At 59.4% G+C, this 113,563-nt stretch carries 113 protein-coding genes (2 of these 113 only partly in view); 88 read left to right on the top strand and 25 right to left on the bottom strand.

Annotation, left to right across the window (positions count from 1 at the left end):
- Positions 1–11, bottom strand: the start of a protein-coding gene (locus tag AC07UI_RS20840; RefSeq protein WP_494994276.1) for an Mpo1-like protein. 301 nt of this gene lie to the left of the window's left edge; 11 of the gene's 312 nt are visible here — the first part of the coding sequence; it begins with the start codon at positions 9–11; its stop codon lies off the left edge, out of view.
- Positions 12–171: 160 nt separating this feature from the next.
- On the opposite strand from AC07UI_RS20840, the gene AC07UI_RS20835 reads away from it, so the two are divergent.
- Complete coding sequence (locus AC07UI_RS20835; RefSeq protein ID WP_494994275.1) at positions 172–1,233, top strand: AraC family transcriptional regulator; 1,062 nt, start codon at positions 172–174, stop codon at positions 1,231–1,233.
- Here AC07UI_RS20835 and AC07UI_RS20830 read toward each other — a convergent pair.
- Positions 1,190–2,644, bottom strand: a complete 1,455-nt coding sequence (locus AC07UI_RS20830; RefSeq protein WP_494994274.1) for a TrkH family potassium uptake protein — start codon at positions 2,642–2,644, stop codon at positions 1,190–1,192. The genes AC07UI_RS20835 and AC07UI_RS20830 overlap by 44 nt on opposite strands.
- A gap of 161 nt (positions 2,645–2,805) precedes the next feature.
- On the opposite strand from AC07UI_RS20830, the gene AC07UI_RS20825 reads away from it, so the two are divergent.
- Positions 2,806–3,372: a nitroreductase family protein gene (locus AC07UI_RS20825; RefSeq protein WP_494994273.1), complete on the top strand. Its 567-nt coding sequence runs from the start codon at positions 2,806–2,808 to the stop codon at positions 3,370–3,372.
- Between the two features lie 117 nt (positions 3,373–3,489).
- On the opposite strand, the gene AC07UI_RS20820 is transcribed toward AC07UI_RS20825, so the two are convergent.
- The 6 genes from AC07UI_RS20820 to AC07UI_RS20795 all read right to left on the bottom strand — a co-directional run bounded on the left by AC07UI_RS20820 (position 3,490) and on the right by AC07UI_RS20795 (position 7,748).
- Positions 3,490–4,824 (bottom strand): sensor histidine kinase, encoded by a 1,335-nt coding sequence (locus AC07UI_RS20820; protein WP_494994272.1) that lies wholly within the window; start codon positions 4,822–4,824, stop codon positions 3,490–3,492.
- A gap of 65 nt (positions 4,825–4,889) precedes the next feature.
- Positions 4,890–5,327 carry an LTXXQ domain protein gene (locus AC07UI_RS20815; RefSeq protein WP_494994271.1) on the bottom strand — a complete coding sequence of 146 codons (438 nt, stop codon included), beginning with the start codon at positions 5,325–5,327 and terminating at the stop codon, positions 4,890–4,892.
- A 317-nt stretch (positions 5,328–5,644) separates the two neighbouring features.
- Entirely contained in the window at positions 5,645–6,322 is a 678-nt protein-coding gene (locus AC07UI_RS20810) for a response regulator transcription factor (RefSeq protein ID WP_494994270.1), read from the bottom strand.
- 7 nt (positions 6,323–6,329) lie between these two features.
- The gene (locus AC07UI_RS20805; RefSeq protein ID WP_494994269.1) at positions 6,330–6,740 is read right to left on the bottom strand and encodes an SH3 domain-containing protein; all 411 of its coding nucleotides are present in this window, start codon (positions 6,738–6,740) and stop codon (positions 6,330–6,332) included.
- A gap of 110 nt (positions 6,741–6,850) precedes the next feature.
- Positions 6,851–7,150: a YciI family protein gene (locus AC07UI_RS20800; protein WP_494994268.1), complete on the bottom strand. Its 300-nt coding sequence runs from the start codon at positions 7,148–7,150 to the stop codon at positions 6,851–6,853.
- A gap of 1 nt (position 7,151) precedes the next feature.
- On the bottom strand, positions 7,152–7,748 hold the full coding sequence (locus tag AC07UI_RS20795; RefSeq protein ID WP_494994267.1) for a septation protein A: 597 nt from the start codon (positions 7,746–7,748) through the stop codon (positions 7,152–7,154).
- Positions 7,749–7,835: 87 nt separating this feature from the next.
- Here AC07UI_RS20795 and AC07UI_RS20790 point away from each other — a divergent pair, with 87 nt between their 5' ends.
- The 7 genes from AC07UI_RS20790 (at position 7,836) to arfB (ending at position 15,652) form a co-directional block, all read left to right on the top strand.
- The gene (locus AC07UI_RS20790) at positions 7,836–8,699 is read left to right on the top strand and encodes a PHP domain-containing protein (protein ID WP_494994266.1); all 864 of its coding nucleotides are present in this window, start codon (positions 7,836–7,838) and stop codon (positions 8,697–8,699) included.
- Between the two features lie 13 nt (positions 8,700–8,712).
- Complete coding sequence (locus tag AC07UI_RS20785) at positions 8,713–9,342, top strand: L-threonylcarbamoyladenylate synthase (protein WP_494994265.1); 630 nt, start codon at positions 8,713–8,715, stop codon at positions 9,340–9,342.
- A complete protein-coding gene (locus AC07UI_RS20780) occupies positions 9,343–10,161 on the top strand; it encodes a segregation and condensation protein A (RefSeq protein WP_494994264.1) in 819 nt (272 codons plus the stop codon). It abuts the gene before it with no gap.
- 13 nt (positions 10,162–10,174) lie between these two features.
- Complete coding sequence (scpB, locus tag AC07UI_RS20775; RefSeq protein WP_494994263.1) at positions 10,175–11,161, top strand: SMC-Scp complex subunit ScpB; 987 nt, start codon at positions 10,175–10,177, stop codon at positions 11,159–11,161.
- Between the two features lie 296 nt (positions 11,162–11,457).
- Entirely contained in the window at positions 11,458–12,687 is a 1,230-nt protein-coding gene (gene rluB, locus AC07UI_RS20770) for a 23S rRNA pseudouridine(2605) synthase RluB (protein ID WP_494994262.1), read from the top strand.
- 1,013 nt (positions 12,688–13,700) lie between these two features.
- Entirely contained in the window at positions 13,701–15,122 is a 1,422-nt protein-coding gene (locus AC07UI_RS20765; protein WP_494994261.1) for an amino acid permease, read from the top strand.
- A gap of 116 nt (positions 15,123–15,238) precedes the next feature.
- Positions 15,239–15,652, top strand: coding sequence for an alternative ribosome rescue aminoacyl-tRNA hydrolase ArfB (gene arfB, locus AC07UI_RS20760; RefSeq protein ID WP_494994260.1), 414 nt, complete (start codon positions 15,239–15,241; stop codon positions 15,650–15,652).
- Between the two features lies 1 nt (position 15,653).
- Here arfB and AC07UI_RS20755 read toward each other — a convergent pair whose 3' ends face one another.
- The 6 genes from AC07UI_RS20755 to phhA all read right to left on the bottom strand — a co-directional run bounded on the left by AC07UI_RS20755 (position 15,654) and on the right by phhA (position 20,137).
- Positions 15,654–16,859 (bottom strand): MFS transporter, encoded by a 1,206-nt coding sequence (locus AC07UI_RS20755; RefSeq protein WP_494994259.1) that lies wholly within the window; start codon positions 16,857–16,859, stop codon positions 15,654–15,656.
- 138 nt (positions 16,860–16,997) lie between these two features.
- Positions 16,998–17,180, bottom strand: coding sequence for a hypothetical protein (locus tag AC07UI_RS20750; protein ID WP_494994258.1), 183 nt, complete (start codon positions 17,178–17,180; stop codon positions 16,998–17,000).
- A 75-nt stretch (positions 17,181–17,255) separates the two neighbouring features.
- Complete coding sequence (locus AC07UI_RS20745) at positions 17,256–17,387, bottom strand: hypothetical protein (RefSeq protein WP_494994257.1); 132 nt, start codon at positions 17,385–17,387, stop codon at positions 17,256–17,258.
- Between the two features lie 338 nt (positions 17,388–17,725).
- Positions 17,726–18,919: an amino acid aminotransferase gene (locus AC07UI_RS20740; RefSeq protein ID WP_494994256.1), complete on the bottom strand. Its 1,194-nt coding sequence runs from the start codon at positions 18,917–18,919 to the stop codon at positions 17,726–17,728.
- Positions 18,919–19,275 (bottom strand): 4a-hydroxytetrahydrobiopterin dehydratase, encoded by a 357-nt coding sequence (locus AC07UI_RS20735; protein ID WP_419119313.1) that lies wholly within the window; start codon positions 19,273–19,275, stop codon positions 18,919–18,921. Before AC07UI_RS20735 ends, AC07UI_RS20740 begins: the two co-directional genes overlap by 1 nt.
- Before the next feature lie 70 nt (positions 19,276–19,345).
- Positions 19,346–20,137: a phenylalanine 4-monooxygenase gene (gene phhA / locus AC07UI_RS20730; RefSeq protein ID WP_494994255.1), complete on the bottom strand. Its 792-nt coding sequence runs from the start codon at positions 20,135–20,137 to the stop codon at positions 19,346–19,348.
- 404 nt (positions 20,138–20,541) lie between these two features.
- Between phhA and AC07UI_RS20725 the strand changes: the two genes are divergently transcribed.
- The 66 genes from AC07UI_RS20725 to AC07UI_RS20400 all read left to right on the top strand — a co-directional run bounded on the left by AC07UI_RS20725 (position 20,542) and on the right by AC07UI_RS20400 (position 91,272).
- Positions 20,542–22,113, top strand: coding sequence for a sigma-54-dependent transcriptional regulator (locus AC07UI_RS20725; RefSeq protein ID WP_494994254.1), 1,572 nt, complete (start codon positions 20,542–20,544; stop codon positions 22,111–22,113).
- A 336-nt stretch (positions 22,114–22,449) separates the two neighbouring features.
- A complete protein-coding gene (locus AC07UI_RS20720; protein WP_494994253.1) occupies positions 22,450–23,190 on the top strand; it encodes a flagellar basal body rod protein FlgF in 741 nt (246 codons plus the stop codon).
- A 45-nt stretch (positions 23,191–23,235) separates the two neighbouring features.
- Complete coding sequence (flgG, locus tag AC07UI_RS20715) at positions 23,236–24,021, top strand: flagellar basal-body rod protein FlgG (RefSeq protein WP_494994252.1); 786 nt, start codon at positions 23,236–23,238, stop codon at positions 24,019–24,021.
- A gap of 51 nt (positions 24,022–24,072) precedes the next feature.
- Positions 24,073–24,768, top strand: a complete 696-nt coding sequence (gene flgH / locus AC07UI_RS20710; RefSeq protein WP_494994251.1) for a flagellar basal body L-ring protein FlgH — start codon at positions 24,073–24,075, stop codon at positions 24,766–24,768.
- Between the two features lie 15 nt (positions 24,769–24,783).
- The gene (locus AC07UI_RS20705) at positions 24,784–25,893 is read left to right on the top strand and encodes a flagellar basal body P-ring protein FlgI (RefSeq protein WP_494994250.1); all 1,110 of its coding nucleotides are present in this window, start codon (positions 24,784–24,786) and stop codon (positions 25,891–25,893) included.
- Positions 25,894–25,903: 10 nt separating this feature from the next.
- Positions 25,904–27,181: a flagellar assembly peptidoglycan hydrolase FlgJ gene (gene flgJ / locus AC07UI_RS20700; protein WP_494994249.1), complete on the top strand. Its 1,278-nt coding sequence runs from the start codon at positions 25,904–25,906 to the stop codon at positions 27,179–27,181.
- Between the two features lie 10 nt (positions 27,182–27,191).
- Positions 27,192–29,237 carry a flagellar hook-associated protein FlgK gene (gene flgK, locus AC07UI_RS20695; protein ID WP_494994248.1) on the top strand — a complete coding sequence of 682 codons (2,046 nt, stop codon included), beginning with the start codon at positions 27,192–27,194 and terminating at the stop codon, positions 29,235–29,237.
- 13 nt (positions 29,238–29,250) lie between these two features.
- Entirely contained in the window at positions 29,251–30,816 is a 1,566-nt protein-coding gene (locus AC07UI_RS20690) for a flagellar hook-associated protein 3 (RefSeq protein ID WP_494994247.1), read from the top strand.
- A gap of 116 nt (positions 30,817–30,932) precedes the next feature.
- Positions 30,933–34,529, top strand: a complete 3,597-nt coding sequence (locus AC07UI_RS20685) for a glycosyltransferase (RefSeq protein ID WP_494994246.1) — start codon at positions 30,933–30,935, stop codon at positions 34,527–34,529.
- 290 nt (positions 34,530–34,819) lie between these two features.
- Positions 34,820–35,593: a glucose-1-phosphate cytidylyltransferase gene (gene rfbF / locus AC07UI_RS20680; protein WP_494994245.1), complete on the top strand. Its 774-nt coding sequence runs from the start codon at positions 34,820–34,822 to the stop codon at positions 35,591–35,593.
- Positions 35,575–36,657, top strand: coding sequence for a CDP-glucose 4,6-dehydratase (gene rfbG / locus AC07UI_RS20675; RefSeq protein WP_494994244.1), 1,083 nt, complete (start codon positions 35,575–35,577; stop codon positions 36,655–36,657). Before rfbF ends, rfbG begins: the two co-directional genes overlap by 19 nt.
- Entirely contained in the window at positions 36,654–37,214 is a 561-nt protein-coding gene (locus AC07UI_RS20670) for a dTDP-4-dehydrorhamnose 3,5-epimerase family protein (protein WP_494994243.1), read from the top strand. Before rfbG ends, AC07UI_RS20670 begins: the two co-directional genes overlap by 4 nt.
- Entirely contained in the window at positions 37,211–38,437 is a 1,227-nt protein-coding gene (locus AC07UI_RS20665) for a methyltransferase domain-containing protein (RefSeq protein WP_494994242.1), read from the top strand. The genes AC07UI_RS20670 and AC07UI_RS20665 overlap by 4 nt, the downstream gene beginning before the upstream one ends.
- Positions 38,434–39,555 carry a DegT/DnrJ/EryC1/StrS family aminotransferase gene (locus AC07UI_RS20660; RefSeq protein WP_494994241.1) on the top strand — a complete coding sequence of 374 codons (1,122 nt, stop codon included), beginning with the start codon at positions 38,434–38,436 and terminating at the stop codon, positions 39,553–39,555. The genes AC07UI_RS20665 and AC07UI_RS20660 overlap by 4 nt, the downstream gene beginning before the upstream one ends.
- A complete protein-coding gene (locus AC07UI_RS20655) occupies positions 39,552–40,217 on the top strand; it encodes an acetyltransferase (protein WP_494994240.1) in 666 nt (221 codons plus the stop codon). The genes AC07UI_RS20660 and AC07UI_RS20655 overlap by 4 nt, the downstream gene beginning before the upstream one ends.
- Before the next feature lie 27 nt (positions 40,218–40,244).
- The gene (locus AC07UI_RS20650) at positions 40,245–40,973 is read left to right on the top strand and encodes a cephalosporin hydroxylase family protein (RefSeq protein WP_494994239.1); all 729 of its coding nucleotides are present in this window, start codon (positions 40,245–40,247) and stop codon (positions 40,971–40,973) included.
- Positions 40,974–41,028: 55 nt separating this feature from the next.
- On the top strand, positions 41,029–43,959 hold the full coding sequence (locus AC07UI_RS20645) for a TIGR00180 family glycosyltransferase (protein WP_494994238.1): 2,931 nt from the start codon (positions 41,029–41,031) through the stop codon (positions 43,957–43,959).
- Between the two features lie 30 nt (positions 43,960–43,989).
- Positions 43,990–44,991: a UDP-N-acetylglucosamine 4,6-dehydratase (inverting) gene (pseB, locus tag AC07UI_RS20640; RefSeq protein WP_494994237.1), complete on the top strand. Its 1,002-nt coding sequence runs from the start codon at positions 43,990–43,992 to the stop codon at positions 44,989–44,991.
- Positions 44,988–46,145, top strand: a complete 1,158-nt coding sequence (gene pseC / locus AC07UI_RS20635; RefSeq protein WP_494994236.1) for a UDP-4-amino-4,6-dideoxy-N-acetyl-beta-L-altrosamine transaminase — start codon at positions 44,988–44,990, stop codon at positions 46,143–46,145. The genes pseB and pseC overlap by 4 nt, the downstream gene beginning before the upstream one ends.
- 34 nt (positions 46,146–46,179) lie before the next feature.
- Entirely contained in the window at positions 46,180–46,800 is a 621-nt protein-coding gene (locus tag AC07UI_RS20630; protein WP_494994235.1) for a pseudaminic acid biosynthesis-associated methylase, read from the top strand.
- Entirely contained in the window at positions 46,797–47,504 is a 708-nt protein-coding gene (pseF, locus tag AC07UI_RS20625; RefSeq protein WP_494994234.1) for a pseudaminic acid cytidylyltransferase, read from the top strand. Before AC07UI_RS20630 ends, pseF begins: the two co-directional genes overlap by 4 nt.
- Positions 47,501–49,006, top strand: a complete 1,506-nt coding sequence (gene pseG / locus AC07UI_RS20620) for a UDP-2,4-diacetamido-2,4,6-trideoxy-beta-L-altropyranose hydrolase (RefSeq protein ID WP_494994233.1) — start codon at positions 47,501–47,503, stop codon at positions 49,004–49,006. The genes pseF and pseG overlap by 4 nt, the downstream gene beginning before the upstream one ends.
- On the top strand, positions 48,999–50,051 hold the full coding sequence (gene pseI, locus AC07UI_RS20615; protein ID WP_494994232.1) for a pseudaminic acid synthase: 1,053 nt from the start codon (positions 48,999–49,001) through the stop codon (positions 50,049–50,051). Before pseG ends, pseI begins: the two co-directional genes overlap by 8 nt.
- Positions 50,052–50,284: 233 nt before the next feature.
- The gene (locus AC07UI_RS20610) at positions 50,285–51,211 is read left to right on the top strand and encodes a ketoacyl-ACP synthase III (RefSeq protein ID WP_494994231.1); all 927 of its coding nucleotides are present in this window, start codon (positions 50,285–50,287) and stop codon (positions 51,209–51,211) included.
- An 83-nt stretch (positions 51,212–51,294) separates the two neighbouring features.
- Entirely contained in the window at positions 51,295–52,587 is a 1,293-nt protein-coding gene (locus tag AC07UI_RS20605; RefSeq protein ID WP_494994230.1) for a motility associated factor glycosyltransferase family protein, read from the top strand.
- Positions 52,584–52,856, top strand: a complete 273-nt coding sequence (locus AC07UI_RS20600) for a hypothetical protein (protein ID WP_494994229.1) — start codon at positions 52,584–52,586, stop codon at positions 52,854–52,856. Before AC07UI_RS20605 ends, AC07UI_RS20600 begins: the two co-directional genes overlap by 4 nt.
- 247 nt (positions 52,857–53,103) lie before the next feature.
- Positions 53,104–53,955, top strand: coding sequence for a flagellin domain-containing protein (locus AC07UI_RS20595; RefSeq protein ID WP_419119285.1), 852 nt, complete (start codon positions 53,104–53,106; stop codon positions 53,953–53,955).
- A gap of 73 nt (positions 53,956–54,028) precedes the next feature.
- A complete protein-coding gene (locus AC07UI_RS20590; RefSeq protein ID WP_494994228.1) occupies positions 54,029–54,379 on the top strand; it encodes a flagellar protein FlaG in 351 nt (116 codons plus the stop codon).
- Positions 54,380–54,462: 83 nt separating this feature from the next.
- Positions 54,463–55,875, top strand: coding sequence for a flagellar filament capping protein FliD (gene fliD / locus AC07UI_RS20585; protein WP_494994227.1), 1,413 nt, complete (start codon positions 54,463–54,465; stop codon positions 55,873–55,875).
- A gap of 129 nt (positions 55,876–56,004) precedes the next feature.
- The gene (gene fliS / locus AC07UI_RS20580; RefSeq protein WP_494994226.1) at positions 56,005–56,400 is read left to right on the top strand and encodes a flagellar export chaperone FliS; all 396 of its coding nucleotides are present in this window, start codon (positions 56,005–56,007) and stop codon (positions 56,398–56,400) included.
- 10 nt (positions 56,401–56,410) lie between these two features.
- Positions 56,411–56,707 (top strand): flagellar protein FliT, encoded by a 297-nt coding sequence (gene fliT, locus AC07UI_RS20575; protein WP_494994225.1) that lies wholly within the window; start codon positions 56,411–56,413, stop codon positions 56,705–56,707.
- Between the two features lie 169 nt (positions 56,708–56,876).
- Positions 56,877–58,352: a sigma-54 dependent transcriptional regulator gene (locus tag AC07UI_RS20570; RefSeq protein WP_494994224.1), complete on the top strand. Its 1,476-nt coding sequence runs from the start codon at positions 56,877–56,879 to the stop codon at positions 58,350–58,352.
- Between the two features lie 286 nt (positions 58,353–58,638).
- A complete protein-coding gene (locus AC07UI_RS20565) occupies positions 58,639–59,844 on the top strand; it encodes a sensor histidine kinase (protein WP_494994294.1) in 1,206 nt (401 codons plus the stop codon).
- Positions 59,845–59,849: 5 nt separating this feature from the next.
- Positions 59,850–61,253 (top strand): sigma-54-dependent transcriptional regulator, encoded by a 1,404-nt coding sequence (locus AC07UI_RS20560; protein ID WP_494994223.1) that lies wholly within the window; start codon positions 59,850–59,852, stop codon positions 61,251–61,253.
- 126 nt (positions 61,254–61,379) lie between these two features.
- The gene (gene fliE / locus AC07UI_RS20555; protein ID WP_419119279.1) at positions 61,380–61,709 is read left to right on the top strand and encodes a flagellar hook-basal body complex protein FliE; all 330 of its coding nucleotides are present in this window, start codon (positions 61,380–61,382) and stop codon (positions 61,707–61,709) included.
- A gap of 15 nt (positions 61,710–61,724) precedes the next feature.
- Positions 61,725–63,506, top strand: a complete 1,782-nt coding sequence (fliF, locus tag AC07UI_RS20550) for a flagellar basal-body MS-ring/collar protein FliF (protein WP_494994222.1) — start codon at positions 61,725–61,727, stop codon at positions 63,504–63,506.
- Positions 63,499–64,518 carry a flagellar motor switch protein FliG gene (gene fliG, locus AC07UI_RS20545; RefSeq protein WP_494994221.1) on the top strand — a complete coding sequence of 340 codons (1,020 nt, stop codon included), beginning with the start codon at positions 63,499–63,501 and terminating at the stop codon, positions 64,516–64,518. The genes fliF and fliG overlap by 8 nt, the downstream gene beginning before the upstream one ends.
- Before the next feature lie 9 nt (positions 64,519–64,527).
- Entirely contained in the window at positions 64,528–65,331 is an 804-nt protein-coding gene (fliH, locus tag AC07UI_RS20540; protein ID WP_494994220.1) for a flagellar assembly protein FliH, read from the top strand.
- The gene (gene fliI, locus AC07UI_RS20535; RefSeq protein ID WP_494994219.1) at positions 65,321–66,679 is read left to right on the top strand and encodes a flagellar protein export ATPase FliI; all 1,359 of its coding nucleotides are present in this window, start codon (positions 65,321–65,323) and stop codon (positions 66,677–66,679) included. The genes fliH and fliI overlap by 11 nt, the downstream gene beginning before the upstream one ends.
- Positions 66,680–66,685: 6 nt before the next feature.
- On the top strand, positions 66,686–67,135 hold the full coding sequence (gene fliJ / locus AC07UI_RS20530; protein WP_494994218.1) for a flagellar export protein FliJ: 450 nt from the start codon (positions 66,686–66,688) through the stop codon (positions 67,133–67,135).
- An 86-nt stretch (positions 67,136–67,221) separates the two neighbouring features.
- Positions 67,222–67,527, top strand: a complete 306-nt coding sequence (locus AC07UI_RS20525) for an STAS domain-containing protein (RefSeq protein ID WP_494994217.1) — start codon at positions 67,222–67,224, stop codon at positions 67,525–67,527.
- A gap of 5 nt (positions 67,528–67,532) precedes the next feature.
- A complete protein-coding gene (locus AC07UI_RS20520; RefSeq protein ID WP_494994216.1) occupies positions 67,533–69,239 on the top strand; it encodes an ATP-binding SpoIIE family protein phosphatase in 1,707 nt (568 codons plus the stop codon).
- A 30-nt stretch (positions 69,240–69,269) separates the two neighbouring features.
- Entirely contained in the window at positions 69,270–69,614 is a 345-nt protein-coding gene (locus AC07UI_RS20515; RefSeq protein WP_494994215.1) for an Hpt domain-containing protein, read from the top strand.
- Between the two features lie 109 nt (positions 69,615–69,723).
- Positions 69,724–71,064 (top strand): flagellar hook-length control protein FliK, encoded by a 1,341-nt coding sequence (locus tag AC07UI_RS20510; protein WP_494994214.1) that lies wholly within the window; start codon positions 69,724–69,726, stop codon positions 71,062–71,064.
- Between the two features lie 230 nt (positions 71,065–71,294).
- Positions 71,295–71,795: a flagellar basal body-associated protein FliL gene (fliL, locus tag AC07UI_RS20505; RefSeq protein WP_494994213.1), complete on the top strand. Its 501-nt coding sequence runs from the start codon at positions 71,295–71,297 to the stop codon at positions 71,793–71,795.
- Between the two features lie 9 nt (positions 71,796–71,804).
- Positions 71,805–72,773 (top strand): flagellar motor switch protein FliM, encoded by a 969-nt coding sequence (gene fliM, locus AC07UI_RS20500; RefSeq protein WP_494994212.1) that lies wholly within the window; start codon positions 71,805–71,807, stop codon positions 72,771–72,773.
- Between the two features lie 57 nt (positions 72,774–72,830).
- On the top strand, positions 72,831–73,289 hold the full coding sequence (fliN, locus tag AC07UI_RS20495; RefSeq protein ID WP_494994211.1) for a flagellar motor switch protein FliN: 459 nt from the start codon (positions 72,831–72,833) through the stop codon (positions 73,287–73,289).
- Positions 73,290–73,724 carry a flagellar biosynthetic protein FliO gene (gene fliO, locus AC07UI_RS20490; RefSeq protein WP_494994210.1) on the top strand — a complete coding sequence of 145 codons (435 nt, stop codon included), beginning with the start codon at positions 73,290–73,292 and terminating at the stop codon, positions 73,722–73,724. It begins immediately after the preceding gene.
- On the top strand, positions 73,724–74,476 hold the full coding sequence (gene fliP / locus AC07UI_RS20485) for a flagellar type III secretion system pore protein FliP (protein WP_494994209.1): 753 nt from the start codon (positions 73,724–73,726) through the stop codon (positions 74,474–74,476). Before fliO ends, fliP begins: the two co-directional genes overlap by 1 nt.
- 24 nt (positions 74,477–74,500) lie before the next feature.
- Positions 74,501–74,770 (top strand): flagellar biosynthesis protein FliQ, encoded by a 270-nt coding sequence (gene fliQ, locus AC07UI_RS20480; RefSeq protein WP_494994208.1) that lies wholly within the window; start codon positions 74,501–74,503, stop codon positions 74,768–74,770.
- 3 nt (positions 74,771–74,773) lie between these two features.
- Entirely contained in the window at positions 74,774–75,556 is a 783-nt protein-coding gene (gene fliR / locus AC07UI_RS20475; RefSeq protein ID WP_494994207.1) for a flagellar biosynthetic protein FliR, read from the top strand.
- 3 nt (positions 75,557–75,559) lie between these two features.
- Positions 75,560–76,696, top strand: coding sequence for a flagellar biosynthesis protein FlhB (gene flhB / locus AC07UI_RS20470; protein WP_494994206.1), 1,137 nt, complete (start codon positions 75,560–75,562; stop codon positions 76,694–76,696).
- Positions 76,697–76,989: 293 nt separating this feature from the next.
- Entirely contained in the window at positions 76,990–79,119 is a 2,130-nt protein-coding gene (gene flhA / locus AC07UI_RS20465) for a flagellar biosynthesis protein FlhA (RefSeq protein ID WP_494994205.1), read from the top strand.
- 11 nt (positions 79,120–79,130) lie between these two features.
- Positions 79,131–80,450, top strand: a complete 1,320-nt coding sequence (gene flhF / locus AC07UI_RS20460; RefSeq protein WP_494994204.1) for a flagellar biosynthesis GTPase FlhF — start codon at positions 79,131–79,133, stop codon at positions 80,448–80,450.
- A 119-nt stretch (positions 80,451–80,569) separates the two neighbouring features.
- Entirely contained in the window at positions 80,570–81,400 is an 831-nt protein-coding gene (gene fleN, locus AC07UI_RS20455; protein WP_494994203.1) for a flagellar synthesis regulator FleN, read from the top strand.
- The gene (fliA, locus tag AC07UI_RS20450) at positions 81,397–82,137 is read left to right on the top strand and encodes an RNA polymerase sigma factor FliA (RefSeq protein ID WP_494994202.1); all 741 of its coding nucleotides are present in this window, start codon (positions 81,397–81,399) and stop codon (positions 82,135–82,137) included. The genes fleN and fliA overlap by 4 nt, the downstream gene beginning before the upstream one ends.
- Positions 82,138–82,303: 166 nt before the next feature.
- Entirely contained in the window at positions 82,304–82,675 is a 372-nt protein-coding gene (locus AC07UI_RS20445) for a chemotaxis response regulator CheY (RefSeq protein ID WP_003183998.1), read from the top strand.
- Between the two features lie 30 nt (positions 82,676–82,705).
- Complete coding sequence (locus AC07UI_RS20440) at positions 82,706–83,494, top strand: protein phosphatase CheZ (RefSeq protein WP_494994201.1); 789 nt, start codon at positions 82,706–82,708, stop codon at positions 83,492–83,494.
- 27 nt (positions 83,495–83,521) lie between these two features.
- A complete protein-coding gene (locus tag AC07UI_RS20435) occupies positions 83,522–85,750 on the top strand; it encodes a chemotaxis protein CheA (RefSeq protein WP_494994200.1) in 2,229 nt (742 codons plus the stop codon).
- A gap of 49 nt (positions 85,751–85,799) precedes the next feature.
- Positions 85,800–86,933 (top strand): protein-glutamate methylesterase/protein-glutamine glutaminase, encoded by a 1,134-nt coding sequence (locus tag AC07UI_RS20430; RefSeq protein WP_494994199.1) that lies wholly within the window; start codon positions 85,800–85,802, stop codon positions 86,931–86,933.
- Positions 86,933–87,673: a flagellar motor protein gene (locus AC07UI_RS20425; RefSeq protein WP_494994198.1), complete on the top strand. Its 741-nt coding sequence runs from the start codon at positions 86,933–86,935 to the stop codon at positions 87,671–87,673. Before AC07UI_RS20430 ends, AC07UI_RS20425 begins: the two co-directional genes overlap by 1 nt.
- A gap of 11 nt (positions 87,674–87,684) precedes the next feature.
- On the top strand, positions 87,685–88,572 hold the full coding sequence (motD, locus tag AC07UI_RS20420) for a flagellar motor protein MotD (RefSeq protein ID WP_494994197.1): 888 nt from the start codon (positions 87,685–87,687) through the stop codon (positions 88,570–88,572).
- A 50-nt stretch (positions 88,573–88,622) separates the two neighbouring features.
- Positions 88,623–89,411, top strand: coding sequence for a ParA family protein (locus AC07UI_RS20415; RefSeq protein WP_494994196.1), 789 nt, complete (start codon positions 88,623–88,625; stop codon positions 89,409–89,411).
- Between the two features lie 31 nt (positions 89,412–89,442).
- Positions 89,443–90,318, top strand: coding sequence for a CheW domain-containing protein (locus AC07UI_RS20410; protein WP_494994195.1), 876 nt, complete (start codon positions 89,443–89,445; stop codon positions 90,316–90,318).
- Positions 90,319–90,393: 75 nt separating this feature from the next.
- A complete protein-coding gene (locus AC07UI_RS20405; protein ID WP_008024622.1) occupies positions 90,394–90,879 on the top strand; it encodes a chemotaxis protein CheW in 486 nt (161 codons plus the stop codon).
- A complete protein-coding gene (locus AC07UI_RS20400; protein ID WP_494994194.1) occupies positions 90,880–91,272 on the top strand; it encodes a DUF2802 domain-containing protein in 393 nt (130 codons plus the stop codon).
- A gap of 171 nt (positions 91,273–91,443) precedes the next feature.
- On the opposite strand, the gene AC07UI_RS20395 is transcribed toward AC07UI_RS20400, so the two are convergent.
- Positions 91,444–91,773 (bottom strand): EscU/YscU/HrcU family type III secretion system export apparatus switch protein, encoded by a 330-nt coding sequence (locus AC07UI_RS20395; protein ID WP_494994193.1) that lies wholly within the window; start codon positions 91,771–91,773, stop codon positions 91,444–91,446.
- Positions 91,770–93,341: a flagellar hook-length control protein FliK gene (gene fliK / locus AC07UI_RS20390; protein WP_494994192.1), complete on the bottom strand. Its 1,572-nt coding sequence runs from the start codon at positions 93,339–93,341 to the stop codon at positions 91,770–91,772. Before fliK ends, AC07UI_RS20395 begins: the two co-directional genes overlap by 4 nt.
- 249 nt (positions 93,342–93,590) lie before the next feature.
- On the opposite strand from fliK, the gene ccmA reads away from it, so the two are divergent.
- The 11 genes from ccmA (at position 93,591) to AC07UI_RS20335 (ending at position 101,969) form a co-directional block, all read left to right on the top strand.
- Complete coding sequence (ccmA, locus tag AC07UI_RS20385; RefSeq protein WP_494994191.1) at positions 93,591–94,172, top strand: cytochrome c biogenesis heme-transporting ATPase CcmA; 582 nt, start codon at positions 93,591–93,593, stop codon at positions 94,170–94,172.
- Positions 94,169–94,837 carry a heme exporter protein CcmB gene (gene ccmB / locus AC07UI_RS20380; protein ID WP_494994190.1) on the top strand — a complete coding sequence of 223 codons (669 nt, stop codon included), beginning with the start codon at positions 94,169–94,171 and terminating at the stop codon, positions 94,835–94,837. The genes ccmA and ccmB overlap by 4 nt, the downstream gene beginning before the upstream one ends.
- A gap of 76 nt (positions 94,838–94,913) precedes the next feature.
- Positions 94,914–95,669, top strand: coding sequence for a heme ABC transporter permease (locus AC07UI_RS20375; protein ID WP_494994189.1), 756 nt, complete (start codon positions 94,914–94,916; stop codon positions 95,667–95,669).
- Entirely contained in the window at positions 95,666–95,842 is a 177-nt protein-coding gene (gene ccmD, locus AC07UI_RS20370) for a heme exporter protein CcmD (protein WP_494994188.1), read from the top strand. The genes AC07UI_RS20375 and ccmD overlap by 4 nt, the downstream gene beginning before the upstream one ends.
- Positions 95,839–96,294: a cytochrome c maturation protein CcmE gene (gene ccmE, locus AC07UI_RS20365; protein WP_494994187.1), complete on the top strand. Its 456-nt coding sequence runs from the start codon at positions 95,839–95,841 to the stop codon at positions 96,292–96,294. Before ccmD ends, ccmE begins: the two co-directional genes overlap by 4 nt.
- A 3-nt stretch (positions 96,295–96,297) precedes the next feature.
- On the top strand, positions 96,298–98,286 hold the full coding sequence (locus tag AC07UI_RS20360; RefSeq protein WP_494994186.1) for a heme lyase CcmF/NrfE family subunit: 1,989 nt from the start codon (positions 96,298–96,300) through the stop codon (positions 98,284–98,286).
- Positions 98,283–98,819: a DsbE family thiol:disulfide interchange protein gene (locus tag AC07UI_RS20355; protein ID WP_494994185.1), complete on the top strand. Its 537-nt coding sequence runs from the start codon at positions 98,283–98,285 to the stop codon at positions 98,817–98,819. Before AC07UI_RS20360 ends, AC07UI_RS20355 begins: the two co-directional genes overlap by 4 nt.
- On the top strand, positions 98,816–99,289 hold the full coding sequence (locus tag AC07UI_RS20350) for a cytochrome c-type biogenesis protein (protein ID WP_494994184.1): 474 nt from the start codon (positions 98,816–98,818) through the stop codon (positions 99,287–99,289). The genes AC07UI_RS20355 and AC07UI_RS20350 overlap by 4 nt, the downstream gene beginning before the upstream one ends.
- A complete protein-coding gene (gene ccmI / locus AC07UI_RS20345; protein WP_494994183.1) occupies positions 99,282–100,490 on the top strand; it encodes a c-type cytochrome biogenesis protein CcmI in 1,209 nt (402 codons plus the stop codon). Before AC07UI_RS20350 ends, ccmI begins: the two co-directional genes overlap by 8 nt.
- Before the next feature lie 14 nt (positions 100,491–100,504).
- Positions 100,505–100,903, top strand: coding sequence for a hypothetical protein (locus AC07UI_RS20340; protein ID WP_494994182.1), 399 nt, complete (start codon positions 100,505–100,507; stop codon positions 100,901–100,903).
- 496 nt (positions 100,904–101,399) lie between these two features.
- On the top strand, positions 101,400–101,969 hold the full coding sequence (locus tag AC07UI_RS20335) for a hypothetical protein (RefSeq protein WP_494994293.1): 570 nt from the start codon (positions 101,400–101,402) through the stop codon (positions 101,967–101,969).
- Between the two features lie 60 nt (positions 101,970–102,029).
- Here AC07UI_RS20335 and AC07UI_RS20330 read toward each other — a convergent pair whose 3' ends face one another.
- From AC07UI_RS20330 to gcl, 8 genes are all read right to left on the bottom strand, one after another.
- The gene (locus AC07UI_RS20330) at positions 102,030–103,028 is read right to left on the bottom strand and encodes a sulfate ABC transporter substrate-binding protein (protein ID WP_494994181.1); all 999 of its coding nucleotides are present in this window, start codon (positions 103,026–103,028) and stop codon (positions 102,030–102,032) included.
- A 91-nt stretch (positions 103,029–103,119) separates the two neighbouring features.
- Positions 103,120–103,947 (bottom strand): ion transporter, encoded by an 828-nt coding sequence (locus AC07UI_RS20325; RefSeq protein ID WP_494994180.1) that lies wholly within the window; start codon positions 103,945–103,947, stop codon positions 103,120–103,122.
- A gap of 21 nt (positions 103,948–103,968) precedes the next feature.
- Positions 103,969–104,883 carry an urea transporter gene (locus AC07UI_RS20320; protein ID WP_494994179.1) on the bottom strand — a complete coding sequence of 305 codons (915 nt, stop codon included), beginning with the start codon at positions 104,881–104,883 and terminating at the stop codon, positions 103,969–103,971.
- Positions 104,884–105,027: 144 nt separating this feature from the next.
- Positions 105,028–106,443 (bottom strand): pyruvate kinase, encoded by a 1,416-nt coding sequence (gene pyk / locus AC07UI_RS20315; protein WP_494994178.1) that lies wholly within the window; start codon positions 106,441–106,443, stop codon positions 105,028–105,030.
- Positions 106,433–107,713, bottom strand: coding sequence for a glycerate kinase type-2 family protein (locus AC07UI_RS20310; protein WP_494994177.1), 1,281 nt, complete (start codon positions 107,711–107,713; stop codon positions 106,433–106,435). Before AC07UI_RS20310 ends, pyk begins: the two co-directional genes overlap by 11 nt.
- A gap of 147 nt (positions 107,714–107,860) precedes the next feature.
- The gene (locus tag AC07UI_RS20305) at positions 107,861–108,751 is read right to left on the bottom strand and encodes a 2-hydroxy-3-oxopropionate reductase (protein WP_494994176.1); all 891 of its coding nucleotides are present in this window, start codon (positions 108,749–108,751) and stop codon (positions 107,861–107,863) included.
- Between the two features lie 146 nt (positions 108,752–108,897).
- Entirely contained in the window at positions 108,898–109,680 is a 783-nt protein-coding gene (gene hyi / locus AC07UI_RS20300; protein WP_494994175.1) for a hydroxypyruvate isomerase, read from the bottom strand.
- A 142-nt stretch (positions 109,681–109,822) separates the two neighbouring features.
- Entirely contained in the window at positions 109,823–111,598 is a 1,776-nt protein-coding gene (gene gcl, locus AC07UI_RS20295; RefSeq protein ID WP_494994174.1) for a glyoxylate carboligase, read from the bottom strand.
- 266 nt (positions 111,599–111,864) lie between these two features.
- Here gcl and AC07UI_RS20290 point away from each other — a divergent pair, with 266 nt between their 5' ends.
- A complete protein-coding gene (locus AC07UI_RS20290) occupies positions 111,865–112,305 on the top strand; it encodes a GlcG/HbpS family heme-binding protein (RefSeq protein ID WP_494994173.1) in 441 nt (146 codons plus the stop codon).
- Positions 112,306–112,516: 211 nt separating this feature from the next.
- On the top strand, positions 112,517–112,975 hold the full coding sequence (locus AC07UI_RS20285) for an REP-associated tyrosine transposase (protein ID WP_494994172.1): 459 nt from the start codon (positions 112,517–112,519) through the stop codon (positions 112,973–112,975).
- A gap of 130 nt (positions 112,976–113,105) precedes the next feature.
- Here AC07UI_RS20285 and AC07UI_RS20280 read toward each other — a convergent pair whose 3' ends face one another.
- Positions 113,106–113,563, bottom strand: the 3' portion of a protein-coding gene (locus tag AC07UI_RS20280) for a TetR/AcrR family transcriptional regulator (protein ID WP_494994171.1). Its footprint extends 148 nt past the window's final position; only the last 458 of its 606 coding nucleotides appear in the window; the start codon falls outside the window, past its right edge; the stop codon is at positions 113,106–113,108.

Genomic DNA, 113,563 nt, shown 5'->3' with positions numbered 1-113,563 from the left:
ATGTTTCCCACGACTGCGATCTCTGTGGTTATTGTGCTGATGGCCAGATGTCCTACGGGGAGTTTATTTGAGTCTAGAGTGATCAGTGGTAACAGCCAGTGACAATAGGCGCCACTTTAGTATCCTTCTGAAATCAGCCGTGGGATGCGGCTCATCATGCAAGTAAACGCCATGAGCGAAAGAACGACTTCTGCAAGCTGGGCGATGGGGATTGTCGAAGCGCTGGAGATGGACGGTCTGGATTGCCGTGTATTGTTCAAGCAACTGGGGCTCGACTACGCGGCTCTGGACGACCCGGATGCGCGATTCCCTCAGGACTCCATGACGCGGCTTTGGCAGCGAGCCGTGGAGCTGTCCGGCAATCCGGCGATCGGCTTGAACATGGGCAAGGTGGTACGCCCGGCATCCTTTCACGTGGCTGGTTATGCCTTGATGTCCAGTCGGACCCTGGCCGAAGGCTTTCAGCGGTTGGTGCGTTATCAACGGATAATCGCCGAAAGCGCTGACTTGAGCTTTCGTCTTCTGCCCGAAGGCTATGCGCTGATTCTGACCGTGCATGGCGATCATCTGCCGCCGACCCGGCAAAGTGCCGAGGCCTCGCTGGCCTGTGCGCTGGCATTATGTGGCTGGCTGACCGGGCGCACCTTGCAGCCGCGCCAGGTGTTGGTCGAAGGCGATCAGCCAGCCAATATCGAACCCTACAAACAAGCCTTCCACGCGCCGTTGGTGTTTAACGCGCCGTACGATGCGCTGATTTTCGAGCGGGCGGACATGGAAGCACCGCTACCGACGGCCAATGAGGCGATGGCGCTGCTGCATGACCGGTTTGCCGGTGAGTATCTGGCGCGGTTCTCTGAAAGTCGGGTCACGCACAAGGCGCGGCAGGTGTTGTGCCGCCTGTTGCCCCAGGGCGAGCCCAAGCGTGAAGCGGTCGCGCAGACCCTGCACTTGTCTCAGCGCACTCTGCAACGGCGTTTACAAGAAGAGGGCACCAGTTTCCAGACACTGCTTGACGACACCCGTCGCGAGCTGGCTGAGCAGTATCTCGCGCAGCCAGCCATGACCCTGCTGGAAATCGCCTATCTGTTGGGTTTCGCCGACCCGAGTAACTTCTTCCGGGCCTTTCGTCGCTGGTTCGATGTCACGCCCGGTGAATACCGGGTGCGGCTGCTGGAGGCACCGGCGTTGCTCAATGACGCCAAAACGCCGGAATACACAGCACGAACACGGTGATGATTTCCAGTCGACCAAGCAGCATGCCGAGCGAAAGAATCCATTTGGCGGCATCCGGCAGCGTGGCGAAATTGCCGGCCGGGCCGATGGTCTCACCCAGCCCCGGGCCAACGCCGGAGACGGTGCTGGCTGCGCCGGTCAGGGCGGTCATCCAGTCCACGCCCAGCAGCGACAGGGCCAGGGCGATCACGCAGATGGTGATGGCGAAGAAGAACGAGAACATCAGAATCGAGCGGACGATTTCTTCGTCGAGACGATGACCGTTGTACTTCTGTTTGATCACTGCCCGCGGGTGAATCAACTGATTAAGGTTGGCCTTGAGCAGGATGTAGGCGACCTGAAAACGGAAGATCTTGATCCCGCCGGCGGTCGAGCCGGAGCAACCGCCGACAAACCCCAGATAGAAAAACAGCATCAGTGAGAAATTGCCCCACAGGCTGTAGTCGCCCAGGGCAAACCCGGTGGTGGTGACCACCGAGGTGACGTTCAGCGCCACATGCCGCAAGGCGTCCAGCCAGTGCAGGTTGGTGGTCCACCAGTACCAGGTGCCCAGCACCAGCCAGGTCACGAGTAACATCCCGAGCAAGCCTTGAACCTGCTGGTCCTTGATCAACGCCCGGCGATTGCCGCGCAAGGTCGCAACGTAGAGGGTAAAAGGCAGGCTGCCGAGGATCATGATCACCACCGCGACCCAATGCACCGCCGGTTGGGTCCACTTGGCCAGGGATTGGTCGGAGGTCGAAAAACCGCCGGTGGAAATCGCTGACATGGCATGGTTGATGGCGTCGAACGGGCTCATCCCGGCCAACCAGAACGCCAGGCTGCCAAGGATGGTGATGCCGACGTAGGCGCCGACGATCAGTCGGGCCACCATGTGCGAGCGCGGCATGACCTTTTGCGAGCGGTCCGAGGACTCGGTCTGGAACAACCGCATGCCACCGATGCGCAGCAACGGCAGAATCGCCACCGCCATACCGATAAAGCCGATCCCGCCGAGCCAGTGAAGCAGCGAGCGCCAGATCAGAATGCCGGGAGACATGGTGTCCAGGCCGCTGAGCACGGTGGAACCGGTGGCAGTGATGCCGGACATACTCTCGAAAAACGAGTCGGTGTAACTGATGTGTTGGGTCAGCAGGAACGGTAGCGCGGCGAAGACGCAGACCACCACCCAGCTGGTTACGGTGAGCAGGTACATGTCCCGCGGGCGCAGGTGAATGTGCTCTGGACGCCCGGGAATCACCAGCGCAAGGCCTGCGATAAAGGTGATCATGCTGGCCCAGAGGAACGATGGAAGATCGCTGGTGCGTTCGAAAATCAGCAGGGTCGCCATCGGTACGACCATGCTGATGGCCAGGGTAATCAGGAAGATGCCGATAATGAAACCGATAATCCGTAAGGTCGGCAACGCCATGAGGTCCGCTCGGGCTGATAAGGGAAGGGCGCCATTCTACCTGCGGGGCAGGGCATGTAAACGGGCATCCCCGGGACCGCCGTTGCGACCGTCACCAAACGTCTGCAGACCTTGGGCAGTTACCGCTAGAATGGCCGGACATTTTTCTCAGGAGGTAGCCGATGCAGGCTCTCGACGTTTTGCTCAACCGTGTTTCCGTGCCGCGTTTGCTCGACCCGGCGCCCACTGCGGCGCAACGCGAAGTTCTGTTTGGCGCTGCGTCGCGCGCCCCGGATCACGGCCAACTACGGCCATGGCGCTTTCTGACGGTCGAAGGCGCGGCACGCGAGCAATTGGGCGAGTTGCTGGTCGAAGCGGCGCAGTTGCAAGGTGGTGACGTGACCCAGGCTGCGTTGGACAAGGCCCGCGCCATGCCGATGCGCGCGCCGTTGGTGGTGGTGGTCATTGCGCGATTGCAGGATCACTTCAAGGTACCGAAGTCCGAGCAATTGCTGGCCGCCGGCTGTGCCGCCCACGGTATTTTGCTGGCCGCCTATGCCCAAGGTATCGGCGCGGTGTGGCGTACCGGTGAATTGTCCTATTCGCCCCATGTTGCCAAAGGCCTGGGGTTGGCCGAGGGCGAAGAGGTGATTGCCTTCCTGTACCTCGGTACACCGCAGAATGAGCCGCGTACGGCACCGAAGGTAGACATCACCGAGTTTGTCAGCGCCTGGTCGACCAGGACCTGATGATCGTTCCCACGCTCCCGCGTGGGAATGCCTCATTGGACGCTCTGCGTCCATTCTGTGACGCAGAGCGTCACGGGCTGCATTCCCAGGCGGAGCGTGGGAACGATCATCTATCATCTACGCGACCGTCCCGGGCACCAACGGCAAATCCAGGCTGGCAATGAATCCGCCTTCCGGGTGATTGGCCAGGATCAAATTACCGCCATGTCGTTCCGCCGCCCGGCGGGCGATCGCCAGCCCGAGGCCATGCCCCGGAGCAGTCTGGCCGGGCGCTCGGTAGAACGGTTCACCCAATTGGCTCAGATGTTCAGCGTCAACGCCCGGCCCATGGTCGCGCACGCTGATGACAATCCTTTCCCCCCGCCGTAACGCCAGCATTTCAATCGGCTGCCCTGCCGGATTGAAGCGCTGGGCGTTACGCAGCAGGTTATCCACGGCGCGTTCGATCATCGTTGGCCAACCCTTGAGACTCAGCTGTGATTCCATCTCAATCCTCACGTTTTGCTCGGCTGAGTTGAGCAAGGCGTCTTTTTGCAGGTTGTTCAGCAGCCCATTGAGATCAATCTCTTCAGCACTGGCGTTGTCGGCATCCACCCGTGCCAGCACCAGAATTTCACTGATCAAGGCTTCCAGGCGATCACACTCGCGGGTCAGCCGTGGCCAGAGTTTTTCTCGTTCTTCAGGGGTGGCGCGCTCTGCCAATGCCAGGGCGATACGCAGTCGGGCCAGTGGAGAACGGAGTTCGTGGGAGACATCGCGAAGCAATTGCCGCTGGCTGCCGATCAGGCTTTGCAGGCGTGCGCCCATGCGGTTGAAGTCGTTGGCCAGCACGCCGAACTCATCGCGACGATTGGCCAGTTTCGCCAGGCTGTTTTGTTGATAGGTGGTCTGGCCAAGGTCGTGCACCGCGCCGCGCAAACGGCTAAGGGGGCGGGTGATGGAGAGAGTGACCAGCAGACTGAATAAGGTCAGCACCACCAATGCGATACCCAAGGCGCTGAGTGGCCAAAGCAGGCTCTCACGGTGCCAGGCATTCAGTTCGGGGTGCGGAATACGGTAGATCAGCAGGTAGGTATCACCGGTTTTCGGGCTGGTGTATTCGACGGTCAGTCGGCGCCACGGCAGGCGTCGGTCATCATTGTTTTGCCGTGCTTCGAAGGCGGCCGCGCGACGTGGAAAGGTGCCATGCACCACCGGGTCGCCACTTTCATTGAGCACCTGGACATCGATGTGATACTGGCGCTTGCGTTGCTCAAGAATATCTTGCGCAGCCTCTTCGCCTTGGGTCTCAAAGGTTTGTGTCCAGTCTTCGGCCAGGGTATTGAGGCCGGGGTGGCGGCTGAGGATCCAGGCGTCCTGATTCAACATGTGCCCGAGCAGGATCGAAAGCCCTGCAACCAGGGCGATGGCCAGCCAAAAGCTGGCTAGGATGCGCCAGAACAATGAACGCACGGGAAGTCCTCAACAAAGAAAGCCCAACGGCGTGAACCGTTGGGCTGGAAATGAGCGCTAACGCATTATTGCGCTTTTTTCGCTTGTTGCGCTTTCCAGGCCTGGAATTCGGCCCATTCAGCGCGACGCTCGGCCTGCTTTTTCTGAATCTCGTCGAATTGCTTCTGCTGATCAGGTTTCAGCAGGCCGCGAATCTCGGCTTCGGCTTTCTTGTGTCTGGCAGCCATTTCGTCTTTCAAGGCTTTCTGATCGGCTGGCGAGAGTTTTTCCAGGTAGGTTTCGATCAGGTGCTGACGCTCACGCATCTGTTCGCCCATGATTTTGCCAATCTGATGACGCTGTTCGCGACTCAGGTCCAGTTGACTGTACGGACCTTTGCCGTGCATGTGCTCGCTGTAGCGCGGGCCGTCCATTGGACCCATCGGGCCCGAGCCTTCTGGCATCGCCATGGCAACAGTCGGCAGGGCAGCCGCGAACATCAGAGCGATAAGGGTCTTGCGCATCGTGTATCTCCTGTTTCGATTCCGGTGAGTCCGGATGTGTGCAGATTACGGAGATCAAGGTCAGCGGCGGTCAGCGGAGCGTAAAGCTTGGGTAAAGATGTTTTTGGACGGACCTGACAAATCCAGTACTTTGCCGATTTCTTCCTGACGAAGCATGACCTGTGTAGCAGCTGCCGAAGGCTGCGTTCGGCTGCGAAGCAGTCGTGATCCGGACAACTCGGGCAACCTGAAAGATCGAGCTGTTTGCTTTTACGACTGCTGCGCAGCCGAACGCAGCCTCGCGGGCTCGGCAGCTGCTACAGGAAATGGTGTCGGGCTTACAGGCTGTAGTAGTAGCCGCGGCTGCGCAGGGCAACGATGCGTGGACGACCATCAGGGTGTGGTCCGATCTTTTTGCGCAGGTTGCTGACGTGCATGTCCAGGCTGCGGTCATACAGCGTCAGTTTGCGTCCCAGAGCGATCTGCGCCAGTTCCTGTTTGTCCAGCGGCTCGCCCGGTTGCTTGAGCAGCGCTTCAAGCAAGCGACTCTCGGAGATGGTCAGGGTGAATTCCTGCTCATCGATACTGACTACGCCACGGACCGGGCTGAAACACAGGTCACCCAGCTCGAGCTGGCTGGACACCGCCGTCGGATGGCTGCGACGCAGCACGGCGCGCAAACGGGCGGTCAACTCCCGTGGATCGCAGGGTTTGGCCAGGTAATCGTCAGCGCCCAATTCCAGACCGAGAATGCGGTCCAGCGGCTCGCCGCGGGCCGAGAGCATCAGCACCGGCAAATCCGGATGATCGTTGCGCAGTTGCTTGAGCAGCTCCAGACCGCTGCCGTCAGGCAGCATCACGTCCAGCACCACGGCGGCTGGCGCGGCTTGGGCCAAGGCGCGGCGAGCGCTCAGGCCATCGTGGCAGGCATGCACCTGAAAGCCTTCCTGGCTCAGCCAACTGGTCAGGAGCTCACACAGCTCCTGGTCATCATCTATCAGTAACAGGTCGCTCATGACTCACTCAATTTAGCCATTGCCGACGTTGTCTACGTCCGCCACTGGCGAAGATACCGCAGAGCAGGGCCAATAGCGCTACTCCGGCACCGGTGACGAACCACCGCTGCTGATCGGTCAGCAGGTGCGGTACCGAGCTGGCCTGGGTTTCCTTGAGTTGCAGCTTGAGGCGCTGGTTCTCTTGGTGCAGACGGGTCAGCTGGGCGCTCTCGCGTTCGGCATCGGCACTTTGCAATTGTTTGTTCAGCTCATCGCGCTGGCGTTCGCTTTCTTTCAAACGCTGCTGCAACTCGGTGATCTGACTGCCGGCGCTCAGGGACAGAGGCGTTGAATTGCCCGAATCAGAGCGTTCTTCGGCATGGGCAGGGACCCCGATCGATAACATGACCAACAGCAGACACAACGGACCTTGGCGCATCGGAACTCCTGATTCCAATCGAGTGTTAGGCAAGTTGTCGGCCGTTAAACGAGAATAATGAGCGATTGAGCGCGCGATGAACCGACAGGATTCACCGCGCAAGGGACACTTTACGGCAGGACTTGCTTGAATGGCTTGACCAGAACACTGGCGTAGACACCTGCCGCGATGTACGGATCGGCATCGGCCCAGGCTTGGGCGGCCGTCAGCGAGTCGAACTGGGCGACGATCAGGCTGCCGGTAAAACCTGCAGAGCCCGGATCATTACTGTCGACGGCCGGGTGCGGACCTGCCAGCACCACGCGACCTTCGGCCTGCAGCTGTTGCAGCCGCTCCAGATGCGCGGGGCGTGCAGCCAGGCGATTTTCCAGGGAATTGGCGACGTCTGTAGCAATAATTGCGTAAAGCATGTCAGTCCTCGGTTTTCGGAGTGGTGGTGTCGGCGTCATGCAGGTGGCGGGACAGGTAGATACCCTGGCCGACCAGGAACAGCAGAGTCATGCCCAGGCTGCCGAAGACTTTGAAGTCGACCCAGTAGCTCTGGAAGGTAAAGGCCACGAACAGGTTGGCACCGCCACAGAACAGGAAAAACGCGATCCAGGCAATGTTCAGGCGGGTCCAGACCGGGTCCGGCAAGGACAGCGCGTGGCCCATGATGCGTTTGATCAGCAGTCGGTCACCAATGAAATGGCTACCGGCAAAAGCCACGGCGAATAGCCAGTTGACCACCGGGGCTTTCCACTTGAGGAAGGTTTCGCTGTGGAAGGCGAGGGTCAGGCTGCCGAAGACCAGGCAGGCGATCAACGTCAGCCATTGGCTTTTTTCCAGCTTGCGCTGGGAAACGAACAACGTGCCGTAAACCACCAGTGAACTGATGATCAGCATCGCGGTGGCGCTGTAAATACCGCCTACAGTCAGCTCATGGCCGGCGATGTCGACGACCCGAGGATCGATTTTGTAGACGATGAAAAACAGGAACAGCGGGATGAAGTCGATGAATTGTTTCACAGTGGCAGCCAGAAGCAGGATGTGGCGGCATAATAACAAACATCTTAGGCCGCGAAAGCGCCAGCTGATTTGAGGTTACAGAGTCCTGTGAATGTTGATTTGCACTGCCATAGCACGGCCTCCGATGGCGCCCTGGCGCCTGCGGCACTGGTTGCGCGTGCCTTCGAGAGAGGCGTGCGAGTCCTGGCCTTGACCGACCATGACACCCTCGAAGGCCTGGAAGAGGCCCGCAGTGCAGCGGTTGCGCTGGGTATGCAACTGATCAACGGTGTCGAACTGTCCTGTACCTGGGGCGGTGCGACCATTCATGTATTGGGCTATGGTTTCGACATTAATGCCCCGGCTTTGGTCGAGGCCATCGGCAAGTTGCACCACGGTCGCTGGCTAAGGTCCGAAGAAATCAGCCGCAAACTTGCGCTCAAAGGCATGCCGGGAGCGCTGGAAGGTGCCCGGGCGGTTCAGCAGGAGTTGGGGGACAGCGGCAATGCACCCGCTCGACCGCACTTCGCTGATTACCTGGTACGTGCCGGTTTCGTGAAGGACCGCGCCGAGGCATTTCGCAAATGGTTGGGCGCCGGCAAGCTGGGGGACGTCAAGCAGCATTGGCCGACCCTGGAGGAAACCGTCGAGACGCTGCGTGCGGCGGGCGCCTGGGTCAGCCTGGCACATCCTTGGCACTACGATTTCACTCGCAGCAAACGTCGTCGCCTGATTGCCGACTATATTCAAGCGGGTGGCCACGCGATTGAGGTAGTCAATGGCCATCAGCCCGCCGAGCAGGTGGGCAGCCTGGCTATTCTGGCTCGTGAATTTGGGCTGCTGGTCAGCGCCGGCAGTGATTTCCATGGACCTGGAGGCTGGTCCGAGATTGGCGAATACCGTCCGCTCCCGGAGGATCTGCCGCCGCTTTGGTGTCGGTTCAAACATGACCCAATTATTGCCGCCGTCTGAACAGGTAGAGAATGTGAGTCAATTTTTCCAGATTCATCCGGAAAACCCGCAAGCGCGCCTGATCAAACAGGCTGTTGAGATCATCAGGTCCGGTGGGGTGGTGATCTATCCAACTGACTCCTCCTACGCCATTGGTTGCCAGATCGGCGACAAGAACGCCATCGAACGTGTCCGTCGTTTGCGGCAACTGGACGACAAGCACAACTTCGCGCTGATCTGCAGCGACCTGTCGCAACTGGGGCTGTTCGCCAAAATCGATACCGGTACCTTTCGCTTGCTCAAGGCCCATACGCCGGGCCCGTACACGTTCATTCTCAACGCTACCCGCGAAGTCCCGCGCCTGTTGCTGCACCCCAAGAAGCGGACCATCGGTCTGCGGGTGCCGAGCCATCCGATTGCCCTGGCGTTGCTTGAAGAGTTGGGGGAGCCGCTGATGAGCGTGACGCTGATCATGCCCGGTGAGACTGAGCCAATGAGCGATCCTTACGAGATGCGCCAAATGCTTGAGCATCAAGTCGATCTGATCATCGATGGCGGTTTCGGCGGCATCAAGGCGTCCACGGTGATCAATCTGGCTGATGGCGAGCCTGAAGTGATCCGTGTCGGTTGCGGCGACCCGGCGCCGTTCACGGTCGAAGCCTAGATGTCTGCAGTCGAATCAGTGGACAGCCAGGTGGGAGCGCAGCAAGAACTGCCGTTCGCCATGGTCTATGGCCAGGCGGTCATGGAAATGCCGCTGGACCTGTACATCCCGCCGGATGCGCTCGAGGTTTTCCTCGAAGCCTTCGAAGGCCCGCTGGACCTGCTGCTGTACCTGATCCGCAAACAGAACATCAACATTCTTGACATCCCGGTGGCGGAAATCACCCGCCAGTACATGGGCTATGTCGAGTTGATGCAGTCGGTGCGCCTGGAGCTCGCCGCCGAGTACCTGGTCATGGCGGCAATGCTCGCCGAGATCAAATCGCGGATGCTGCTGCCTCGGTCTAGCGAGATCGAGGTGGAAGAAGACGATCCGCGCGCCGAGCTGATCCGCCGCTTGCAGGAATACGAACGCTTCAAAGCCGCGGCAGAAGGCATCGACGGGTTGAGCCGGGTAGGGCGCGATGTGGTGGTGCCCAGGCTCGATGCCCCGGAAGCCCGGGCGCGCAAATTGTTGCCGGACGTGAGCCTGGAAGAGTTGCTGATGTCCATGGCCGAAGTCCTGCGCCGTGGCGATATGTTCGAAAGCCATCAGGTCAGCCGCGAGGCGTTGTCTACCCGTGAGCGCATGAGTGATGTACTCGAACGCCTCAAGGGCGGCGGCTTCGTGCCCTTTGTCGAGCTGTTCACCGCTGAAGAAGGCCGCCTGGGTGTGGTGGTGACCTTTATGGCAATCCTCGAGCTGGTCAAGGAATCTTTGGTCGAGCTGGTGCAGAATGAGCCTTTTACGGCTATCCATGTGCGGGCGCGAGCCGAATAACGAGCCGAAATCAATGAATCTGAGTGAACCCCGCGAGCTGGCGCCATTGCTTGAAGCCTTTCTGTTGGCCTCGGGAAAGCCGCAAACCATGGAACGTCTGTTTGAGCTCTTCGAAGAGGGTGAGCGGCCGGAACCGCCGGTTTTCAAGAAAGCCCTGGAGATCTTGCGCAAATCCTGTGACGGCCGGGCCTTTGAGCTCAAGGAAGTCGCATCCGGTTATCGCCTGCAGATTCGCGAGAAGTTCTCGCCTTGGGTTGGGCGACTGTGGGAAGAGCGGCCGCAGCGTTATTCCCGGGCCATGCTGGAAACCATGGCCTTGATCGCCTATCGCCAGCCGATAACTCGGGGCGAGATTGAGGATGTGCGCGGTGTGGCAGTCAACAGTCATATCGTCAAAACCCTGCTCGAACGTGAGTGGATCCGCATCGTTGGTTACCGCGAAGTGCCAGGTAAACCGGCGATGTTCGCCACCACCAAAGCCTTTCTCGACCACTTCAACCTGAAAAATCTCGACGACCTGCCGCCGCTGGCCGAACTGCGTGAGCTGGAGCCCGATCCGATTCTCGATTTCGACGACGCACCAGTGCCGCAGAGCCTGCAAGAGCTGGCCGATGCCAGCGCCGAGCCGGAAGAACCGAAAGACGAAACCAGCTTCCATACCCTGTTGCTGGAACTGGACTCGATGGAGGAAGGGATCAAGACCGACTTCGACGATTTGCTTCGGGATGGGGCAGTGAACGAGACCAGCGTCGAGAGCGAGACCGAAGTCCAAGCCGAAGCACAACCCGAAATTGAGGTTGAGCTTCACGTTGAGGCTGAAGCCGAAACTGAGGAAGAGCAGGAAGACGACCTTATCGGCGTCGCAGAGGCCCGCGCCAAACTGCTGGCCGCTGTCGCCGCGCTGGAACAAACTGCACCAGTCCTGAGCGACGAAGAAGCCGAGGCCCAGGCGCTCGCCGAAGCGATCGAGAACGAAAGACGCTTGCTGGAGGATGAGTGATTGATCGTTCCCACGCTCTGCGTGGTAACGCATCCCGTGACGCTCTGCGTCGCAGCCGAAGGCGGACGCAGAGCGTCCATGGCGGCATTCCCACGCAGAGCGTGGGAACGATCTGATCACCTTTCCCCTCACCGGTCGGCGGAAAAACAACTAACCGACCGTTTATCCGCTAGTCTCTGATGCGCGAACAGCGCCATGCGCGTATGATTCGCGACCCTTTGGCGATCCTTGCGCCCAAAGACCAGCTTTCAACGCTTCAGGCCAGGCCTGAACAGACCACACCGGGAGGTGCCCAGATGAGTGACAACGACCAGAAAGACAGCCAGGAAATCGGCCCAGCAGGCGAAAAACTGCAGAAAGTCCTCGCCCGTATCGGCGTTGGCTCGCGCCGTGACGTAGAGGCCTGGATCAGCCATGGCCGGATCAAGGTCAATGGCAAAGATGCCACCCTTGGCCTGCGCGTCGACCTGCATGACGCCATCACTATCGATGGCAAGGTGATCAAGCGTGAAGAGGCCGCCGAGTCGGTGCGCCGCGTGATCATGTACAACAAGCCCGACGGCGAAATCTGCACCCGTGACGACCCTGAAGGCCGTCCGACCGTGTTCGATAAAATGCCGCGTCCGAAAGAAGGTCGCTGGATCAACATTGGCCGTCTGGACATCAACACCACCGGTCTGCTGATGTTCACCACCGACGGTGAGCTGGCCAACCGTCTGATGCATCCTTCCTACGAAATGGACCGCGAGTACGCGGTGCGTGTGCGTGGCGAAGTCGATGACGAGATGATCGAGCGGCTCAAGGCCGGCGTGGTCCTCGAAGACGGCCCGGCGAAGTTCACCGATATCAAGCAAGCACCGGGCGGCGAAGGCTTCAACCATTGGTACCACTGCGTAGTGATGGAAGGCCGTAACCGTGAAGTGCGTCGTTTGTGGGAATCCCAGGGGCTGGTGGTCAGCCGTCTGAAGCGTGTACGTTTTGGTCCGGTGTTCCTCAACTCCGACCTGCCGATGGGCCGCTGGCGCGAAATGAGCCAGTACGAAGTCGATATTCTCAGCGCTGAAGTCGGCTTGACGCCGGTCGCCATGCCGCAGATGAACGCCAAGAGCAAAGACAAGCTTGAGCGTATGCAACGCAAATCGTCCCGCCCGGTTGGCAAGGCCGAGCGCGTGCGGACCCTGCGTCCAGCCGCTGGTGCACCTGCCGCTGGCCCGCGTCCAGTCCGTGAGCCGCAGATCGAAGGCGAGCGCCCGGCGCGCAAACCTGCTCCACGTCAGGATGGCGAGCGCGGCCCACGCACTCCGCGTCCGGCTACCGGTCGCGGTGCTCCAGCAGGCGGTCGCAGCGATCGTGGTACGCCAGTGGCAGACCGTCCGGCCGACACCAAGCGTCCAGCCAAGCCTGGGCCAAAGTCCAAACGTCCGGGTATCGGCCTGGTCGACAGGGATGCGCCATCCGGCAAGCGCCGTGGCGCACCGGCCGGCTCCGGTCAGCGTCCAGGCTTTGGCCGTCGCAAGCCTGAGTAAGCGGTAAGCTGCAAACAAGAACGCCAACCCCAGGGTTGGCGTTTTTTTTTGCGCTTCGTATTGATCGTTCCCACGCTCTGCGTCACTAGTGTTGATCGTTCCCACGCTCTGCGTGGGAATGCCGCCTTGGACGCTCCGCGTCCGCTTCGGCAGTGACGCGGAGTGTCACGGGATGCATTCCCACGCGGGAGCGTGGGAATGATCATGTGTTGCACTTAAAACACAAACCACCCATCAAACACCATCTTATGGGCGTTGTGATTCAGCAAATGACCAATCCCTGGCGGATCTGTATTGGAAATTTTGCGTGCCGCCTCGTAAACAAATATTTACGAAATTCCAGCTTTCCACCCATGGAATCGACGATTCATCCCAACCGTAAGGAAAACCTGCCGGAAAAGTGTTGAAGCGAGCTATTCCAAGGCTCTGCCCCGGTTGTTTCGCAAGGCTGGTGAGGGTGTTATGCGCCCCATGCCTGTCGTGCAGGCCATAACAACAAGGAGGCGCAATGAACGCTGTGACTCATTTTCTGCGAGGCGAAATCGACTTCGCCCTTAGCGACCACCCATGTGGGTATGTCCATTCCTTTGCTGCTATTGAAGACCATCGAGCAAGCCCCAGCCTGACGCTGCGTGATCCGCGCTGACCAAGCGGTGTCTGGCAGCAGGAGGTTACGGGTGTACAATGCGCGGCGTTTTAACTGTGACTCAACTGCGTATCCGCGCATTTTGCGCCTGTCGGCTGTCATGACTCGCTGCGAGCTTTTGCTCCCGGCAACCCGCTCGATTGCCCAAGGCCAATAAACTCAAGGCTATCCGCCTTGTTCACTCCGCCGCGTCACAAGCGTGGTGGGTTCGATCTCGTCACAGATAAAAACAAACAGGTGACGCATGACCCGTGAAAAAACGCTGAACTCCTGGTGCCTGCGCTGGGGTTTGATCTGTGCTGCTTAAACCCGTATTCAAGCAGCAACGTAAAACGAACATCATCAAACCTTGCGTGAGACCCTTTTAATGAGTGGACAAAACTCGCATTCAGGTACGCTTCAGCGCGGCCTGAAAAATCGCCATATTCAACTTATCGCCCTCGGTGGCGCGATCGGTACCGGGTTGTTCCTGGGCTCCGCCGGCGTTCTGAAATCGGCCGGTCCGTCGATGATCCTCGGCTACGCGATCTGCGGCTTCATTGCCTTCATGATCATGCGCCAACTGGGCGAAATGATCGTAGAAGAGCCGGTGGCCGGTTCGTTCAGCCACTTCGCCCACAAATACTGGGGCGGATTTGCCGGCTTCCTGTCGGGCTGGAACTGCTGGATCCTCTACATCCTGGTGGGTATGTCGGAGCTGACCGCGGTCGGCAAATACGTGCACTACTGGTGGCCGGATGTCCCGACCTGGGCTTCGGCAGCCCTGTTTTTCGTGATGATCAACGCGATCAACCTGGCCAACGTCAAAGTCTTTGGCGAGGCCGAGTTCTGGTTCGCGATCATCAAGGTCGTGGCCATCGTCGGCATGATCGCCCTGGGTAGCTACCTGCTGGTCAGCGGCAATGGCGGCCCACAGGCTTCAGTCAGCAACCTGTGGGAACACGGCGGTTTCTTCCCCAATGGCGTCAGTGGTTTGGTGATGGCCATGGCGATCATCATGTTCTCCTTCGGGGGCCTGGAAATGCTCGGTTTCACTGCCGCCGAGGCTGACCAGCCGAAGACCGTGATCCCGAAAGCCATCAACCAGGTGATCTACCGGATCCTGATTTTCTACATTGGCGCACTGGTGGTGCTGTTGTCGCTGACCCCATGGGACAGCCTGCTGGTGAGTTTGAACGCGTCCGGCGATGCCTACAGCGGCAGCCCGTTCGTTCAGGTGTTCTCGATGCTCGGCAGCAACACCGCGGCGCACATCCTGAACTTCGTTGTCTTGACCGCCGCGTTGTCGGTGTACAACAGCGGTACTTACTGCAACAGCCGTATGCTGCTGGGTATGGCCGAGCAGGGTGATGCACCGAAGGCGCTGGCGAAGATCGACAAGCGCGGCGTACCGGTGCGTTCGATTCTGGCGTCGGCGGCGGTGACCTTCGTCGCTGTGGTGCTGAACTACCTGATCCCGCAACATGCACTGGAATTGCTGATGTCGCTGGTGGTTGCGACGCTGGTAATCAACTGGGCGATGATCAGCTTCTCGCACTTCAAGTTCCGTCAGCATATGAACCGTACCAGGCAGACCCCGCTGTTCAAGGCGCTCTGGTACCCGTACGGCAACTATATTTGCCTGGCGTTCGTGGTGTTTATTCTCTGCGTCATGCTGATGATTCCGGGCATCCAGATATCGGTCTATGCGATTCCGGTGTGGGTGGCATTCATGTGGATTTGCTACGGCATCAAGAACAAGCGCAGTGCTCAACATGCGTTGAGAGTGGCCGGTTCTGCGGTGAAGTAAGCGCAACCTGCTGACAACAAACCCGGCCTGTGCCGGGTTTGTTGTTTCTGGGCTTTTTGTTTATTGAAACGGGTAGACCCGCGTATCCTGAAGGCCCTGAAACCGGATCGTTTTCCATGCTGGTGATTTCCAACAATGTGCATCTGCCAGATGCCGAGATCGATTTGACCGCAATTCGCGCCCAGGGCGCGGGTGGGCAGAACGTCAACAAAGTCTCCAGCGCGGTGCATTTGCGCTTTGATATACCGGCTTCGTCCTTGCCACCGTTCTACAAGGAGCGGCTGTTGGCGCTGCGCGACAGCCGGATCACCAGCGAAGGGGTGATCATCATCAAGGCGCAGCAGTATCGGACCCAGGAACAGAATCGCGCTGATGCGCTGGAGCGCCTGACCGAGCTGATCCTCAGCGCCACCAAGGTCGAAAAGAAGAGGCGTGCAACCAAGCCGACCCTGGGTTCGAAGAAGCGTCGGCTGGAATCCAAGACCAAGCGTGGCTCGATCAAGGCCGGGCGCGGCAAGGTCGATTTCTAGTTCAGGCAGTAGTGGCCGCGCGCTCTTCACGGTATTTCGGCGCTCGCCGGTACAAGTAGATGCTCAGCATCAAACCGGCCATGGCGGCCAATGCGGCGAACAGGAAGATCGAGGCAAAACCAAAGCCTGCCGCAATCGCCCCGGCCAAGGGGCCAGTGATGCCCAGCGACAGGTCGATGAACAGCGAATAGGCCCCGACCGCCGCACCACGGCTGGAGGCCGGTACCAGATTCACCGCTTCCACACCCAGGGCCGGGAATACCAGCGAAAATCCGAAGCCGCTCAGCGCTGCGCCAGCCAGCGCCCAGTGAGCGTCCGGGGCCAGCCACAGGAGCAAGAGCCCGAGGATTTCTACCGACAGGCAGGCAATTGCCACACGAAAGCCGCCGAGGCGGTTGATCAGGTTGCCGAACAGCAGTCGCGCACCGATGAAGCAGGTACCGAACAGGCTCAGGCAGAGTACGGCGTTGGACCAGTGCTGAGTGGCGTAGTACAGCGTAATGAACGTGGCGATGGTGCCGAAACCGATTGAGCCAAGGGCCAGGCCGCAACCGTGGGGCAGCACTCGCCCCAATACATGCAGGAACGGCAAGCGCTCGCCGGCCACGATCGGCGCGGCGATTTTTGGCCAGGCCAACAGCAGGCCCAGTGCAGCCAGCAACAAAATGCTGACGCCCATGCTCCATAGTCCCAGTTGATTGACCAGCAATACCCCCAGCGGAGCACCAATGGCCAGCGCGCCGTAACTGGCGATGCCGTTCCAGGAAATAACCTTGGCGGTGTTCTGCGCGCCGACCCGGCCAATACCCCAGCCAATCGAGCCGGAACCCACCAGGCTTTCGGCGCTGCCCAGCACCAGTCGGCCGATCAACAGGCTGATCAGGCTCAGGGCCGGCATGCTCTGCAGCCAGGCCGAGAGCAGCATGAACACACCACTCAAACCGCAACCGGCCAGGCCGTACATCACTGCACGTTTGCTACCGAGGTTGTCGATGATCCGGCCGGCATAAGGACGGCTGAGCAGGGTGGCGAGGTATTGCACGCTGATCACCAGGCCCGCGATCACCGCGCCGAAGCCCAGATCGCTGTGCACGTAACCTGGCAGCACGGCCAGGGGAATACCGATATTCAGATAGCCAATGAAGGTGAAAAGTACGATGGAAACGACTTGCAGCGTGACCGCCATGGGGCGTTGGGTATCTGGCATCGGTAAAGGTCCACTGGCGCAGCAGGATAGATAGGCTGCTTATGATACCGATGGTTGCGCCGATGCAGGGGGGCTAAAACGAAAAACTATCTCGCCGACGATGAGGTTCCGGCAGCGGTTTGATCGGGATGAGAAAAATCAGGATTTGGCGGGTGCCAGCATCTGAGTGGCGACCAGAGCGGCGAGCGCATTTTCCTGGGTGCCGAAGCGTTGCAGCAGGGTGGTTTGTTTTTCTGGAGTGAGGCGATTCCAGACCTCGATCATTTTTTCAGCGGTGTCGATCAGGATGCCGGCTTGGGTTTCGCTGAAATTGTCGGTCATGGTTCGGGTCTCTGGCGTTCAGGCTGTGTGGAAAGCGCATGAATCAGCGCTTTCCACACGGTCTGGGTATCGCGTTCAGTCTTTGCTGTCGGCCTTGCGGCGTTCAGCTGCTTCTTTTGGCTCGGGCTGATGGGCGCCGGCTTGCCGCGGGGTTGTCTGCTCAGTTTCGTGCAGGCTTGGGAAGGGGAGATTAGGGATCTCGTGCATCGTAGTCGCTCCTCGCAAGGTCTGTTTTTAAATCGCTGGTAGATCCACGCTTTTAAAAAGCCTGCGCAGCATACAGCACTGGAAAAGACAAAAAGGCTTTTATATCCAGTTGTTACGACGGATGGGGTTGTCTAGACAGGTGAAGGGGGGAGCCAGCAGGGAAGGAGATGCAATCTGCAAAACACCACAGCTCTAGTGTGGGAGCGGGCTTGCTCGCGATGAACGATGACACGGTTTTCTGATAAACCGCGCCGCCTGCATCGCGAGCAAGCGAAGCGTCGCCCGGCCCTTCCCACATTAGATTTTCGTAGCCGCGAGCCCGTGCTTTGCCAAAATTATTACGCGCAAACCTCAGCAATCGCTTCAGCCAGCAAATCCAGGCGCGTCGCATCGATACCGGCGACGTTGGCGCGCCCGGAACTGACCATGTACACGCTGTGGTTTTCTCGCAGGCGCTGCACCTGTGTCGGAGTCAGGCCGGTGTAGGAAAACATTCCGCGCTGTACGCCAATGTGCGCGAAGCGCTCGCCAAGACCATGAGGGCCAAGGGCTTCCACCAGGCCTGAACGCAGTTGTGCAATACGCAGGCGCATGGCCTCGACCTCATCGGCCCAGAGGCTTTTCAGCTCTGGATCGCCAAGGATGGTCGCGACAACCGCTGCGCCATGATCCGGCGGTGTCGACCACAGGTTGCGGGCGATAAAGGCCAGTTGGCTACGGATATCCAGCAACTTGTCGGCATTGGCCGCGCAGACGATCAGTGCGCCGGTGCGTTCACGGTACAGACCGAAGTTTTTCGAACAGGAGCTGGTGATCAGTAACTCAGGCAGTGCTTCTGCGAACAGGCGTACCGCCCAGGCGTCCTGCTCCAGACCGTCGCCGAAGCCCTGGTAGGCGAAGTCGATCAGTGGTAACAGTTCGCGACTGCGCACGACCTCCAGCACCCGACGCCAGTCATCGCGGGACAGATCGAAACCGGTGGGGTTATGGCAGCAGGCATGCAGCAGCACAACGTCGCCCTTGGGCGCCAGTTTCAGAGTCGCCAACATGGCTTCGACGTCGAGGCGGTTGTCGCTGCCGACATACGGATAGTGACTGACCTTGAGGCCAGCCGCCGCGTAGATGGTTTCGTGGATCGGCCAGGTCGGGTTGCTCAGCCAGATGCCACGGCCCGGCAGGCAGCGGGCTATGAAATCGGCGCTCAGACGCAATGCGCCGGTGCCGCCAGGTGTCTGGGTCGCGCCAGCACGCTGGTGGGCGAGCAAGGCCGAGTCCGCGCCCAGCACCAACTCATTGATGACCTTGCCGAACGCCGCGTCGCCGTGACCACCGATGTAGGTCTTGGTGGTTTGCCGGTCGACCAACCGTTGCTCGGCCAGCTTCACTGACTGAAGAATCGGCGTCAGGCCCTGGGCGTCTTTGTAGACGCCAACGCCCAGGTCGAATTTGTGCGGGTTGGTATCCGAAGCGTAGGCCTCCATCAGGCCGAGAATCGGGTCGCCGGGCACTCGACCGATGGCATCGAAATGCATTATTTGCGGCCCTCGGCGTCTTTGGCCACTTCGTCAGTGCGCGCGGCCATGATGAAGTCGTTGCGGTGCAGGCCCTTGATCGAGTGGCTCCACCAGGTCACGGTGACTTTGCCCCACTCGGTGAGCAGGCCTGGGTGGTGACCTTCGGCCTCGGAGATTTCGCCGACAGCGTTGGTGAAGGCCAGGGCAAATTTGAAATTTTTGAACAGGAAGACTTTTTCCAGCTGCATGACGCTATCGCGTACTTCAATGTTCCAGTCAGGAATCTGCTTGATCAATACCGGCAGTTCTTCGTCGCTGACTTGAGGAGCGTCGGCACGGCAGGCTTCGCAATGGGCTTGGTTCAGAGTGGACATGGTGTTTTCCTGAATTCGGTTCTTATTGAAAACTACTATTTTTTTGAGAGCGTCGCGAGTGCTGCCGTTCTCAAGCCGCCTTGGGCCTAGGCGGAAATTTTGGTGCGTGCAAGCCCAGCTGCATGCCGCGCTGGACCATTCCCATGATGTCTTCATGAGCCAGGTCGAACAGGCGCTTCAAGTCAGGCAAGACAAAGTACAGCGGTTGCAGGATGTCGATGCGATATGGCGTGCGCATCGCTTCCAGTGGGTCAAAGGCCTGATGTTCAGGCTCTGCGGACAAGCTGTAAACCGTTTCTTTGGGTGAGGAAAGAATGCCGCCGCCGTAGATGCGCTTACCTTGCGGTGTGTCGACCAGGCCGAACTCGATGGTCATCCAGTATAGCCGCGCCAGGTAAACCCGCTCCTCCTTGGAGGCCTGCAGGCCAAGCTTGCCGTAGGTGTGGGTAAATTCAGCGAACCAGGGGTTGGTCAGCAACGGACAGTGGCCAAAGATCTCGTGGAAAATGTCCGGCTCTTGCAGGTAATCCAGCTCTTCGCGGGTGCGAATAAAGGTCGCCACCGGAAACTGTTTGTTGGCCAGCAACTCGAAAAAAGTCTGGAAGGGAATCAGCGCCGGAACCCGGGCGACTTGCCAGCCGGTGGTGGCGCCCAGCACCTGATTGATTTCGCCGAGCTGCGGAATGCGATCGTGAGGCAAGCCGAGTTTTTCAATGCCGTCCAGGTATTCCTGGCACGCACGACCCTGGACCACTTTCAGTTGGCGAGTGATCAGCGTATTCCACACCGCATGTTCTTCGGCGGTGTAGTCGATAAAACCTTGCGCATCGGGCTCGCGGGCCACGTATTGCGTCTGCTTCATGCTGCTCTCCTGCGAGGGGATTCGTTCTTGTTATGTCCAGCTATGTCCATAGAGATAGCTCAGAGAAGAACAAGTTGCAGCACCTTGGTCGCAGCGTAAGCGGGAATTTCCCCTGCTATTTGTAAAGTTTTCGTTACGTAACGACCTCGATCCCACACTCATTGAGATTTGTCGGTTTGAAAAGGCCTGTAACTGTCACATAATCTTGACGACTAACTGAGCCTGGCTGCAAAAAAAGTGGCAGGCCTTGTCTTAATACCTTGTAGGAGCCGAGCTTGCTCGCGATGGACTCAAGGGCGGCGCGTTCATTCAGAAAACACGCGTTATCGTTAACGTCCATCGCGAGCAAGCTCGGCTCCTACAAGGTGCAGCGTCGATCTCCCAATAAAATTGCGGACCTTTATATGCGTATCAAAGTCCACTGTCAGAATCGCATTGGCATCCTGCGCGACATCCTCAATCTGCTGGTGGAGTACGGGATCAACGTCGCCCGCGGGGAAGTCGGCGGTGAGCACGGCAATGCGATCTACCTGCATTGTCCGAATCTGATCAACATCCAGTTCCAGGCGTTGCGTCCGAAGTTCGAGGCGATTGCCGGGGTGTTCGGCGTCAAGCGGGTAGGGCTGATGCCCAGCGAGCGTCGGCATATGGAACTCAATGCGTTGTTGGGGGCGCTGGAGTTTCCGGTGCTGTCTATCGATATGGGCGGTTCCATCGTTGCGGCAAACCGCGCGGCTGCGCAGTTGCTTGGTGTGCGGGTGGATGAAGTGCCGGGGATTCCGCTGTCGCGCTATGCCGAAGATTTCGATTTGCCTGAACTGGTTCGTGCCAACAAGTCGCGGATCAATGGCCTGAGGGTCAAGGTCAAGGGCGATGTGTTTTTGGCCGATATCGCGCCGCTGCAATCCGAGCACGATGACAGTGAGGCCATGGCCGGCGCCGTGCTCACGCTGCACCGGGCCGATCGGGTCGGTGAGCGTATCTACAATGTGCGCAAACAGGAGCTGCGTGGCTTCGACAGCATTTTTCAGAGTTCTAAAATCATGGCGGCGGTGGTCCGCGAAGCGCGCCGCATGGCGCCGCTGGACGCGCCCTTGCTGATTGAAGGCGAGACTGGCACCGGCAAGGAATTGTTGGCTCGGGCTTGCCATCTGGCCAGCCCGCGTGGGCAGTCACCGCTGATGGCACTCAATTGCGCCGGGTTGCCGGAGTCGATGGCCGAGACCGAGCTGTTCGGTTATGGCCCGGGTGCTTTCGAAGGTGCACGGGCCGAAGGCAAGCTCGGTCTGCTGGAGCTGACGGCCGGCGGCACGCTGTTTCTTGATGGGGTGGGGGAGATGAGCCCGCGCCTGCAGGTCAAGCTGCTGCGTTTTCTGCAGGACGGCTGTTTCCGTCGGGTCGGCAGTGATGAAGAGGTCTATCTGGATGTACGGGTGATTTGCGCGACTCAGGTCGATCTGTCCGAGTTGTGTGCCCGTGGTGAGTTCCGCCAGGATCTTTACCATCGGCTCAATGTGCTGTCCCTGCATATTCCGCCGCTGCGCGAATGTCTCGACGGTCTGACACCGCTGGTGGAGCACTTCCTCGATCAGGCCAGCCGGCAGATCGGTTGCTCGTTGCCGAAACTGGCACCGGCGGCGATGGATCGGCTCAGTCATTACCATTGGCCGGGCAACGTTCGGCAATTGGAGAACGTGTTGTTTCAGGCGGTTTCACTGTGTGATGGCGGGACGGTCAAAGCTGAGCATATCCGCTTGCCGGACTACGGCGTGCGCCAGCCACTCGGCGATTTTTCGCTGGAAGGAGGGCTGGATGCGATTGTCGGGCGCTTCGAAAAAGCAGTGCTGGAGCGGCTGTATTCGGAGCATCCAAGCAGTCGGCAACTGGGCAAGCGACTTGGGGTTTCCCACACCACCATCGCCAACAAATTGCGCGAGTACGGGGTGGGAAAGAACGATCAAGAGTCGAGTGCATAACCTTTAAAAGATCGTTCCCACGCTCCTGCGTGGGAATGCCTCATTGGACGCTCTGCGTCCGCTTTAGCTGTGACGCGGAGCGTCGCGGGCTGCATTCCCACGCAGAGCGTGGGAACGATCAGATCAAAAGATCGCCGCCTGCGGCAGCTGATACGCCGCAAGCGGCATAACGGCGCCGGTTTTTCGTCTTTGACACAATTCATAAATCCCCTCTGATTCCATCAAGTCCTTTGTTTGCCTGCCCTCAAGCCACCAAAAGAAAGTTGGTGCACTTATTGCTTATGGCTCAGCAGTACAGCGGTGGGCGGCAAACGTCCGGCAGACAGAGGAAAGACTGTGGACAAGTACCTTTACGTGGCAATGACCGGCGCCAGCCAGAATGCACTGGCGCAAAAGGCGCATGCCAACAATCTGGCGAACATCTCCACCAACGGTTTTCAGCGTGACCTGGAGCAGGCGCGCTCGATGCCGGTGTTTGGCGACAGCTTTCCGGCGCGGGCGTTTGCTTTGTCTGAACGTCCGGCAACCGATTTTACTGCCGGGTCCATGGTGGAAACCGGCCGCGACCTCGATGTGGCGGTGAGCGGCGACGGCTGGATCGCCGTGCAGACGCCTGATGGCAGCGAAGGTTACGTGCGCACCGCAAGCATGAATGTGGACGCCCTTGGCGTACTGCGGGCCGGCAACGGTATGCCAGTGTTGGGCAACGGTGGGCCGATTGCCGTGCCGCCAGAGCAGAAAATCGAAGTCGGTCAGGACGGCACCATCAGTATCCGTGCGATGGGCGAAGGTCCGCGGGTAATGGCTGAAGTCGACCGCATCAAGCTGGTCAAGCCGGACCTCAAAAACATGACCAAGGGCCTGGATGGTTCGATCCATACCATGGACGGCAAGCCAGTGGTGGCTGATGCCAGCGTGCAGGTGGTGTCCGGTTTCCTTGAGTCGAGCAACGTCAATGCCGTCGAAGAGATGACCTCGGTGCTGGCTCTGTCCAAGCAGTTTGAGCTGCACATCAAGATGATGAACACCGCCAAAGACGACGACCAGGCCATGGCTCGGGTCTTGCAGATCAGCTAATTATCAGAACGTAGCGCCGTAAAACAGGCGCGCGAGGAGAATCGAATGCTTCCGGCTCTATGGGTTGCCAAAACAGGTCTGTCCGCCCAGGACACCAACCTCACGACTATTTCCAACAACCTGGCGAACGTCTCGACCACGGGCTTCAAGCGTGACCGTGCCGAGTTCCAGGACTTGCTGTACCAGATCAAGCGTCAGCCAGGTGCCCAGTCGACCCAGGACAGTTCGTTGCCATCGGGCCTGCAAGTGGGTACCGGTGTGCGCATTGTCGGTACCCAGAAGAACTTCACTGCCGGTAGCCTGCAAACCACCGAGCAGCCTCTGGATCTGGCCGTCAATGGCCGCGGCTTCTTCCAGATACTGCAACCGGATGGCACGACCGCCTATACCCGTGACGGTACCTTCCACCTGGACTCCAACGGCCAGATCGTGACGGCCAACGGCTTCGCTCTGGAGCCGGCGATCGTCGTTCCAAACAATGCGCAAACCTTCACCGTAGGCCAGGACGGTACCGTTTCGATCACGACCGCCGGTAGCGCTGCGTCGCAAGTGATCGGCAACCTGCAAACCGCCGATTTCATCAACCCGGCCGGTCTGCAAGCGGCTGGTAGCAACCTGTTCCACGAAACCGCCGCCAGCGGCGCGCCGCAAATCGGCACGCCAGGCCTGAACGGTTTCGGGACCACGCTGCAGAACACCCTGGAAACCTCCAACGTCAGCACCGTTGAGGAGATGGTCAACATGATCACCACTCAGCGTGCTTACGAGATGAACTCCAAGGTGATCTCCACCGCCGACCAGATGCTCTCGTACGTAACGCAGAATCTGTAATCAAGTCTATGGGGCGGCCTGAGGTCGCCTGCAATACCGTGAGGTAAGGTCATGAATCGGTTTGTTTCTGTTCTGGCACTGAGTGGGATCGCTGTGCTCGCGGGCTGTGTCGGCCCGACGCCGAAGCCCAATGACCCTTACTACGCGCCGGTGTTGCCGCGTACGCCGTTGCCTGCTGCGGCGAACAACGGTTCAATCTACCAGGCCGGTTTCGAACAGAACCTGTACGGTGACCGCAAGGCGTTCCGGGTCGGTGACATCATCACCATCACCCTGAACGAGAAAACCCAGGCCAGTAAAAATGCCAACTCGCAACTGGCCAAGACCAGTAAGACCAGCATCGGCCTGACCTCGCTGTTCGGTAGTACGCCCAACACCAATAACCCGTTTGGCAGTGGTGATTTGAGTCTGGACGCCAGCTACAACGGTGACCGCGCGACCAAGGGTGACAGCAAGGCCGGGCAGGGCAACAGCCTGACCGGTTCGATCACCGTGACCGTCGCTGAAGTCTTGCCTAACGGCATCATCGCCGTGCGCGGCGAGAAGTGGATGACCCTCAATACCGGCGATGAGCTGGTGCGGATTGCCGGTCTGGTACGAGCTGACGATATCGCCACCGACAACACCGTGTCTTCGACCCGTATCGCCGATGCGCGTATCACGTATTCGGGTACCGGTTCGTTTGCCGATACGAGTCAGCCAGGCTGGTTCGACCGTTTCTTCCTCAGCCCGCTGTTCCCTTTCTAGGTGATGACCCGCCCCATGTTGAATTTCAAGCACCTGATGGCGGCCATGGTTTTGCTGTCGATCTCCCTGGATGCTCATGCCGAGCGGCTGAAGGACATCGCGAGTATTTCGGGCGTACGTTCCAACCAGTTGATCGGCTATGGCCTGGTTGTCGGGCTTAACGGCACGGGTGACCAGACCACGCAAACCCCGTTCACCCTGCAGACCTTCAACAACATGCTGTCGCAGTTCGGTATCAAGGTGCCGGCAGGCTCGGGCAACGTGCAGTTGAAGAACGTCGCAGCGGTATCGATCAGTGCAGATTTGCCGGCGTTCGCCAAGCCGGGGCAGCAGGTGGATATCACCGTGTCCTCCATCGGTAACTCCAAGAGCCTGCGTGGCGGTACCTTGCTGCTGACACCGCTCAAGGGTATCGACGGCAACGTCTACGCCATCGCTCAAGGTAATCTGGTGGTCGGTGGTTTTGATGCTGAAGGTCGCGATGGTTCGAAGATCACCGTCAACGTTCCGTCGGCCGGCCGGATTCCCGGTGGTGCCTCCGTCGAGCGTGCGGTGCCGAGCGGTTTCAATCAGGGCAACAGCCTGACTCTTAACCTCAACCGTTCAGACTTCACCACCGCCAAGCGCGTTGTCGACAAGATCAACGACATGCTGGGCCCTGGGGTCGCTCAAGCCATCGATGGCGGTTCGATTCGGGTGACGGCGCCACTGGATCCGAGTCAGCGCGTTGACTACCTGTCGATCCTGGAAAACCTCGAAGTCGATCCGGGGCAGGCGGTGGCCAAGGTCATCATCAATTCGCGCACCGGCACCATTGTGATCGGCCAGAACGTCAAGGTGTCACCGGCCGCCGTGACCCATGGCAGCCTGACCGTGACCATTACCGAAGACCCGATCGTCAGCCAGCCGGGCCCTCTGTCCAACGGCCAGACGGCGGTCGTGCCGCGCTCGCGGGTCAGTGCCCAGCAAGAAGCCAAGCCGATGTTCAAGTTCGGTCCGGGTACCACGCTCGACGAAATCGTCCGGGCGGTGAATCAGGTTGGCGCTGCGCCGGGTGACTTGATGGCAATCCTGGAAGCCTTGAAACAGGCCGGCGCCTTGCAAGCCGACCTGATCGTGATCTGATATGGCGGCCATGGATATTCGCAAGAGCGGTCTGGTCACCACTGGCGACTCGGGGGCTTACTCCGACCTCAACCGGCTTAACCAGCTCAAGGTCGGCGACAAGAACAGTGACGGCAACATGCGCAAAGTCGCGCAGGAGTTCGAATCGCTGTTCCTCGGCGAAATGCTTAAATCCATGCGCTCGGCCACCGAGGCGCTGGGCAAGGACAATCCGCTCAACACGCCAGCGGCCAAGCAATACCAGGAAATGTACGACCAGCAGCTGGCGGTTTCCTTGTCTCGTCAGGGTGGTGGTATCGGTCTGGCTGACGTGCTGATGCGGCAAATGTCGAAAGCCCACCCGGCCACTGCTGTCACAGAGTCAGCGTTGCCGGGCGCCGCGCCAGAGACCAGGGTATCGACGCCTACTGCCATTGCCGCGGGCACCAGCGCGGTGGATGGCCCATTGACTCGTCTCAATGGTCAGCGTCCGCTGTGGGCATCGCGCGCCGTGGACCCGCACAAGTCCGCCAATGGCGCGGTGCATAACGACATGGCATTGCTCAATCAGCGACGTTTGTCGTTGCCGAGCAAAATGACCGATCGCTTGCTGGCGGGGATTGTTCCTTCGGCTGCGAATGCCACGGATACCATTGGTAGAACCGCTGTGCCGAGCCGCACCACCGCCGCTACGGATGCGGTGATCAAGGGTGACCGGCTGACCGCGCGAAGTGCCGTTGCGCCCCGTGGACAGATGCAGATTTACGGTCGTGCAGTGGCTCAGCCGCCCTTGGCGCCAGCCAGGCAGTCGTTCAATTCCCCTGACGAATTCGTCGCGACCATGATGCCGTTGGCGCAGCAGGCGGCTGACCGGATCGGCGTCGATCCGCGCTATCTGGTCGCCCAGGCTGCGCTGGAAACCGGCTGGGGTAAATCGGTGATGCGTCAGCAGGACGGCACCAGCAGCCACAACCTGTTCGGGATCAAGGCCAGCAGCAGTTGGCAGGGCGCTCAGGCCCGTGCGATCACCAGCGAATTCAGAAATGGCGAGATGGTCAAGGAGACGGCTGAGTTCCGCTCCTATGACTCTTATCAGGACAGCTTCCATGACTTGGTGACCATGTTGCAAAGCAACAATCGCTATCAAGATGTGCTGAAGTCGGCCGATAACCCAGAACAGTTTGTACGCGAATTGCAAAAAGCCGGGTATGCAACAGATCCGGATTACGCAAGCAAGATTTCGCAGATAGCGAAACAGATGAAGAGCTACCAGAACTACGCTGCGGCGGGCGCTTCCACGAATTTATAAGGTTTGAATCATGAGTTTGCTCAATATCGGCTTGTCGGGTCTGGCTTCGAGCCAATCGTCTCTGGCGACGACCGGCAACAACATTGCCAACGTTGATACCGCCGGTTATTCGCGCCAGCAAACCGTGCAGAGCAGCAAGGCCTCGAATCAGTACGGCAGCGTTTTCATCGGCACGGGCACGACCCTGGCGGATGTGCGCCGGGTCTATAGCGCCTACCTGGATGCCCAGTTACGCACTTCGACCTCGCTCAGCAGCGATTCGTCGTCCTACCTGGCGCAGGTCACGCCGACCGACACGCTGCTGTCCGACAGCAACACCGGCGTCACCGGTGCGCTGCAGAAGTTTTTCACTTCCCTGCAAAGTGTGTCGAGCACGCCGACCGATGATGCGTCCCGTCAGTCGGTGCTGACCAATGCCCAGGCCTTGAGTGATCGCTTCAACTCGATTTCCAAACAGTTGACCGACCAGAACACCGGCATCAACACCAACCTGTCGGACCTGTCGTCCCAGGTGAACAAACTGGCAACCACGATCGCTCAGTACAACCAGCAGATCTCTCAAGTGTCGGGCGGCGCCAGTGCGCCGAACGACCTGCTCGACAAGCGTAACGAGTCGGTCCGTCAGTTGTCCGCGCTGGTCGGTACCCAGGTGGTGGAGCGCGGCACGAATTACGACGTCTACATCGGCAGTGGCCAGCCGCTGGTGATGGGCAATACCACCAACACCCTGGAAACCGTGCCGGGCAAGACCGATCCGAGCCGTTCGACGCTCCAGTTGAATCGCGGTTCGAGCACCATCGATATCACGTCGGTGGTGACCGGCGGCCAGATCGGTGGCTTGCTGCGTTATCGCAACGAAGTGCTCGACCCGGCGATGAACGAGTTGGGGCGGGTCGCGTTGGTTGTCGCCGATCAGATGAACAGTCAGCAGGCCCAGGGCATCGACAAGAATGGCGACTTTGGTTCGGCGATCTTCGGCGATATCAACAGCGCGGCGCTGATCAGTCAGCGCAGCATTGCCCAGACGGGCAACAGCGCAGGTTCCGGAAACCTGAATGTCACCATCAAAGACACCAGCAAACTGACCGCCAACGATTATCAGGTGACCTTCAGCACTGCCACGGACTACAGCGTCAAACGCTCCGATGGCACCAACATGGGTACCTTCAGCACCACCACTACACCGCCTCCGGTCATCGACGGCTTCAACATGACACTCAGTGGCGGCGCCATGAGCGCTGGCGATACCTTCAAGGTAACGCCGACCCGCAGTGGCGCCACTGATATCCAGACCGTGCTCACCGATCCGAAGAAAATCGCTGCAGCGGCACCTCTGACCGGAGTCACCAGCGCCAACAACAAGGGTGCCTACAGCCAGCCAACACTGACCAGCACCCTGGATATTTACGATCCCGCGGCCAGTACCGATCTGCAAACCGGGCTCACGTATTCGACGCCGGTCAAACTGGCGTTCAATGCCGCGAGCGCCGGTAGCCAGGGCTATACGCTCTACGATGCCAAGGGCGCCAGCATGGGCACGGGCACTATCGTTCCCGGTCAAAGCAATACCCTGAACCTGCAAGTGAACATGATCGATGGTAGCGGCAATCCGATCATGGACAACACGGTCGTGCCGGCAGTGCAGAAGACCTTCACGGTTCAAACGACGGTCGCAGGCTCACCCGCCACCGGTGAAAGCTTCAGTATTTCGTTGACTGGCGCAAGCTCCTCGGACAACCGCAACAGTACGGCGCTCGTTGGCTTGCAGAGCAAACAGACGGTCGACACCGGTTCGGCGAGTAAAGGCATCAGCCTCTCGGATGCCTACGGCAGACTGGTTTCCAACGTCGGCGCCCAAGCCGCCCAGGGCAAGTCTGACAATGACGCCACCACGGCGATTCTGACCCAGGCCAAGAGTGCCCGCGACTCCCTGTCCGGCGTCGATCTGGACGAAGAAACCGGCAATCTGGTCAAGTACCAGCAGTACTACACGGCCTCTTCGCAGATCATCAAGGCTGCGCAGGAAACCTTCAGCACGCTGATCAACAGTCTTTAAGGAGTCGTAATTCATGCGCATTTCTACCGCCCAGTATTACGAAACGACCGCCGCTAACTACCAGCGCACCTACACGAACATGATCAAGAGCAGTGCCGAAGCCAGCAGCATGACCAAGCTCAACACGGCCGCCGATGATCCGATAGGTGCCGCTCGATTGCTGCAGCTCGGGCAGCAGAGTTCGATGCTGGATCAGTACGCCGGCAACATCAGTAGCCTGAAGGGTGCGTACAGCCAGTCGGAAACAGCCCTGAGTTCCATTGGCAATGCCTTGCAGCGGGCCAAGGAGTTGGCGCTCGGCGCCAATAACGGTACCCAGACCGATGCGGACCGCCAGGCCGCTGCCCAGGAGTTGGGGCAAATCCAGAGTCAGGTGTTGGGCCTGATGAACAGTCAGGATGCCAACGGCAACTATCTGTTCGGCGGTTCGAAAACCAGTACGCCGCCGTACACGGCAAACTCCGACGGCACCTACAGTTACAATGGCGACCAGTCCAAGTTGAACCTGGCCATCGGCGATTCCATGTCGGTCGCCAGCAACACCACGGGTTGGGATGCTTTCCAGCAGGCGATCAACACCAGTCGCACCCAGAGCAGCATGACGGCACCGGCGGTGGATGACGGTCGGGTGACGCTGTCCAACGGTCAGGTCAGCAACACCGGGACTTACGATTCCAAATTTGCCGCTGGTCAGCCCTACACCGTGAACTTTCTCAGCAGTACGCAGCTGCAGATCACCGATAGCCTGGGCAATGATGTTACCGCCGAAGCCAGCCAGAACGGTGTGATCAGCAATAGCAACGGCGCCAACCAGACTGTCAGTTTCCGTGGTGTCGACCTGAGCTTGAACATCAATCTGAAGTCCGGGGATGTCCCGGATGCGGTGATTGCCGGCCATACGTTCCAGTTGTCGGCCCAGGCGGACACCATCAACGCATCGCGTAGCGCGGGCAACCCTTCCACGGCGGTGATCACTGGCGCTGTCCAGAGCAACTCGGCGGCCTATAACAGCACCTTCCCGGCGGGCGGGGCGATCCTCAAGTTCACCAGTGCCACCGCTTACGATCTTTATGCTTCGCCGATCACGGCAGGCAGCAAACCGGTTTCCTCGGGCATCATGGCGGGCGCCACGGCGACGGCGGCCGGGGTCACATTCACCCTCGGCGGTACTCCGGCGGCCGGTGATCAATTCGTGGTCCAGACCAATAACCACCAGACCCAGAACGTTCTGGACACCCTGGGGCAGTTGCGTACCGCGTTGAATACGCCGGCCGATAACAACCCGGTCGCCTTGCAAAAAATGCAAGCGGCGGTGGCTTCGGGCATTGGTAACCTGGACAGTGCGCAGGCGCAGGTGGGTTCGCAAATCACTTCCGTGGGCGTACGCGGCCAGGTCCTGGATGATCAAACGACAACCAATGAGAGCCTGGTGCTTGCCAACAAAGCCAGCCAGTCGGCGATTCGCGACTCCGACACGGCCGAGGTCATGACTCGCCTGACCCTGCAGCAAACCATGTTGCAGGCCGCGCAACTGGCGTTCAGCAAAGTCAGTCAGCTGGGCCTGTTCAACAAGATCTAAGGGGGGGCTGGCGAGTAAGCGCCCGATCGTAACAACCGCCGAATACCAACCGCCTTTTTTCAGCGGTTTCAGGGGTTCACCCGACCGGGTGAGCCCCGCCGCTTGAGAGCCCTGCCGTGAATCCAGTCCCGCTAGTCAGCCTTGTCATTCCCGCCTTCAATCCACGCTTTTTCGGCAGGGCCCTGCGCAGCGCCTTGATCCAGCACTACGCGAACCTGGAGATCATTGTGTGCGATGACAGTCGCAACGATGAAATCAAGCAGGTTGTCGAGTCGTTGACCGCAGAGGCGGTAGGGCGCGTGCGCTATGTACGAAATCCGCAGACGCTGGGTTTTGTCGGCAATCTGCAGGCGTGTCTGGAGCAGGCGCAAGGCGAGTTCATCAAGTTTCTCTGTGATGACGATCAACTGTCCCCAGCCTGTATCGAGCGCCAGGCGCAAGTGCTGATCGAGCAGGCGGATATCAATCTGGTGCTTGCTCAGCGGGTATTCTGGGACGCTGACGATCACCCCTTGCCGTCGCGCCTGGAGAACAGCACGCTCTCGCCTGTATGCGGGATGTTCAAGGGCGATGACCTGCTGGCGATTTTCGAGAGCTTTCCGGTCAACTTCCTCGGCGGGTTCAGCAGTGCACTGTTTCGCCGTGAGGATGTGCTGGAGTTGTTGCCGGCTTTGACTCAGCCCGGTCATTGCTTTGTCGCATCGCTCGATCTTGCCTTGTACATTTGCCTGCTGCGACGGGGCAATCTGGCGCAGCTGAACTATGTCCTGAGTGTCGAGCGCCAGTATCCGGAACGGCTGATCCGTCAGCAGCCGATGAAAGATGCGGCCGACACGGAAAAGCAATGGCTGGTGCAAATGCTCAAGGTTCGTGGTGGCGAGGGCGCACCTGCGGCTGGCTGGGTTCGTTATCTGCCGTTGGCCCGGGCCGATGAGGCGCCGAGGGTCTGGGACGAGTTGCCCTTGAGTCGAACCCTGGGCGCGCGGCAGGCCAACCAGGAATATCGGGTTGGCATCGCCAGCGAAAGTTTTTCCCAGCTTTACGCGCAGTGGCTGGCCTGTCGCACGCTCAGTGATACTCAGCGGCGTCTATTGCCGGAAACGTTGGCCGGTTGGTCGCGGCAGCCGAAAATTGTTCCGATCATCATCGATGAGCAAGCCAGCCGCGCCGGTCTGGATATCACCCTTCAGAGCCTTGCCGGGCAGCTCTATGCGCCGGAACTGATACTGGTATTGTCCAGTGCCTGTACCGAAGCGCAGCTCGATGAGCGGGTATTCACCTTGCCGTTGCAGGAAGATTGGTGCCAGCAGCTCAATGAGTTGCTGGCACAACTGGACGGGGTTGACTGGTTCTATGTCGTGCGTGCCGCAGATCGTCTGGTGGAGCCAGCGTTGCTGCTGCTGGCCGAGCGTATCTGCGCCTCGCCAAGCGCTCTGTGCATCTACGGCGATGAGGGTGGTTTGCGTGACGGTGAATCGGCAGACCCCGTCTTCAAGCCGGACTTCAATCTGGACCTCATGCGCAGTTACCCCTATGTAGGACGGTCTCTGGCATTTGAGCGCGAGCGCTTCCTGGCGCTGGGCGGTTTCAACTCGTGCTATGGCGAGCTGGCACCGCACGATGTGCTTTGGCGCATGGTCGAGGATGACGGCATTCAGGCCGTCGAACATATCGCCGAGGTATTGCTGGAATCGACGCTTGGCTTGTCTCAGTGGCTCGCGTTGCCCGAGGTGATCGAACTCAACCCGCAGGTGCTGGAGGCGCATCTTCAGCGTATGGGGGTTGCCCATGAGATTCGCCAAGGCAGTTTTACTCTGCTCAATCGCGTCGATTACCGGCACGCGGAACGGCCGCTGGTGTCGATCATCATTGTCTGCAAGGACCAGTTGGCGGTGCTGCAACGCTGTGTCGAGAGCCTGCTGGAGAAAACCGCCTACAGCGAATACGAGCTGTTGCTGATCGACAACGGCAGTGAAACCCCGCAGGCGCTTGACTGGCTGGCCGGTATGGCGCAGTTGGGCAGTGACAGGTTGCGGGTGCTGGAGTATCCGCAGCAGGGTAATGTCGCGGCGATTCGCAACTTCGCGGCGCAGCAGGCACAGGGCGAATACTTGCTGATGCTCGACCCTTATGTGGTGGTCACCCGTGCGGACTGGCTGGATGAGCTGCTCAACCATGGGCAGCGCCCGGAAGTCGGTGTGGTGGGGGCCAAGCTGTTCAACCCGGACGGTCGTATTCTGCATGCTGGCCTCATTCTCGGGCTGCAAGGGCCGGCCGGTTCGCCGTTTTTCGGCGATTCGCTGGACGCGGTCGGCTACATGCACCGGTTGCAGGTGGTCCAGGACTTGAGTGCGGTCGGTGCCGATTGCCTGATGGTGCGCAAACAGGTCTTTGACAGTGTGGGCGGTCTTCAAGAGCAGGACTTCGCCTCGACCCTCAGCGAGGTGGACCTGTGTCTGCGTGTCCGCCAAAGCGGCTATCTGGTGGTATGGACGCCGTATGCCCAGTTGGCTCTCGGAACCCAACCTGCAGTAGCGCCGGACGTTGCCCAGCAGGCGCTTCGAGGAAAGGAACAGGAAAGGTTCTACCAGCGCTGGCTGCCCGTCGTTGCCCGCGATCCGGCTTACAACCCTAACCTGATGTTGAATACGCTGGGGGGTTCCAGTTTCAGTCTGGAGCCAGGCTTACGCACAGGATGGAACCCGTTTTCCATTCGCCAGGTACCGAAGGTGATGGGCCTGCCGGTCAACTCCTCGGCCGTCGGGCATTATCGGGTGATACAGCCACTGGTTGAGCTGGAGGCGGCGGGCCGGGCGGGCGGGCGTATCTACCATGACCTGCCTACGATCATCGAGATCGAGCGCGAATCGCCCGATGTTATCGTTTTGCAGGGGCGCTACAGCGAAGGGCCGATCAATGAGATCGCCAATTTGAAACCCTACACCAACGCCCGACTGATTTTCGAGCTGGATGACTATGTCATCCAGGCCCCGAAAAAAAACGCGCACATTCGCAATATGCCGGACAACGTCGAGATGGAACGTCTGGTCCGGCGCGCCATCGGTCTGTGTGATCGGGTGGTGGTATCGACCCAGCCTCTGGCCGATGCGTTGTCGTCCATGCACCATGACATTCGGGTCGTACCGAACATGCTGGCGACCGAGCTATGGGGCGATCTGCGCAGTCAGCGCCGCACCTCGAGAAAACCACGGGTAGGTTGGGGCGGTGGCACCAGTCACTCGGGTGATCTGGCAATCATTGCCGACGTCGTCCGCGAATTGGCCAGCGAAGTGGATTGGGTTTTCTTCGGCATGTGCCCGGAGGAATTGCGCCCATACATGCACGAATTCCATGGCGTTATCGACCTCAGTATCTACCCGGCGAAACTGGCCAGTCTGAATCTGGACCTGGCCCTGGCGCCGCTGGAGTTTCATATCTTCAACGACTGCAAGAGCAATCTGCGCTTGCTGGAGTATGGCGCCTGTGGCTACCCGGTGGTGTGTACCGACACCGCAGCCTATCGAGGTTATCTGCCGTGTACACGAGTCATCACCAACAGTACTGATGAATGGCTGCAGGCCATTCGCATGCACCTGGCCGACCCGGATGCCAGCTACCGCATGGGTGATGAGCTGCGCGAAGCGGTGCTGCGCGATTACATGCTGCGCGCAGATAATTTACGGTATTGGGAAAATGGCTGGCTGGCCGATTAAAGTCGCCCGCCATCAAAAGATCGCAGGCTCCTGCGATCTTTTGATTCTGACCGCTCGATCATCCCGCCTCACACACCGTCGCAAAGCCCCTTGAAAAGATTGCAGTCTGCGCCAGCGCCGGTGGCGGTTCGAGCTGGCGCGTTTCCTGCAAGTCCCCCATATATCGCCATAAATCGTGCATTTCCGGCGCTGCCTGAAAGGCATCGAGCGGCGTTGAGCGTTTTATCCAGAAGGCCTGCAAAAGCTTGATACAGCTTGGCTGAGCCCTGTGACGAACAAGAGGGGACAAGATGAAGGCAGTTATTCTGGCGGGTGGCCTGGGTACGCGGATCAGCGAAGAATCGCACCTCAAGCCCAAGCCAATGATCGAGATCGGCGGCAAGCCAATTCTCTGGCACATCATGAAGCAGTACTCCGCACACGGAATTCACGATTTCGTGATTTGCCTGGGGTACAAGGGCTACGCGATCAAGGACTTCTTCGCCAACTACTTCCTGCACACCTCTGACGTCACTTTCGACATGTGTAACAACCGCATGGACGTTCACCAGAACTACAGCGAGCCTTGGCGTGTCACCCTGATCGACACCGGTGAAGAGACCATGACCGGCGGGCGTTTGCGTCGCGCCAGTCGTTACGTCGAAGACGAGAAGGCGTTCTGTTTTACCTACGGCGATGGCGTGTCGGATCTGAATATCGGCGCGCTGGTGGATTTCCACTTGAGCAACGGCAAGCTGGCCACGGTCACGGCGGTGCAGCCGCCGGGGCGTTACGGCGCGCTGGAGCGTGACGGTGATCTGGTTCGTGGTTTCACCGAAAAACCTCGCGGTGATGGCGGCTGGATTAACGGTGGCTTCTTTGTCTTGTCGCCCAAAGTGCTGCCGCTGATCACCGCTGACGAGACGGTCTGGGAGTCCGAGCCGTTGACGACCCTGGCCGCCCAGGGCCAGTTGAATGCGTTCCAGCACGATGGTTTCTGGCATCCAATGGACACCCTGCGTGACAAGAACCATCTGGAGCATCTGTGGCAAAGCGGGGAGGCCCCGTGGAAGCAATGGGACTGAGTCCGCAGTTCTGGCACGGCAAGCGGGTGCTGTTGACCGGTCACACCGGTTTCAAAGGCAGTTGGTTGACGTTATGGCTGCAAAGCCTGGGGGCCGAGGTCAGCGGTTTTGCCCTGGATCCGTCCACCGGGCCGAGCCTGTTCGAACTGGCGCGCGTCGCTGAAGGCATCAACGATCAGCGTGGTGATTTGCGTGATCTGGCCGCCTTGCTGGAACTGATCGCCGAGGTTCAGCCAGAAATCGTCCTGCATCTGGCGGCGCAGCCGCTGGTGCGTGAAGGCTATCGCGACCCGCTCGGGACCTACTCGAGCAATGTCATGGGTACGCTCAACCTGCTGGAAGCGATTCGCCAGGTCGGCGGGGTACGTGCCTGCGTGTTGGTGACCACCGACAAGGTCTACGCCAATCAGGAGTGGCCGTGGCCCTATCGTGAGGACGAAGCCCTCGGTGGCCATGATCCTTACAGCAGCAGCAAGGCCTGTTGCGAGTTGCTCGCGCAGTCATACGCTGCCTCGTTTTTCCCCACAGAACGTTATGCCGAACACGGCCTGGCCCTGGCCACCGCGCGCGCCGGGAATGTCCTCGGTGGCGGCGATTTCGCCCCGGAGCGTTTGATCCCCGATGTGCTCAAGGCCTGGTCGGCGAATGAGCCGGTCACCCTGCGTTATCCACAGGCCGTTCGCCCTTGGCAGCATGCTCTGGAACCCCTGGCAGGTTACCTGCAACTGGCGGCGGGGCTCTTTGAGCATGGGCCGAAATTCGCCGGTGCCTGGAACTTCGGGCCTGGCGAAGGCGACATGTGCAGCGTCGGCGAAGTGGTTGAGCTGCTCTCCAGGCGCTGGCCGCAAGCGCGGGGTTTGCGCATAGAACCGAGTGATTTGCATGAGGCCGGTCTCTTGCGCCTGGATAGCAGTCGTGCCCGTCAGTTGCTGGCGTGGCAACCGCGCTGGTCGTTGCAAGAGTGCCTGACGCAGACCCTGGATTGGCACCTGGCCTGGGAAAATGGCGATGACATGCGTGCCATCACCCTGGATCAGTTGAGCCTTTACCGGGGGGCGCTGTGAGCGAGTTCCGGATCAGTGCATTGCCTCTCAACGGTTTGTTCAGTGTTCAGCACAAGCGTCATGAAGATCAGCGCGGGCACTTCGCCCGACTGTTCTGCGAAGGCAGCCTGAGCGCCTTTGGCGAGCCGTTCCATATTCGTCAGATCAATCACTCCTGCACCCGTGAGCGCGGTAGCGTGCGTGGTTTGCATTATCAGAATGCCCAGGCGCCGGAAGCCAAGCTGATTACTTGTCTGCGCGGTGAAGTCTGGGACGTTGCGGTCGACCTGCGACCGGACTCGGCCACCTTCCTGCAGTGGCACGCCGAGCATCTGTGCGCTGGCGACGGCCGCAGCCTGTTGATTCCGGCCGGCTTCGCCCATGGCTTCCAGACCCTGAGCGACGACGCCGAGCTGCTTTATCTGCACAGCGCCGATTATGCCCCGGATCACGAGGGTGGCCTGTCGGTGCTCGACCCGCGCCTGGCGATTGCCTGGCCCAACCCTGTCAAAAATCTGTCGGCCCGGGATGCCGCTCATCCCCGGATCGATGACCATTTCCCTGGAGTGCGTCTATGAACTGCCGAGGTTGCGGCATCCCGTTGGCTTTGCCGTTGATCGATCTGGGCACCTCGCCACCGTCCAACGCGTACCTGCGGGCTGACCAGTTGGAGCAGGCCGAGCAGTGGGTGCCGTTGAAAGTGGCGGTCTGCCAGGCATGCTGGCTGGTTCAGACCCAGGACTACACCAGCGCCGATAGTCTGTTCGATGCCGACTATGCGTACTTCAGTTCCTTTTCCAGCACCTGGCTGGCCCATGCCGAGCGCTATGTGGCCGAGATGGTCGAGCGTTTCGGGCTGAGCGCCGACAGTCGTGTGGTGGAAATTGCCGCCAACGATGGTTACTTGCTGCAGTACGTTGCACAGCGCGGTATCCGTTGCCTGGGCGTCGAGCCGACCCGCAGCACGGCGCAAGCTGCGCGGGAGAAGGGGCTGGAAATACGCGAACTGTTCTTCGGCCGCGACACGGCGTTGCAGTTGCTCGGCGAGGGTTGGGCGGCGGATTTGATGGCGGCCAACAACGTGTTGGCCCATGTGCCGGAGATCAATGATTTTCTCGGCGGGTTTGCAACCCTGCTCAAGCCGAACGGCGTCGCGACGTTCGAATTTCCTCACTTGCTGACGCTGATGGCCGGTCAGCAGTTCGACACTCTTTACCATGAACACTATTCCTATCTGTCGCTGAGCGCCGTACAGCGTTTGTGCGAACGCAACGGTCTGGAAGTCTTCGATGTCAGCGAACTGCCGACCCATGGCGGCTCACTGCGGGTTTTCGTGCAGCGCGCCGATGGCCAGCGTCGTGAGGTGCAACCAGCGGTGCAGCAGCAATTGCAGAGCGAGTTGGCAGCAGGCGTGAAAACCCCGGAGTACTACGCCACCCTGGCCCCCGCTGCCAAGCGCATCAAGCACGAACTGCTGCGCTTTCTGTTGCAGGCCAAGGCCGACGGCAAGCGGGTGGTCGGCTACGGCGCCGCGGCCAAAGGCAACACCTTGCTCAACTATGCGGGGGTCAAACCGGACCTGCTGGCCTGGGTGGCGGATGCCAGCCCGCACAAGCAGGGCAAGTTCTTGCCGGGCAGTCGCATTCCCGTGGTTTCTCCCGAACGGATTGAAATCGAGAAGCCGGATTACGTCCTGGTGCTGCCATGGAATCTGCTGGATGAGATCACCCAGCAATACGCAGTTGTGCGCAACTGGGGCGCTCGTTTTGTCGTTGCCATTCCGGAGTTGAGCTTCAGATGAGCCGAATTCATTACACCAAGCCCAGTGTGGGCGAGCTGGAAGCCAAGTATGTGCTGGATGCCGTGCAGCATGGCTGGGGCGAGCGTTGCTACGAATACATCACGCGTTTCGAAAAATCCTTCGCGCAGCACATGGGCGTGCCGTACGCCATCGCGACGTCCAGTTGCACCGGTGCCTTGCACATGGGGATGGCGGCGCTGGGTATCGGCCCGGGCGATGAAGTGATTCTGGCCAACACCAACTGGATCGCCTCGGCGGCGCCCATCGATTACCTGGGTGCCACACCGGTCTTTGTCGACGTGTTGCCGGACAGCTGGTGCCTGGATCCGCAGCAGGTCCGGCAAGCCATTACGCCGCGGACCAAAGCCATTGTGGCGGTGCACCTGTACGGCAACCTGTGCGATCTGGACGCATTGCTGGATATCGGCCGCGAACACGGTATTGCCGTCGTCGAAGACGCCGCCGAAGCCATTGGCTCGCAATGGCGTGGAAAAGCGGCCGGCTCGCTGGGGGCCTTCGGTGCGTTCTCCTTTCATGGCACCAAGACCATGACCACCGGGGAAGGCGGGATTTTCGTGACCTCGGACAAGGCGCTGTATGAGCGGGTGCTTACGCTCTCCAATCACGGCCGGGTCAATGGCAGCACGCGCCAGTTCTGGCCGGATTTCATCGGCTTCAAATACAAGATGAGCAACCTGCAGGCGGCGATCGGGTGTGCCCAGATCGAACGTGTCGATGAGCTGATCGCACGCAAGCGCGCGATCTTCGATCGTTATGCCCAGGGGCTACTGGATATCCCGGTGCTGTCCATGAACCCGCAACCGGATCATTCCAGGAACGGCTACTGGATGCCCACGGTGGTGTTCGACGCCAGTACCGGTGTCACTCGGGAGATGTTGATCGAAGCCTTTCAAGCTGCCGACATCGATGCCCGGGTGTTTTTCTGGCCGTTGTCGGCGCTACCGATGTTTGCCGATAAACCGGTGGATACACCAATGGCGTTTTCGCTGTCGGAGCGGGCCATCAACCTGCCGAGCTATCACGACATGAGCGATGCCGATCAGCAGCGGGTGATCGATGTTATTCGCACCGTCTGCAAGCAAAGGAATCTGCTGTGAACGTCTACTTGTTGGGCGCGGCGAACCCTGAAGCGGTGCGCATGATTGGTTCAGTCCAGCGTGCCAGCCCCACGGTGAAATTTGCCTTCCTGGACAACGATGCGGCCAAGCACGGCACGATGTTTTACGGCATTGCGGTGATCGGCGGGGTGGAGCGGGTGGCCGACTTGAAGGGACCGGACACGCGCTTCGTGAACCTGATCACCCGCGATACCAAAACCCGTTACGAGACGACCCGGCAGATCATCGAAGCCGGCGGAACACTGGGCAACTTTCTGCACCCGGGTATTGACCTGGCCATGACGCAATTGGGGACGGGCAACTATCTCCAGGAAGGCGTGATCATTCAGGCCGAAGTCTCCCTGGGCGATAACAGCAGCATCAGTTACGGCAGTCTGATCGGACACGAGGGCCGGATCGGTCACTCCGTGTTCATGGCGCCTGGTGTCGCTATCGCTGGCTGTGTCGAGGTCGGCGATGGGGCCTTCATCGGCACCAACGCCACCATCCTGCCGCGTTTGCGCATCGGTCGCTGGGCCACGGTCGGCGCCGGGGCGGTGGTCACCAGGGATGTCCCTGACTACGCGGTGGTCGTGGGTAATCCCGCCCGAATTATCAAGACTCAGACTGTTCCTTATCGGGACGGCCGGGTTTTCAACTAATAAAAACCCCCGTATCGGAGTGTTTGCATGAATCCTCATGAGCAGTTTCGTGAAGAAGTAAGCCAGAACATCGAAGGCTTGCAGCAAGACAAAAAGCTTCAGGCTGAGTCGCTGGATTGGGTCGGTGTCACGGCCAGGCACAAGTACACCTACAACTTCAGCTGGATGGGCCGGCCGATCATTCAGTTCCCTCAGGACATGGTCGCCATGCAGGAAATCATCTGGGACCTGCGCCCTGATGTGATCGTCGAAACGGGCATTGCCCATGGCGGCTCCCTGGTGTTTTACGCCTCGATGCTGGAGCTGATCGGCCACGGCGAAGTGCTGGGTGTGGATATCGACATTCGTCAACACAATCGCGAAGCCATTGAAGCCCACCCGATGGCGCGACGGATCAGCATGATCCAGGGGTCGAGCATCGATCCGGCCATCGTTGATGAAGTTCGTGCGCGGGTTGCCGGCAAGAAAGTGCTGGTGGTTCTGGACTCCAACCATACCCACGAACACGTGCTTGAAGAGTTGCGCCTGTATGCACCGCTGGTTTCGGTCGGCAGCTACTGCGTGGTGATGGACACCGTGGTCGAAGACATGCCGCAAGATGCCTTCCCGGATCGTCCCTGGGGCAAGGGCGACAATCCGAAAACCGCGGTCTGGGCTTACCTGGAAGAGAACCGCGACTTCGAGATCGATGCACGGATTCACAGCAAGCTGCTGATCACCGTGGCGCCGGACGGCTATCTGCGTCGGGTTCGTTAAGCAACGACATCATTGTTGAGTTCATCGGGCGATACGCCGGTTGTGGGGAAAAATTATGCAAGGCAAGTACGGTTCTGAAAGCGGATTACCACTGAACGAGTTGTTGACGGTGGTCCTGATTACCCACAACCGTCCGGCATTTGCGCGCCGGGCGGTGAAGTTTTACAGCGCCTTGCCTTGCAGGATTCTGGTGCTGGACTCTTCGACTCAGGCCACCGATGGCATCGATGGCGTGTACCCCTCGGTCGACTATCAGCACCTGCCGCAGTACGGCTACTGGGGCATTCGGGCCAAGCTCGACTACGGCGTGCAGCAAGTCACCACGCCCTACATGGTGTTTGCCGCCGACGATGACTTCATCGTGCATGATGCCCTCGACGCTTCGGTCTCGTTCCTGGAAGCGAACCCCGATTACGGCATGTGCCATGGCTATTGCCTGATGTACCTGGCCCTGGCCAACAGCGTGAGCTACTACCGTCGGGACAAGAAGGTCTGTGAAGACTATTCGTCCGAGCGCGCTCAGGATCGTGTCATCGATTTCATGCATCAGTACATCCCGCCGTTCTATGCCGTTCACCGCACCGCGTTGTTGCGTGACTGGTACGCGGTCATGCCGGAGGACACCATCTTCGAATGGCAGGAAATCGGCCATGCGTACTACATGCTGGCAATGGCCAAGGCGCGAATTCTGCCGATTCCTTATGTGGTGCGAGAGGTCAATTACCTGGAGTCGGAGCACAACACCGAGATCTACAGCACCCTGACCCTCGGCGATGCCAAATCGGTGGCCGATCGTGAGGCGTTTGCCCAATTACTGGCGACGCTGCCGAGTACCCGCACCGGCCTCGACCCGGAACAGGCCAGGCAGTTGGCACTGGACAGTTTCGAGGCGATGGCCGACAGCTTGCGCACCCGTCGGGCGCTGACGGCGGAGCCGATTTTCGAGTCGCGCTGGACCAATGTACAGAAGGGGCCAGACCGCCGGTTCGGGCTTTTGCAGTACGTCGAAATGCCTTTCTACAATCAGGCGTTCTTCGACCTGTTGAGCCAGTTCGAGTTTCTGCTGCACGCCATGCCGGCCGGCCGCGTTCAGCTTCAGGGGCTCGAAGGTATCTGGACCCAGCAGGAAGACCTGATGCGGCCCCGCAACAACGACACCGCCGAAAGCGTAGTCGAGCGGCTGGGGTATGCGTACGACAGCAGCCCGTTCAACCGTCGGGTGGTCAAGCGCCTGGCGCAACAGTTGGAGCTTATGGGCGAAGCGCACGACGCACGTGACATGTTCGCCTGGGCCGAGCGTCTGGACGCGGTATCGACTCAAGGCAATGACGAGGTGTTCGGTGCCATGCGCTCCGGTCGCCTGCTCAAGTGGCTGGCGGCACGCACCCCGGACGCTGACGAAGTCGCCGCGACGTCGCGTTATCTGGCCGCCCACAACGGTGGTCCGCAGTTTGGCATTCTGGTGCTGGACCTGGACAACGACGCGGCCAGGCTACAGACCACCCTCGACAGTCTGCTGGAAGGTCACAGCCACGCGTTCAAGATCGTGGTGTTCACTACCGGCGAGGCGCTGGCGGCGACGACAGTGCACAACACTCTGCACTTTGTTTGCGTGACCCAGGCCAACTATGTCGACAAACTCAATCAGATCGCGCGTCAGTCGCCGTGCGACTGGTTGCTGCTGACTGAGGCGGGCGACGAGTTCACCGCCGGTGGCCTGTTGCGCGCCGGTCTGGAACTGCAAGCCGCCCCCGAATGCCGGGCGGTGGCCACCGATGAGATTCAGCGTGACGCCAATGGCGCATTGGTCGATGTATTCCGTCCAGGCTTCAACCTCGACCTGCTGCAAAGCCTGCCGGCGCTGATGGCGCGGCACTGGCTGATCCGCAAGGATGTGCTATTGGAGGCGGGCGGTTACAAGGCCGACTTCAGCAAGGCACTGGAATTCGACTTGCTGCTGCGCATCATCGAGGAGGGTGGCATGGCCTGGCTGGCCCACCTGGACGAGCCGTTGTTGATCGCCCGGGCGCCAGTGCCGCAAGACAATGCCCACGAACGTCAGGCGTTGATTCGTCACCTCGCGACTCGCGGATACAAGGCGCAAATCAGCTCAACCGAACCGGGTACCTATCACATCGATTACCGCCACCCCGAGCGTCCGTTGGTGTCGATCATCGTTCACAGCCAGGACAACCTGCAGGAGTTGCAGCGTTGCCTGACCGGCATTCTGCAGAGAACCCGCTACACCCGTTATGAAGTACTGATCGCCGACAACGCGAGCCAGTCGCCCGAGGTCACGCAGTGGCTGGCCGGCCTTGGACAACCGGGTGACAAGGTCCGTGTTCTGCGGGCCGAAGAGCGACTCAGTGTGTCGGCTTTGTACAATCTGGCCGGTCAGCAGGCTCAGGGTGAATACCTGGTGCTGCTGGCGGCGGACAGTGAAGTGGTCAACCCGAACTGGCTCGAATCCCTGCTCAACCAGGCCCAGCGTCCAGAGGTTGGCGTGGTCGGCGCCAAGCTGCTCGACCGCGACGGCAAAGTGACTCAGGCCGGGTTGATTCTGGGCATGAACGACAGTGTCGGTTCTGCCTTCGTCGGTGAGTCGAAGGATGCCAAGGGCTACCTGAATCGCCTGGTACTGGAACAGAACTATTCGGCCGTCTCGGCAGTGTGCCTGATGATCCGCAAAGCACTGTTCGACGAAGTCGCAGGGCTGGACGAAAGCGCATTCGCCGAAGCCTTCGGTGATGTCGACCTGTGCCTGAAAGCGGGCCAGGCCGGCTATCTGGTGGTGTGGACTCCGCAAGTGCAGGTCATCCACCCAGGCAACCTGCCCGACGCACCGCAGGCCCTCGAAGCCTTGCGCGAAAAGTGGGCCGGGCCGTTCCAGCACGATCTGGCCTACAACAAGAACCTCGCCCTGACCGGCAAGGGGTTCACCCTTGGCAGCGCTTGCGGTGTGGATTGGGCGCGGTTGCTGGTTTAAGTCTGGCGCACAGGTAAAAGGATTCACGGCATGTTCAACGGTAAATCGATTTTCATCTCCGGCGGCACCGGTTCGTTCGGCCGCAATTTTATCCGCCGGCTGCTTGAGCAGTACCAGCCCAAGCGCGTGGTGGTGTTCTCGCGCGACGAACTCAAGCAGTACGAGATGCAGCAGACCTTCAATGCACCCTGCATGCGTTATTTTCTGGGTGACGTGCGCGATGCCGAGCGTTTGCGCCAGGCCATGCGCGGCATCGATTACGTGGTGCACGCAGCGGCCCTCAAGCAAGTGCCGGCGGCCGAGTACAACCCCACCGAATGCATCCGCACCAACGTCAACGGCGCGGAAAACATCATCGCTGCGGCCATCGACAATGGTGTGAAAAAAGTCATTGCCTTGTCCACGGACAAGGCCGCGAGCCCGATCAACCTGTATGGCGCGACCAAGCTGCTGTCGGACAAATTGTTCGTCGCGGCGAACAATATCGCCGGCGATCAGCAAACCCGCTTTGCCGTGGTGCGCTACGGCAACGTTGCCGGTTCCCGCGGGTCTGTCGTGCCGTTTTTCAGCAAGTTGATTGCCGAGGGCGCGCGGCAGCTGCCGATCACCGACGAGCGCATGACCCGCTTCTGGATCACTCTGGATCATGGCGTGCAGTTCGTGCTCGACAGCTTTGCCCGTATGCACGGTGGTGAAGTCTTCGTACCGAAGATCCCGTCGATTCGTATTGTCGATCTGGCAAGTGGCATGGCCGGACATCTGTCGCATAAAAACGTCGGGATCCGTCCGGGTGAAAAGCTCCACGAACTGATGGTGCCCCTCGACGATGCGCGCATGACCCTGGAGTTTGCCGATCACTACACCATTCAGCCGTCGATTCGCTTTACCAGTGTCGATGTCGACTTCTCTGTGGATGGTCTGGGCGAGCGGGGCAAGTCGGTGAATGAAGACTTCGAGTACCGCTCCGACACCAATCCGCAATTCCTCTCGGTCGGGCAGATCGCCGAGCTGCACGCTGAGCTGTCGGCATGATCCCGTACGGTCGGCAAAGCCTGGATCAGGCGGATATCGATGCGGTGGTTGCCGTGTTGCAGTCCGACTGGTTGACCCAGGGCCCGACCATCGAGCGTTTTGAGCAGGCAATGGCTAAACGTTGCGAGGCCGGTTTTGCGGTGGCAGTCTGCAACGCCACCGCGGCCTTGCACATCGCCTGCCTGGCAGCCGGGCTCGGACCGGGTGACCGACTCTGGACCACCCCGAATACTTTCCTGGCGTCGGCCAACTGCGGACGTTACTGCGGCGCCGAAGTGGATTTCGTCGATATCGATCCGCTGACCTGGAACCTCGATGCCAACGCGCTGGCGATCAAGCTCCAGGCGGCGGAGCGCAGCGACACGTTGCCAAAAGTGCTGGTGGCGGTGGCCTTCTCCGGGCAGAGCTGTGACCTGCAGGCCATCGGCAAACTCGCCGGGCAGTATGGCTTCACGGTGATCGAAGATGCCTCTCACGCGGTCGGCGCTTCTTATGGCGGGCGCCCGGTGGGGTGCGGTGAATACGCGGCAATGACGGTGTTCAGTTTTCATCCGGTGAAAATCATCACCAGTGCCGAAGGCGGGATGGTGCTGACCAATCGCCCGGAATTGGCTGAACGTTTACAGCGTTTGCGCAGCCACGGCATGACTCGCGACCCTGCGCAGATGACTGAGCCGAGCCACGGCCCCTGGTACTACCAGCAGATCGAGCTGGGTTTCAACTACCGGATTACTGACCTTCAGGCCGCGCTGGGGCTTTCGCAACTGGATAAGCTTGAAGGCTTTATCGCGCGGCGTCGTGAGCTGGCCGCCCGCTATGATCGGTTACTGGCAGATCTGCCGTTGACCCTGCCAAGTGCTCAATCCGGTGCAGTGTCAGCCTGGCATCTGTACGTGGTACGCCTGCAGCTCGAGCGGATCAAACTCAGTCATCGAGAGGTCTTCGAGGCGCTGCGCGCGTCCGGGGTCGGGGTTAATCTGCACTATATTCCGGTACACCTGCAGCCGTATTACCGCGAGCAGGGTTTCACCGAAGGCGACTTCCCTGAAGCGCAGCGCTACTACGCGCAAGCCATCAGCTTGCCGATGTTTCCAATCCTGAGTGATGAGCAACAGGATTATGTGGTCGAGCAGTTGCGGCGCTTGGTCGGCTGAACAGCTGCCCATTGGCCTTTGATAAGAGTGATTTATGCGTGAAGCAAGTGAGCAGGAAATTTTCTGGCAAGGTGACTTCGGCGACGACTATGTGGCTCGCAATCAGGGCCATCAGCTAGTCGCGGCCAATCTGGCGCTGTTTTCCAAGGCGTTGGCGCGCACCTCCCGAATCGACAGCCTGATCGAATTGGGGACCAATACCGGGAACAATCTGCAAGCGCTGCATCAGTTGCTTGCGGGGTGTGCCTTGCACGGTGTCGAGATCAACGCGAAGGCTTACGCCCAAGCCCGAGCCTTGGGTATTGCCGATATCTGGCACGGGTCGTTGTTCGATTATCCCAGTGACCGGACCTTCCAGTTGACCTTGAGCAAAGGGGTGCTGATCCACCTGGCGCCCGAGCTGTTGCCTGCCGCCTACGCACAGCTCTATGAGTTGAGTGAGCGCTATATTCTGATTTGTGAGTATTACAACCCTGCACCGGTCGAGGTGCCGTATCGCGGCAACAGCGGCAAGTTGTTCAAGCGCGATTTCGCCGGCGAAATGCTCGATCGCTACACTGATCTGCAATTGCTCGACTATGGCTTTGGATACCATCGTGATCCTCAGTTTCCCGTCGACGATATCACCTGGTTTCTGCTGGAAAAACGCACGTGAACAGCGTCGCAATCATCCCCGCCCGCGGGGGCAGCAAGCGCATCCCGCGCAAGAACCTCAAGCTGTTCGACGGCGAACCGATGATTGCCCACTCGATACGTACCGCGCTGAACTCAGGCTTGTTCGATCAGGTGCTGGTCAGCACTGATGACGAAGAAATTGCTGAGCTGGCCCGCGCCCGTGGAGCAACAGTGCCGTTCATGCGCCCGGCGGAGCTGGCAGATGATTTCACCGGAACCGCAGCCGTGATCGCTCATGCCTTGAATACACTGCATGAGCAGGGACAGCACTACGAGTACGCCTGCTGCATTTACGCGACCGCTCCGTTGCTGCAAACGCGGTATTTGCATCAGGGCCTGGACGTGTTGGAGCAGCATCCAGAGAAATCCTTTGCCTTCTCGTTGTGCAGTTTTGGCTTCCCCATTCAACGTGCGTTGACCATCGATGCGCAAGGCACTCTGGCTTCGCTCTATCCGGAGTTTCGCGACACCCGCTCCCAGGATTTGCCCGCCGCCTATCAGGATGCCGGGCAGTTTTACTGGGGGCGAGCCGAGGCCTGGTTACGCGGGGACAGGCTGTTCTCTGAAAAGAGCCTGCCAGTCATTTTGCCTCGGCATCTGGTGCAAGACATCGACACCGAAGAGGACTGGAAGCGCGCCGAATACCTGTACGCCGCGTTGAAGGCCGGTGGAGAGCTTTCGTGAGAGTCCTGATCCGTGCCGACGCTTCGCTGGCGATTGGCAGTGGTCATGTGGCGCGATGCCTGACGCTGGCAAACGTGCTTCGTCAGCAGGGTGTGCAGGTGGCGTTCGCCTGTCGTCGGCTGCCGGGCAATCGCCTGGAGAGTCTGCAAACCCAGGGTTTCGAGACTTTCGCGTTGCCTGATGAGTATCCGCAGGAACATCCCGAGCAGGGCATTGAGGCGTTGTTGCCCTGGCAGGCCGAGATTGTTGAACTCCAGAACGTTTTAAAGACCACGCAACCCTTCGACTGGATCATCGTCGACCATTACGGCCTCGATCATCGTTGGCAGACGGCGGCCCGACAGTGGGCGCAGCGGATTGCGGTGATCGACGATCTGGCCAACCGGCAGCACGATGCCGATCTGCTACTGGACCAGAATCTGACGGCGACCGCGCACGTCTATGGGCCATTGACCGATCCCGGGTGCCAACAGTTGCTCGGCCCGCGCTTCGCCTTGTTGCGCGACGAGTTCCGTCGCGAGCCGATTGCGATCAAGGATCAGGCACGTCGGGTACTGGTGAATTTCGGCGGCTTTGACGCTGTGGGTGAGACCTGGAAAGCAATGTTGGCAATGGCTGACTTTGGTGAATTGGACGTTGATTTCGTGGCGGGCGTCGACAATCCGGCCTGGACGCAAATGCAGGTGCTGGCTGCCAGCCGTCCCCATTGGCGGCTGCACAGCCATGTCAGCGATTTTGCCCGGTTGATGGCCGAGGCCGATCTGTTTGTCGGCGCGGGCGGCGGTACCAGTTGGGAGCGCGCGGCCATGGGGCTGCCAACGATTTGCATTGCGGTGGCCGCCAATCAGCAACTGAACGCCGAACGCCTGGCGAGCGCCGGCGCCCATGTATATCTAGGGGCCAGCGCCCAGGTCAGTATTGAGCAGCTGCGCCAGGCCATTGGTTTTTTGCTGGGTAATGCTGGTTTGCGGCAAAGTCTGGCGCAGCGCTCCCGACAGTTGGTCGATGGGTTGGGTGCGCGGCGTGTGGCTGTCGCGTTGTCTGGAGTTGTCCTGCAATTACGCCGGGCCACGCTTGAGGATGCGCGACTGCTGTTTGATGGCCGCAATGCCGAGGCGGTCCGCCGTTGGGCCGTGCAGTCCGAAGAAGTAAGCTGGAAGAACCATCAGGCCTGGCTCGCGGCCAGTCTATGCAACCCTCAGCGCTTGCTGTTGATCGCTTGCGCCGCTGACGGCCCTGTCGGGGTGCTGCGCTATGACCGCGTCAAGGCTCAGGCCGAGGTGTCGATTTATCTGTTGGAGGGGCGTTCAGGGTTGGGTTGGGGCAGGGCGTTGCTGGCGCGAGGGGAAGCGTTTGTTGCAGCGCTATGGCCTGATCTACACCTCATCACGGCTCAAGTGCTTGCCGGCAATCAAGTGTCGTCTGGTTTGTTTCGCCGCGCCGGCTACCAGCAAAATGCCTGTGAATTCAGGCGGGTGTTAAAGGATCATCCTAATGACTAGTTTCAAGATCGGTTCGCGTTCGATCGGTGCCGATGCGCCGCCATTTATCATCGCCGAGATGAGCGGCAACCATAACCAGTCGCTGGAACTTGCGTTGCAGATCGTCGAGGCGGCAGCGAAGGCCGGTGCCCATGCCTTGAAGCTGCAAACCTATACCGCCGATACCATGACCCTGGACCTGGATCATGGTGAGTTCTTCATCAAGGATCCCAACAGCCTCTGGGCCGGCTCGTCGCTGTACGCATTGTATGAAAAGGCCCATACGCCATGGGAATGGCATGCGCCGATTTTTGCCCGAGCCAAAGAGCTGGGCATGCTGGCATTCTCGACGCCCTTCGATGAGAGCTCGGTGGATTTCCTCGAAAGCCTGGACGTGCCGGCGTACAAAATCGCCAGTTTCGAAAACACCGATTTACCGTTGATTCGACGGGTCGCCGCCACCGGTAAACCGTTGATCATCTCCACCGGCATGGCCAGCATCGCCGAACTGGACGAGACCGTCCGCGCAGCCCGTACCGCTGGCTGCACAGATCTGGTGTTGCTCAAGTGCACCAGCACCTACCCGGCCTCCCCGGAAAACAGCAATGTGCGCACCATCCCTCATTTGCGGGAGCTGTTTGGCTGTGAGGTGGGGTTGTCCGATCACTCCATGGGTGTTGGTGTTTCAGTGGCGGCGGTGGCGCTCGGGGCGACGGTGGTGGAAAAACACTTCACCCTGGACCGTAGCGCTGGCGGTGTGGATGCGAGCTTTTCTCTGGAACCGGCCGAGTTGGCCAGCCTGGTAATCGAAACCGAACGCGCCTGGCAGGCCATGGGCCAAGTGCGTTATGGCGTGAGCGAGGCGGAGCGGAAATCGCTGGTTTATCGCCGCTCACTCTACGTGACACGGGATATGGCGGCCGGTGAAGTCTTCAATTCGGGCAACGTGCGGGCCATCCGTCCGGGCCTCGGACTGCCCCCCAAGCACATTGATGCGATACTCGGTCGACACGCTCGAAACCCTCTGAAACGTGGTACGCCACTGGATTGGTCGTTGGTCGAGTAGCAGCTTGTGTGGTTGATTCGGCAAAATAGCGTGACCTGCGAGTCATAACGCGCATCTTCACTGTATTGTATTGTATTGACCGGGAATATGGCGCCTGGCCCCTGGCTGGCCCAGTGATGGCCTTTTGTTTTTCCCGCTGGCGCCCTCTTGGGGTGATGTAAAATCTCTGTTTGTCGGCGCCCCTCGATTCCTGCGAGCGGTGGTATTCAGCTGTTTATTATTGGGAAGCCGTAATGATTGGCATAAAGAGCATTGCGAGCTACGTACCCGTAGCCGGCGTAGACAATTACGCGCAAGGTGCAAAATTCGACAAGGATGAAGAGTTCATTCTGGGTAAAATCGGTTCCGCTTTCCTGCCGCGCAAACACGCCGGGCAGGAAACCTCGGACCTGTGCGTCGAAGCAGTCAATGCACTGTTCGCCAACAATCCCGAGCTCAAGCGCGAATCGATCGATGCGTTGATCGTCGTCACCCAGAACGGCGACGAAGAGGGCCTGCCGCACACCGCAGCCATCGTTCAGGACAAACTTGGTCTGCCGACTACCGTGGCCGCCTTTGATATTTCCCTGGGTTGCTCGGGCTATGTCTATGGCATCTACGCAATCAAAGGCTTCATGGAAGCTGCGGGCCTGAAGAATGGCCTGCTGGTGACCGCTGATCCGTATTCAAAAATCGTCGACCCGGAAGACCGCAATACCACCATGCTTTTTGGTGATGCTGCGACGGCTACCTGGATGGGCGAAGACGCGCCGTGGCAACTGGGTAAAGCCAAGTTCGGCACCGATGGCTCTGGCGCGCCGCACTTGAAAGTCACCGATGGCGTGTTCTTCATGAATGGTCGTCAGGTGTTCAACTTCGCCTTGTTGAAGGTTCCGGCGCATTTGCATGAGCTGCTTGACGATTCCGGCCTGCAGGCCAGCGATATCGATGCGTTCTGCATTCACCAGGGTAGCGCGGCAATCGTCGATGCGGTGGCGCGACGCTTCGAAGGCGAACCGGAAAAGTTCATCAAGGACATGGTCGAGACCGGGAATACGGTGTCATCGAGCATTCCACTGCTGCTGGAAAAGCACGTGCTCGACAGCTCCTGGAAGCGTGTCGCGCTAAGCGGTTTCGGCGTTGGCCTGTCTTGGGGCTCTGCGATTATCTATCGCCCTTGAACTAAAGTCCCCGGCAGCAAAAATAGCGCTCCAAGGTGTAACCTTGAGCGCTATTTTTTTGCATGAATGATGAGCGAGGCAGCATGAGCGAGAGCTTTGAGCACAATGCCCAGGTAATACAGAACCGTTGGCCGGCGCTGCTCGCCCGTCTGTTGGATGAAGACAGTCAGGCCTTGCAGGCCGATTTGGTGGAGGGCCTGGGTTCGACCCTGAGCATTGCCGGCATTCAGCTCACCAGTCGCCATGATCGTACCCGCGAGGCTCGCTTACAGGCCGACAGTCTGCCTCCCGAGAGCCCGGTGCTGCATGTCTATGGCACGGGGCTGGGCGACCTGCAGCACGTGTTGCTGGAGCGGCCGATGCTTCAACGTCTATATGTTCATATCCTCAACGGCGCGATTTTCGCGCTGGTACTGCAGTTGCTCGACCAGCGGCAATGGCTCAACGATCCGCGCGTCGAGCTGATGTATGCAGGTGACTTGTCAGACATTCGGTTGCCATTTTTTGTGCTGCCCTCCGAGATGGTGCTGGCGGATGACTTCAATGCCAGGATCCGGGATCGATTAGTCAGCGAAGTGCATTTGAGCTTCAACAATCGCGAGTTCGATCCGCAGTCCCCGCAGATCATCCAGCGCCTGCAGGACAGTCTTGAACTGGTGCGCAGCGATCGTGATGTTGCCGAGCTATTTGGCTCGCGGGCGGGTCAGGAAATCTACGTGATTGCTACCGGGCCGAGCCTGGAGCAGCACTTTGACAAACTACGGACTATTCGCGCCCAGGCGCAGCGCCCCTTGTTCATCAGTGTCGATACGGCCTACCGGCCGTTGATTGAACACGGCATCAAGCCAGATCTGGTGGTGAGCGTCGACCAGCGGATCAGCGCCCGACACTTGCCGCCTGAAGACTCCGACAACATACCTCTGGTGTATCTGCCGATGAGTGATCCACAGGTGATGTCTGCCTGGAAAGGAGTGCGCTACGCGGCCTACTCTGCCAGCCCGATCTATGCCGCGGTGCGCAAGCAAATCGCTAAAGCCGAACTCTACGTCGGCGGCAGTGTGATTCATCCGGCGGTAGATCTGGCGGTGAAGATGGGGGCGGCGCAGATCACCGTATTCGGAGCCGACTTTGCCTTCCCGATGAACAAGACCCACGCCGGCTGGAATGATGGTGAGCTGGGGCCGGGCGTTGATCTGGCCAGGCACTGGGTGCTCGATGGTCATGGGCAGCGAGTCAAGACGCAATTGAATTTCCGCCGCTACCTGAATGAGCTGGAGCGTTACATCGCCAGGCATCCACAGGTGCGTTTCTTCAATAGCAGTCGGGCGGGCGCGATGATTGCAGGCACGGCGTTCAATCAGGAGTTCGTGCAATGAACCGGATTGCGCAGTGTGTTATCGACAGTCGGCAGTGTGCCGGGCTGTTCCGCCTGGGACGCGATGTCGAGGCGGCATTGAATATGGTCGAGGTGTTTGACGAGGCGCAGAGCCTGTTCAGCCGAGCCTCGCCGGATATCCAGCAGCAGTGGGCGCAACTCCTGATGCGCATACTGGCCTGTCAGCAGGCCCAGGATTGGTCAGGGCTTGCTGATTACATGGAGTATGAACTGGTCGAGCTGCTGGATTCCGGCCTGAGTTATTCCTGAAAAATCCTGTTCCGGTAAAAAGCGTCCTGCTCTCCTCATTGCCGGCAATTCTCTGACGTCATTTTTCTTTTGCATACCCTCCCAAACCTTTGTTTTGTGGGGGGGTGGCAGTGTGATGGCAATTTTTTTTAAAAAAGCCCTAAAGCAACCTGCTATCGCGACGATAACTATTACGAAGGTTCTCTAGGCCACACCCGGCGGTTGCCAGGGCCGGAAGCCGCTGTACCCATCCAATGAGGAACTCACCATGTCTTTAGGCGTAAACACTAACGTTGCTTCCCTGTCTGTTCAAAAGAACCTGAACAATGCCGCGAACGCTCTGTCTCAATCGATGACACGCCTGTCTTCCGGCCTGAAAATCAACAGCGCCAAAGACGACGCTGCCGGCCTGCAGATCGCTACCCGTATGAGCAGCCAGATCCGCGGTCAGACCGTAGCGATCAAAAACGCCAACGACGGTATTTCGATGGCTCAGACTGCTGAAGGCGCTCTGCAAGAGACCACCAACATTCTGCAACGTATGCGTGAACTGGCTGTTCAGGCCCGTAACGGCACTAACGGCACCGCTGACCAGACTGCGACCAACGCAGAATTCACGCAGATGTCCGACGAGCTGACTCGTATTTCGCAAAGCACCAACCTGAACGGCAAAAACCTGCTGGACGGTTCCGCTGGTAGCATGACCCTGCAAGTGGGTTCCAACACCGGTACCGCCAACCAGATCACCCTGACCCTGAGCAGCAAGTTCGACGCCGTCAGCCTCTCCGTAGGTAGCGGTACTACTGTACTGACCGGTGCCACCAGCGCCGCAGCGGGTTCCGCCATCGACGGCGCAATCACTGCAATCGACGCTGCAATCGCCTCCGTAGGTGCCACTCGTGCAGCCCTGGGTGCTTCGCAAAACCGTCTGACCAGCACTATCTCCAACCTGCAGAACGTTAACGAAAACGCCACCGCTGCACTGGGTCGCGTACAAGATACCGACTTCGCTGCGGAAACTGCTCAACTGACCAAGAACCAAACTCTGCAATCGGCTTCCACCGCTATTCTGGCGCAAGCCAACCAGCTGCCAAACGCCGTACTGAAACTGCTTCAGTAATTTCGCAGTGAGTTTTGGCGGGGGAGTGCGCTGGTCGTGCTCTTCCGCTTTTTTACTTTAGGAGGTGATGGACATGGATATGAGCGTAAAGCTGAACTTGTCTTACCCGGCGGTTAAACCGGTGGGCAGCACGACCGATAAACCGGCTGGGGCGCCTGGGGTCGACAGCGTACAGGCTGTGGCTGGTAGTAAAGATTCTGATTCGGAGAAGTTGAAAACCGCCGTGCAGGAAATCGAAAAGTTCGTGCAGTCGATCAAGCGCAACCTGGAGTTTTCAATCGATGAAGCCTCCGGCAAGGTCGTTGTAAAAGTGATTGCTACTGCAACGGGGGAAGTGGTGCGACAGATCCCTTCCGAAGAGGCGTTGAAGCTGGCGGACAGTTTGAATACGGCGAGTAATGTGTTGTTCGACGCGAAAGCCTGACAACTGGCATGAATAGTGTCTTTACATTCTTTTGATGGCGATTGTGGTCAAAAGGCTGGCAACAGACTGAAAGGGAGATGTACATGGCAAGTCCAATTACAACGTCTACAGGCCTTGGCTCTGGTCTTGACATCAATTCGATCGTTACTGCATTGGTCAATGCCGACAAGGCGGCCAAGCAGGCGCAGATCAACACTCAAACCACGCTCACCACGTCGAAGATTTCCGGTGTTGGCTCGCTGAAAAGCGCCCTGGCTGCTTATCAGGCCGCCATGGACAAGCTCAACAGTGCTACAAGTCCGGCTTTTGCGGGCTTTTCGGCGACTTCGTCGACGCCGGCAACGCTCACGGCTACCACTGACAATACTGCAGTCAACGGTAGCTATAACGTTGTTGTCAATAATCTGGCCACCGGTTCGAAAGTCGCCAGTGCTTCCTTTGCTGGCGGTGCTACCAGTGCCATTCCGACTGGTACCTTGCAAATCAGTCAAAATGGCACTGCCTACAACGTCAGTATTCCGTCCGGTGCGACCTTGCAGTCAACCCGTGATGCGATCAACAGCACGCTGAAAACCCAGGGCATCACGGCCAACATCGTCACCGACAGCAATGGTTCGCGCCTGGTGATCGGGTCGACCACCACAGGCAAGGGCTCGGATCTTACGGTCAGCGGCATTGCCGGTCTGGCAATCGACGGCACGAAGCTGGCGGACACCACTAATACCGCAAGTGCCGGGACTATCGGCGCGTTTGCCAGCGACGCGAGTCTCACAATCGACGGTCTGGCAGTGACCAGCAAGAGCAATACTGTCAATCAGGCGGTGGGTGGCCTGAGCATGACGCTGGTTGCACCGGGTTCCTCGACGGTGACAGTGGCAACCAATACCACGGGTTTGCAGACCTCGATCCAGTCGTTTGTCGATGCCTATAACACGCTGGTGAAGACTGTAACCTCCCTGACCCAGGCCACTGCAGATGCGAATGGCAAGCTGACCGTCTCTGCTGCGATGACCGGTGACTCCCTGCCGCGTTCGCTCATTGCCGATGTGCGTAACGTGTTGGTCACTCCCGGGGCGGGGGGGCAGTTATCGGTGCTGTCGCAATTGGGTATCACCACTGATCAAAAGGCCGGCACGCTGAATTTCGACACGACCAAGTTCACCAAGGCGATGACCGATAAGGCGCTGGGTGGTCAGGTCCAGACGCTGTTTACCGGTACCAACAGTACCAATGGTCTGCTGGCCCGGATGGGGGCGGCGATCAAGCCCTACTCGCAGACCGGCGGCCTTCTTGATCAGCGCAACAGCAGTCTGGGCAAGCAGAAAAGCGATCTGACCAATCAGCAGGCGGCACTGGATCTGCGGGTCACCAGTCTGACGACCACTCTGACCGCCAAGTACAACGCCATGGACTTGCTGGTTGGGCAGATGAAGGCGACGGCGACCAATATTTCGTCGTTCTTCACATCCCTTAATGCGCAGAAATCCTCTGGCTAGTCATGAACTGGTGCCAAAAAACCCGGCTGCGTTTTTAGCGCGCCGGGTTTTTGCCTTTCGATCTAAAGTTTTTTGACTCGTAGACGATACATTGGTTATACGAGCCCTTGAGTTGTGATGAGGTAGAACATGAATCCGATGTTAGCCCTTCGGCAATATCAGAAGGTTGGAGCGCAAGCCCAGACCTCCGAAGCCAGCCCGCACCGCTTGGTGCAGATGCTGATGGAGGGCGGGCTGGATCGTATTGCTCAGGCCAAAGGCGCCATGGAGCGCAAGGATATTCCGGGTAAAGGTGTGTTGATCAGCAAGGCCATCGGGATCATCGGTGGCTTGCGTGAGGGGCTGGATCTCGAGACTTCGGCCGATTCATTGGGGGACCTGGATAATCTCTATGTCTACATGATGAAGCGTCTCGCTGAGGCCAATATCAACGGCGATCCAAAGATTCTCGACGAGGTCGCCGGCTTGCTTCGCACCGTTAAAGAAGGCTGGGATGCCATTGCTGTGCCTGGTCCGCAGTTCTAGGGAGATCACCATGAGTCTTGTACTGCAGCGTATCGAAGAAACCCGTGAGGCCCTTGTAGGGGCATTGGCCGAGCGTGACTGGGAGGCCATCGGCCAGTTGGACCTGGCATGCCGTGCCTGCATGGAAGATGTGCTGAGTGAGGCTTCGCTGGACGAGATGGCGCTGCGTAATAATCTGGAAGAGTTGCTAGGGGTTTACCGGCAATTGCTGGAAACCGCGATGGGCGAGCGTCAGGCGATAGTTGACGAGATGTCGCAGATCCATCAAGCACAGAGCGCGGCAAAGGTTTACCATCTATTCGGTTAATACTCAGTTAATCCGAACGTAGTGCGTCATAAATTTGACTGTGCACGCTTTTTTGACTTAACTAGTGGCTGATTTCAGAATTCAGGCGTCTATCTGGCAGAAAGTGCCTACAAGCGTCTAGCTTGCCCCTCATGTTGGGCATTGAGTTGACTAGGGAAGTTGCTATTGCATGTGGCGTGAAACCAAAATTCTGCTTATTGATGACGATAGCGTCCGTCGCCGCGACCTTGCGGTGATTTTAAATTTTCTTGGCGAAGAAAATTTACCCTGTGGTAGCCATGATTGGCAGCAGGCTGTCGGCTCTTTGTCATCCAGTCGTGAAGTAATCTGTGTCTTGATCGGGACCGTAAATGCTCCTGGCGCGGTTTTGGGTTTGTTAAAGACACTCTCAATGTGGGATGAGTTCCTTCCGGTTTTGTTAATGGGCGATATTTCTTCCATTGACCTGCCTGAAGACCAGCGCCGCCGAGTGCTTTCCACGCTGGAAATGCCTCCCAGCTACAGCAAATTGCTGGACTCCCTGCACCGTGCCCAGGTCTATCGCGAGATGTACGACCAGGCCCGCGAGCGCGGTCGTCATCGCGAACCCAATCTCTTTCGCAGTCTTGTTGGCACCAGTCGGGCGATTCAGCATGTCCGCCAGATGATGCAGCAAGTGGCCGACACCGATGCCAGCGTGCTGATCCTTGGCGAATCCGGCACCGGCAAGGAAGTGGTGGCGCGCAATCTGCACTACCACTCCAAGCGTCGTGACGGGCCGTTCGTGCCGGTCAACTGTGGTGCGATCCCGGCCGAGTTGCTGGAAAGCGAATTGTTTGGCCACGAGAAGGGCGCTTTCACTGGAGCGATCACCAGTCGTGCCGGACGTTTTGAACTGGCTAACGGCGGTACGCTGTTCCTCGACGAAATCGGTGACATGCCGTTGCCTATGCAGGTCAAGCTGCTGCGTGTGTTGCAGGAGCGGACCTTCGAGCGTGTCGGCAGCAACAAGACCCAAAGCGTCGATGTGCGAATCATTGCGGCGACCCACAAGAACCTCGAAAGCATGATCGAGGTTGGCAGTTTCCGCGAAGACCTGTACTACCGCCTGAACGTATTCCCGATCGAAATGGCACCGCTGCGCGAGCGCGTCGAAGACATTCCGTTGCTGATGAACGAGTTGATCTCGCGCATGGAGCACGAGAAGCGCGGTTCGATCCGCTTCAACTCGGCGGCGATCATGTCGCTGTGCCGTCACGGTTGGCCGGGCAACGTTCGTGAGCTGGCCAACCTGGTGGAGCGCATGGCGATCATGCATCCGTACGGGGTCATCGGTGTGGTCGAGCTGCCGAAGAAATTCCGTTACGTGGACGATGAAGACGAGCAAATGGTCGACAGTCTGCGCAGCGATCTGGAGGAGCGGGTGGCCATTAATGGGCATGCCCCGGACTTCGCGGCCACTGCGATGCTTCCGCCGGAAGGTCTGGACTTGAAGGACTACCTTGGTGGTCTGGAACAAGGCTTGATTCAGCAGGCGCTGGATGATGCCAATGGCATCGTGGCGCGGGCTGCCGAGCGTTTGCGCATTCGTCGTACCACCTTGGTGGAGAAGATGCGTAAGTACGGTATGAGCCGTCGTGATGGCGATGAACAGGCGGATGATTGACGCCTGTTTTTTAACGTGCTGAAAAGCACGTACCCCGCCTCGACAGTAACTGTTCGTCTTTGACGGCATCTCTTGCCGTCATACGGCGTTGCCGCTCCTCGCCATGGCGGGCTATGACTCGTCGCGGCGCCTTGTCTGGCGGCAAGAGCCGCTCGTCAAAAACTGAACGTATTGCCGAGGCGGGGCACGCATTATTTTTCGGCACGGGTATTGCTATAGCTCTCGCAACGTTCCGTTTAACTGACGGTCAGCCAAGCGAGAGAGCACGATGCCCCAAGCCGCCCAGATGTCTCCTGCCCCTGATGCGCAAGGGCAATCGTCGTCCGTAGAGCAGGCAAGCCGGCTTGGGCTTGAGCAGGCGTTTGCACTGTTCAATCAGATGTCGAGCCAACTTACCGACTCCTACAGCATGCTTGAAGCGCGAGTCACCGAACTCAAGGGTGAGCTGGCGGTGGTCAGTGCTCAGCGCATGGAAGAGCTGGCCGAAAAAGAGCGCTTGGCCAATCGACTGCAAAACCTCCTTGACCTGTTGCCCGGTGGCGTCATCGTCATCGATGCGCAAGGCATGGTCCGTGAAGCCAATCCGGCGGCGTGTGAATTGCTCGGCCTGCCGCTGGAGGGTGAGCTCTGGCGTCGGGTCATCGCGCGCTGCTTTGCGCCCCGCGAGGACGACGGTCATGAAATTTCCCTGAAAGATGGTCGACGGCTGTCGATTGCCACCCGGTCGCTGGATGCCGAGCCGGGTCAATTGGTGCTGCTCAACGATCTGACTGAAACCCGTCACCTGCAAGATCAACTTGCCCGCCATGAGCGCTTGTCGTCCCTGGGGCGGATGGTCGCTTCTTTGGCCCACCAGATTCGCACGCCGTTATCGGCGGCCTTGCTGTACGCCAGTCATCTGACCGAACAGGAACTGCCGGTAGCCACTCAGCAACGCTTTGCCGGACGGTTGAAAGAGCGCTTGCACGAGCTGGAGCATCAGGTGCGCGACATGCTGGTGTTCGCCCGTGGCGAGTTGCCGTTGACTGACCGTGTTACCCCTCAGGCATTGATGCAGTCGCTGCAAGCCGCAGCACTGACCCATGTTCAGGATTTACCGGTGCGCTGGCAGTGCGACAGTCATGCTGGCGAGCTGCTGTGCAACCGCGACACGCTGGTGGGGGCTGTGCTCAATCTGATTGAAAACGCCATTCAGGCCAGTGTCGGCAATGTCTGTTTGAAGGTGCATCTCTATACCCGTGAAAACACCTTGCGCTTGTGCGTCAGTGACAACGGCAGTGGTATCGATGCGGCCGTGCAGGCCAGATTGGGTGAGCCGTTTTTCACCACTAAAACCACTGGAACCGGCCTCGGCCTGACGGTGGTCAAAGCGGTGGCGCGTGCTCATCAGGGAGAATTTCTGTTGCGCTCACGGCCGGGCCGCGGCACCTGCGCGCTGGTGGTTTTGCCACTTTTTTCTTGTGAGCAGCCCAGTGTTCAAGGAGTGGAATGAGGCTCATGGCAGTCAAGGTTTTACTGGTCGAAGACGATCGTGCGCTGCGCGAGGCATTGACGGATACGCTGCTGCTGGCCGGGCATGACTACAAGGCTGTCGGCTCGGCAGAGGAGGCGCTGGAGGCGGTCGCCGCCGAAGCGTTCAGTCTGGTGGTCAGTGATGTGAACATGCCGGGGATGGACGGTCATCGGTTGCTCGGCCTGTTGCGTGCGCGTCAGCCGCAGTTGCCTGTCTTGTTGATGACGGCTCACGGTGCGGTCGAGCGGGCGGTGGACGCCATGCGCCAGGGGGCAGCCGATTATCTGGTCAAGCCGTTCGAGCCCAAGGCGTTGCTCGATCTGGTGGCGCGTCATGCCTTGGGTTGTCTGGAGGGGGCGCAGGATGAAGGCCCGGTGGCCTTCGAGCCAGCCAGTGCACAGTTGCTTGAGTTGGCGGCGCGGGTCGCCCGAAGTGATTCCACGGTGTTGATTTCTGGTGAGTCCGGTACGGGCAAGGAGGTGCTGGCACGTTACATTCATCAGCATTCTCATCGAGCGAGTCAGCCGTTTATCGCAATCAACTGTGCGGCGATTCCCGACAACATGCTCGAGGCCACCTTGTTCGGCCATGAGAAGGGCTCGTTCACGGGCGCCATTGCCGCTCAGGCCGGCAAATTCGAGCAGGCTGATGGCGGTACTATTCTGCTCGACGAAATCTCCGAAATGCCTTTAGGGCTACAGGCCAAGCTATTGCGTGTATTGCAGGAACGCGAGGTTGAGCGCGTTGGTGCGCGCAAACCGATCGCGCTGGATATTCGCGTGGTTGCGACCACCAATCGTGATCTGGCTGGCGAAGTGGCGGCGGGGCGGTTTCGTGAAGATCTCTACTATCGTCTGTCCGTGTTTCCGTTGGCCTGGCGTCCGTTACGCGAGCGCACCGCCGATATCCTGCCACTGGCCGAGCGTCTGCTGGCCAGGCACGTCAATAAAATGAAACACGCCGCCGCGCGGTTGTCGAGCGAGGCTCGGGCTTGCCTGGTCGGTTATCCGTGGCCGGGCAACGTACGTGAGTTGGATAACGCGATCCAGCGTGCGCTGATCCTGCAGCAAGGCGGATTGATTCAGCCTCAGGATTTTTGTCTGGCGGGACCTGTGGCCTGTGCGCCGCTTCGTGCATTGGCTGTGCCCAGCTCGCCGCAAGTGCGCGGCACGCCGGTAGATATGGAGCAGGGTGAGTCGGCGGGCGGGCTGGGGGATGATCTGCGTCGTCACGAGTTCCAGATGATCATCGATACCCTGCGTTCCGAGCGCGGTCGCCGCAAAGAAGCGGCCGAGCGCCTGGGCATCAGTCCACGGACGTTGCGCTACAAGCTGGCGCAAATGCGCGATGCCGGAATGGACGTTGAGGCTTACTTGTTCGCGACCTGATGAGTCGGCAAAGACCGGGAGCGGGTTTTGTTCATGGTTGCCATGGAGCTGGCACCCTTGTTGCTAACACCTGTCTATCCGCTGTGTGAGTGTCAAAAAATTGCGGGTCGTCAGAGAGAGTAGACCATGAGCCAGGGTATTGAATTTAATCGATTGATGTTGGATATGCGTTCCATGCAGATGGATGCCATGGCTCAACCTAAATCGGCTGTCGCAGTGCCGGAAATGGGCGGCAGCAGCTTTTCCGACATGCTTGGGCAGGCCGTCAACAAGGTCAACGACACTCAGCAGGCATCGAACCAATTGTCGAGTGCCTTCGAAATCGGCAAAAGCGGCGTCGACCTGACGGATGTGATGATTTCCTCGCAGAAGGCCAGCGTCTCTTTCCAGGCGTTGACACAAGTGCGTAACAAGCTGGTTCAGGCGTACCAAGACATCATGCAGATGCCAGTTTAAGGAAGAGATTGAGTCATGGCAGAAGCAGTCGCCGATAACGTTCCGGTCAAGGCCAGCCCAGCAGGCGGCAAGCCGCCGCTGTTCGGTTTGTCCTTTCTGGAAAACCTCTCCGAGATGACCATGCTGCGTCAGGTTGGCCTCATGGTTGGTCTGGCAGCGAGCGTGGCGATTGGGTTTGCCGTGGTGTTGTGGTCCCAGCAGCCCGATTATCGTCCGCTGTATGGCAGCCTTGCCGGTATGGACGCCAAGCAGGTCATGGACACTCTGGCCTCCGCAGACATTGCCTATACCGTTGAGCCTAATTCCGGTGCGTTGCTGGTCAAGGCTGATGATTTGCCACGGGCGCGACTCAAACTTGCCGCTGCCGGTGTGACTCCGCGCGACGGCAATATCGGTTTCGAAATCCTCGATAAGGACCAGGGCCTGGGTACCAGTCAGTTCATGGAGGCGACCCGTTATCGTCGCGGCCTTGAAGGGGAATTGGCGCGGACCATCTCCAGTCTGAATAACGTCAAGGGCGCGCGCGTGCACCTGGCGATTCCGAAAAGCTCGGTGTTTGTGCGCGACGAGCGCAAGCCAAGTGCTTCGGTACTGGTTGAACTGTATTCCGGCCGCTCGCTGGAGCCGGGTCAGGTTGTGGCGATTATCAATCTGGTGGCAACCAGTGTTCCCGAGCTGAGCAAGTCGCAGATCACGGTGGTCGATCAGAAGGGCACCCTGCTCTCCGACCAGGCGGAAAACTCCGAACTGACCATGGCCGGCAAGCAATTCGACTACAGCCGCCGCATGGAAAGCATGCTCACTCAGCGTGTGCACAACATTCTGCAGCCAGTACTGGGCAACGACCGCTATAAGGCCGAAGTGTCCGCTGACGTGGACTTCAGTGCCGTCGAGTCGACTTCCGAACAGTTCAACCCTGACCAGCCTGCATTGCGCAGCGAGCAGTCAGTCAACGAACAACGCTCCAGCAGTAATGGCCCGCAAGGTGTGCCGGGCGCCCTGAGCAACCAGCCTCCGTCCCCGGCCTCCGCGCCGCAAACCACGGCCGGCGCTGCGCCTGCTTCCGGTATGGTGCAGCCAGGGCAACCGTTGCTCGATGCCAACGGTCAGCAAATCATGGACCCGGCCACAGGTCAGCCAATGCTGGCGCCGTACCCGGCGGACAAGCGTCAACAATCCACCAAGAACTTCGAGCTTGATCGCTCCATCAGCCACACCAAGCAGCAGCAGGGACGTTTGAGTCGTCTGTCGGTTGCGGTGGTGGTCGATGATCAGGTCAAGGTCAATGCAGCCAACGGCGAAACCACCCGCGCGCCATGGAGCGCCGACGAATTGGCGCGCTTCACTCGCCTGGTGCAGGACGCCGTCGGTTTCGACGCCAGCCGTGGCGACAGTGTCAGCGTGATCAATGTGCCGTTCTCCGCCGAGCGCGGTGAAGTGATCGCCGAAATTCCGTTCTACTCGCAGCCATGGTTCTGGGACATCGTGAAACAGCTGCTCGGGGTATTGTTCATCCTGGTGCTGGTGTTCGGTGTGCTGCGTCCGGTGCTCAACAACATCACCGGCAAAGGCAAGCAGTTGGCGGGTATCGGTAGCGACGCCGAGCTGGGCGGCATGGGTGCTCTGGATGGCGAACTGAGCAACGACCGCGTCAGCCTTGGTGGCCCGCAAAGCATCTTGCTGCCTAGCCCGAGCGAAGGCTATGACGCACAGTTGAATGCAATCAAAAGTCTGGTGGCAGAAGACCCGGGTCGAGTGGCTCAGGTCGTGAAAGAGTGGATTAACGCAGATGAGTGATAACCGAGCTGCTACCGAAAAACTCACTCGAGTCGACAAAGCCGCGATTCTGCTGCTGTCCCTGGGTTCAACCGATGCCGCGCAAGTGTTGCGGCACATGGGGCCCAAGGAGGTTCAGCGTGTCGGCGTGGCCATGGCGCAAATGCGCAATGTGCACCGCGAGCAGGTCGAGCAGGTCATGAGCGAGTTCGTCAATATCGTCGGCGACCAGACCAGCCTCGGCGTCGGTTCCGATGACTATGTCCGCAAGATGCTCACTCAGGCCCTGGGCGAAGACAAGGCCAACGGCCTGATCGACCGGATCCTGCTGGGTGGCAACACCAGCGGCCTGGACAGTCTGAAGTGGATGGAGCCGCGGGCGGTGGCGGACGTGATCCGTTACGAGCACCCGCAGATCCAGGCCATCGTCGTCGCTTATCTGGACCCGGACCAGGCCGGTGAAGTGCTCGGGAATTTCGATCACAAGGTGCGGCTGGATATCATTCTGCGGGTTTCCTCGCTCAATACCGTGCAGCCGGCGGCGCTGAAAGAGCTCAACCAGATTCTCGAGAAACAGTTCTCCGGCAACTCCAATGCGGCTCGTACCACCCTGGGTGGTATCAAGCGTGCTGCCGACATCATGAACTTCCTCGACAGCTCGATCGAAGGTCAGTTGATGGACTCGATCCGCGAAGTCGACGAAGACCTGTCCGGTCAGATCGAAGACCTCATGTTTGTGTTCAACAACTTGTCCGACGTCGACGACCGCGGTATCCAGGCGCTGCTACGCGAGGTCTCATCCGACGTGCTGGTGCTGGCTCTCAAAGGCTCGGACGAAGGCGTCAAGGAAAAGATCTTCAAGAACATGTCCAAACGGGCGGCCGAACTGCTGCGTGACGACCTCGAGGCCAAGGGCCCGGTACGCGTCAGCGATGTGGAAACCGCTCAGAAAGAAATCCTCACCATTGCCCGCCGTATGGCCGAAGCCGGAGAAATTGTTCTCGGCGGGAAGGGCGGCGAAGAAATGATCTAAGGCAGGTCCATGTCTTCCAGAAATGATGAGTCCCCAAGCGACCTGATTCGCGCCCGGGATGTCGGCGGTTTCGACATCTGGTCGTTGCCCAGCTTCGACCCGCATCAGCCGGAGCCGGAACCTGAGCCGGAGCCTGTAGAAGAAACACCGGCCGAGATGGAAGAAGTGCCGCTGGAAGAAGTCCAGCCACTGACCCTCGAAGAGCTCGAAAGTATCCGCCAGGAGGCTTATAACGAAGGTTTCGCGACCGGTGAGAAAGAGGGCTTTCACAGCACTCAACTCAAGGTTCGCCAGGAAGCCGAGGTTGCCTTGAGTGCCAGGCTCGCCAGCCTCGAGCGGTTGATGGAAAACCTCTTCGAGCCGATTGCCGATCAGGATTCACAGATCGAGAAGTCGATGGTCGGGTTGGTCGAGCACATTACACGTCAGGTGATCCAGCGTGAGCTGGCTATCGACTCGACACAGATCGAACAGGTGATGCGCGAAGCGTTGAAGCTGCTACCGCTCGATGCCGAAAATGTCCGCCTTTTTATCAATCCGCAGGATTTCGACCAAGTCAAAGCCCTGCGCGAACGCCACGAAGAAAAATGGCGGATCGTCGAGGATGCGGCGTTGCAGGCCGGTGGTCTGCGGGTTGAAACCGCCCACAGCCGCATTGATGCGACCATCGAAACCCGTATCACCCAGGTCATGGCCAAGCTCTTCGACCAGTTGCACGAACAGGCCCTGCATCCAGCCAAACCTGACCTGAGTGTCGAGCTTGCTGCTGTTGAGAATCATCGCGTCGAACTGGATCGTGCGGATGCGTCTTGAGCGAACCAGCTTTGGCAAGCGCCTGAGCAGCTACGCCGAAGCCACCGAGCTGGCGGGCCAGCCGATCCTTGAAGGGCGATTGCTGCGCATGGTCGGCTTGACCCTTGAAGCAGAAGGCTTGCGTGCTGCCATGGGCAGTCGCTGCGTGGTGATCAACGATGACAGTTATCACCCGGTACAGGTAGAAGCTGAAGTCATGGGTTTCTCCGGCAATAAAGTCTTTCTGATGCCGGTGGGCAGTGTCGCTGGCATCGCGCCGGGCGCGCGGGTCGTTCCGTTGGCCGATACCGGTCGTTTGCCAATGGGCATGAGCATGCTCGGGCGGGTGCTCGATGGCGCCGGGCGCGCGCTGGACGGCAAGGGCGGCATGAAGGCCGAAGACTGGGTGCCGATCGACGGTCCGACCATCAACCCGCTCAAGCGTCATCCTATCAGCCAACCGCTGGACGTCGGCATTCGCAGTATCAACGGATTACTGACAGTCGGCCGCGGTCAGCGTCTCGGGCTGTTCGCCGGTACCGGTGTCGGCAAGAGTGTGCTGCTGGGCATGATGACGCGCTTTACCGAGGCCGACATCATTGTCGTCGGGCTGATCGGCGAGCGGGGTCGTGAAGTTAAGGAGTTCATCGAGCACATTCTCGGTGAAGAAGGCCTCAAGCGTTCGGTGGTGGTGGCCTCGCCTGCGGACGATGCGCCACTGATGCGCCTGCGTGCCGCCACGTATTGCACGCGTATTGCCGAGTATTTTCGCGACAAGGGCAAGAATGTTCTGTTGCTGATGGATTCCCTGACCCGTTTCGCTCAGGCCCAGCGGGAAATCGCCCTGGCCATCGGCGAGCCGCCGGCGACCAAGGGCTATCCGCCTTCAGTGTTCGCCAGATTGCCGAAACTGGTGGAGCGCGCAGGTAACGCCGAAGCGGGCGGGGGGTCGATCACGGCTTTCTATACCGTGCTTTCAGAGGGTGATGATCAGCAGGACCCCATCGCCGATGCGGCGCGAGGCGTACTTGACGGTCATATCGTGCTGTCGCGGCGTTTGGCCGAGGAAGGTCACTACCCGGCCATCGACATCGAGGCGTCCATCAGTCGGGTCATGCCGTCGGTGGTCAGCCCGGAGCATATGAGGCGTGCGCAACACTTCAAACAACTCTGGTCGCGCTACCAACAGAGCCGCGACTTGATCAGCGTCGGTGCCTATGTGCCCGGCGGCGATCGGGAAACCGACACGGCCATCGCCTTGCAACCGTCGATGCTTACCTACCTTCGCCAAGGCTTGAACGACAACATCGGCATGGGCGAGAGCGAGGCTCATCTGGCATCGGTGTTTGCTCCTGTGGCCGGCGGTTAAGTCGTCGTGGCCCAGAGCCGTGCGGCGCGCCTGGCGCCAGTGGTCGACATGGCTGAAAGCGTCGAGCGCACTGCCGCCCAGCGTCTGGGGCACTTTCAGGGGCAGGTCCGTCTGGCGGAGAGCAAGCTGGGCGACCTGGAGCGCTTTCGTGGCGAGTACCAGCAGCAATGGATCGACCGTGGCAGTCAGGGGGTGTCCGGACAATGGCTGATGAATTACCAGCACTTCCTCAATCAACTGGAAACGGCGGTCGGCCAGCAGCGACAAAGTCTTGTCTGGCACCAGAACAATCTGAACAAGGCGCGAGAAACCTGGCAGCAGGCTTATGCGCGGGTCGAGGGGTTGCGCAAGCTGGTTCAGCGCTATATCGATGAAGCGCGTCAGCTTGAAGACAAGCGCGAACAGAAGCTGCTCGACGAATTGTCGCAGCGCTTGCCGCGTCAGGATCAGTATTGATCCGCTATTTCCGGTTTTGCCGGTTGCCCGCGGGCGTGCGGGGTGCTAAACCTTTTACACGTTGCCAATGACAAGGAAGCATTATCATGTCGGTCGTTACTGAAGTTTCACCGGACGGGCAAAAGCTGACGATCTCGATCAAGGGTCGTTTTGATTTCGGCAAGCATCAGGAGTTTCGCGAGTCCTATGAGCGACTCAATAAAACACCCGAGTACATTGTGGTCGATTTGAAAGAGGCCACTTATCTGGACAGCTCCGCGCTGGGCATGCTGCTGTTGCTGCGTGATCATGCCGGCGGAGAAAAATCCGATATACGGGTGATCAACGGTAGCTCGGACGTTCGCAAGATCCTCGCCATCTCCAACTTCGACAAGCTCTTCGACATCAGTTGATCGCCATGCAGCCGGTGTCTGAACCGCTGACCGTCCTGATCGCCGAAGACAGTGCAGCCGATCGCCTGCTGCTGTCGAGTATCGTCCGTCGCCAGGGGCATGAAGTGCTGACGGCCGGCAACGGTGCCGAGGCGGTGGCCGTGTTCGGGCAGCAGCGACCGCAGCTGGTATTGATGGACGCGATGATGCCGGTGATGGACGGTTTCGAGGCCGCCCGGCAGATCAAGCAGTTGGCCGGCGAAACGCTGGTGCCGATTATCTTTCTGACCTCTCTGACCGAAAGCGAAGCCCTGGCTCGTTGCCTGGAAGCGGGTGGCGACGACTTTTTGGCCAAGCCTTATAACCAGGTGATTCTGGCCGCCAAGATCAAAGCGATGGACCGATTGCGCCGGTTGCAGGCGACGGTGCTTGAGCAGCGCGACCTGATTGCCAGTCACCATGACTATTTGCTCAATGAGCAGCGGGTCGCCAAGGCGGTATTCGACAAGGTGGCGCATGCCGGGTGTCTGAATGCGCCGAATATCCGTTACCTGCAATCGCCTTATGCCTTGTTCAACGGCGACTTGCTGCTGGCAGCGTTTACGCCCGCCGGCGATATGCACGTTCTGCTGGGCGACTTCACCGGCCACGGTTTGCCGGCGGCGGTGGGGGCCATGCCGTTGGCGGAAGTCTTCTATGGCATGACTGCCAAAGGCTATGGTCTGTCGGAAACCCTGCGCGAGATGAACGCCAAGCTCAAGCGCATCTTGCCGGTCGATATGTTTTGCTGCGCCACGATGCTTTGCCTGAGTGGTCAGCGACGGGCAGTGGAGGTCTGGAATGGCGGGATGCCGGATGGCTATCTGCATTGCAGCGCAACGGGCGAGCGTACGTCGCTGTTGTCGCGGCATTTACCGTTGGGTGTACTGGGCGCGCAAGACTTCGATGATCGAACCGAAGTCTTCCCCATGGCGCTCGGGGACCGGATCTTTCTGTTGTCGGATGGGGTGATCGATACCTGTGACGCCAATGAGCAATTGTTTGGCGTTGAACGATTAGAGCGGGTATTTGCTGCCAATAGCCATCCAGCCCGGCTGTTCGAGGAGATCGAGCAAGCGCTGAAGGATTTTCGCGGTGAGGCGCGCGACGATGTCAGCATGGTCGAGGTGAGCCAGCTTGCGGCAGAGCTGCTGAGCGCTCCAGTGATGGTTTATTCAGACAGCGGCCAATCCTGCCCGCTGGATTGGTCGGTGAGTTTCGAGTTCCGCGGGGCTACGCTCAAACGCTTCAATCCTCTGCCTTATTTGCTGCGGTTGTTGCTTGAAGTGCATGGGCTGCGGGCGCAAAGCGGAGCGCTTTACAGTGTGATGTCCGAGCTCTATTCCAATGCCCTGGAGCACGGCGTGCTGGGGCTCGATTCAAGCCTCAAGCGCGATGCCCTGGGCTTTACGCAGTACTATCACCAGCGCAACACGCGCCTCACCGAGCTTGAAGACGGCTACGTGCGGGTGCACTTGCAGGTGGAGCCGCGAGGCGAAGGTGGATGCCTGGTGGTTCGGGTCGAGGACAGTGGTGCAGGTTTTGATGTGCAGCGAGTAATGGCCAGGCCCATTGATACCGGCAGGTTGTCGGGGCGTGGAGTGAGCCTGATTCGCCAGTTGAGTCGCAGTGCGAGCTGGTCTGACGATGGCCGCAGCGCCCGCGTGGAGTTTTACTGGGAGGCTCTGGCATAATCCGCGAATTCTTGATCAAGGAGCGAGCAAGTGGATGAGATTCATCTGGACCACGATGTGCTGAGCGCATTGCAGGAAGTCATGGAGGATGAGTATCCGCTGCTGCTGGATACCTTTCTCTCAGATTCGGAAGAGCGTTTGAGGCAGTTGCATAAAGCCGATGATGCACACCAGCTCATAGCGGCGGCTCATAGTTTCAAGGGCAGTAGCAGTAATATGGGCGCTACCCGTCTCGCCGAGCTGTGCCATCAACTTGAGCTGCGGGCCAAAGAGCCGTCGCCTGCCGATATCGAAAAGCTGGTGGCAGAGATTGACGGCGAATTCGCTATCGTCCGCCCTCTGTATGAGGAGGAGCTCGAGCGTTTCCATTGTTGAAAAAAAGCCGCCGCCTGGCGGTTTTTAACTTTACTGAACCAATCTGGCTCGACCTTTGCTAGATATCCTCCAACTGTGCCTACGATCCCAGTGCAGCGGAGACCGTTTTATGCCCCTCACCCCGAACATGCTTCTTCAGGCCGCGTCGAAGGCCAAGACTCCGGCCGCCACTGCCGATACCCCGGCAGTCGTTGCCGGGCCTGGGGATAAGGCTTCAAGCTTTGCACAGGTCTACGCCAAAGAGTCGCAGAGCAAACCTGCCGCGACAGGTGTGGGATCAGTCAGGCCGGTGCGCGACACGGTCGCGGTTAGCGCCGGCAAGAAGGGCACGGTCAGTGATAAAGCTGCCGCCCCGGAGCCGGCAGTTGCCGATAGCGGCAATTCCTTGCCTGCCGATAAAACGGCCGATTCGCACGATAAGCTCGCCAGTGATAATGCGCCCGCGACCGACACCCCGGTGGCTGACAGTGTGCCGGCCGACCCGACACTGGACCCTGCGTTGATGCAAACAGTGCAGCCGGTCGTGCCGGCCCCTGCGCCCGAAACGCCGCCAGTGGTTGCTGCCGTGCAGCCGCAGGTTGAAGCCCCGCTCGCCGCAGTGGCGACTGCCCCATGCGCGCCTGCCCAGGCGGCGGTGGCAGATCCCCAATTTGATCCGCAAGCGGATCCGCTCGATGCGCTGCCCGCCGTGCGTCTGGCCCTTGAGCAAAGCGGGCATGTGTCGGCTTCCAGTCAGGTTCAGTCCAAAGCTGCACCGGATCAGTCTGAGCTGACTGCGGCGCAAACCTTTGCCAACGGCCTGGCGACCATGGTGGATCAGCAAGCGGCTAAAGACAGTACCGACCAGGGCGGTGACAAGGCGTTCAGCGGCTTGATCGACGGTGGCCTCAAAGACCTGAAAGATGCCTCCAGCGATACCCGTGTCGACGACTTCGCCAGCCGCTTGGCGGCGCTGACCCAGGCTGCAACGCCAAAGACCGCCAATGCGCTGCCGGTGAATCAACCGTTGGCCATGCATCAGAGTGGCTGGACCGAAGAGGTGGTCAATCGGGTCATGTACCTGTCCAGTGCCAATCTCAAGTCCGCCGATATTCAGCTGCAGCCGGCAGAGTTGGGGCGTCTGGATATTCGCGTGAACATGGCAGCGGATCAGCAGACTCAAGTGACCTTCATCAGTGGTCACGCCGTCGTGCGTGAAGCGCTGGAAGGGCAGGTACACCGCTTGCGCGACATGTTCTCCCAGCAAGGTATGGGGCAGGTCGACGTCAACGTGTCCGATCAGTCCCGTGGCTGGCAGGGCCAGCAGCAGGCCCAGCAAGGGCAGAACCGCAATGGCGGCAATGGCGGTCGGCTGGATTCGGGGGACGATGAGCTGCCGATGAGTGTGGCTGAAGTCGCCGCCAGCACCACAAGTGTGGTGGGTTCCAGTGCGGTGGATTATTACGCCTGATTGAATCTGCATCGCCTGTTGATCGTTCCCACGCTCGCGCGTGGGAATGCCGCCCTGGACGCTCCGGCGTCCGCTTTGTGACGCAGAGCGTCACTCGATGCGTTCCTTTGCGGCGCGTGGGAACGATCATTCACCATTCCGTTCGTTTTCCGTCCTGACAACTCTGGCATAACACTTGCTCTTGCCTTGCCGTGCGACTGTGAAAACCCGAATAGTGACGGATTATTGGCATGGCGAAGAGCGAAGCAGTGAAAGACCCCGCCGGGAAAGGCAAACTCAAGCTTATTCTCCTGATTGTTCTGGCTTTACTGCTGGTTATCGGCGTGTCAATCGGGGCGACCTGGTACGTCATGCACAGTGCCAAAAGCAAGCCTGAACCGACTGCTGCGGATGTGGCCAGCAGCGTCAAACCGGCAGCGATCTATGAGCCAATGGCTCCGGCTTTCGTGGCCAATTTCAATCAGAACGGTCGTCAGCGTTACCTGCAGGTGAGCATTACGATGCTCGCGCGCAATCAGGCCGATCTGGATGCGCTGAAAGTCCACATGCCGGTGATCCGCAATAACCTGGTCATGCTCTTCTCCGGGCAAAGCTTCGACAGCCTGGCGACCCCGGTCGGCCAGGAAATGTTGCGCCAGAAGGCGACTGCCAGCGTGCAGGAAGTGGCGCAGAAAGAAGTTGGCAAAGTGGTGGTCGAGCAGTTGCTCTTTACTAACTTCGTACTGCAGTAGGAACACGACATGGCCGTGCAGGACCTGCTGTCCCAGGATGAGATCGATGCGCTGTTGCATGGTGTCGACGACGGTCTGGTTCAGACCGACAACGCTGCTGAGCCCGGTAGCATCAAAAGCTATGACCTGACCAGCCAGGATCGCATCGTCCGCGGACGCATGCCGACCCTGGAAATGATCAACGAACGGTTTGCCCGCTATACCCGCATCAGCATGTTCAACATGCTGCGTCGTTCGGCGGACGTTGCCGTCGGTGGCGTGCAGGTCATGAAGTTCGGTGAATACGTTCACTCGCTGTATGTGCCAACCAGTCTCAACCTGGTCAAGATCAAGCCGTTGCGCGGTACCGCGTTGTTCATCCTGGACGCCAAGCTGGTGTTCAAGCTGGTGGATAATTTTTTCGGTGGTGACGGTCGTCACGCGAAGATCGAAGGGCGCGAATTCACACCCACCGAGTTGCGCGTGGTGCGCATGGTGCTGGAGCAGGCCTTCATCGATTTGAAGGAGGCCTGGCAGGCGATCATGGAAGTGAACTTCGAGTACATCAACTCGGAAGTAAACCCGGCCATGGCGAACATCGTCGGGCCGAGTGAGGCCGTCGTGGTCTCGACCTTCCACATCGAACTCGATGGTGGCGGCGGCGATCTGCACGTGACCATGCCGTACTCGATGATCGAACCGGTCCGGGAAATGCTCGATGCGGGCTTTCAGTCGGATCTCGATGACCAGGACGAGCGCTGGGTCAAGGCCTTGCGCGAGGATGTGCTGGACGTCGATGTGCCACTGAGCGCCACGGTCGCGCGCCGTCAATTGCGTCTGCGGGACATCCTGCATATGCAGCCCGGCGATGTGATTCCGGTAGAGCTTCCGGAAGAATTGGTCATGCGCGCCAACGGTGTGCCGGCCTTCAAGGTCAAGCTGGGCTCCCACAAGGGCAACCTGGCATTGCAAGTGGTTGAGCCGATCGAGCGCCGTTAAGCGGCGCCTGTACTAATTCGCTTTGTTAAATGATTTTTTGCCCGCCGAGGATAACTGATGGCTGACGAACACGATGTAATTTCCCCGGATGATCAGGCCTTGGCTGATGAGTGGGCTGCCGCTCTGGGAGAAGCCGGTGATGCCGGTCAGGACGATATCGATGCCTTGCTGGCGGCCGATGCGCCGACGTCCAACCGATTGCCGATGGAAGAGTTTGGCAGCGTGCCAAGGAATAACGACCCGGTCACTCTCGACGGTCCGAACCTGGATGTGATCCTGGATATCCCGGTATCGATTTCCATGGAAGTCGGCAGCACCGATATCAACATCCGTAACCTGTTGCAGTTGAACCAGGGTTCGGTGATCGAGCTCGATCGTCTGGCGGGTGAGCCATTGGACGTGCTGGTCAATGGCACGCTGATCGCTCACGGCGAAGTTGTGGTGGTCAACGAGAAGTTCGGCATACGCCTGACGGACGTGATCAGTCCTAGCGAACGCATCAAGAAGCTGCGCTAAGTGAAGACGTTTCTCGGTGTACTCCTGGCCTTGCCATTCAGCGTGCTGGCGGCCGAACCGCTGGCTCAGGCCGCAGCGCCGGTGGCCAGCAGCGGTGTTGCCGGGCAACTGACGCAGTTGGTGGTGGGCTTGTTGCTGGTGTTGGGCTTGATCTTCTTCCTGGCCTGGCTGTTGCGCCGGGTTCAACAGGCAGGGCCAGGTGGCAAAGGGCAGGTGATCGAGCTGATCGGTTCGCGGGCCCTCGGGCCGCGGGATCGGCTGGTGTTGGTGCAGGTCGGCAGCGAGCAGATTCTGCTGGGGCTGACGCCGGGCACCATCACCGCGTTGCATGTGCTCAAGGAGCCGGTGCAGGTGCCCGGCACCGAGCAAGCGACACCCGAGTTCGCCCAGCGCCTGATGGAATTGTTGGGCAAGGATCAGAAGGAAAAGAAGTAATGGGCGCATTGCGCATAGTGCTGACGCTGGTGCTGATGCTCGCGGCGCCGTTGGCGTTCGCCGCCGATCCGTTGTCGATTCAGGCGATCACCTTGGGTACGGGGGCCAACGGGCAGCAGGAATACTCGGTCAGCCTGCAGATTCTGCTGATCATGACGGCGCTCAGCTTCATTCCGGCGTTCGTCATGCTGATGACCAGCTTCACCCGGATCATCATCGTGTTCTCGATTCTGCGTCAGGCCCTGGGCCTGCAGCAGACGCCGTCGAACCAGATTCTCACCGGCATGGCGTTGTTTCTGACCATGTTCATCATGGCGCCGGTGTTCGATCGAGTGAATCAGGACGCCTTGCAGCCATACCTGGCTGAAAAGCTCACGGCCCAGGACGCAGTAGCCAAGGCGCAAGTGCCGATCAAGGACTTCATGCTGGCGCAGACCCGCAGCAGCGATCTGGAGTTGTTCATGCGTTTGTCCAAGCGCACTGACATTGTCACTGCGGACCAGGCGCCGCTGACCATTTTGGTCCCGGCCTTCGTCACTTCCGAGCTGAAAACCGCGTTCCAGATCGGTTTCATGATTTTCATTCCGTTCCTGATCATCGACCTGGTGGTGGCCAGTGTGCTGATGGCCATGGGGATGATGATGCTCTCGCCGCTGATCATTTCCCTGCCGTTCAAGATCATGTTGTTCGTACTGGTGGATGGCTGGGCGTTGATCATCGGTACGCTGGCGAGCAGTTTTGGCGGTGTTTAAAACCTTGTTGGCGGGTGGTGCGTTATGACTCCTGAAGTCGCTGTAGACATCTTCCGTGAAGCGCTCTGGCTGACCACGATGATGGTTGCCATATTGGTCGTTCCGAGTTTGCTGGTGGGTTTGCTGGTGGCAATGTTTCAGGCGGCCACGCAGATCAACGAACAAACCTTGAGCTTCCTGCCGCGTTTATTGGTGATGCTGGTCACGTTGATCGTCGCCGGGCCCTGGTTGGTGCAAACCTTCATGGAATACATCCTGCAGTTGTACGGCAGTATTCCGCAGGTCATCGGTTAAACCATGTCGATGCTTGCGCTGACCGACACACAGATCAGCACCTGGGTGGCGTCCTTCATGCTGCCACTGTTTCGTGTCGGCTCCTTGCTGATGGTCATGCCGATCTTCGGCACGACCCTGGTGCCCAGGCGCGTGCGTCTGTACTTCGCTCTGGCGATCACCGTGGTCATTGTTCCGGGTTTGCCACCCATGCCTGAGGTGCACGCGCTGGACCTCAGTGGGCTGCTGTTGATTGCCGAGCAGATCATCATTGGCGCTGTGCTGGGGTTCTCCTTGCAGCTGTTCTTCCAGGCGTTCGTGGTGGCTGGGCAGATCATTGCGATTCAGATGGGCATGGGCTTCGCCTCGATGGTCGACCCCACCAACGGCGTGTCGGTGGCGGTGATCGGGCAGTTCTTCACCATGCTGGTGACGCTGCTGTTTCTGTCGATGAATGGCCACTTGGTAGTCTTCGAGGTGCTCACCGAAAGCTTCACCACCTTCCCGGTGGGCGGTGGCCTGGTGGTCAATCATTTCTGGGAATTGGCCGGCAAGCTGGGCTGGGTGCTGGGCGCGGCCCTGTTGCTGGTGTTGCCGGCGGTCACCGCGTTGCTGGTAGTCAACATCGCCTTCGGTGTGATGACCCGTGCGGCGCCGCAATTGAACATCTTCTCCGTCGGCTTTCCGCTGACGCTGGTGCTGGGTCTGGTGATTTTCTGGGTCAGTCTGGCCGACATCTTCAATCAGTATCAGCCGCTGGCCAGCGAGGCTCTGCAATTTTTACGCGAACTGGCACAGGCGCGCTGAGTCATGGCAGAGAGCGAAAGCGGTCAGGACAAAACAGAAGATCCCACGGACAAGCGCAAGAAGGATTCGCGGGACAAGGGTGAGGTGGCCCGCTCCAAGGAGCTCAATACCTTGGCGATCATGCTCGGTGGGGCGGGTGCGTTGTTGGTATACGGCGGCGGCCTGGCGCAGGATCTGCTGGAAATTATGCGCCTGAACTTCTCTTTGCCCCGTGAAACGCTGCTCAGTCCGGGGGCTATGGGGCTGTACCTGCTGCATTCAGGCAAGATCGCGATACTGGCGGTGCAGCCGGTGCTGCTCACGCTGTTACTGGTGGCGTTTCTCGGCCCGATTTCGCTGGGTGGCTGGTTGTTTGCCGGCAGTAGTCTGGCGCCCAAGTTCAGCCGGATGAACCCGGCCAACGGGCTCAAACGGATGTTTTCCTCAACGTCGCTGATCGAGCTGCTCAAGGCACTGGCGAAGTTTTTGCTGGTGCTGTTTGTGGCGCTCTCGGTGCTTTCCTCGGATATCGACGACCTGCTGCGCATCGCTCATGAGCCGCTGGAGCAGGCGGTCATTCACAGTGTGCAATTGGTGGGGTGGAGCACCTTGTGGATGGCCTGCGGCCTGATTCTGATCGCTGCGGTGGACGTGCCGGTGCAGCTCTACCAGAGCCATCAAAAGCTGCTGATGACCAAGCAGGAAATACGTGACGAGCACAAGGATCAGGAAGGTCGGCCTGAGGTTAAACAGCGGATTCGTCAGTTGCAGCGAGAGATGTCCCAGCGGCGGATGATGGCGGCGATTCCCGAGGCGGACGTGGTCATCACCAACCCGACTCACTATGCGGTGGCCCTCAAATACGATCCGGAAAAAGGCAGCGCGCCGGTGCTGCTGGCCAAGGGCAGTGATTTCCTGGCCTTGAAAATTCGTGAAATCGCCGTAGCCAATGAAGTCCTGCTGCTCGAATCGCCAGCCCTGGCCCGTTCGATCTATTACTCCACCGAACTTGAGCAGGAAATCCCGGCGGGGTTGTATCTGGCGGTGGCCCAGGTCCTGGCCTACGTCTACCAGATCCGTCAGTACCGAGCCGGCAAAGGCAAGCGTCCGGATCCGTTGAAAGATCTGCCGATTCCGCAGGAATTGCGGCGCGACTCGTAATTACCGGTGATAGTCCCGGCCCCCGCATGTTTTCTGAATAAACTCGTTGCCCTTGAGTCCATCGCGAGCAAGCTCGCTCCTGCGTGGGTAGGGGTTTGATGTCCGAATGTGGCCCATTGTAGGAGCGAGCTTGCTCGCGATAGCGCCCTCCCGGGCACTGCAAATCCTTGATCCTTATGCATCTTTCATAGCCCACTATTTCCTGTCTGCGCAAAAGTTGGAAGGCTTCTTGCAGGAACCCCCGTGCGTCGCTTCAGGCGTCAAAAGTTTGCTTCAGGGAACGGGGAATACCGGTGGATCGCTCTCAGTTAATCAACGCCGCTCGCAGCAACCTGGCTGACCTCTCTCGAGGCAATCTGGGTGTGCCGCTGTTGCTGTTGGTCATGCTGGCCATGATGATGTTGCCGGTTCCTGCGTTCCTGCTGGACGTGTTCTTCACCTTCAACATTGCCCTGTCGATCGTCGTGCTGCTGGTCTGCGTTTACGCGTTGCGGCCGCTGGACTTTGCGGTGTTTCCGACCATTCTGCTGGTGGCCACGCTGTTGCGGCTGGCGCTGAACGTGGCCTCCACTCGGGTGGTGATGCTCCACGGTCAGGAAGGTCATGCCGCCGCCGGTAAGGTGATCCAGGCCTTTGGTGAGGTAGTGATCGGCGGCAACTACGTGGTGGGTATCGTGGTCTTCGCGATTTTGATGATCATCAACTTTGTGGTGGTGACCAAGGGTGCCGGACGGATTTCCGAGGTGAGCGCGCGTTTTACCCTCGATGCGATGCCTGGCAAACAGATGGCGATCGACGCCGACCTCAACGCTGGCCTGATCGACCAGCCGCAGGCCAAGCTGCGCCGTCTTGAAGTGGCACAAGAGGCAGAGTTCTACGGCTCGATGGACGGTGCCAGTAAATTCGTTCGCGGTGACGCCATCGCCGGTCTGCTGATTTTGTTCATCAACCTGATCGGTGGTATGGCGGTCGGCATCTTCCAGCACGGCATGGGCTTTGGCGATGCGGGCAAGGTTTATGCGTTGCTGACCATTGGTGACGGATTGGTGGCGCAATTGCCTTCACTGTTGCTGTCGACGGCGGCGGCGATCATGGTGACCCGTGCTTCCGGTTCCGAAGACATGGGCAAGCAAATCAGCCGGCAAATGTTCGCCTCGCCCAAGGCCCTGGCGGTGGCGGCAGGGTTGATGGCGGTTATGGGGCTGGTGCCTGGCATGCCGCACGTTTCGTTCCTCAGCCTGGCTGCGGTGGCCGGTGGTATGGCTTATCTACTCTGGAAGAAGCAAAACGTTGTCAAGGTTCAGGCTCTGGAAGAGGTCAAGCGTCAGCAGGAGCTGCTGCCTTCACCGGCGCGTGCTCAGGAAACCAAGGAGTTGGGCTGGGATGACGTGACGCCGATCGACATGATCGGTCTGGAAGTCGGCTATCGACTGATCCCGCTGGTGGACCGTAACCAGGGTGGTCAGTTGCTGGCGCGGATCAAGGGGGTGCGCAAGAAGCTCTCCCAGGATCTGGGCTTCCTGATGCCGACCGTGCACATCCGTGACAACCTCGATCTGGCGCCGAGTGCCTACCGCCTGACCCTGATGGGGGTGATCCTCGCCGAGGCGGAGATCTATCCGGATCGCGAACTGGCGATCAACCCTGGGCAGGTCTATGGCACGCTCAATGGCATCACCGCCAAAGATCCGGCCTTTGGTCTGGAGGCAGTCTGGATCGAAATCAGTCAGCGTCCTCAGGCGCAGTCTCTGGGTTACACCGTGGTCGACGCCAGTACGGTAGTGGCGACTCACCTCAATCAGATTTTGTACAAGCACTCCAGCGAGCTGATCGGCCACGAAGAAGTTCAGCAGCTCATGCAATTGCTGGCCAAAAGCTCGCCAAAACTGGCCGAGGAGCTGGTGCCGGGCGTTGTTTCGCTGTCGCAGCTGCTCAAAGTGCTGCAAGCATTGTTGGCCGAACAGGTTCCGGTTCGCGACATTCGCAGTATTGCCGAGGCCATCGCGAACAATGCGTCCAAGAGTCAAGATACTGCCGCTCTGGTGGCAGCCGTGCGGGTTGGCGTATCACGCGCTATCGTCCAAAGCATTGTAGGCACTGAGTCCGAGCTACCTGTGATTACCTTGGAACCAAGGTTGGAACAGATATTGCTCAATAGTCTGCAGAAGGCAGGACAAGGTCAGGAAGAGGGCGTTCTGCTGGAGCCAAGCATGGCTGAGAAGTTGCAGCGCTCGTTGATCGATGCGGCGCAACGTCAGGAAATGCAAGGTCAACCGGTGATTCTGTTGGTAGCAGGTCCGGTGCGCGCGATGCTCTCGCGGTTCGGACGTCTCGCAGTCCCGGGTTTGCACGTGTTGGCGTATCAGGAAATTCCTGACAACAAGCAAGTGACCATCGTTGCGACAGTAGGGCCCAACGGCTGAGGTAGTGGTTTATGCAAGTTAAGCGTTTTTTCGCCGCCGATATGCGTCAGGCCATGAAACTGGTTCGCGATGAGCTGGGCGCTGATGCCGCCATTATCGGCAATCGCCGGATCGCCGGTGGTGTCGAGCTGACTGCAGCCCTGGATTACAAACTGTCCGCGCTGGCGCCTCGTGTACCGAACATCGAGCTCGAAGACGAGTTGCGTAAAACCCAGTCGCGAATCGTCACGGCTCAGGCTGAACTGAGCCTGCGCGGTGACGGCGATTCAACCACCAATCGTCAGTTGTTCGCCGGTTTGCCGCTGACCGCCGCCGAACCGTTGATCGAGCCGACCTTCGCTGAGCCCCGTCGTCCAGCACCGGCACCCGCTGCTTCGCCTTCCGTGGATCAGCGCGTGTTTGACTCGATGCGATTCGAGCTCAGCGGTCTGCGTGAGCTGCTGGAAGTGCAGTTGGGCTCGCTGGCCTGGAACCAGTTGCAAGGCAGCCGGCCACAGCAGGCCAATCTTTGGCGTCGCCTGCAACGTATCGGTTTGTCCGGTCCGCTGTCGCGCGACCTGCTGGCACTGATTACCGAAATTGAAGAGCCACGTCAGGCCTGGCGCATGCTGTTGGCGCACCTGGCGCGGATGATCGCGACCCCCGAGATCGAGCCGCTGGAGGAGGGCGGGGTGATTGCCATGGTCGGTCCTGCCGGCATGGGCAAGACCACCACGCTGGCCAAGCTGGCGGCGCGTTATGTGCTCAAGTACGGCGCGCAGAACATCGCGCTGGTGAGCATGGACAGCTACCGTATCGGGGCCCAGGAACAGCTCAAGACCCTGGGGCGTATCCTCAATGTCTCCGTGACCCACGTCGACCCGGGCCAGTCCCTGGCGCAGGCGCTCGATCCGCTGTTGCGCAAGCGCGTCGTATTGATCGATACCGCCGGCCTTCAGGCCAGCGACCCGGCGTTGCGCATGCAGCTGGAAAGCCTGGCCGGTCGCGGGATCAAGTCAAAGAATTATCTGGTGTTGGCAACAACCAGCCAGAAGCAGGTACTAACCGCCGCTTATCACAGTTACAAACGCTGCGGGCTGGCCGGGTGCATCCTGACTAAACTGGATGAAACGGCAAGCCTGGGCGAAGTGTTGAGTCTGGCGATCAGTCACGAGTTACCCGTTGCTTATCTGACCGATGGGCCGCGGATTCCGGATGATCTGCATTTACCACGCCGCCATCAATTGGTCAGTCGCGCCGTGAGTGTGCAGATGCAGGAAGAACCCAGCGAAGAAGCCATGGCTGATATGTTCGCTGACCTCTACCACAGCCCGACCAAGCGGGTCGGCTAAGGTAATAACGAATAGATTGCAGTGAATCTACATCGATGGTCTGCCATGCATTGTTTCAGTGGTGAACGCGCAGCCAGTTATGTGGCCTCCGTCTAAGTAAGACAAGGTATAGAAAGAACATGGGCAGCATGCATCCCGTACAGGTGATTGCGGTGACCGGCGGCAAAGGTGGCGTCGGGAAGACTAACGTGTCAGTGAACTTGTCCCTGGCTCTAGCTGAGCTCGGCCGGCGCGTCATGCTGCTGGATGCCGATCTGGGGCTGGCGAACGTCGACGTTCTGTTGGGACTGACACCCAAACGCACTCTGGCCGATGTGGTCGAGGGGCGTTGTGAGTTGCGCGATGTACTGCTTCAGGGGCCAGGCGGCATTCGCATCGTCCCGGCAGCATCCGGTACGCAGAGCATGGTGCATCTGAGCCCGGCCCAACATGCCGGCCTGATCCAGGCCTTTAGCGATATCGGCGACAACCTCGACGTGCTGGTGATCGACACCGCCGCCGGTATTGGTGATTCGGTTGTCAGTTTTGTTCGCGCGGCCCAGGAAGTGCTGCTGGTGGTCTGCGACGAGCCGACCTCGATCACCGATGCCTATGCCCTGATCAAATTGCTCAATCGTGACCATGGCATGAACCGCTTCCGTGTGCTCGCCAACATGGCGCAGAGCCCGCAGGAAGGTCGCAATCTGTTCGCCAAGTTGACCAAGGTCACGGATCGCTTCCTGGACGTGGCCTTGCAGTACGTCGGTGCGGTTCCCTACGACGAGTGTGTGCGCAAGGCTGTGCAAAAGCAGCGTGCGGTCTATGAGGCCTTCCCTCGTTCGAAGTGCGCCCTGGCGTTCAAAGCCATTGCTCAGAAAGTCGATACCTGGCCGCTGCCTGCCAATCCACGCGGGCATCTGGAATTCTTCGTCGAGCGGCTGGTGCATCAAACGGCAGGGCCGGTGCTATGAGCGCCAGCGGGTACAACCTCTACAAGGCGTCGGCACGTGACAGCCAGTACGAGCTGATCGAGCGCTATGCGCCACTGGTCAAGCGTATTGCCTACCACTTGCTGGCACGCCTGCCAGCCAGTGTTCAGGTCGAGGATCTGATCCAGGCCGGGATGATCGGCTTGCTGGAAGTGTCGACCAAATACGACGCCAGCAAGGGCGCGAGTTTCGAGACTTATGCGGGGATCCGCATTCGTGGCGCGATGCTCGATGAAGTGCGTAAAGGTGACTGGGCTCCACGTTCGGTACACCGCAATACCCGGATGGTCAGTGACGCAATCCGCTCAATTGAAGCTAAAACCGGACGTGACGCTAAAGATCACGAGGTTGCGGCCGAACTCCAATTGAGTCTCGATGATTATTACGGGATTTTGAACGACACCTTGGGTAGTCGGTTGTTCAGCTTCGACGATCTGTTGCAGGACGGCGAGCATGAAGGGCTGCACGAGGATGGCGCGAGTGCTCATCTCGAGCCGTCGCGTGATCTGGAAGATGAACGCTTCCAGGCTGCGTTGGCGGACGCGATTGCCAATTTGCCGGAGCGTGAGCGACTGGTGTTGGCGCTGTACTACGACGAAGAGCTGAACCTCAAGGAAATCGGTGAGGTCCTGGGAGTCAGCGAATCGCGGGTCAGCCAGTTACACAGCCAGTGCGCGGCCCGTTTACGGGGGCGTTTGGGGGAGTGGCGAGCGCGCTGACAGGCAGTGTGGGGACACTGCGAACGAGGCTGGTATGGCGTAGCCGCACCGGTCACGGCCCGTTGTGCTCCATGCAACCGTTGAGTGTTACGCCGAATTGATTGAATGGCGCGTTCAGGTGCTGGGCGCGTTTTAAGACTGCTTGGAGGTCGAATTGGACAAGAACATGAAAATCCTCATCGTTGATGACTTCTCAACGATGCGGCGGATCATAAAAAACCTGTTGCGTGACCTTGGGTTCACCAACACGGTCGAGGCGGATGATGGTACTACCGCGATTCCGGTCCTCAACAGCGGGAGCATCGACTTTCTGGTAACGGACTGGAACATGCCCGGCATGACCGGTATCGACTTGCTGCGCCACGTGCGTGCCGATGAAAAGCTCAAGCACCTGCCGGTGTTGATGGTGACGGCCGAAGCCAAGCGCGAGCAAATCATCGAAGCCGCTCAGGCCGGCGTGAACGGCTATGTGGTCAAACCATTCACGGCTCAGGCGCTGAAAGAGAAGATCGAAAAAATCTTCGAACGCATCGGTTGATATGCGGAGCCAGTCCGCCACGGGGGAGCTATGGAGCATAACGAATCTTCACTGGGCGATTTTGAATCGACCCTGAAAAAACATGCCAGCGAACTGGTCGAAAGCCTTGAAAAAGGTAAATTCGGCGACGCCGTGCAACTGATCCATGAGCTCAACCAGACCCGTGATCGCGGCCTGTACCAAGAGGTAGGCAAGCTCACCCGCGAGCTGCATAGCGCAATTGTCAATTTTCATATTGACCCGCACATGCCGCAAGCCGAGGAGGTTTCACAGATCACGGATGCCACTGAGCGCCTGTCCTATGTGGTCAGGCTGACCGAGGCTGCGGCCAACCGCACCATGGACCTGGTCGAGAACAGCACCCCGTTGGTCAATGGCCTGAGCACCGAGGCTCAGGCCTTGAGCGTGGACTGGGGGCGGTTCATGCGTCGTGAAGTCGGTGCCGAGGAGTTCCGTGAACTGGCCCGGCGGGTAGACGGTTTCCTGACGCGTAGCGAGCAACAGACTCGTGTCGTGTCGAGCAATCTCAACGACATCCTGCTGGCTCAGGATTACCAGGACCTCACAGGCCAGGTGATCAAGCGCGTGACCCAATTGGTCACGGAAGTCGAAAGCAATCTGCTCAAACTCGTGTTGATGGCCAGTCACGTCGACCGGTTTGCGGGCATTGAACATGACCGCGAATCGATCCTCGCGGAAAAAGATCCGGAAAAACATCTGTCTCAGGGTGAAGGTCCGCAGATTCATGCCGATAAACGTGAAGACGTTATGTCCGGTCAGGACGATGTAGACGATTTGCTTTCCAGCCTTGGATTTTAGGCCGACTTATCAGGAGCACCCATACACATGAGCTTCGGCGCCGATGAAGAGATCCTTCAGGATTTCCTGGTTGAGGCCGGCGAGATTCTTGAGCAACTGTCCGAACAACTGGTTGAGCTTGAAAGCCGACCAGATGATGCGGACTTGCTCAACGCAATTTTTCGCGGTTTTCACACTGTAAAAGGGGGCGCCGGCTTCCTCCAGCTCAACGAGCTGGTGGAGTGCTGTCACATCGCCGAGAACGTCTTCGACATCCTGCGCAAGGGTGAGCGTCGGGTCGACTCGGAATTGATGGACGTGGTTCTGGAAGCGCTGGATGCTGTGAACGGTATGTTCACCCAAGTCCGCGAGCGCACCGCGATCACCGCTGCAACACCTGAATTATTGGCAGCGTTGGCGCGGCTGGCCGAGCCTGCCGCTGCCGATGTTGCACCGGCGGTTGAAGTGAGCGCCGAACCTGTCGTCGAGAGCGAATCGGGCGACATCACCGACAATGAGTTCGAACAGCTGCTCGATTCGCTCAATGCGGTCAAAGCCCAGGCAGAAACGCCTGCGGTGGTTCAGCTGGCTCCAGCGGTTCCAGGCAGCGATGAAATCACCGATGCCGAGTTCGAGTCGTTGCTCGATCAGTTGCACGGCAAGGGCCAGTTCGCCGTTGACGCCGTCGCGGCACAAGCTGAGCCTGCTGCACCAAAGGGCGAAGCGGCCAGCAACGAAATTACCGACGACGAATTCGAAGCATTGCTCGATCAGTTGCACGGCAAAGGTACATTCGCGGTAGATGCACTGGATGCGGCGATCGCTTCGGTGCCAGCTGCTGCCCTGCCAAGTGCTCTGGCGGCTGGCAGTGATCTGATTTCCGATCATGAGTTCGAGTCGTTGCTTGACGAGTTGCACGGCAAAGGCAAGTTCACTGAAGTACCTGCTGCTGCGACTGCGGTAGTGGCGGCGCCTGTTGCCAAAGCGGTTGCACAGCTGGTCACAAAAGCACCTGAAGCCAGGGCCCAAGCGCCAGAACCGGCGGCTCCTGCACCGGCTGCGGCCAGAGCGCCTGCGGCTGCGTCATCGGAAAAACCGGCCAGTGAAGCCGAGACCACCGTGCGGGTCGATACCGCGCGGCTGGACGAGATCATGAACATGGTCGGCGAATTGGTGCTGGTCCGTAACCGCTTGGTCCGTCTGGGCCTCAATAGCGGCGATGAAGCCATGTCCAAAGCCGTGTCGAACCTCGACGTGGTGACGGCCGATCTGCAAACCGCGGTGATGAAAACCCGGATGCAGCCGATCAAGAAAGTCTTCGGTCGCTTCCCGCGACTGGTACGCGATCTGGCTCGCCAGTTGAAGAAAGAGATCAACCTGGAGCTGGTTGGTGAAGAAACCGACCTCGACAAGAACCTCGTCGAGGCCCTGGCCGACCCGTTGGTCCACTTGGTGCGCAACGCGGTCGACCACGGTATCGAGTCCCCGGAAGAACGCGAAGCATCGGGCAAGTCCCGTGGCGGCAAGGTGATTCTGGCGGCCGAGCAAGAAGGCGACCATATCCTGCTGTCGATCTCCGATGACGGCAAGGGCATGGACCCGAGTGTCCTGCGTTCCATTGCGGTGAAACGCGGTGTGATGGACAAGGATGCCGCCGATCGTCTGAGCGACACCGAATGCTACAACCTGATTTTTGCACCAGGTTTCTCGACCAAAACCGAGATTTCCGACGTGTCGGGTCGTGGTGTGGGCATGGACGTGGTGAAAACCAAGATTTCCCAGCTCAACGGTTCGATCAACATCTACTCGACCAAGGGCCAGGGCTCGAAGATCGTCATCAAGGTCCCGTTGACCCTGGCGATCATGCCGACGCTGATGGTCATGCTCGGCAACCAGGCCTTTGCTTTCCCGCTGGTCAACGTCAACGAGATTTTCCATCTCGACCTGTCGCGCACCAACGTGGTCGATGGCCAGGAAGTGGTGATCGTGCGCGACAAAGCGCTGCCTCTGTTCTATCTCAAGCGCTGGCTGGTCGCTTCCGCCGCTCACGAAGAGCAGCGTGAAGGCCATGTGGTGATCCTTTCGGTGGGCACCCAGCGGATCGGCTTCGTCGTCGATCAACTGGTCGGTCAGGAAGAGGTGGTCATCAAGCCATTGGGCAAGATGCTTCAGGGAACCCCGGGCATGTCCGGCGCCACCATCACCGGTGACGGCCGCATTGCGCTGATTCTCGATGTTCCGAGCATGCTCAAGCGTTACGCCGCACGGCGTATTTGATTCTGATGGAGCGGGGCGACTGAGCCTCGCTCCGTCTAACGGAGTGTTTATGGCAGTCAAAGTCCTGGTGGTGGACGATTCGGGGTTTTTCCGCCGCCGCGTCTCGGAAATTCTTTCAGCGGATCCGAGCATCCAGGTCGTCGGTACGGCGACCAACGGCAAAGAAGCGATCGATCAGGCGCTGGCCCTCAAGCCAGACGTGATCACCATGGACTACGAGATGCCGATGATGGATGGCATCACGGCGGTGCGGCACATCATGCAGCGCTGCCCGACTCCGGTATTGATGTTCTCCTCGCTGACCCATGAAGGCGCCCGGGTAACCCTCGACGCTCTGGATGCCGGTGCGGTGGACTTCCTGCCGAAGAATTTCGAAGACATCTCGCGTAATCCCGAGAAGGTCAAGCAACTGCTGTGCGAGAAGGTTCACAGCATTTCGCGCAGTAACCGTCGTTTCAGTGCCTACAGCGCACTCGCCTCGCAACCGGCCGCTGCGCCCGTGCCTGCACCGTCGCCCTCTGTCAGCACTTTCGGCAGCAGCGCGCCTGTACGTCCCGCACCCGCGCCGATTCCTGCCCGTGTTCCTGCGGCCAGCCCGAGCTCGCCCGCACCGAAACGCAAATCCTACAAACTGGTCGCCATCGGTACGTCTACGGGCGGCCCGGTAGCGTTGCAGCGGGTGCTGACTCAGCTGCCAGCAAATTTCCCGGCGCCGATCGTGCTGATCCAGCACATGCCAGCGGCCTTCACCAAGGCGTTTGCCGAGCGCCTGGACAAGCTGTGCCGCATCACTGTCAAGGAAGCAGAGGACGGCGATATTCTGCGTCCAGGCCTTGCTTTGCTGGCACCCGGTGGCAAGCAAATGATGATCGATGGCCGTGGCGCGGTGAAAATCCTTCCGGGCGACGAGCGTCTGAATTACAAGCCGAGCGTGGACATCACCTTTGGTTCGGCAGCCAAATCCTACGGTGACAAAGTTCTGGCGGTGGTGCTCACCGGCATGGGTGCCGATGGTCGCGAAGGCGCGCGTCTGCTCAAGCAGGGTGGCAGCGCCATCTGGGCCCAGGATGAAGCCAGCTGCGTGATCTATGGCATGCCGATGGCCATTGTCAAAGCCGATCTGGCGGATGCTGTGTACGGCCTGGACGATATAGGCAAACATCTGGTCGAGGCTTGCCTCTGATGGATGTTTTAAGCCTTATCGGGATCATCATGGCGTTTGTCGCCATCATTGGTGGCAATTACCTGGAAGGTGGTCATCTCACCGCACTGGCCAATGGCCCGGCGGCGCTGATTGTGTTGGGCGGCACCGTCGGCGCTGCGTTGTTGCAGTCGCCAATGAGCGCCTTCAAACGCGCCATGCAGATCTTTATCTGGATTTTGTTTCCGCCCCGTGTCGATCTGCCCGGTGGCATCGATCGGGTGGTGAACTGGAGCCTGATCGCCCGCAAGGAAGGTTTGCTGGGTCTTGAAGGCGTGGCTGATACCGAGCCCGACAGCTACTCGCGCAAAGGCTTGCAGTTGTTGGTCGACGGCGCTGAACCGGAAGCGATCCGCAGCATCCTCGAGGTGGACTTCTACACCCAGGAAAGCCGTGACACCGACGCTGCCAAGGTTTTTGAAAGCATGGGCGGTTATGCGCCAACCATCGGCATCATCGGTGCTGTCATGGGCCTGATCCATGTCATGGGCAATCTGGGTGACCCTTCGCAACTGGGCAGCGGGATCGCCGTGGCGTTCGTTGCGACCATCTACGGTGTGGCCAGCGCCAATCTGGTATTGCTGCCGATTGCCAGCAAGCTCAAGTCCATCGCGTTGCGCCAGTCGCGTTATCGCGAAATGCTGCTCGAAGGAATCCTGTCGATAGCCGAAGGTGAGAACCCTCGTTCCATTGAGTTGAAGCTTCAGGGCTTCATGGACTAATGGAGTAGCCCATGGCACGTCGTCGCCAACCTGAAGAGCACGTCAACCACGAACGTTGGTTGGTGTCCTATGCCGACTTCATCACGCTGCTGTTTGCTTTCTTCGTGGTGATGTATTCGATTTCGTCGATCAACGAAGGCAAATACAAAGAGATTTCCCAGGCCCTGATCGGCGTGTTCAACGACTCGCAACGCACCCTCAAGCCGATTCCCATCGGTGACGAGCGGCCCAGGACGGTCACGCCGGCCAAGCCGTTGGTCAAGGACAGCGAGCAGATTGACGCGGGCATTGCTCAGGCGAGTAACGACCCGCTGAAGTCCATTGCCGATGACATCAGCGCCGCGTTCGGTGACTTGATCAGCTCCAATCAAATGACCATCCGCGGCAACGAGTTGTGGGTCGAAATCGAACTGAATTCCAGCCTGCTGTTCGGCAGCGGTGACGCCATGCCCAGCGATGTCGCGTTCAATATCATCGATAAGGTGGCGAAAATTCTGAAGCCCTTCGACAACCCGATTCACGTTGAAGGTTTCACCGATGATCAGCCGATCCGCACTTCGCAATACCCGACCAACTGGGAGCTGTCGTCAGCTCGCTCCGCCAGCATTGTGCGCATGCTTGCCATGGAAGGAGTGAATCCGGGCCGTCTGGCTTCGGTCGGTTATGGTGAATTTCAGCCGGTGGCCAATAACGCGACCTCCGAAGGCCGTGCGCGCAATCGCCGCGTGGTGCTGGTGGTGTCGCGCAACCTCGATGTGCGCCGCAGTCTGACGGGCACCGGCACGGCAAATGCCAAACCCGATGCCGCATTGAAGCGTGCTGGCACACAAACTGCACCCTCGTCCGTAAAGTCGACGAGACGAGAGAGTGCCGTCAATTCTCCGTCGCCCGCCCTATAACTTAGTGCTATTTCTCGGTTGAGCCTGTTCGACCGGGAGGAACAATCTGAATGAGAGTCTGGGCAGTTGCCAATCAAAAGGGTGGTGTCGGTAAAACCACCACCTCCATCGCTCTAGCCGGTTTGCTGGCTGAGGCGGGCAAGCGCGTGGTCGTGGTTGATCTCGACCCCCACGGCTCCATGACCAGCTACTTCGGCTATGACCCCGACAGCCTGGAACACAGTAGCTACGACCTGTTCCTGCACAAGGGTAGCGTGCCGGCGGGGTTGCCCGGTCAACTGCTGCTGCCCACCAGTGACGAACGCATTTCCCTGCTGCCTTCGAGCACCGCGCTGGCGACCCTTGAGCGTCAGTCACCAGGGCAGAGCGGTCTGGGTCTGGTGATCGCCAAGAGCCTCGCGCAGTTGTGGCAGGATTTTGATTACGCGGTGATCGACAGCCCTCCGTTGCTCGGCGTGCTGATGGTCAATGCCTTGGCGGCCAGCCAGCAGTTGGTGATCCCGGTACAGACTGAACACCTGGCGGTCAAAGGCCTCGAGCGCATGGTCAACACCCTGGCGATGATCAATCGTTCGCGCAAGCAGGCGTTACCATTTTGCATCGTGCCAACCCTGTTCGATCGCCGAACCCAGGCGTCCATGGGGACATTGCGGGTACTGCGCGACATGTATCCCGAGGACATCTGGCAAGGCTACATTCCGGTCGATACCCGTTTGCGCGATGCCAGCCGGGCAGGGCTGACGCCTTCTCGGTTCGACGGCAAAAGTCGTGGGGTTCTGGCCTATCGGTCATTGCTCAAGCACCTGCTTTCCCTGCAACTCGTCCCACAGGTGGCCTGAGATGACGCTTCTTTCTGCGGGGAGTGTTCCAATGAACAGTCCGGTAAAAATCACTACTCGCCCGCAATTGGCGCTGCAGTCTTATCTGGACGCGTTGTTGCAGGACGCGACCGAGGAGCTTGAGCTCGAAGCGTTGACTGAGGTCATAGCGCCGCAAGACACGCTGGATGAGTTTCAAGCCGCCGTGCTGGAAGAGCAGGCCCGTGATGCGCAACAGCGAGGCATGGCCGTTCCGGCTGTAGCTGCCGCCGTGCGGGTGCAGGCGCCGATGCCGATTGCCGTGCCGGTGCTGGAAGCGCCTGCGCCGATTCTCGCGCCGGTTTCACTGGTCGCACCAATGCTGCAAGCGTTGGTCGAGCCGGTGGCCGAAGTCCATCTGCCGCCGAGCAACACACCGCCACCTGTGGAAAGCGATGGTCGCCCGTCGTGGGCAGCCGAGCCGTTCGAATGCCTGCTGTTCGATGTGGCCGGTCTGACGCTCGCAGTGCCGCTGGTGTGCCTGGGTTCCATCTATTCCCTGGCCGGTCACGAGTTGACGCCGCTGTTCGGTCAGCCGGAATGGTTCCTCGGGATTCTGCCGAGCCAGGCTGGCAATCTGAAAGTGCTGGATACCGCTCGCTGGGTCATGCCGGATCGTTACCGCGATGATTTCCGCCAGGGCCTGCAATACGTGATCTCGGTTCAGGGCTATGAATGGGGGCTGGCGGTGCATCAGGTCAGCCGTTCCTTGCGCCTGGACCCGAACGAAATCAAATGGCGTAGCCATCGTGGTCAGCGGCCATGGCTGGCCGGCACGGTAATCGAGCATATGTGCGCGTTGCTGGATGTCTCGGAGCTGGCGGAGCTGATCGCCAGTGGCGGTGCCAAACACATGAACGGCCGCAAGCCGATCCACAAACCTACATAACAAGCACCTGGCCGCATACAAGATGCGGTCGGCCAGAACATACACCGCACAGGCGGTTTTTCGAGGGGTCAGGGTATGAATGATAAGGCGTCGTCTGCAAAAGGTTCCGAAGATCCGATCCTGCAATGGGTAACCTTCAAGCTGGACAATGAAACCTACGGCATCAACGTTATGCGCGTTCAGGAAGTCCTGCGTTACACCGAAATCGCCCCTGTGCCGGGTGCGCCAAGCTACGTGCTGGGCATCATCAACCTGCGCGGCAATGTGGTCACCGTGATCGACACCCGCCAGCGCTTTGGTCTGATGAACGCCGAGATCAGCGACAACACCCGTATCGTGATCATCGAAGCCGACAAACAAGTCGTCGGGATCATGGTCGACAGCGTGGCGGAAGTGGTTTACCTGCGTCAGTCCGAGATCGAAACCGCGCCAAACGTCGGTAACGAAGAGTCGGCCAAGTTCATTCAGGGCGTGTGCAACAAGAACAACGAGTTGCTGATCCTGGTCGAGCTGGACAAGATGATGAGCGAAGAAGAGTGGTCGGAACTGGAGAGTATCTGATTGATTCTCGAGGTTGCTGTGATTGTGCTGGGGCTTCTCTGGGTAGGGACCCTGGCAATTTTCCTGGCTTACACCCGTAAACAGCGGCAGCAGGCCATCCTCAAGGCTCAGGGCGATGCGTTGCGTGATCAGCGCATCAAGGATCTGGCCAAGCGCGTTGACGATTACCAGAACGGTAGCGTGCGCATGGGCGAGGACTTGCACGAACTGCGCGCGGTGGTCAGGCCGTTGCCGGACAAACTGACCCAACTGGAGCAGCGCGATCCGACCAGCCTGTCATTTGCCCAGGCTGCACGCCTGGTCGGAATGGGCGCCAGCGTCGACGAGTTGACCCAATCCTGCGGGTTGACCCAGGCCGAAGCCGAGTTGATGAGCAAGTTGCATAAGGGTTAAAGAAGTGACGCGGTCAACGTAGCAGCTGCCGAAGGCTGCGTTCGGCCGCGGAGCGGTCGCAATCCGGCCGCCTCGGTTATCCTGATATACCGCCAGCAGTGAATTTACGACTGCTGCGCAGCCGAACGCAGGCTTCGCCAGCTGCTACGGGGCCTGCGTTCATCTTGCTGATCAATAATCTTCCCCCCGATCTGTCACATCCCGCTCCACCCTCGGCGCCTGCGGGTCATGGCCTTCGGGGAACTTGCCTTTCAGGTTCCAGGCAAAGGCGATGATCTCGGCGATGGTCCGGTACAACGCCTCCGGGATGCTGTCACCCAGTTCCATTCTTGCCAATAGTCTTACAAGCTCGGCGTTTTCGTAGATCGGCACTTCATAGTCGCGGGCGATTTTCAGGATCGCTTCGGCCAGTTCGTCGTCGCCCTTGGCGGTGAGGGTCGGGGCCTGGTGGCCATCGTATTTGAGGGCGATGGCCTGACGTGGTGGGGTGGGGTTTTTCATGCGGTTTCGTCGACCCAGCGTTGTTCGAGGCGGGTTTGATTGCCTTGGGGCGCAGTGCCGAGGTGGCAATTCAGGTCACCTACATTGAGCCCCGACGCCAATAGCCGGGCGCGCAAACTGCCCAAATGACTCTCGATCAGGCTGGCGGTGTAGGGGCGTTCGGCCCAGAGCTGGCTGGAGAGCTTTCCCGAAACCAGCTGCGCCTGAACCTGCAGCGGCCCGAGGGGCTCCATGTCGAAGGCCAGCTCAACTCGCCACAACCGCTGTTTTGGCTCGCGCTCGGCGGGTTTTTCGTCGTGTTCCTTTGTCGGTGCGTCTTCGCGCTGGAACTTGACCTGCAGCGGCACAATGTCTTGCTGGTTGCGCATGGGGATTTCCAGCTGCCAAGTGGTTTGTAGATTGCCATTGGCGGTGATACCCGTCTGCTCCAGGCTCGACAGTTGATGGCTTTGCAGGCGCGAAACGGCCGCAGCGGCTAAACGCAGCAAGTGTTCCAGGTCGCCTTCGTCCTCCAGGCTTTGCAGTAAGCGTGAGGGTAGAGGGAAGCTGGTTGGCTGGGGTTTGGCGCTGACCTGACCGAGGGTGCCGAGGGCGCTGCGCACAAAACCTGGAAGCACCTGAGCCAGGGTATTGGCGGCGATGATCGCGTTGAAACTGGTGTTGCCCGGCAGGTCGGGGGTAATTTGCGCAATCAATCGCAGCAGATTGCCTTTCATGTCCGGTGTCAGCGACGGGTTCTGACCGGCGAGTAATTTCGCTTCAAGGAACAGACCGCTGTTGACCAGTGCCTGGGCCAGTCCTTTTGGCGTGCTCAGTTGCTGAGCGTCCGGCAACCCGGCCAGCAACTGGTCGATCGCGGCGCGCAAGTCGGCCGATGTCGCGTCGGACGGCACCTGGTTTTGCAGCGCGTTGATCAGCCCGTCCAGCGAGCCCTGGCGGCTTTGTTGGGCGATCAATTGTTGCGCCACGGCCAACTGTTCCTGGCGACTGCTCAGCGGCACGAAGCTGAGGGTTTGCGAATCCTGGACCATGGCACTGAGCAACGTGCCGATGCGCAACGGCTGTGGGCTGTCAATGCTCAAGGTGCTACCACTGAGCGCGGTATTGAGCAAACTGACCAGCGAGCGATACACCGCCGGTTGGCCAGTGGCTTGCGGCATCAGTTGGGTGGTCAGTACCTTGCCTTGCAACAAAGTGCCGACCGGTAATTGTGAAGTGTCCAGGCGGGTGAGGGTGGCGACGTTAGAGGCGATGGCCTGCTGCACCATGATCGCCAGATTGCCGGCCGACGGTTGGCTCACCGCCAGGCTGGTGCCTTGCGGCAGCGGCTGGTTGCTGGTGGCCTGAACCGTGGTCTGGCGACCGCTGTCGAGGGTGACCTTAAGCAGCAACTGAAAAGTCTGATCCGCTTGTTTGAGCGACAGCACTTCAGCCTTGGCGGTTTGCCCAGCGGCGATCAAGCCTTCCAGCGGTTGCGCAAGCGTGAGCAACTCACCACTCACCACGGCCGGGCGCATGACGCCGGGGCTTGGCTGCGGCAGCGGGAGGATGTTCATTTCGCCTGTCATCGGGTCGCAGCCTGTGGAAATTGCCCTCTTGAGGGCGGGGTACAGCATGTATAATGCCGCCCCGTTATCAGCGGAGTGCTAAAAACATCGCAAATGTTTGACGCAGCTCTCTAGTACAGGCCGCTAATACATCTATTCTGCATCACTATAACGGCCGTTCCACCGCCGACTTGAACCGTAAAGGCCCGCGATCTCTTGACCAGCCCTCTTCTAGAAGCCGTAGCGCTCGCCTGTGAGCGAGACTGGCGGATGCTCTTCGAAAACCTCGAATTTCGTCTGGCGGGCGGCGACATGTTGCAGATCAGCGGCCCCAACGGCAGCGGCAAGACCAGTCTGCTGCGCCTGCTCGCCGGGTTGATGCATCCGACCAGCGGCCAGGTGCTGCTCAATGGCCAGCCGTTGACCGCGCAGCGCAGCGAACTGGCGCGCAACCTGCTGTGGATCGGCCACGCTGCCGGGATCAAGGATTTGCTGACCCCGGAAGAAAACCTCAGCTGGCTCTGCGCCCTGCATCAGCCGGCCAGCCATGAGGCCATCCGGGAAGCGCTGGCAGCGGTGGGCTTGCGCGGTTTCGAGGATGTGCCGTGTCACACCTTGTCCGCAGGTCAGCAGCGCCGCGTGGCCCTGGCCCGGCTGTATCTGGACAGCCCACCGCTGTGGATCCTTGACGAACCCTTTACCGCCCTCGACAAACAAGGTGTGGCGCAGTTCGAAGAGCATCTGGCCGTTCACTGTGAAAAGGGCGGGATGGTGGTGTTGACCACTCACCACACCTTGAACCGCATGCCTGCCGGTTATCGTGACATCGATTTGGGGCGCTGGGCCGTATGAGTGTTTTCGGACTACTGGTCGCCCGTGAGGCGCGGTTGTTGTTTCGGCGTCCGGCGGAACTGGCCAACCCTCTGGTTTTCTTCGCAATCGTCATCGCGTTGTTTCCGTTGGCGGTCGGTCCTGAGACTCAATTGTTGCAAACCTTGTCTCCAGGACTGGTCTGGGTAGCGGCCTTATTGTCCGTCCTGCTCTCGCTGGACGGGCTTTTCCGCAGTGATTTCGAGGATGGATCACTGGAGCAGTGGGTCCTTTCGCCGCACCCTCTGCCTCTTCTGGTTTTGGCCAAGGCACTGGCACACTGGGCGTTTTCCGGCCTGGCACTGGTTTTGCTCGCACCGTTACTAGCCTTGATGCTCGGTTTGCCTACCGCCTGTCTGCCGGTGTTGCTGCTTTCCCTGTTGCTGGGTACACCGGTGTTGAGCCTGCTCGGTGCGGTGGGCGCGGCGCTGACGGTTGGGTTGAAGCGTGGTGGACTCCTGCTGGCGCTGTTGATTCTGCCGTTGTACATCCCGGTATTGATTCTCGGCAGTGGCGCCTTGCAGGCGGCATTGCAGGGCATGCCGGCGACCGGGTATCTGCTGTGGCTTGGTAGCCTGACTGCCTTGGCGATAACCCTGACACCCTTTGCAATAGCCGCTAGTCTGAAGATCAGCGTCGGCGAATAATGAGGTCTGGTCAGTTTTGATCAGTAAAGACCCTGGCGGCTCGTGATAGCGAGCAGCAACCGTGATGGAAACAGTAATGAACTGGACTTGGTTTCATAAGCTCGGCTCGCCCAAGTGGTTTTACGGCATCAGCGGCAAACTGCTGCCTTGGCTGAGTGTTGCGGCGTTGCTGCTGATTGGCGTCGGTGTGGTCTGGGGCCTGGCGTTCGCGCCGCCGGACTACCAGCAAGGCAACAGCTTTCGGATCATCTACATCCACGTCCCGGCCGCCATGCTGGCGCAGTCCTGCTATGTGATGCTGGCGGTGTGCGGCATTGTCGGACTGGTGTGGAAGATGAAACTGGCCGATGTCGCGCTGCAATGCGCAGCACCGATCGGTGCCTGGATGACCGCCGTGGCGCTGCTCACCGGGGCGATCTGGGGCAAGCCGACCTGGGGCTCGTGGTGGGTCTGGGATGCACGACTGACGTCCATGCTGATTCTGCTGTTCCTGTACTTGGGTCTCATTGCGCTGGGCAATGCCATCAGCAATCGTGACAGCGCGGCCAAGGCCTGTGCGGTGCTGGCAATCGTCGGTGTGATCAACATACCGATCATCAAATACTCGGTGCAATGGTGGAACACACTGCATCAAGGTGCGACATTCAGTCTCACTGAGAAACCGGCCATGCCCGCCGAAATGTGGCTGCCGCTGCTGCTGACGGCACTGGGTTTCTATTGTTTCTTCGGTGCGGTGCTGTTGTTGCGCATGCGCCTTGAAGTGCTCAAGCGTGAAGCCCGCAGCAGCTGGGTCAAGGATCAGGTGCTGAATACTCTGGAGGCTGCACGATGAATTTTGCATCCTTCGGTGATTTTCTCGCCATGGGTCATCACGGTTTATATGTCTGGTCAGCCTATGGCATCTGCTTTGCAGTGCTGGCCCTCAACGTCGCGGCGCCGGTCCTGGCCCGCAAACGTTATCTGCAACAAGAGGCGCGTCGTCTGCGCCGGGAGAACGGCAAGTGAATCCGCTGCGTAAAAAGCGTCTATTGATCATCCTCGCGATCCTGGTAGGGGTCGGAAGTGCCGTTGGCCTGGCCTTGAGCGCCTTGCAGCAGAACATCAATCTGTTCTATACCCCGACCCAGATCGTCAACGGCGAAGCGCCGCAAGACACCCGCATTCGTGCCGGCGGTATGGTCGAGAAGGGTTCGCTGCAGCGCTCCGGGGATTCTCTGGACGTGAAATTCATCGTCACCGACTTCAATAAATCCGTCACCATCACGTATCGCGGCATCCTTCCCGATCTGTTCCGCGAAGGGCAGGGCATTGTCGCCCTCGGCAAGCTCAATGGTGATGGCGTGGTTGTGGCCGACGAAGTGCTGGCCAAGCACGACGAGAAGTACATGCCGCCGGAAGTGAGCAAGGCCCTGAAAGACAGCGGTCAGTCGGCGCCTTCACCAGCCAAAGAGGGTTAATCGATGACTTCCGCACTCTTTATTCCCGAGCTGGGCCATCTGGCAATGATCCTGGCCCTGTGCTTTGCCATCGTTCAGGCCATCGTGCCGTTGCTGGGTGCCTGGCGCGGTGATCGGCTGTGGATGGGCCTGGCTCAGCCGGCGGCCTGGGGGCAGTTTACCTTTCTGGTATTCGCTTTCGGCTGCCTGACCTACGCCTTCATGACCGATGACTTTTCTGTCGCCTATGTCGCCAGTAACTCCAACAGCACCTTGCCCTGGTACTACAAGTTCAGCGCCGTATGGGGTGCCCACGAAGGTTCGTTGCTGCTCTGGGCGCTGATCCTCGGTGGCTGGACCTTCGCAGTGTCGGTGTTCTCCCGGCAGTTACCGCAAGTGATGCTGGCGCGGGTGCTGGCAGTGATGGGCATGATCAGCACTGGCTTCCTGCTGTTCCTGATCCTCACCTCCAACCCGTTCGCGCGCATCCTGCCGCAGGTTCCTACCGACGGTCGCGACCTCAACCCGTTGCTGCAAGACATTGGTTTGATCGTTCATCCGCCAATGCTCTACATGGGTTATGTCGGTTTCTCCGTGGCGTTCTCCTTTGCCATCGCTGCCTTGCTTGGCGGTCGTCTTGATGCGGCCTGGGCTCGCTGGTCGCGGCCATGGACCATCGTCGCCTGGGCCTTCCTCGGTGTTGGCATCACCCTCGGCTCCTGGTGGGCCTACTACGAACTCGGCTGGGGTGGCTGGTGGTTCTGGGACCCGGTGGAAAACGCTTCCTTCATGCCTTGGCTGGTCGGTACCGCGTTGATTCACTCGCTGGCCGTTACCGAAAAACGTGGCGTGTTCAAAAGCTGGACCGTGCTGTTGGCCATTGCCGCATTCTCCCTGAGCCTGCTGGGAACCTTCCTGGTGCGTTCCGGCGTGCTGACTTCGGTGCATTCCTTCGCCTCTGATCCTGCGCGCGGCGTGTTCATCCTGATCTTCTTGCTGTTCGTGGTCGGCGGTTCGCTGACGTTGTTCGCGTTGCGTGCACCGGTGGTCAAGAGCCATGTCGGCTTCAACCTGTGGTCGCGGGAAACCCTGCTACTGGGCAACAACCTGGTACTGGTCGTCGTCGCGTCAATGATTCTGCTCGGCACCCTGTACCCGCTGGTGCTCGATGCCCTGACCGGCGCCAAGTTGTCGGTCGGCCCGCCGTACTTCAATGCGCTGTTCATTCCGTTGATGGCGCTGCTGATGGTGGTGATGGCGGTCGGGATGCTGGTGCGCTGGAAGGACACCCCGGTCAAATGGCTGGGGAGCATGCTCACCCCGGTGCTGCTCGGCAGTGCCGCGCTGGCCGTGGTGGCCGGCATCGCATATGGCGACTTCAACTGGGCCGTGCTGGCCACCTTCATGCTCGCTGCCTGGGTGTTGTTGGCCGGTGTGCGAGACATCTTCGACAAAACCCGCCACAAAGGCCTGATCAAAGGTCTGCCAACCCTGACCCGTAGCTATTGGGGCATGCAGGTTGCGCACCTTGGGATCGCGGTCTGCGCCTTGGGCGTGGTGCTTTCCAGCCAGAACAGTGCTGAGCGTGATTTGCGTCTGGCGCCGGGCGAATCCATGGACCTGGCCGGTTACCATTTCATCTTCGAAGGCGCCAGGCACTTCGAAGGCCCGAACTTCACCTCCGACAAAGGCGCTATTCGTGTCATTCGCGACGGCAAGGAAGTTACCGTGCTGCACCCGGAAAAACGTCTCTACACTGTGCAGAACTCGATGATGACCGAAGCCGGGATCGACGCCGGTTTCACTCGTGACCTGTACGTTGCGTTGGGCGAGCCTCTGGGCGATGGCGCCTGGGCGGTCCGGGTGCACGTCAAACCGTTCGTGCGCTGGATCTGGTTCGGTGGCTTGCTCACTGGTCTGGGTGGCTTGCTGGCGGCGCTGGATCGACGTTATCGGGTCAAGGTGAAAAGCCGTGTGCGGGAAGCACTGGGCATGTCGGGAGCCACTGCATGAAGCGTTGGATAATGTTGTTGCCGCTGGTGTTGTTTCTGGCGGTGGCGGTGTTCCTCTACCGAGGGCTGTACCTGGACCCGGCCGAGCTACCGTCGGCGATGATTGGCAAGCCATTCCCGGCGTTCTCGTTGCGGTCTGTGCAAGACAGCAAGACCCTGACCCGGGCCGATCTAATCGGCAAACCGGCGTTGGTCAACGTCTGGGCCACCTGGTGCATTTCCTGCCGGGTCGAACACCCGGTGCTGAACAAACTGGCCCAACAGGGCGTGCTGATCTACGGCATCAACTACAAGGACGACAATGCCGCGGCATTGAAGTGGTTGAGCGAGTTTCACAACCCGTATCAGTTGGATATCCATGACGGGGAGGGCTCTCTGGGCCTGAACCTCGGTGTGTATGGCGCGCCGGAAACCTTCTTCGTCGACAGCAAAGGCATCATCCGCGACAAGTACGTGGGGGTGATCGACGAAGCGGTCTGGCGTGAAAAACTGGCCGCCAAATATCAGGCGCTGGTCGATGAGGCCAAGCCATGAAGCGCTGGATAGCCGCGGCCGTTCTCGGCCTGAGCATCGTAGGTGTGGCTCACGCCGCGATCGACACTTACGAGTTCGCCAATGACGGCGACCGCGAGCGTTTTCGTGAGCTGACCAAAGAGCTGCGTTGCCCCAAGTGCCAGAATCAGGACATCGCTGATTCCAACGCACCGATTGCCGCTGATTTGCGCAAAGAGATTTTCCGCATGCTCGGCGAGGGCAAAGACAATCAGCAGATCATCGACTTCATGGTCGATCGCTACGGCGATTTCGTGCGCTACAAACCGGCCCTGACCTCGAAAACCGCGTTGCTCTGGTTCGGTCCGGCGGGGCTGTTGCTCGGTGGTGTGGTGATCATTGGCGTGATCATCCGCCGGCGTCGCGTACAGCGCACTGATGCCCCGGATACGCTTTCCTTTGATGAGCGCAAGCGCCTCGATCAACTTTTGGATAACGATAAGAATGATTGATTTCTGGCTCGCTGCAGGTCTGCTCTTGTCAGTTGCCCTGAGTTTTCTGCTGATCCCTGTTTTACGCGGCCGCCGTGCCCAGCGTGAAGAGGATCGTACCGCGCTGAACGTGGTGCTTTACCAGGAGCGCGTGGCTGAGTTGCAAACTCAGCAGGAAGAGGGCGTACTCACTCCAGTGCAAATGGACACCGGCCGCGCGGAAGCGGTCCGTGAACTGCTGAACGACACCGAAGGCGCCGACACCGCGCGGGTTTCGCGTTTGGGCAAGCCGCTGCCGTTGCTGGCGGCGATACTGGTGCCGGTGTTGGGCCTTGGTCTGTACCTGCATTTCGGTGCCAGCGACAAGGTCGAACTGACCCGCGAATTCGCCCAGGCGCCGCAATCAATGGAAGAGATGACCCGCCGTCTTGAGCGTGCCGTCGCCGCGCAGCCGGACTCGGCTGAAGGCCTGTACTTCCTCGGTCGAACCTACATGGCCCAGGATCGCCCGGCGGATGCGGCGAAGATCTTCGAGCGCACCGTGGCGTTGGCTGGTCCTCAGCCGGAACTGCTCGGCCAATGGGCTCAGGCGCAGTACTTTGCCGATAACAGAAAATGGTCGGACAAGGTTCAGGCGCTGACTGACGAAGCGCTGAAGGCTGACCCGAAAGAAGTCACCAGCCTTGGCCTGCTGGGCATCGCCGCCTTTGAAGGCGAGCGTTATCAGGACGCCATCGACTACTGGAATCGTTTGCTGGCGCAACTGCCGCCAGATGATAACTCCCGTACTGCGCTGCAAGGCGGGATCGCCCGGGCCAGTGAAAAACTGCAGGCCAGTGGTGGCAAAGTCGCTCAAGCCCCGGCGGTTGTGGCGAAGGTTGCGGCACTGCTCAAGGTTCGTGTCGATCTGGCGGCGGATCTGAAAGCCAAGGTCCAGCCGGGCGACAGTGTATTCATCTTCGCCCGCGCCACCTCCGGCCCACCTGCGCCATTGGCCGCCAAGCGTCTGACCGTTGCTGATTTGCCTGCGACCGTCGAGTTGGGGGATGCCGACGCGATGATGCCGCAGTTGAAACTGTCGAACTTCCCTGAAGTCCAACTGGTTGCGCGCATCTCCCGCGCCGGCCAACCGACTGCCGGCGAATGGATCGGTCGCAGCCAGCCCTTGGCCAGCAGCACCACAGCGTCGCAACAACTGACCATCGACAGCCCGGATAAATAACAGAGAAGTCGCTTATGACCACCATCGCTCGTATCACTCTGCTCAGTCTGGTCCTGGGATTAAGCGCATGTGCGGTCCAGCAGCCGACCACCTTGCCACCCATCCCGCCTTCGGGGCCGGGCACTCAGCCGGTTCCAGCAAAAAAGCCCGGTACGCCGACGACACCCTCGAAACCCGCCAAGTCGCTGCCACGCACGTCCGCCAGCTTCGCCCCACCACCGGGCGGTAATAGCCATTGGGATGCGCGATTGGGTGTCTACGTCCTCGACGACCAGACCAATACCTTCTACCGCCAGCGCACTTACTACCGCTGGAACAACGGCTGGAGCCGCTCCGTCAGCCCGAACGGGCCTTGGGAAGAGACGGATGTCCACGGCGTGCCATCGGGATTGGGGCGTCAGTTCCACGATTGAATCGCGTTGCGTGGCCGATAAGGATCGCAGCCTGGCGACAGCTCCTACACCCACCGAGTACCCCCTGATTCATGGGGGGGCGCGGAACTTGCAGGACAGGGCCGGGCGGCGCTTCGCTTGCTGGCGAAGCTTTTGAGCATTACACAGCCGCCAGCGACCCTTTCCCGGATACACTCGAAAACCGCACCAACGCCAACGGCGCAAGCGTGCTGCCGATGATCACGATTCACAACCGCCCACCCTGATCGTGCAGTGCACTGGCGATCGCAGCACCAAAGGCGCGCCGCTCACCTGTGTCCGACGTCAGCGTCCGATGAAACATTCGCTCAAATCTCGTTAGATAGCTTGCTTGTGCTATCTACACTCTATGAATGTGACCGGCTCTCCAGCGTCTCTCTTGGATGTTTCCTCACAGGAAGCCAAACCCATGAATCAGATTTGCAGCAGCGTGATACGAAGTACGGCACTGGCGTGGGCCATCATTTTATTGGCATTGATGCCCGCAGGCGCCGCTCAGACCCAGGACGCTCCGGGTATGCGCGTCGCCGTACGCGGTGAAATCATCGAGGTCGCCGGGGACGTGATGCAGGTGCGCGCCAATAGCGGAGAAAACGTGACCATCAACCTCACCCCGAACACCGTGGTGCGCGCGGTGACCCTGGCCAACATCGAAGACATTAAACCTGGCAGCTACATCGGTTCGGCCGCGGTGCCGCAGGCGGATGGGACGCTCAAGGCGCTGGAGGTTCACGTGTTCCCCCCACAAATGGCTGGCACCGGCGATGGCCATCGACCCTTCGATCTGGTCAAGGGCAGCAGCATGACCAATGGTAGCGTCGGTGATCTGGTGGTCAGCAACGGGCGCACCCTGACGGTCAATTACAAGGGCGGCCAACAGACAATCCTGGTGCCGGATGACGTGCCCATCGTCAACCTGGCTCCGGGCGATCGCAGCCTGCTCAAGGTTGGGGTCAAAGTTGTGTTGTTCGCCTCGCAAAGCGTCGATGGTACGCTGACTGCTCAATCGATTTCGGCCGGCAAGGATGGCGTGACGCCACCGATGTGAGCATCTATCCGGCATGAAAAAGGCGACCCGAAGGTCGCCTTTTTCATGGGAGCCCAGCGCTTATTGCCCGCTGTAGACCTGATCGAAAACTCCACCATCGTTGAAGTGGGTCTTCTGCACGGTTCGCCAGTCACCGAAGGTTTTCTCTACCGAGAGGAAGTCGACTTTCGGGAAGCGGTCGGTGTACTTGGCCAGGACCTTCGGGTCGCGTGGTCGCAGGTAGTTGGCGGCAGCGATTTCCTGACCTTCTGGAGACCAGAGGTACTTCAGGTATTCGTCCGCTGCGGCGCGGGTGCCTTTTTTGTCGACGACTTTATCGACCACGCTCACTGGTGGCTCTGCTTCGGCGGAGACGCTCGGATAGATCACTTCGAACTGGTCGCGACCGAATTCGCGGGCAATCATTTCGGCTTCGTTTTCGAAGGTCACCAGCACGTCGCCAATCTGGTTGGTCATGAAGGTCGTGGTGGCGGCGCGGCCACCGGTGTCGAGTACCGGCGCTTGCTTGAACAGCTTGCCGACGAATTCTTTGGCCTTGTTTTCGTCGCCGCCGTTTTTCAGTACGTAGCCCCACGCCGAGAGGTAGGTGTAGCGGCCGTTGCCGGAAGTTTTCGGGTTCGGCACGATGACTTGCACACCGTCTTTTAGCAGGTCCGGCCAGTCTTTCAGGGCTTTCGGGTTGCCTTTGCGGACGATGAACACGGTGGCCGAGGTAAACGGCGCGCTGTGGTCCGGCAGGCGGGTGACCCAGTTGTCGGGAACCAGTTTGCCATTGTCGGCCAAAGCGTTGATGTCGGTGGCCATGTTCATCGTGATGACATCAGCCGGCAGGCCGTCGATGACCGACCGGGCTTGTTTGCTGGAACCGCCGAAGGACATCTGCAGGGTGATGTTTTCGTTGTGCTCGGCTTGCCAGTGTTTCTGGAAGGCAGTGTTGTAGTCTTTGTAGAAATCTCGCATCACGTCGTAGGAAACGTTGAGCAGGGTCGGTGCGGCCTGAGCCACGCTACCCAAGGCCAGGCCAGCGGCCAAAAGTGAGGCGCTAAAGAGTCTTTTCACTGCGCATTCCTTGTTCTATTAAAAGTGATGCAAGTTGCCAGCGACTATAGCCGGGGCTTCATATCTCTTTAAAGATTAAAAAGAACTTTGCTTATTCTATTTTTTTGAATAGCGCATTGCCGCAACGTGAACAGAACGCTGCGTCGTGTTCATGATTGTTTTTTGGGCACACCGGGCAGTTGTGCTGCAACTGGGCGCCGCGCATGGCGCTGGCCAGTTCCGCAGTGAAAATCCCGGTAGGCACGGCGATGATCGAGTAGCCGGTGATCATCACCATGGCCGAGATCACTTGTCCCAGTGACGTCTTGGGCACGATATCGCCATAACCGACGGTGGTCAGAGTGACGATCGCCCAGTAGATCCCCTTGGGGATGCTGGTAAAGCCGTGTTCAGGGCCCTCGACCACGTACATCAGCGTTCCGAACACGGTCACCAGGGTGCAGACGCTGAGCAGGAACACGAGGATTTTCTGTTTGCTGCCGCGCAGGGCATCCAGCAGGTAGTTGGCCTGTTTCAGGTACGGGCCGAGCTTGAGTACGCGGAAAATCCGCAGCATCCGGATGATCCGGATGATCAGCAGGTACTGAGCGTCGCTGTAGTACAGCGCGAGGATCCCCGGGACGATGGCCAGCAGGTCCACCAGTCCGTAGAAGCTGAAGGCGTAACGCAGCGGCTTGGGCGAGCAGTACAGACGCAAGCCGTACTCGATGACGAAGATGACCGTGAAGCCCCACTCGATGTAGGCCAGCAGGTCTGCGTAGTTCTGATGGACGCTGTTGATGCTGTCGAGGATCACGATCACCAGACTGGCGAGGATGATTAACAGCAGTGCGCTGTCGAAACGTCTTCCGGCCATCGTATCGGTCTGGAAAATCATGACGTAAAGCGGTTCACGCCAGTTGTTGTTGCTGCTGTTCATGGAGAGCGCCTGAAGCAATGATCAGCGCAGCCTAGGGTGATTGTCCCTGATAGCGCAAGGCGCACTGTCCACGGCGGCCTGACGTAGTACGCGGGTGCCGGCGCGGATCAGCCAGCAAGCGAGGATGAAAGGCGCGGTGAGCGCCGATAGGCCCAAGGCGCTGAAGCCGGGTGTCAGCAGTATGGCCAGGGCAATGCCGAACAACGGTAGCCAGGGTTGGCGACGTTGCTGGCTGAAGGCAAGGGCGGCGAGCACTGCGTTGTAACCGCTCAAACCCAGCAGCGCGTTTGACGTTTCGTGATGCAGCAAGGCAAAGCACAGACCCGCGGCAGAACCCAGCAGCGCCCATAAGAAAGCGCGGCGGTCGGCGATCAGCAATCCGATAGCAATCAGTGCACCGGCCAGCGGATGACCCAGAAACATGACCTGACCAAGCCCTTTCAACGAGGCTGCGACCAGGTTGAGGGTGTTCATTTCAATCAAGGGTGCAGGAGACTGGGGTGCAGCAAAGTTCAGGAGTAACCAGCTCAATCCAACGAAGGGCGCGGTGTAGGCGGGCAGGCAATGCTGATCGCGGGCGCGCTTGAGCCATTGCTGAGTGAGTATCGCACTCAGGCCACCGCAGGCGATGATCAGCGGCGGCAACATCGCTGACCAGGGGAAATAAAGGCTCAGCAGCAAGCCGAGCAAAACACCGTTGTAACTGAACAGACCGGCCTGACGCTCAGCCTTGGCATAACCGCGACGTTGCGCGGTGAGCAACCCGGCGACACCGCCCAGCAGCGCACCGCCGAGCAAGGCTGGAGCAGTAAACAGAATGGCCAGCAGGCACAGCAGACCAAACAGCGGATGGCGCTGGAGGAAAATCTGGCTGAAGCCGTTGAGCAGGGCAGTGGCCCAGTCGGGGCAGTGGGTGTTGAAGTGGTTTGAGGGCATTTCGAGTCTATGTCTGGTAAACCGAGGCGCCCCCATCGCGAGCAGGCTCGCTCCCACACTGAATCTTTGTTCAGTTGTCAGATCTGCGAACAACACAAATCAACTGTGGGAGCGAGCCTGCTCGCGATGAGGCCGGAACAGGCGCTAAATCAACGTCTCGATGCGCAACGAGTTAGTTGATCCCGGCTGACCGAAAGGCACGCCCGCGGTGATCAACAACGTGTCGCCACGCTTGGCCATGCCTTGCGCCTGGGCGATTTCCAGGGCCGTGGAGCAAACTTCGTCAACCTGACGCAATCGATCATTGACCACCGAGTGCACACCCCAGGCCACGGTCAGGCGGCGTGCGGTTTGCAGGTTTGGTGTCAGGTTGAGAATTGGCACTGTCGGTCGTTCCCGCGCTGCCCGCAAACTGGAGCTGCCGGATTCGCTGTAGTTCACCAGCACCGCCACTGGCAGGATGCTGCTGATGCGGCGGATCGCACAGCTGATGGCGTCGGACACCGTGGCTTCGGCCTGAGGCCGGCTGACGTCCAGTTGTGCCTGATAATCCGGGCCGCTTTCGACCTGGCGGATGATCTTGCTCATCATCTGCACCGCTTCCAGCGGGTAATCACCGGACGCGGTTTCTGCCGAGAGCATCACCGCGTCGGTACCCTCGGCCACGGCGTTGGCAACGTCAGTGACTTCGGCGCGGGTCGGTGCCGGGGAGAAGCGCATCGACTCGAGCATCTGCGTCGCCACCACCACGGGTTTGCCGAGCTGGCGGCAGATAGTGATGATGTTCTTCTGAATCTGCGGGACACTTTCGGCCGGCACTTCCACGCCCAGATCGCCACGGGCAACCATGATCGCGTCGCTCAGCCCGGCAATTTCTCGCAAGTGTTCGACGGCTGACGGCTTCTCGATTTTCGCCATCAGAAAGGCTTTGTCGCCGATCAGTTCGCGAGCTTCGAGGATGTCTGCCGGGCGCTGCACAAACGACAGCGCTACCCAGTCCACACCCAGCTCCAGGCCGAAGCTCAGGTCGCGACGGTCCTTGGCGGTCAGTGGGCTCAATTCGAGCAGGGCTTGCGGGACGTTGACGCCTTTACGGTCAGACAGCTCGCCGCCGTTGAGCACCGTAGTGTCGATGGCATCGGCATGTTTGGCGGTCACTCGCAGGCGTAGCTTGCCGTCGTCCAGCAGCAGGTCCATGCCCGGTTCCAGCGCGGCGATGATTTCCGGGTGGGGCAGGTTGACCCGGCGTTGATCGCCGGGCGTTGCGTCCAGGTCCAGACGCAGGGCTTGACCGCGCATCAGTTGAACCTTGCCCTCGGCAAACTTCCCGACCCGCAGTTTCGGACCTTGCAGGTCCATCAGAATCCCCAGCGGGTAATTCAGCTGTTTCTCGACTTCGCGAATCCACTGGTAGCGCTGAGCATGATCAGCGTGGTCGCCATGGCTGAAATTGAGGCGAAAGATGTTCACCCCGGCTTCGACCAGCTCACGGATATCGTCGATTCCGTCTGTGGCAGGGCCAAGGGTGGCGAGGATTTTGACCTTCTTGTCAGGCGTCATGTTTAGGGCTCTCGAGAATCAGGATGGCGCGAAAGTCGTTGACGTTGGTGCGGGTCGGTTCGGTGACGATCAACGCATCCAGCGCGGCGAAGTAGCCATAGCCGTTGTTGTTGTCCAGCTCATCGCTGGCGCTCAGACCCAGGGCGGCGGCGCGAGCGTAGCTGTCCGGGGTCATGATGGCGCCGGCATTGTCTTCGGAACCGTCAATGCCATCGGTGTCGCCGGCCAGCGCATAGACGCCGGGCAGACCCTTGAGGTTATCGGTGAGGCTGAGCAGGAACTCGGCGTTGCGCCCGCCGCGGCCATTGCCACGCACGGTGACGGTGGTTTCACCGCCAGAGAGAATCACACACGGCGCCGCCAGTGGCTGGCCGTGGAGCACAACCTGGCGTGCGATCCCGGCGTGGACCTTGGCCACTTCCCGGGACTCGCCTTCCAGGTCGCCGAGAATCAACGGGCTGAAACCGGCCTGACGAGCTTTCACCGCCGCCGCTTGCAACGATTGCTGCGGTCGCGCGATCAGCTTGAAATGACTGCGGGTCAGGCCCGGATCACCAGGTTTGACCGTTTCCGATTCGGCGCTTTGCAGCCAGCTGCGCACGGTCGCCGGAACATCAATGGCATAGCGCTTGAGAATAGCCAGGGCTTCGGCCGAGGTGCTCGGGTCGGCCATGGTCGGCCCGGAGGCGATCACCGTTGCCAGGTCGCCCGGTACATCGGAAATCGCGTAGGTGTAGACCGTCGCTGGCCAGCAGGCCTTGGCCAGGCGGCCGCCCTTGATGGCCGAGAGGTGCTTGCGTACGCAGTTCATCTCGCCGATGGTGGCACCGGATTTGAGCAGGGCTTTGTTGATCGACTGTTTGTCGGCAAGCGTGATCCCGGCCGCCGGCAGTGCCAGCAATGCCGAGCCGCCGCCCGAGAGCAGGAAGATCACCCGGTCGTCTTCAGTCAGATCGCTGACCAGTTCCAGCACCCGTTTTGCCACGGCCAGACCGGCCGCGTCAGGCACCGGGTGGGCGGCTTCGACTACTTCGATTTTGTCGCAAGGGGCGCCGTGACCGTAGCGGGTCACTACCAGTCCCGAGACTTCGCCCTGCCAGCAACGCTCGACCACTTGCGCCATGGCCGCGGCGGCTTTACCCGCGCCAATCACGATCACCCGACCACTTCGATCGCTGGGCAAATGGGCTTCAAGGACGTGCTGCGGGTGGGCGGCGTCGATGGCTGTGGCGAACAGCTCACGCAGAAATTGTTGCGGATCGACCGACATGGCGGGCTCCCAATCTTATTGTTTTGGCTGATCGTTCCCATGCTCTGCGTGGGAATGCCTCAATGGACGCTTTGCGTCCGCTTCGGCGGTGACGCGGAGCGTCACGGGATGCATTCCCACGCAGAGCGTGGGAACGATCGGGTTGGTTTATTTATCGCGAATCGAGAAATTCGCCATGTGCTCAAGGCCTTTGATCAGCGCCGAGTGGTCCCAGTTACTGCCACCGATGGCCGCGCAGGTGCTGAACACTTGTTGGGTGTTGGCGGTGTTGGGCAGGTTGATGCCTAGCTCGCGAGCACCAGCCAGGGCCAGGTTGAGATCCTTCTGGTGCAGGCTGATGCGGAAGCCAGGATCGAACGTGCCTTTGATCATGCGCTCGCCGTGGACTTCGAGGATCTTTGACGAAGCGAAGCCACCCATCAGTGCTTCACGGACCTTGGCGGGATCAGCACCGTTTTTCGAGGCGAACAGCAGGGCTTCAGCAACCGCCTGGATGTTTAGCGCGACGATGATCTGGTTCGCCACTTTGGCGGTTTGACCGTCGCCGTTGCCACCGACCAGGGTGATGTTCTTGCCCATGCTCTGGAACAGTGGCAGAGCGCGTTCGAAGGCCTGGCTGTCGCCGCCGATCATGATGCTCAACGTGGCAGCCTTGGCGCCGACTTCACCGCCGGACACCGGGGCATCGAGGTATTGCGCGCCTGCTTCGTTGATTTTTGCGGCGAAGGCTTTGGTCGCGGTCGGTGAGATCGAGCTCATGTCGATCACTATCTTGCCTGGACCGACACCGGCAGCCACGCCGTCAGCGCGGAACAGCACGTCTTCGACCTGCGGGGTGTCCGGAACCATGATGATAATGAACTCAGCTTCCTGAGCGACTTCTTTCGGGTTCGCCAGAGCGACCGCGCCAGCGGCCACCAGGTCGGCAGGGGCGGGGTCGTGGTGCGCCGAGAGGTACAGGCTGTGACCGGCTTTTTGCAGGTTCAACGCCATTGGGTGGCCCATGATGCCGGTGCCGATAAATCCGATTTTAGCCATGAGAAAATCCTCTTGTTTTTATTGCTTTATCACAAAATTCGTGGAGTGTCAGTGAGGCCGCTTCGCGGGCGAGCCTCGCTCCTACAGGGGGGCTCGTTCGACGTAGGAGCGAGGCTTGCCGCGATGAACGATGAGGCGGTCTTCAGTCAAATCGCGTTATGGGTTTTCAACCAGCCCAACCCGGCTTCAGTCGTGGTCAGCGGCTTGTATTCACAGCCGACCCAGCCCTGGTAACCGATACGGTCCAGGTGTTCGAACAGGAAGCGGTAGTTGATCTCGCCAGTGCCCGGTTCGTTACGCCCCGGGTTGTCGGCGAGCTGGATGTGATTGATCTCGTCCAGATGGTCGGCCATGGTCCGGGCCAGGTCGCCCTCCATGATTTGCATGTGGTAGATGTCGTATTGCAGGAACAGGTTGTTGCTGGCGACCTGCTCGCGAATCGACAGGGCCTGAGCGGTGTTATTCAGGTAGAAGCCCGGAATGTCGCGGGTGTTGATCGCCTCCATCACCAGCTTGATGCCCACCGCTTGCAGCTTGTCGGCGGCGTACTTGAGGTTGGCGACGAAGGTCTTTTCAACGGTGGCGGCGTCCAGGCCTTGTGGGCGGATGCCGGCCAGGCAGTTGATCTGGGTATTGCCCAGCACTTTCGCGTAAGCGATCGCCAGATCGACACCCGCGCGGAATTCTTCGACCCGATCCGGCAGGCACGCGATACCGCGTTCGCCCTTGGCCCAGTCACCGGCCGGCAGGTTGAACAGCACTTGGGTCAGACCGTGGGCATCGAGCTGCGCCTTGATTTCGGCGGAGCTGAAGTCATACGGGAACAGGTATTCGACACCACTGAAGCCGGCCTTGGCGGCAGCTTCGAAGCGGGCAAGAAAACCCTGCTCGGTAAACAGCATGGACAGGTTGGCTGCGAAACGCGGCATGGTGGTCTCCTGTAAAGATTCATCGTTCCCACGCTCTGCGTGGGAATGCATCCGGTGACGCTCTGCGTCACCTAAGGGCTGGACGCGGAGCGTCCGGGGCGGCATTCCCACGCGGGAGCGTGGGAACGATCCTTCAACGCAATCAGTCGAGCAACGAAATCGCCGTCGGCGCATCGCTGCCGACAAGCGCCAGATCTTCGAATTCGTTGACGGCGTTGATCTCGGTGCCCATGGAAATGTTGGTCACGCGCTCCAGGATAATCTCGACGATCACCGGAACCTTGAACTCCTCGATCAGCTCTTCGGCCTTGCGCAGGGCAGGGGCGATGTCAGCCGGTTCGAAGACGCGCAGAGCCTTGCAACCCAGGCCTTCGGCAACCGCGACATGGTCGACACCGTAGCCGTTGAGTTCCGGAGCGTTGAGGTTGTCGAAGGACAGCTGCACACAGTAGTCCATGTCAAAACCGCGCTGTGCCTGACGGATCAGCCCCAGATAGGAGTTGTTCACCACGACGTGGATGTACGGCAGTTTGAACTGCGCGCCCACCGCCAACTCTTCGATCATGAACTGAAAGTCATAGTCGCCGGACAGCGCCACGACTTTGCGGCTCGGGTCAGCCTTGACCACACCCAGCGCGGCCGGAATGGTCCAGCCCAACGGGCCGGCCTGACCGCAGTTGATCCAGTGACGCGGTTTGTAGACGTGCAGGAACTGCGCGCCGGCAATCTGCGACAGACCGATGGTGCTGACGTAGCAGGTGTCCTTGCCGAACACCTGGTTCATCTCTTCGTATACGCGCTGCGGCTTGACCGGCACGTTGTCGAAGTGGGTCTTGCGGTGCAGGCTGGCCTTGCGCTGCTGGCAGTCTTGCAGCCAGGCGCTGCGGTTTTTCAGTTTGCCGGCAGCCTGCCATTCACGCGCGACTTCGATGAACACCGTCAGCGCGGCAGCGGCATCGGAAACGATGCCCAGGTCCGGGGTGAACACGCGGCCGATCTGGGTCGGTTCGATGTCAACGTGGATGAATTTGCGGCCTTCGGTGTACACGTCCACCGAACCGGTGTGACGGTTCGCCCAGCGGTTACCCACACCCAGTACCACGTCGGATTTGAGCATGGTCGCGTTGCCATAGCGGTGCGAGGTTTGCAGACCGACCATACCGACCATCAACGGGTGATCGTCAGGGATGGTGCCCCAGCCCATCAGGGTCGGGATTACTGGAATGCCGGTCAGCTCAGCGAACTCCACCAGCAAGTCACTGGCATCGGCATTGATGATGCCGCCACCGGCGACCAGCAATGGCCGTTCAGCCTGATCGAGCATGGCCAGGGCTTTCTCGACCTGCACGCGATTAGCCGTTGGTTTGGCCAGCGGCAGCGGTTCGTAGGCGTCGATATCGAATTCGATTTCTGCCATCTGTACGTCGAACGGCAGATCGATCAGCACCGGGCCAGGGCGGCCGGAGCGCATTTCGAAAAAGGCTTTCTGGAAGGCATAAGGCACTTGGCCCGGTTCCAGAACGGTGGTCGCCCACTTGGTCACTGGCTTGACGATGCTGGTGATGTCGACCGCCTGGAAGTCTTCCTTGTGCATACGGGCCCGGGGTGCCTGGCCGGTGATGCAGAGGATTGGAATCGAGTCGGCCGAGGCGCTGTAGAGCCCGGTGACCATGTCGGTGCCGGCAGGCCCGGAAGTACCGATGCACACGCCGATGTTGCCGGCTTTAGTGCGGGTGTAGCCCTCGGCCATGTGCGAGGCGCCTTCAACGTGGCGAGCGAGGACGTGATCGATGCCGCCGACCTTTTGCAGGGCGGAGTACAGCGGGTTGATGGCTGCACCGGGGATGCCAAAAGCGGTATCAACCCCTTCGCGGCGCATCACCAGAACGGCGGCTTCGATTGCTCTCATTTTGCTCATGGTTTTGTGCCTCTTAGGTTTTGTAATTGTATACAAGTGGCTTTGCGCAGAGTGTATTCACGGCAGACGGCGCAGGTCAATCCATTTTATCAAGCGGCTGTTTCATTCGTCAGAAGCCAGAAGTACTGTGGCTTTTCGTCGCACAAGCAGCTTTTCGATAATTATTGTATACAAAAAAATAACTCATTGTGTTCTATTTGTCGCGTCGGGCTTCTCAAGAAAAAGAAACCCAAAGGCTTTCCCCTAACAAGATAAGGACGGCACCCATGAGCGCTTTAACCTTGAAAGACGCAGTTAGCCTGACTGGTCGAGCCATTGCTGCGGGGCGCAAGATCGCCGCGGCACCGCTGACCATCGCGGTACTTGATGCCGGAGGGCATCTGGTGACCTTGCAACGTGAAGATGGCGCGAGCCTGCTTCGCCCGCAGATCGCCATCGGCAAAGCCTGGGGCGCGATTGCTTTGGGCAAGGGTTCACGGCTATTGGCGCTGGACGCGCAGCAGCGGCCGGCCTTTATCGCCGCGCTCAATAGCCTGGGGCAGGGCAGCGTGGTGCCAGCGCCGGGCGGGGTGTTGATTCGCAATCAGCAGGGTGTGGTGATTGGCGCCATTGGCATCAGCGGCGATACCTCTGACATCGACGAGCAATGCGCAATCAGCGCCATCGAGGCGCAGGGGTTGCAGGCGGATGCGGGGGTGACGGCTTGATTTGCATTGACTGATCCACCGCCATCGCGAGCAAACTCGCTCCCACAGTAATCACGGGTGTTCACATATTTTGTGTTCACTGTAGATCCACTGTGGGAGCGAGCTTGCTCGCGATAGCCATCTACCAGACACATCCAGCTAAAAGTCTGCACCACCCTCAAGCATTCACAGTCTAGCCTTCTTCATGACTTGATCATGAAAGGGGCAGGGAATGCCGGATCTACCCGCTTCACATCGCTTGCGCATCGGCCGCTATGCCGAGCAGAACCGAACTTACCTGCTGACCACCAACACACTCGATCGAGAACCGGTTTTTGAAGACTTCGCCTTGGGCAGATTGATCGTTGATCAATTACGAAGTGCGCAGGATCTGCGCTGGGCGAACTCATTGGCCTGGGTTGTCATGCCTGATCACTTTCACTGGTTGATCGAGTTGCAGTACGGATCGTTGAGTGAACTGATGCAAAAAACCAAGTCATTGAGTACGCGAGCGGTGAATAGGGCGACTGGTCGCAAGGGCAGTCTTTGGCAGCAGGGCTATCACGATCGGGCGCTGCGGCGGGAGGTGGATTTGGTAGAACTTGCACGGTACGTCGTGGCAAACCCGTTGCGTGCAGGCTTGGTGACGCGTCTGGGTGATTATCCGCTGTGGGATGCTATTTGGGTTTGACCGAAAAACCGAGTTGCCCCTATCGCGAGCAAGCTCGCTCCCACAGTGGATTTCGGTCGTTCACAGAATTTGTGCACACAGAAGAACCCTGTGGGAGCGAGCTTGCTCGCGATGGGGGCGCTGCGGTCTTTCAGTCCGGTGCGCAGCCTTTGAGCACCAACCGAATGATGGTCTGCGCTGCCGCTTCGTAGTCGCTTTCATCCAGCTTGGCTTTGCCAGTGACGACCGAGATTTGCCAGTCGAAATCGGCGTACGTCTGGGTTGCCGCCCAGATGCTGAACATCAGGTGGTTGGGGTCGATTTGGGCGATCTGCCCGCGGTCGATCCAGGTCTGGATGCAGTCGATATTGTGTTTGGCCTGGGCATTGAGCTGCTCGACCTGATCGGGGCTCAGGTGCGGTGCGCCGTGCATGATCTCGCTGGCGAACACCTTGGACGCGAACGGCAGATCGCGGGAGATGCGGATCTTGGAACGGATATAGCCACTGAGCACTTCGCTGGGCACACCGTCGGCATTGAACGGCGTCGAGGCCTGCAGAATCGGCTCGATGATGCTTTCCAGCACCTCGCGATAGAGGTTTTCCTTGG

This window comes from Pseudomonas sp. GW821-FHT04C07, assembly GCF_059420325.1.
The sequence above is the reverse complement of the archived record's forward strand: the minus strand, read 5'-3'. Positions and strand labels throughout refer to the sequence as shown.

Excerpts from the sequence above, each read along its gene's own strand:
- gcl (WP_494994174.1), bottom strand. The coding sequence starts at position 111,598 with ATGAGCAAAATGAGAGCAATCGAAGCCGCCGTTCTGGTGATGCGCCGC.
- fliG (WP_494994221.1), top strand. The coding sequence starts at position 63,499 with ATGAGTGATAACCGAGCTGCTACCGAAAAACTCACTCGAGTCGACAAA.
- AC07UI_RS20435 (WP_494994200.1), top strand. The coding sequence starts at position 83,522 with ATGAGCTTCGGCGCCGATGAAGAGATCCTTCAGGATTTCCTGGTTGAG.
- fliQ (WP_494994208.1), top strand. The coding sequence starts at position 74,501 with ATGACTCCTGAAGTCGCTGTAGACATCTTCCGTGAAGCGCTCTGGCTG.
- AC07UI_RS20340 (WP_494994182.1), top strand. The coding sequence starts at position 100,505 with ATGACCACCATCGCTCGTATCACTCTGCTCAGTCTGGTCCTGGGATTA.
- AC07UI_RS20645 (WP_494994238.1), top strand. The coding sequence starts at position 41,029 with ATGCAAGGCAAGTACGGTTCTGAAAGCGGATTACCACTGAACGAGTTG.
- AC07UI_RS20520 (WP_494994216.1), top strand. The coding sequence starts at position 67,533 with ATGCAGCCGGTGTCTGAACCGCTGACCGTCCTGATCGCCGAAGACAGT.
- flgH (WP_494994251.1), top strand. The coding sequence starts at position 24,073 with ATGAATCGGTTTGTTTCTGTTCTGGCACTGAGTGGGATCGCTGTGCTC.
- AC07UI_RS20320 (WP_494994179.1), bottom strand. The coding sequence starts at position 104,883 with ATGCCCTCAAACCACTTCAACACCCACTGCCCCGACTGGGCCACTGCC.
- hyi (WP_494994175.1), bottom strand. The coding sequence starts at position 109,680 with ATGCCGCGTTTCGCAGCCAACCTGTCCATGCTGTTTACCGAGCAGGGT.
- flhB (WP_494994206.1), top strand. The coding sequence starts at position 75,560 with ATGGCAGAGAGCGAAAGCGGTCAGGACAAAACAGAAGATCCCACGGAC.
- AC07UI_RS20740 (WP_494994256.1), bottom strand. The coding sequence starts at position 18,919 with ATGCATTTCGATGCCATCGGTCGAGTGCCCGGCGACCCGATTCTCGGC.
- fliA (WP_494994202.1), top strand. The coding sequence starts at position 81,397 with ATGAGCGCCAGCGGGTACAACCTCTACAAGGCGTCGGCACGTGACAGC.
- AC07UI_RS20325 (WP_494994180.1), bottom strand. The coding sequence starts at position 103,947 with ATGAACAGCAGCAACAACAACTGGCGTGAACCGCTTTACGTCATGATT.
- ccmD (WP_494994188.1), top strand. The coding sequence starts at position 95,666 with ATGAATTTTGCATCCTTCGGTGATTTTCTCGCCATGGGTCATCACGGT.
- AC07UI_RS20425 (WP_494994198.1), top strand. The coding sequence starts at position 86,933 with ATGGATGTTTTAAGCCTTATCGGGATCATCATGGCGTTTGTCGCCATC.
- rfbF (WP_494994245.1), top strand. The coding sequence starts at position 34,820 with ATGAAGGCAGTTATTCTGGCGGGTGGCCTGGGTACGCGGATCAGCGAA.
- pseC (WP_494994236.1), top strand. The coding sequence starts at position 44,988 with ATGATCCCGTACGGTCGGCAAAGCCTGGATCAGGCGGATATCGATGCG.
- AC07UI_RS20565 (WP_494994294.1), top strand. The coding sequence starts at position 58,639 with ATGTCTCCTGCCCCTGATGCGCAAGGGCAATCGTCGTCCGTAGAGCAG.
- AC07UI_RS20335 (WP_494994293.1), top strand. The coding sequence starts at position 101,400 with ATGCCCGCAGGCGCCGCTCAGACCCAGGACGCTCCGGGTATGCGCGTC.
- AC07UI_RS20305 (WP_494994176.1), bottom strand. The coding sequence starts at position 108,751 with ATGGCTAAAATCGGATTTATCGGCACCGGCATCATGGGCCACCCAATG.
- phhA (WP_494994255.1), bottom strand. The coding sequence starts at position 20,137 with ATGAAGCAGACGCAATACGTGGCCCGCGAGCCCGATGCGCAAGGTTTT.
- AC07UI_RS20570 (WP_494994224.1), top strand. The coding sequence starts at position 56,877 with ATGTGGCGTGAAACCAAAATTCTGCTTATTGATGACGATAGCGTCCGT.
- fliN (WP_494994211.1), top strand. The coding sequence starts at position 72,831 with ATGGCTGACGAACACGATGTAATTTCCCCGGATGATCAGGCCTTGGCT.
- AC07UI_RS20750 (WP_494994258.1), bottom strand. The coding sequence starts at position 17,180 with ATGACCGACAATTTCAGCGAAACCCAAGCCGGCATCCTGATCGACACC.
- flgK (WP_494994248.1), top strand. The coding sequence starts at position 27,192 with ATGAGTTTGCTCAATATCGGCTTGTCGGGTCTGGCTTCGAGCCAATCG.
- fliE (WP_419119279.1), top strand. The coding sequence starts at position 61,380 with ATGAGCCAGGGTATTGAATTTAATCGATTGATGTTGGATATGCGTTCC.
- fleN (WP_494994203.1), top strand. The coding sequence starts at position 80,570 with ATGGGCAGCATGCATCCCGTACAGGTGATTGCGGTGACCGGCGGCAAA.
- fliI (WP_494994219.1), top strand. The coding sequence starts at position 65,321 with ATGCGTCTTGAGCGAACCAGCTTTGGCAAGCGCCTGAGCAGCTACGCC.
- fliF (WP_494994222.1), top strand. The coding sequence starts at position 61,725 with ATGGCAGAAGCAGTCGCCGATAACGTTCCGGTCAAGGCCAGCCCAGCA.
- AC07UI_RS20705 (WP_494994250.1), top strand. The coding sequence starts at position 24,784 with ATGTTGAATTTCAAGCACCTGATGGCGGCCATGGTTTTGCTGTCGATC.
- AC07UI_RS20800 (WP_494994268.1), bottom strand. The coding sequence starts at position 7,150 with ATGCTTTACGCAATTATTGCTACAGACGTCGCCAATTCCCTGGAAAAT.
- fliD (WP_494994227.1), top strand. The coding sequence starts at position 54,463 with ATGGCAAGTCCAATTACAACGTCTACAGGCCTTGGCTCTGGTCTTGAC.
- flgG (WP_494994252.1), top strand. The coding sequence starts at position 23,236 with ATGCTTCCGGCTCTATGGGTTGCCAAAACAGGTCTGTCCGCCCAGGAC.
- AC07UI_RS20765 (WP_494994261.1), top strand. The coding sequence starts at position 13,701 with ATGAGTGGACAAAACTCGCATTCAGGTACGCTTCAGCGCGGCCTGAAA.
- fliM (WP_494994212.1), top strand. The coding sequence starts at position 71,805 with ATGGCCGTGCAGGACCTGCTGTCCCAGGATGAGATCGATGCGCTGTTG.
- AC07UI_RS20605 (WP_494994230.1), top strand. The coding sequence starts at position 51,295 with ATGAGCGAGAGCTTTGAGCACAATGCCCAGGTAATACAGAACCGTTGG.
- AC07UI_RS20805 (WP_494994269.1), bottom strand. The coding sequence starts at position 6,740 with ATGCGCCAAGGTCCGTTGTGTCTGCTGTTGGTCATGTTATCGATCGGG.
- AC07UI_RS20690 (WP_494994247.1), top strand. The coding sequence starts at position 29,251 with ATGCGCATTTCTACCGCCCAGTATTACGAAACGACCGCCGCTAACTAC.
- fliP (WP_494994209.1), top strand. The coding sequence starts at position 73,724 with ATGGGCGCATTGCGCATAGTGCTGACGCTGGTGCTGATGCTCGCGGCG.
- AC07UI_RS20415 (WP_494994196.1), top strand. The coding sequence starts at position 88,623 with ATGAGAGTCTGGGCAGTTGCCAATCAAAAGGGTGGTGTCGGTAAAACC.
- ccmA (WP_494994191.1), top strand. The coding sequence starts at position 93,591 with ATGCTCTTCGAAAACCTCGAATTTCGTCTGGCGGGCGGCGACATGTTG.
- AC07UI_RS20745 (WP_494994257.1), bottom strand. The coding sequence starts at position 17,387 with ATGCACGAGATCCCTAATCTCCCCTTCCCAAGCCTGCACGAAACTGAG.
- AC07UI_RS20815 (WP_494994271.1), bottom strand. The coding sequence starts at position 5,327 with ATGCGCAAGACCCTTATCGCTCTGATGTTCGCGGCTGCCCTGCCGACT.
- AC07UI_RS20405 (WP_008024622.1), top strand. The coding sequence starts at position 90,394 with ATGAATGATAAGGCGTCGTCTGCAAAAGGTTCCGAAGATCCGATCCTG.
- AC07UI_RS20525 (WP_494994217.1), top strand. The coding sequence starts at position 67,222 with ATGTCGGTCGTTACTGAAGTTTCACCGGACGGGCAAAAGCTGACGATC.
- AC07UI_RS20350 (WP_494994184.1), top strand. The coding sequence starts at position 98,816 with ATGAAGCGCTGGATAGCCGCGGCCGTTCTCGGCCTGAGCATCGTAGGT.
- motD (WP_494994197.1), top strand. The coding sequence starts at position 87,685 with ATGGCACGTCGTCGCCAACCTGAAGAGCACGTCAACCACGAACGTTGG.
- scpB (WP_494994263.1), top strand. The coding sequence starts at position 10,175 with ATGAATCTGAGTGAACCCCGCGAGCTGGCGCCATTGCTTGAAGCCTTT.
- AC07UI_RS20440 (WP_494994201.1), top strand. The coding sequence starts at position 82,706 with ATGGAGCATAACGAATCTTCACTGGGCGATTTTGAATCGACCCTGAAA.
- rluB (WP_494994262.1), top strand. The coding sequence starts at position 11,458 with ATGAGTGACAACGACCAGAAAGACAGCCAGGAAATCGGCCCAGCAGGC.
- AC07UI_RS20660 (WP_494994241.1), top strand. The coding sequence starts at position 38,434 with ATGAGCCGAATTCATTACACCAAGCCCAGTGTGGGCGAGCTGGAAGCC.
- ccmI (WP_494994183.1), top strand. The coding sequence starts at position 99,282 with ATGATTGATTTCTGGCTCGCTGCAGGTCTGCTCTTGTCAGTTGCCCTG.
- arfB (WP_494994260.1), top strand. The coding sequence starts at position 15,239 with ATGCTGGTGATTTCCAACAATGTGCATCTGCCAGATGCCGAGATCGAT.
- fliS (WP_494994226.1), top strand. The coding sequence starts at position 56,005 with ATGAATCCGATGTTAGCCCTTCGGCAATATCAGAAGGTTGGAGCGCAA.
- AC07UI_RS20725 (WP_494994254.1), top strand. The coding sequence starts at position 20,542 with ATGCGTATCAAAGTCCACTGTCAGAATCGCATTGGCATCCTGCGCGAC.
- AC07UI_RS20560 (WP_494994223.1), top strand. The coding sequence starts at position 59,850 with ATGGCAGTCAAGGTTTTACTGGTCGAAGACGATCGTGCGCTGCGCGAG.
- AC07UI_RS20735 (WP_419119313.1), bottom strand. The coding sequence starts at position 19,275 with ATGTCCACTCTGAACCAAGCCCATTGCGAAGCCTGCCGTGCCGACGCT.
- AC07UI_RS20665 (WP_494994242.1), top strand. The coding sequence starts at position 37,211 with ATGAACTGCCGAGGTTGCGGCATCCCGTTGGCTTTGCCGTTGATCGAT.
- AC07UI_RS20835 (WP_494994275.1), top strand. The coding sequence starts at position 172 with ATGAGCGAAAGAACGACTTCTGCAAGCTGGGCGATGGGGATTGTCGAA.
- AC07UI_RS20510 (WP_494994214.1), top strand. The coding sequence starts at position 69,724 with ATGCCCCTCACCCCGAACATGCTTCTTCAGGCCGCGTCGAAGGCCAAG.
- AC07UI_RS20355 (WP_494994185.1), top strand. The coding sequence starts at position 98,283 with ATGAAGCGTTGGATAATGTTGTTGCCGCTGGTGTTGTTTCTGGCGGTG.
- AC07UI_RS20825 (WP_494994273.1), top strand. The coding sequence starts at position 2,806 with ATGCAGGCTCTCGACGTTTTGCTCAACCGTGTTTCCGTGCCGCGTTTG.
- AC07UI_RS20610 (WP_494994231.1), top strand. The coding sequence starts at position 50,285 with ATGATTGGCATAAAGAGCATTGCGAGCTACGTACCCGTAGCCGGCGTA.
- AC07UI_RS20590 (WP_494994228.1), top strand. The coding sequence starts at position 54,029 with ATGGATATGAGCGTAAAGCTGAACTTGTCTTACCCGGCGGTTAAACCG.
- AC07UI_RS20310 (WP_494994177.1), bottom strand. The coding sequence starts at position 107,713 with ATGTCGGTCGATCCGCAACAATTTCTGCGTGAGCTGTTCGCCACAGCC.
- AC07UI_RS20595 (WP_419119285.1), top strand. The coding sequence starts at position 53,104 with ATGTCTTTAGGCGTAAACACTAACGTTGCTTCCCTGTCTGTTCAAAAG.
- pseI (WP_494994232.1), top strand. The coding sequence starts at position 48,999 with ATGACTAGTTTCAAGATCGGTTCGCGTTCGATCGGTGCCGATGCGCCG.
- AC07UI_RS20445 (WP_003183998.1), top strand. The coding sequence starts at position 82,304 with ATGAAAATCCTCATCGTTGATGACTTCTCAACGATGCGGCGGATCATA.
- AC07UI_RS20830 (WP_494994274.1), bottom strand. The coding sequence starts at position 2,644 with ATGGCGTTGCCGACCTTACGGATTATCGGTTTCATTATCGGCATCTTC.
- AC07UI_RS20360 (WP_494994186.1), top strand. The coding sequence starts at position 96,298 with ATGACTTCCGCACTCTTTATTCCCGAGCTGGGCCATCTGGCAATGATC.
- fliH (WP_494994220.1), top strand. The coding sequence starts at position 64,528 with ATGTCTTCCAGAAATGATGAGTCCCCAAGCGACCTGATTCGCGCCCGG.
- flgJ (WP_494994249.1), top strand. The coding sequence starts at position 25,904 with ATGGATATTCGCAAGAGCGGTCTGGTCACCACTGGCGACTCGGGGGCT.
- fliT (WP_494994225.1), top strand. The coding sequence starts at position 56,411 with ATGAGTCTTGTACTGCAGCGTATCGAAGAAACCCGTGAGGCCCTTGTA.
- AC07UI_RS20780 (WP_494994264.1), top strand. The coding sequence starts at position 9,343 with ATGTCTGCAGTCGAATCAGTGGACAGCCAGGTGGGAGCGCAGCAAGAA.
- AC07UI_RS20290 (WP_494994173.1), top strand. The coding sequence starts at position 111,865 with ATGAGCGCTTTAACCTTGAAAGACGCAGTTAGCCTGACTGGTCGAGCC.
- fliL (WP_494994213.1), top strand. The coding sequence starts at position 71,295 with ATGGCGAAGAGCGAAGCAGTGAAAGACCCCGCCGGGAAAGGCAAACTC.
- fliK (WP_494994192.1), bottom strand. The coding sequence starts at position 93,341 with ATGACAGGCGAAATGAACATCCTCCCGCTGCCGCAGCCAAGCCCCGGC.
- ccmB (WP_494994190.1), top strand. The coding sequence starts at position 94,169 with ATGAGTGTTTTCGGACTACTGGTCGCCCGTGAGGCGCGGTTGTTGTTT.
- AC07UI_RS20755 (WP_494994259.1), bottom strand. The coding sequence starts at position 16,859 with ATGCCAGATACCCAACGCCCCATGGCGGTCACGCTGCAAGTCGTTTCC.
- pyk (WP_494994178.1), bottom strand. The coding sequence starts at position 106,443 with ATGACGCCTGACAAGAAGGTCAAAATCCTCGCCACCCTTGGCCCTGCC.
- AC07UI_RS20810 (WP_494994270.1), bottom strand. The coding sequence starts at position 6,322 with ATGAGCGACCTGTTACTGATAGATGATGACCAGGAGCTGTGTGAGCTC.
- AC07UI_RS20430 (WP_494994199.1), top strand. The coding sequence starts at position 85,800 with ATGGCAGTCAAAGTCCTGGTGGTGGACGATTCGGGGTTTTTCCGCCGC.
- flhF (WP_494994204.1), top strand. The coding sequence starts at position 79,131 with ATGCAAGTTAAGCGTTTTTTCGCCGCCGATATGCGTCAGGCCATGAAA.
- fliR (WP_494994207.1), top strand. The coding sequence starts at position 74,774 with ATGTCGATGCTTGCGCTGACCGACACACAGATCAGCACCTGGGTGGCG.
- pseB (WP_494994237.1), top strand. The coding sequence starts at position 43,990 with ATGTTCAACGGTAAATCGATTTTCATCTCCGGCGGCACCGGTTCGTTC.
- AC07UI_RS20285 (WP_494994172.1), top strand. The coding sequence starts at position 112,517 with ATGCCGGATCTACCCGCTTCACATCGCTTGCGCATCGGCCGCTATGCC.
- AC07UI_RS20650 (WP_494994239.1), top strand. The coding sequence starts at position 40,245 with ATGAATCCTCATGAGCAGTTTCGTGAAGAAGTAAGCCAGAACATCGAA.
- AC07UI_RS20395 (WP_494994193.1), bottom strand. The coding sequence starts at position 91,773 with ATGAAAAACCCCACCCCACCACGTCAGGCCATCGCCCTCAAATACGAT.
- AC07UI_RS20630 (WP_494994235.1), top strand. The coding sequence starts at position 46,180 with ATGCGTGAAGCAAGTGAGCAGGAAATTTTCTGGCAAGGTGACTTCGGC.
- AC07UI_RS20600 (WP_494994229.1), top strand. The coding sequence starts at position 52,584 with ATGAACCGGATTGCGCAGTGTGTTATCGACAGTCGGCAGTGTGCCGGG.
- AC07UI_RS20375 (WP_494994189.1), top strand. The coding sequence starts at position 94,914 with ATGAACTGGACTTGGTTTCATAAGCTCGGCTCGCCCAAGTGGTTTTAC.
- AC07UI_RS20410 (WP_494994195.1), top strand. The coding sequence starts at position 89,443 with ATGAACAGTCCGGTAAAAATCACTACTCGCCCGCAATTGGCGCTGCAG.